This is a genomic window from Herbivorax alkaliphila (assembly GCF_030848475.1).
Classification (GTDB): domain Bacteria; phylum Bacillota; class Clostridia; order Acetivibrionales; family Acetivibrionaceae; genus Herbivorax.
The window spans coordinates 1-106,352 of the sequence record NZ_JAVDDS010000009.1 but is presented as its reverse complement, the minus strand read 5'-3'; the positions used below and the strand labels follow the sequence as shown (position 1 = coordinate 106,352).

At 31.4% G+C, this 106,352-nt stretch carries 100 protein-coding genes and 1 pseudogene; 21 read left to right on the top strand and 80 right to left on the bottom strand.

Translation table 11 applies throughout. The features are described 5' to 3' along the window. The 12 genes from RBH29_RS05195 to RBH29_RS05140 all read left to right on the top strand — a co-directional run. On the top strand, nucleotides 1–816 hold an 816-nt coding region (locus RBH29_RS05195), incomplete at its 5' end, for a hypothetical protein (protein ID WP_306695707.1). A gap of 33 nt (nucleotides 817–849) precedes the next feature. Beyond that, nucleotides 850–1,611, top strand: coding sequence for a vWA domain-containing protein (locus RBH29_RS05190; protein WP_306695706.1), 762 nt, complete (start codon nucleotides 850–852; stop codon nucleotides 1,609–1,611). Between the two features lie 80 nt (nucleotides 1,612–1,691). Beyond that, on the top strand, nucleotides 1,692–3,386 hold the full coding sequence (locus RBH29_RS05185) for an S-layer homology domain-containing protein (protein WP_306695705.1): 1,695 nt from the start codon (nucleotides 1,692–1,694) through the stop codon (nucleotides 3,384–3,386). A gap of 36 nt (nucleotides 3,387–3,422) precedes the next feature. Next, nucleotides 3,423–3,707: a hypothetical protein gene (locus tag RBH29_RS05180; protein ID WP_306695704.1), complete on the top strand. Its 285-nt coding sequence runs from the start codon at nucleotides 3,423–3,425 to the stop codon at nucleotides 3,705–3,707. A gap of 460 nt (nucleotides 3,708–4,167) precedes the next feature. Next, nucleotides 4,168–5,151 carry a Gfo/Idh/MocA family protein gene (locus RBH29_RS05175; RefSeq protein ID WP_306695703.1) on the top strand — a complete coding sequence of 328 codons (984 nt, stop codon included), beginning with the start codon at nucleotides 4,168–4,170 and terminating at the stop codon, nucleotides 5,149–5,151. 52 nt (nucleotides 5,152–5,203) lie between these two features. Continuing rightward, nucleotides 5,204–6,202: a hypothetical protein gene (locus tag RBH29_RS05170; RefSeq protein WP_306695702.1), complete on the top strand. Its 999-nt coding sequence runs from the start codon at nucleotides 5,204–5,206 to the stop codon at nucleotides 6,200–6,202. A 251-nt stretch (nucleotides 6,203–6,453) separates the two neighbouring features. Further along, on the top strand, nucleotides 6,454–6,834 hold the full coding sequence (locus RBH29_RS05165; RefSeq protein WP_306695700.1) for a BlaI/MecI/CopY family transcriptional regulator: 381 nt from the start codon (nucleotides 6,454–6,456) through the stop codon (nucleotides 6,832–6,834). Between the two features lie 10 nt (nucleotides 6,835–6,844). After that, on the top strand, nucleotides 6,845–9,253 hold the full coding sequence (locus tag RBH29_RS05160; protein WP_306695699.1) for a M56 family metallopeptidase: 2,409 nt from the start codon (nucleotides 6,845–6,847) through the stop codon (nucleotides 9,251–9,253). Then, nucleotides 9,250–9,612 (top strand): penicillin-binding transpeptidase domain-containing protein, encoded by a 363-nt coding sequence (locus RBH29_RS05155; protein WP_306695697.1) that lies wholly within the window; start codon nucleotides 9,250–9,252, stop codon nucleotides 9,610–9,612. Before RBH29_RS05160 ends, RBH29_RS05155 begins: the two co-directional genes overlap by 4 nt. A 139-nt stretch (nucleotides 9,613–9,751) precedes the next feature. Continuing rightward, a complete protein-coding gene (locus RBH29_RS05150) occupies nucleotides 9,752–10,372 on the top strand; it encodes a 3'-5' exonuclease (protein WP_306695695.1) in 621 nt (206 codons plus the stop codon). Between the two features lie 218 nt (nucleotides 10,373–10,590). After that, entirely contained in the window at nucleotides 10,591–11,661 is a 1,071-nt protein-coding gene (locus RBH29_RS05145) for a cobalamin B12-binding domain-containing protein (RefSeq protein WP_306695694.1), read from the top strand. Beyond that, nucleotides 11,658–12,872, top strand: coding sequence for a sensor histidine kinase (locus tag RBH29_RS05140; RefSeq protein WP_306695693.1), 1,215 nt, complete (start codon nucleotides 11,658–11,660; stop codon nucleotides 12,870–12,872). The genes RBH29_RS05145 and RBH29_RS05140 overlap by 4 nt, the downstream gene beginning before the upstream one ends. Nucleotides 12,873–13,053: 181 nt before the next feature. Here the strand turns inward: RBH29_RS05140 and RBH29_RS05135 are convergent, their stop codons facing one another. From RBH29_RS05135 to RBH29_RS05085, 11 genes are all read right to left on the bottom strand, one after another. Further along, nucleotides 13,054–15,486 carry a YARHG domain-containing protein gene (locus RBH29_RS05135; protein WP_306695692.1) on the bottom strand — a complete coding sequence of 811 codons (2,433 nt, stop codon included), beginning with the start codon at nucleotides 15,484–15,486 and terminating at the stop codon, nucleotides 13,054–13,056. Between the two features lie 274 nt (nucleotides 15,487–15,760). Continuing rightward, nucleotides 15,761–17,689, bottom strand: a complete 1,929-nt coding sequence (locus tag RBH29_RS05130) for an endo-1,4-beta-xylanase (RefSeq protein WP_306695691.1) — start codon at nucleotides 17,687–17,689, stop codon at nucleotides 15,761–15,763. A 432-nt stretch (nucleotides 17,690–18,121) separates the two neighbouring features. Beyond that, nucleotides 18,122–18,592 carry a 5-(carboxyamino)imidazole ribonucleotide mutase gene (gene purE / locus RBH29_RS05125; RefSeq protein ID WP_306695690.1) on the bottom strand — a complete coding sequence of 157 codons (471 nt, stop codon included), beginning with the start codon at nucleotides 18,590–18,592 and terminating at the stop codon, nucleotides 18,122–18,124. 24 nt (nucleotides 18,593–18,616) lie between these two features. Beyond that, nucleotides 18,617–19,789: a 5-(carboxyamino)imidazole ribonucleotide synthase gene (gene purK / locus RBH29_RS05120; RefSeq protein ID WP_306695688.1), complete on the bottom strand. Its 1,173-nt coding sequence runs from the start codon at nucleotides 19,787–19,789 to the stop codon at nucleotides 18,617–18,619. A gap of 78 nt (nucleotides 19,790–19,867) precedes the next feature. Further along, nucleotides 19,868–20,710: a thiamine pyrophosphate-dependent enzyme gene (locus RBH29_RS05115; RefSeq protein WP_306695687.1), complete on the bottom strand. Its 843-nt coding sequence runs from the start codon at nucleotides 20,708–20,710 to the stop codon at nucleotides 19,868–19,870. Nucleotides 20,711–20,722: 12 nt separating this feature from the next. Then, on the bottom strand, nucleotides 20,723–21,886 hold the full coding sequence (locus RBH29_RS05110; protein ID WP_306695686.1) for a transketolase C-terminal domain-containing protein: 1,164 nt from the start codon (nucleotides 21,884–21,886) through the stop codon (nucleotides 20,723–20,725). A 39-nt stretch (nucleotides 21,887–21,925) separates the two neighbouring features. Then, a complete protein-coding gene (locus RBH29_RS05105; protein ID WP_306695683.1) occupies nucleotides 21,926–22,117 on the bottom strand; it encodes a 4Fe-4S dicluster-binding protein in 192 nt (63 codons plus the stop codon). A gap of 15 nt (nucleotides 22,118–22,132) precedes the next feature. After that, on the bottom strand, nucleotides 22,133–22,798 hold the full coding sequence (locus RBH29_RS05100; RefSeq protein ID WP_306695681.1) for a 2-oxoacid:acceptor oxidoreductase family protein: 666 nt from the start codon (nucleotides 22,796–22,798) through the stop codon (nucleotides 22,133–22,135). Continuing rightward, nucleotides 22,791–23,387 carry a carbon monoxide dehydrogenase beta subunit family protein gene (locus tag RBH29_RS05095; RefSeq protein WP_306695680.1) on the bottom strand — a complete coding sequence of 199 codons (597 nt, stop codon included), beginning with the start codon at nucleotides 23,385–23,387 and terminating at the stop codon, nucleotides 22,791–22,793. The genes RBH29_RS05100 and RBH29_RS05095 overlap by 8 nt, the downstream gene beginning before the upstream one ends. Before the next feature lie 336 nt (nucleotides 23,388–23,723). Then, nucleotides 23,724–25,106 carry a DUF3360 family protein gene (locus tag RBH29_RS05090; protein WP_306695678.1) on the bottom strand — a complete coding sequence of 461 codons (1,383 nt, stop codon included), beginning with the start codon at nucleotides 25,104–25,106 and terminating at the stop codon, nucleotides 23,724–23,726. Nucleotides 25,107–25,340: 234 nt separating this feature from the next. Further along, on the bottom strand, nucleotides 25,341–27,224 hold the full coding sequence (locus RBH29_RS05085; protein WP_306695676.1) for a DUF4914 family protein: 1,884 nt from the start codon (nucleotides 27,222–27,224) through the stop codon (nucleotides 25,341–25,343). Nucleotides 27,225–27,981: 757 nt separating this feature from the next. On the opposite strand from RBH29_RS05085, the gene RBH29_RS05080 reads away from it, so the two are divergent. Further along, the gene (locus RBH29_RS05080; protein ID WP_306695675.1) at nucleotides 27,982–28,638 is read left to right on the top strand and encodes a PilZ domain-containing protein; all 657 of its coding nucleotides are present in this window, start codon (nucleotides 27,982–27,984) and stop codon (nucleotides 28,636–28,638) included. Between the two features lie 128 nt (nucleotides 28,639–28,766). Here the strand turns inward: RBH29_RS05080 and aroC are convergent, their stop codons facing one another. Then, a complete protein-coding gene (aroC, locus tag RBH29_RS05075; protein ID WP_306695673.1) occupies nucleotides 28,767–29,948 on the bottom strand; it encodes a chorismate synthase in 1,182 nt (393 codons plus the stop codon). Between the two features lies 1 nt (nucleotide 29,949). Then, the gene (locus RBH29_RS05070) at nucleotides 29,950–30,462 is read right to left on the bottom strand and encodes a shikimate kinase (RefSeq protein WP_306695672.1); all 513 of its coding nucleotides are present in this window, start codon (nucleotides 30,460–30,462) and stop codon (nucleotides 29,950–29,952) included. A 191-nt stretch (nucleotides 30,463–30,653) separates the two neighbouring features. Here RBH29_RS05070 and RBH29_RS05065 point away from each other — a divergent pair, with 191 nt between their 5' ends. Beyond that, nucleotides 30,654–31,616 carry a tyrosine recombinase XerC gene (locus RBH29_RS05065; RefSeq protein ID WP_306695670.1) on the top strand — a complete coding sequence of 321 codons (963 nt, stop codon included), beginning with the start codon at nucleotides 30,654–30,656 and terminating at the stop codon, nucleotides 31,614–31,616. A gap of 99 nt (nucleotides 31,617–31,715) precedes the next feature. Further along, nucleotides 31,716–32,696 carry an LCP family protein gene (locus RBH29_RS05060; protein ID WP_306695668.1) on the top strand — a complete coding sequence of 327 codons (981 nt, stop codon included), beginning with the start codon at nucleotides 31,716–31,718 and terminating at the stop codon, nucleotides 32,694–32,696. Between the two features lie 96 nt (nucleotides 32,697–32,792). On the opposite strand, the gene RBH29_RS05055 is transcribed toward RBH29_RS05060, so the two are convergent. The 3 genes from RBH29_RS05055 to RBH29_RS05045 form a co-directional block, all read right to left on the bottom strand. Further along, nucleotides 32,793–34,226: an aminopeptidase gene (locus tag RBH29_RS05055; protein ID WP_306695667.1), complete on the bottom strand. Its 1,434-nt coding sequence runs from the start codon at nucleotides 34,224–34,226 to the stop codon at nucleotides 32,793–32,795. A gap of 144 nt (nucleotides 34,227–34,370) precedes the next feature. Continuing rightward, nucleotides 34,371–35,870, bottom strand: coding sequence for an HD domain-containing phosphohydrolase (locus tag RBH29_RS05050; protein ID WP_306695666.1), 1,500 nt, complete (start codon nucleotides 35,868–35,870; stop codon nucleotides 34,371–34,373). Between the two features lie 267 nt (nucleotides 35,871–36,137). Further along, nucleotides 36,138–37,778, bottom strand: a complete 1,641-nt coding sequence (locus tag RBH29_RS05045) for a bifunctional diguanylate cyclase/phosphohydrolase (protein WP_306695665.1) — start codon at nucleotides 37,776–37,778, stop codon at nucleotides 36,138–36,140. A 181-nt stretch (nucleotides 37,779–37,959) separates the two neighbouring features. Here RBH29_RS05045 and RBH29_RS05040 point away from each other — a divergent pair, with 181 nt between their 5' ends. Beyond that, a complete protein-coding gene (locus RBH29_RS05040; RefSeq protein ID WP_306695663.1) occupies nucleotides 37,960–38,760 on the top strand; it encodes a histidinol-phosphatase HisJ family protein in 801 nt (266 codons plus the stop codon). On the opposite strand, the gene mnmA is transcribed toward RBH29_RS05040, so the two are convergent. From mnmA to RBH29_RS04965, 15 genes are all read right to left on the bottom strand, one after another. Further along, nucleotides 38,750–39,832, bottom strand: a complete 1,083-nt coding sequence (mnmA, locus tag RBH29_RS05035) for a tRNA 2-thiouridine(34) synthase MnmA (protein WP_306695660.1) — start codon at nucleotides 39,830–39,832, stop codon at nucleotides 38,750–38,752. The genes RBH29_RS05040 and mnmA overlap by 11 nt on opposite strands. A 159-nt stretch (nucleotides 39,833–39,991) precedes the next feature. Continuing rightward, nucleotides 39,992–40,429: a Fe-S cluster assembly scaffold protein NifU gene (nifU, locus tag RBH29_RS05030; protein WP_306695659.1), complete on the bottom strand. Its 438-nt coding sequence runs from the start codon at nucleotides 40,427–40,429 to the stop codon at nucleotides 39,992–39,994. Nucleotide 40,430: 1 nt separating this feature from the next. Continuing rightward, nucleotides 40,431–41,612: a cysteine desulfurase NifS gene (gene nifS, locus RBH29_RS05025; protein ID WP_306695658.1), complete on the bottom strand. Its 1,182-nt coding sequence runs from the start codon at nucleotides 41,610–41,612 to the stop codon at nucleotides 40,431–40,433. 266 nt (nucleotides 41,613–41,878) lie between these two features. Then, nucleotides 41,879–42,157 (bottom strand): YkuS family protein, encoded by a 279-nt coding sequence (locus RBH29_RS05020; protein WP_459076756.1) that lies wholly within the window; start codon nucleotides 42,155–42,157, stop codon nucleotides 41,879–41,881. A gap of 52 nt (nucleotides 42,158–42,209) precedes the next feature. After that, entirely contained in the window at nucleotides 42,210–42,986 is a 777-nt protein-coding gene (locus RBH29_RS05015; protein ID WP_459076755.1) for a CheR family methyltransferase, read from the bottom strand. Between the two features lie 29 nt (nucleotides 42,987–43,015). After that, on the bottom strand, nucleotides 43,016–43,438 hold the full coding sequence (ndk, locus tag RBH29_RS05010; RefSeq protein ID WP_306695655.1) for a nucleoside-diphosphate kinase: 423 nt from the start codon (nucleotides 43,436–43,438) through the stop codon (nucleotides 43,016–43,018). Nucleotides 43,439–43,704: 266 nt separating this feature from the next. Further along, nucleotides 43,705–45,768 (bottom strand): bifunctional 4-hydroxy-3-methylbut-2-enyl diphosphate reductase/30S ribosomal protein S1, encoded by a 2,064-nt coding sequence (locus RBH29_RS05005; protein ID WP_306695654.1) that lies wholly within the window; start codon nucleotides 45,766–45,768, stop codon nucleotides 43,705–43,707. 2 nt (nucleotides 45,769–45,770) lie between these two features. Further along, the gene (locus RBH29_RS05000; RefSeq protein ID WP_306695653.1) at nucleotides 45,771–46,355 is read right to left on the bottom strand and encodes a lysophospholipid acyltransferase family protein; all 585 of its coding nucleotides are present in this window, start codon (nucleotides 46,353–46,355) and stop codon (nucleotides 45,771–45,773) included. Then, on the bottom strand, nucleotides 46,348–47,025 hold the full coding sequence (gene cmk / locus RBH29_RS04995) for a (d)CMP kinase (RefSeq protein WP_306695652.1): 678 nt from the start codon (nucleotides 47,023–47,025) through the stop codon (nucleotides 46,348–46,350). The genes RBH29_RS05000 and cmk overlap by 8 nt, the downstream gene beginning before the upstream one ends. Nucleotides 47,026–47,071: 46 nt before the next feature. Next, nucleotides 47,072–47,425: a chorismate mutase gene (aroH, locus tag RBH29_RS04990; RefSeq protein ID WP_306695651.1), complete on the bottom strand. Its 354-nt coding sequence runs from the start codon at nucleotides 47,423–47,425 to the stop codon at nucleotides 47,072–47,074. Nucleotides 47,426–47,480: 55 nt separating this feature from the next. Next, a complete protein-coding gene (locus RBH29_RS04985) occupies nucleotides 47,481–47,915 on the bottom strand; it encodes a HutP family protein (protein ID WP_306695650.1) in 435 nt (144 codons plus the stop codon). Between the two features lie 79 nt (nucleotides 47,916–47,994). Further along, nucleotides 47,995–48,486, bottom strand: a complete 492-nt coding sequence (locus tag RBH29_RS04980; RefSeq protein WP_306695649.1) for a hypothetical protein — start codon at nucleotides 48,484–48,486, stop codon at nucleotides 47,995–47,997. A gap of 175 nt (nucleotides 48,487–48,661) precedes the next feature. Beyond that, nucleotides 48,662–49,891, bottom strand: coding sequence for a BaiN/RdsA family NAD(P)/FAD-dependent oxidoreductase (locus RBH29_RS04975; protein WP_306695648.1), 1,230 nt, complete (start codon nucleotides 49,889–49,891; stop codon nucleotides 48,662–48,664). Nucleotides 49,892–49,916: 25 nt separating this feature from the next. Then, nucleotides 49,917–50,795 carry a MurR/RpiR family transcriptional regulator gene (locus RBH29_RS04970; protein WP_306695646.1) on the bottom strand — a complete coding sequence of 293 codons (879 nt, stop codon included), beginning with the start codon at nucleotides 50,793–50,795 and terminating at the stop codon, nucleotides 49,917–49,919. A 276-nt stretch (nucleotides 50,796–51,071) separates the two neighbouring features. Further along, nucleotides 51,072–56,249 (bottom strand): dockerin type I domain-containing protein, encoded by a 5,178-nt coding sequence (locus RBH29_RS04965; protein ID WP_306695645.1) that lies wholly within the window; start codon nucleotides 56,247–56,249, stop codon nucleotides 51,072–51,074. Between the two features lie 342 nt (nucleotides 56,250–56,591). Between RBH29_RS04965 and RBH29_RS04960 the strand changes: the two genes are divergently transcribed. Further along, nucleotides 56,592–58,814, top strand: a complete 2,223-nt coding sequence (locus tag RBH29_RS04960; RefSeq protein WP_306695644.1) for a glycoside hydrolase family 9 protein — start codon at nucleotides 56,592–56,594, stop codon at nucleotides 58,812–58,814. Between the two features lie 211 nt (nucleotides 58,815–59,025). On the opposite strand, the gene RBH29_RS04955 is transcribed toward RBH29_RS04960, so the two are convergent. The 4 genes from RBH29_RS04955 to RBH29_RS04940 form a co-directional block, all read right to left on the bottom strand. Next, a complete protein-coding gene (locus RBH29_RS04955) occupies nucleotides 59,026–59,988 on the bottom strand; it encodes a Yip1 family protein (protein WP_306695642.1) in 963 nt (320 codons plus the stop codon). 219 nt (nucleotides 59,989–60,207) lie between these two features. Next, the gene (locus RBH29_RS04950) at nucleotides 60,208–61,599 is read right to left on the bottom strand and encodes an oxaloacetate decarboxylase subunit alpha (protein ID WP_306695641.1); all 1,392 of its coding nucleotides are present in this window, start codon (nucleotides 61,597–61,599) and stop codon (nucleotides 60,208–60,210) included. 53 nt (nucleotides 61,600–61,652) lie between these two features. Continuing rightward, entirely contained in the window at nucleotides 61,653–62,021 is a 369-nt protein-coding gene (locus RBH29_RS04945; protein WP_306695639.1) for a biotin/lipoyl-containing protein, read from the bottom strand. Between the two features lie 68 nt (nucleotides 62,022–62,089). Next, nucleotides 62,090–63,640, bottom strand: coding sequence for an acyl-CoA carboxylase subunit beta (locus RBH29_RS04940; protein WP_306695638.1), 1,551 nt, complete (start codon nucleotides 63,638–63,640; stop codon nucleotides 62,090–62,092). Between the two features lie 425 nt (nucleotides 63,641–64,065). Between RBH29_RS04940 and RBH29_RS04935 the strand changes: the two genes are divergently transcribed. After that, nucleotides 64,066–64,797: a PilZ domain-containing protein gene (locus RBH29_RS04935; RefSeq protein ID WP_306695637.1), complete on the top strand. Its 732-nt coding sequence runs from the start codon at nucleotides 64,066–64,068 to the stop codon at nucleotides 64,795–64,797. An 85-nt stretch (nucleotides 64,798–64,882) separates the two neighbouring features. Here the strand turns inward: RBH29_RS04935 and RBH29_RS04930 are convergent, their stop codons facing one another. The 4 genes from RBH29_RS04930 to RBH29_RS04915 all read right to left on the bottom strand — a co-directional run bounded on the left by RBH29_RS04930 (nucleotide 64,883) and on the right by RBH29_RS04915 (nucleotide 67,619). Further along, nucleotides 64,883–65,464, bottom strand: coding sequence for a tRNA (mnm(5)s(2)U34)-methyltransferase (locus RBH29_RS04930; RefSeq protein ID WP_306695636.1), 582 nt, complete (start codon nucleotides 65,462–65,464; stop codon nucleotides 64,883–64,885). Nucleotides 65,465–65,466: 2 nt separating this feature from the next. Then, complete coding sequence (speB, locus tag RBH29_RS04925; RefSeq protein ID WP_306695635.1) at nucleotides 65,467–66,336, bottom strand: agmatinase; 870 nt, start codon at nucleotides 66,334–66,336, stop codon at nucleotides 65,467–65,469. 51 nt (nucleotides 66,337–66,387) lie between these two features. Further along, a complete protein-coding gene (speE, locus tag RBH29_RS04920; RefSeq protein WP_306695634.1) occupies nucleotides 66,388–67,215 on the bottom strand; it encodes a polyamine aminopropyltransferase in 828 nt (275 codons plus the stop codon). 92 nt (nucleotides 67,216–67,307) lie between these two features. Continuing rightward, a complete protein-coding gene (locus RBH29_RS04915) occupies nucleotides 67,308–67,619 on the bottom strand; it encodes a hypothetical protein (protein WP_306695633.1) in 312 nt (103 codons plus the stop codon). A 349-nt stretch (nucleotides 67,620–67,968) separates the two neighbouring features. Here RBH29_RS04915 and RBH29_RS04910 point away from each other — a divergent pair, with 349 nt between their 5' ends. After that, on the top strand, nucleotides 67,969–68,541 hold the full coding sequence (locus RBH29_RS04910) for a Uma2 family endonuclease (RefSeq protein ID WP_306695632.1): 573 nt from the start codon (nucleotides 67,969–67,971) through the stop codon (nucleotides 68,539–68,541). A gap of 398 nt (nucleotides 68,542–68,939) precedes the next feature. On the opposite strand, the gene RBH29_RS04905 is transcribed toward RBH29_RS04910, so the two are convergent. The 17 genes and pseudogenes from RBH29_RS04905 to RBH29_RS04825 all read right to left on the bottom strand — a co-directional run bounded on the left by RBH29_RS04905 (nucleotide 68,940) and on the right by RBH29_RS04825 (nucleotide 88,520). Next, nucleotides 68,940–69,923 (bottom strand): transposase, encoded by a 984-nt coding sequence (locus tag RBH29_RS04905; protein ID WP_306695631.1) that lies wholly within the window; start codon nucleotides 69,921–69,923, stop codon nucleotides 68,940–68,942. Nucleotides 69,924–70,167: 244 nt separating this feature from the next. After that, the gene (locus RBH29_RS04900; protein ID WP_306695629.1) at nucleotides 70,168–70,746 is read right to left on the bottom strand and encodes a Uma2 family endonuclease; all 579 of its coding nucleotides are present in this window, start codon (nucleotides 70,744–70,746) and stop codon (nucleotides 70,168–70,170) included. Nucleotides 70,747–70,933: 187 nt separating this feature from the next. After that, nucleotides 70,934–71,170, bottom strand: a pseudogene (locus RBH29_RS04895) (Uma2 family endonuclease); the annotation flags it as partial. A gap of 87 nt (nucleotides 71,171–71,257) precedes the next feature. After that, a complete protein-coding gene (locus tag RBH29_RS04890) occupies nucleotides 71,258–72,067 on the bottom strand; it encodes a peptidoglycan-binding domain-containing protein (RefSeq protein ID WP_306695709.1) in 810 nt (269 codons plus the stop codon). 102 nt (nucleotides 72,068–72,169) lie between these two features. After that, nucleotides 72,170–72,445, bottom strand: coding sequence for a hypothetical protein (locus tag RBH29_RS04885; RefSeq protein WP_306695628.1), 276 nt, complete (start codon nucleotides 72,443–72,445; stop codon nucleotides 72,170–72,172). Between the two features lie 90 nt (nucleotides 72,446–72,535). Further along, nucleotides 72,536–72,880, bottom strand: a complete 345-nt coding sequence (locus RBH29_RS04880) for a hypothetical protein (RefSeq protein ID WP_306695627.1) — start codon at nucleotides 72,878–72,880, stop codon at nucleotides 72,536–72,538. A 374-nt stretch (nucleotides 72,881–73,254) separates the two neighbouring features. Next, nucleotides 73,255–74,013 (bottom strand): hypothetical protein, encoded by a 759-nt coding sequence (locus RBH29_RS04875; protein WP_306695626.1) that lies wholly within the window; start codon nucleotides 74,011–74,013, stop codon nucleotides 73,255–73,257. 150 nt (nucleotides 74,014–74,163) lie between these two features. Further along, nucleotides 74,164–76,323, bottom strand: coding sequence for a peptidoglycan-binding domain-containing protein (locus RBH29_RS04870; protein WP_306695625.1), 2,160 nt, complete (start codon nucleotides 76,321–76,323; stop codon nucleotides 74,164–74,166). A 106-nt stretch (nucleotides 76,324–76,429) separates the two neighbouring features. Beyond that, nucleotides 76,430–78,061: a transglutaminase domain-containing protein gene (locus RBH29_RS04865; RefSeq protein WP_306695624.1), complete on the bottom strand. Its 1,632-nt coding sequence runs from the start codon at nucleotides 78,059–78,061 to the stop codon at nucleotides 76,430–76,432. A gap of 92 nt (nucleotides 78,062–78,153) precedes the next feature. Beyond that, nucleotides 78,154–78,864, bottom strand: coding sequence for a hypothetical protein (locus RBH29_RS04860; protein ID WP_306695623.1), 711 nt, complete (start codon nucleotides 78,862–78,864; stop codon nucleotides 78,154–78,156). A 97-nt stretch (nucleotides 78,865–78,961) separates the two neighbouring features. Next, nucleotides 78,962–79,117 carry a peptidoglycan-binding domain-containing protein gene (locus RBH29_RS04855; RefSeq protein WP_306695622.1) on the bottom strand — a complete coding sequence of 52 codons (156 nt, stop codon included), beginning with the start codon at nucleotides 79,115–79,117 and terminating at the stop codon, nucleotides 78,962–78,964. Between the two features lie 126 nt (nucleotides 79,118–79,243). After that, nucleotides 79,244–80,002: a hypothetical protein gene (locus RBH29_RS04850; protein WP_306695621.1), complete on the bottom strand. Its 759-nt coding sequence runs from the start codon at nucleotides 80,000–80,002 to the stop codon at nucleotides 79,244–79,246. A gap of 152 nt (nucleotides 80,003–80,154) precedes the next feature. Next, entirely contained in the window at nucleotides 80,155–82,305 is a 2,151-nt protein-coding gene (locus RBH29_RS04845; protein WP_306695620.1) for a peptidoglycan-binding domain-containing protein, read from the bottom strand. Between the two features lie 106 nt (nucleotides 82,306–82,411). Continuing rightward, nucleotides 82,412–82,948 carry a hypothetical protein gene (locus RBH29_RS04840; RefSeq protein ID WP_306695619.1) on the bottom strand — a complete coding sequence of 179 codons (537 nt, stop codon included), beginning with the start codon at nucleotides 82,946–82,948 and terminating at the stop codon, nucleotides 82,412–82,414. 136 nt (nucleotides 82,949–83,084) lie between these two features. Beyond that, nucleotides 83,085–83,231: a hypothetical protein gene (locus RBH29_RS04835; RefSeq protein ID WP_306695618.1), complete on the bottom strand. Its 147-nt coding sequence runs from the start codon at nucleotides 83,229–83,231 to the stop codon at nucleotides 83,085–83,087. A 6-nt stretch (nucleotides 83,232–83,237) separates the two neighbouring features. Further along, nucleotides 83,238–83,993 carry a hypothetical protein gene (locus RBH29_RS04830; protein ID WP_306695616.1) on the bottom strand — a complete coding sequence of 252 codons (756 nt, stop codon included), beginning with the start codon at nucleotides 83,991–83,993 and terminating at the stop codon, nucleotides 83,238–83,240. Between the two features lie 147 nt (nucleotides 83,994–84,140). Beyond that, nucleotides 84,141–88,520, bottom strand: a complete 4,380-nt coding sequence (locus RBH29_RS04825) for a dockerin type I domain-containing protein (RefSeq protein WP_306695615.1) — start codon at nucleotides 88,518–88,520, stop codon at nucleotides 84,141–84,143. Nucleotides 88,521–88,896: 376 nt separating this feature from the next. Between RBH29_RS04825 and RBH29_RS04820 the strand changes: the two genes are divergently transcribed. Continuing rightward, nucleotides 88,897–89,073 carry a DUF1540 domain-containing protein gene (locus tag RBH29_RS04820; RefSeq protein ID WP_306695614.1) on the top strand — a complete coding sequence of 59 codons (177 nt, stop codon included), beginning with the start codon at nucleotides 88,897–88,899 and terminating at the stop codon, nucleotides 89,071–89,073. Between the two features lie 40 nt (nucleotides 89,074–89,113). Here the strand turns inward: RBH29_RS04820 and RBH29_RS04815 are convergent, their stop codons facing one another. The 8 genes from RBH29_RS04815 to RBH29_RS04780 form a co-directional block, all read right to left on the bottom strand. Beyond that, nucleotides 89,114–89,833: a pseudouridine synthase gene (locus RBH29_RS04815; protein WP_306695612.1), complete on the bottom strand. Its 720-nt coding sequence runs from the start codon at nucleotides 89,831–89,833 to the stop codon at nucleotides 89,114–89,116. Nucleotides 89,834–89,903: 70 nt separating this feature from the next. Next, entirely contained in the window at nucleotides 89,904–90,371 is a 468-nt protein-coding gene (ytfJ, locus tag RBH29_RS04810; RefSeq protein WP_306695610.1) for a GerW family sporulation protein, read from the bottom strand. Nucleotides 90,372–90,395: 24 nt separating this feature from the next. Continuing rightward, entirely contained in the window at nucleotides 90,396–91,064 is a 669-nt protein-coding gene (locus tag RBH29_RS04805; protein ID WP_306695609.1) for a DUF2953 domain-containing protein, read from the bottom strand. A gap of 82 nt (nucleotides 91,065–91,146) precedes the next feature. Next, nucleotides 91,147–91,677 carry an SMC-Scp complex subunit ScpB gene (scpB, locus tag RBH29_RS04800; protein ID WP_306695608.1) on the bottom strand — a complete coding sequence of 177 codons (531 nt, stop codon included), beginning with the start codon at nucleotides 91,675–91,677 and terminating at the stop codon, nucleotides 91,147–91,149. Between the two features lie 82 nt (nucleotides 91,678–91,759). Next, nucleotides 91,760–92,554 (bottom strand): segregation and condensation protein A, encoded by a 795-nt coding sequence (locus RBH29_RS04795; RefSeq protein ID WP_306695606.1) that lies wholly within the window; start codon nucleotides 92,552–92,554, stop codon nucleotides 91,760–91,762. A gap of 67 nt (nucleotides 92,555–92,621) precedes the next feature. Next, on the bottom strand, nucleotides 92,622–93,611 hold the full coding sequence (gene trpS, locus RBH29_RS04790; RefSeq protein WP_306695605.1) for a tryptophan--tRNA ligase: 990 nt from the start codon (nucleotides 93,609–93,611) through the stop codon (nucleotides 92,622–92,624). A 132-nt stretch (nucleotides 93,612–93,743) separates the two neighbouring features. Beyond that, nucleotides 93,744–94,415 carry a site-2 protease family protein gene (locus RBH29_RS04785; protein WP_306695603.1) on the bottom strand — a complete coding sequence of 224 codons (672 nt, stop codon included), beginning with the start codon at nucleotides 94,413–94,415 and terminating at the stop codon, nucleotides 93,744–93,746. Nucleotides 94,416–94,443: 28 nt separating this feature from the next. Next, nucleotides 94,444–97,083 carry a CBS domain-containing protein gene (locus RBH29_RS04780; RefSeq protein ID WP_306695601.1) on the bottom strand — a complete coding sequence of 880 codons (2,640 nt, stop codon included), beginning with the start codon at nucleotides 97,081–97,083 and terminating at the stop codon, nucleotides 94,444–94,446. A 193-nt stretch (nucleotides 97,084–97,276) separates the two neighbouring features. On the opposite strand from RBH29_RS04780, the gene RBH29_RS04775 reads away from it, so the two are divergent. Next, entirely contained in the window at nucleotides 97,277–98,887 is a 1,611-nt protein-coding gene (locus tag RBH29_RS04775; RefSeq protein ID WP_306695596.1) for a putative polysaccharide biosynthesis protein, read from the top strand. A 271-nt stretch (nucleotides 98,888–99,158) separates the two neighbouring features. Here RBH29_RS04775 and RBH29_RS04770 read toward each other — a convergent pair whose 3' ends face one another. From RBH29_RS04770 to RBH29_RS04695, 16 genes are all read right to left on the bottom strand, one after another. Beyond that, a complete protein-coding gene (locus RBH29_RS04770) occupies nucleotides 99,159–99,482 on the bottom strand; it encodes a hypothetical protein (protein ID WP_306695594.1) in 324 nt (107 codons plus the stop codon). Beyond that, on the bottom strand, nucleotides 99,442–100,089 hold the full coding sequence (locus RBH29_RS04765) for a tetratricopeptide repeat protein (protein ID WP_306695593.1): 648 nt from the start codon (nucleotides 100,087–100,089) through the stop codon (nucleotides 99,442–99,444). Before RBH29_RS04765 ends, RBH29_RS04770 begins: the two co-directional genes overlap by 41 nt. Nucleotides 100,090–100,366: 277 nt before the next feature. After that, nucleotides 100,367–100,747, bottom strand: coding sequence for a hypothetical protein (locus RBH29_RS04760; RefSeq protein ID WP_306695591.1), 381 nt, complete (start codon nucleotides 100,745–100,747; stop codon nucleotides 100,367–100,369). A 226-nt stretch (nucleotides 100,748–100,973) separates the two neighbouring features. Then, nucleotides 100,974–101,177, bottom strand: a complete 204-nt coding sequence (locus tag RBH29_RS04755) for a hypothetical protein (RefSeq protein ID WP_373463293.1) — start codon at nucleotides 101,175–101,177, stop codon at nucleotides 100,974–100,976. Next, nucleotides 101,161–101,484 (bottom strand): PIN domain-containing protein, encoded by a 324-nt coding sequence (locus tag RBH29_RS04750; protein ID WP_306695590.1) that lies wholly within the window; start codon nucleotides 101,482–101,484, stop codon nucleotides 101,161–101,163. The genes RBH29_RS04755 and RBH29_RS04750 overlap by 17 nt, the downstream gene beginning before the upstream one ends. Then, nucleotides 101,466–101,612, bottom strand: a complete 147-nt coding sequence (locus RBH29_RS04745) for a hypothetical protein (protein ID WP_306695589.1) — start codon at nucleotides 101,610–101,612, stop codon at nucleotides 101,466–101,468. The genes RBH29_RS04750 and RBH29_RS04745 overlap by 19 nt, the downstream gene beginning before the upstream one ends. Nucleotides 101,613–101,859: 247 nt before the next feature. Further along, nucleotides 101,860–102,036, bottom strand: a complete 177-nt coding sequence (locus RBH29_RS04740; protein WP_306695588.1) for a hypothetical protein — start codon at nucleotides 102,034–102,036, stop codon at nucleotides 101,860–101,862. A 144-nt stretch (nucleotides 102,037–102,180) separates the two neighbouring features. Continuing rightward, on the bottom strand, nucleotides 102,181–102,390 hold the full coding sequence (locus RBH29_RS04735; protein ID WP_306695587.1) for a hypothetical protein: 210 nt from the start codon (nucleotides 102,388–102,390) through the stop codon (nucleotides 102,181–102,183). A 199-nt stretch (nucleotides 102,391–102,589) separates the two neighbouring features. Then, the gene (locus RBH29_RS04730; protein WP_306695586.1) at nucleotides 102,590–102,763 is read right to left on the bottom strand and encodes a hypothetical protein; all 174 of its coding nucleotides are present in this window, start codon (nucleotides 102,761–102,763) and stop codon (nucleotides 102,590–102,592) included. A gap of 74 nt (nucleotides 102,764–102,837) precedes the next feature. Continuing rightward, nucleotides 102,838–102,990 carry a hypothetical protein gene (locus RBH29_RS04725; protein WP_306695585.1) on the bottom strand — a complete coding sequence of 51 codons (153 nt, stop codon included), beginning with the start codon at nucleotides 102,988–102,990 and terminating at the stop codon, nucleotides 102,838–102,840. Next, complete coding sequence (locus tag RBH29_RS04720; protein ID WP_306695584.1) at nucleotides 102,987–103,214, bottom strand: hypothetical protein; 228 nt, start codon at nucleotides 103,212–103,214, stop codon at nucleotides 102,987–102,989. The genes RBH29_RS04725 and RBH29_RS04720 overlap by 4 nt, the downstream gene beginning before the upstream one ends. A 296-nt stretch (nucleotides 103,215–103,510) precedes the next feature. After that, complete coding sequence (locus RBH29_RS04715; RefSeq protein ID WP_306695583.1) at nucleotides 103,511–103,978, bottom strand: DUF2691 family protein; 468 nt, start codon at nucleotides 103,976–103,978, stop codon at nucleotides 103,511–103,513. A gap of 155 nt (nucleotides 103,979–104,133) precedes the next feature. Further along, on the bottom strand, nucleotides 104,134–104,292 hold the full coding sequence (locus RBH29_RS04710) for a reverse transcriptase N-terminal domain-containing protein (RefSeq protein ID WP_306695582.1): 159 nt from the start codon (nucleotides 104,290–104,292) through the stop codon (nucleotides 104,134–104,136). Between the two features lie 826 nt (nucleotides 104,293–105,118). Next, nucleotides 105,119–105,319 (bottom strand): hypothetical protein, encoded by a 201-nt coding sequence (locus RBH29_RS04705; RefSeq protein WP_306695581.1) that lies wholly within the window; start codon nucleotides 105,317–105,319, stop codon nucleotides 105,119–105,121. Nucleotides 105,320–105,559: 240 nt separating this feature from the next. Further along, nucleotides 105,560–106,000, bottom strand: coding sequence for a type II toxin-antitoxin system VapC family toxin (locus tag RBH29_RS04700; protein ID WP_306695579.1), 441 nt, complete (start codon nucleotides 105,998–106,000; stop codon nucleotides 105,560–105,562). After that, nucleotides 105,994–106,233: an AbrB/MazE/SpoVT family DNA-binding domain-containing protein gene (locus RBH29_RS04695; protein ID WP_306695578.1), complete on the bottom strand. Its 240-nt coding sequence runs from the start codon at nucleotides 106,231–106,233 to the stop codon at nucleotides 105,994–105,996. The genes RBH29_RS04700 and RBH29_RS04695 overlap by 7 nt, the downstream gene beginning before the upstream one ends. Between the last annotated feature and the right edge of the window lie 119 nt (nucleotides 106,234–106,352).

Below are 106,352 nucleotides of genomic sequence, written 5' to 3'. Positions count from 1 at the left end.
GGATTAATAGCACTTTTTCTGTTTATTTTATTGGGAATTGGAATGTTTATGTTTGTCAAACATTATAGAAATAATTTAAATGAAAAAAGCAAGAAAAAAGTAAAAAAAATAATTATAATAACAGCTATTGTTTTTACTATCATTTTAACAGCACTTTCAATTAGATCGGTTTTAAGATATCAATATATTGAAAGCCAACCAGCTGATATGATTGTCTCTACTCAAAAATCTGGAATGATTATGATAGATAACTATGAATATCATAAGGTGAATACTACATATGGAACCAAAAAAAGCATAACTGAATCGGAATTTAATGAATTAATGAGTCTATATGGTCAAAGTGAAGATTATGAAAAGACCAAACAAAAGATTATAAGTACAAATGATAGATATAATGAAAGAAATATAACAAAAGTGTTTCCTTTTAAGGATCATATTTATTATATTTTTGTTGATGAGGATAGAGAAGTATATAGATTTAAATATAATATAAAAACAAATGAAACGGAAGAATTTTTTTACAACTATGTAGATAAAGGCATTAAATATTTAGAAGGGAATGTAATTATTAATGAGTACCCCGATTTATACAAAAGTATAGAAGAAATACTTAGTAATGAATCTCAGTACTCAAGTACTAGATATGTGGATAATAGAATAATCTTTGGAATTTTAGACAACAGTCCTAAAAAAACAGATTTTATATGCTTATATGAGTTTATACCAGAGACTAAAGAAACTAAATTGTTGGTTAAGTTTGAAAGAACAAATGTAAGAGATATTGCATTTATAAAGGCAGATGAAAATAATTAAAAATAAATTTTTGATAGGGAAGGTTTGATATTTATGAAAAGAAATTTTAAAGCACTGTTTTCAATTTTTGTTGTGATGATTATACTAACGTCATCACTACCTGTAATGACTGCTTCAGATTCACAAAATAAATCAAATGAAAAAGTTGATTTGGCATTTGTTATTGATACAACTGGTTCAATGAATTCACACATAAATAATGTAAAAAACAACATATCAGATTTTGCAACCTATTTAGAAGATCAAGGAATAGATTTGCGTATAAGCATTATAGAGTATCGTGATATTAAAGTGGATGGTGTTGATTCAACTAAGGTGCATAAATTAGATGGTTCAACATGGCACTATTCAACAAAAGACATGATTAATACACTTGATAAATTAAGTGTTGATGGTGGAGGAGATATTCCAGAAACAGTTATAGATGGTCTGGGTTATCTTGATACAAGGATAATGTCCTATGATGGCAGTGAGAGACTTGGTATGTCTAAGTATGTAAAGCTATACATGGAAAGTCCACAAAATGTAGAGGTTTTTATTGAAGATGAAGATGGAAATGTTGTTGCTTCAATAAAAAATGTTGAAGATACAATTAGTTTTGAAGATGAACAATATACGTTTTCCTATGTTGCAAATAAGGGGTTTGAAGATGAAGAATTTAGATTTCACTCTACAGCATCTGATTTTGAAGAAGGATTAAATGCTATTGTTTACATGCCTAAGAGTGGTTATAAAGTAGTGTTTGAATATCATGGGGATGAAGATTACAATTTGGAACAGAAATATCTACATTAGACGAGGATGGAGAAACAACAGCAACAGCTACATATTTTAAGTATGATACAGATGAAAATGGCCATGTTATCACTTTAGATATGACTGAAAGTGAAGCAACAGTTGATAATATTGGCTCATTAAGTGATGAAGAAGCTGATGAAACAGCTAAATATAATGTTGAGTGGGAAATTGATAAAAGAATAGATTTAACTAAAATTGGAGAAACAGAAATAATAAATATTATTGGTGAAGAGGCATCAAAAGTATCATGGCATACATCAAATAAAGAAATTGCAACTGTATCAGATAAAGGAGTAGTTACTGCAAAAAATTATGGTAGGGCAATTGTTTCTGCTACTGATGGAAATAGAACTTTAGTTTGTGTAGTAACAATATCTAAAGAAGCAGAATCTATTCATATTGATGATGTAATAATGCAGCCAAGAGAAAGGATAGTTATTAAACCAAAGTTTGATTCAGATAGTGTGATAGAAGAAAAGATTACTTATGAATATGATAAAGATTTAGGAATAATAGAAATAAATGAGCATGGTGTGATAATAGCTTTGTCTAAAGGGACTATTGAGGTTACAGGTAAAACTTCAAATGGAGTTGAAACTAAATTTAATGTCACTGTTGCAGACAGGGGAATAATATCTGTAGATTCAGTATTAATAACTGAAAGTGACGTTAAAATGCCTACAGGAGAAAATACAACAATTACAGCTGTTTTAAATCCTGATAATGCTGACAACCAAGACCTTTTATGGCATGTGGAGGATTCATCAATTGTATCAATAGAACCAGATGGATTAAAGTGTAATATTAAAGCACTTGAAGAAGGAGAAACAATTATAACTGTTGTAACTAATGATGGTGGATTTACAGATACAGTTAAAATTTCTGTAAGTGATTCATATAAAAGAATTACAGGAAGTGGAAGATTAATCTCTAATAATACTAATCTTGAAAATCTTTCTATTGAAGGAGCAACTATTTCACCTGAATTTAAACCAGATACATTGGTTTATGACACTTTAGTAGATAATAATACAACCAGTATAAAAGTTAAAGTTGCAACTGAAGATGATTCAGCCAGAGTAAGAATTCAAGGAGCAGATAATCTTGCAGTAGGTATCAACATTGTAAATATTATAGTGACCGCGGAAGCAGGAAATAAAAAAGAATATACAATACTTGTAGAAAGAGAAGAAGAAAAAGATATAGAGGATGAAATTATTGTGAAACCAGAAGATGAAATACCAGGAGCTTTTTCAGACATAAAAGGTCATTGGGCAGAAGAACAGATAGAAGCATTACATAATTTGGGTATAATCTCAGGTTTTTCTGATGGCACTGTAAAGCCTGATAGACAACTTACAAGAGCAGAGTTGACAGTGCTTTTAGTAAAAACTTTAGGGCTTCCTGTTGTAGAAGAAATATCAGAATTTGCAGATGAAGACGAGATTCCTGACTGGGCATATGGGTATGTGGTTACGGCTAAAATGAATGGAATAGTACATGGATATGAAGATAAAACATTTAAGCCTCATAGAAACTGTAATCGTCAGGAAATGGTGACAATGCTAATGAATGCTTTTGATTTAGGAGAGTCAAGTGAGCCATTGACATTTAAAGATAATGATGAAATCCATAACTATGCAAAAGGTTTTATTTCTAAATCAAATGAACTGGGACTGGTGCAAGGTTATCCTGACAATACTTTCAGACCACTTAATAATATTACTCTTGCAGAAGCAGCAGCTATAATTTTTAAACATATTGAACATTAGTTATTAAGTTTAGAAGTATAAGATGAGGTGTATGAAATGACATATAAATTAACCGATAAAGACATGGAAAGATTAGAGAGAATAATGGAAAAATTCAATTTGAAGAACAAATATTTAGACAAGGGAATAGAAAAAGGAATGGAAAAAGGGAAAATGGAATCTATTCTTGAATTATTAGAAGAAATATCAGATGTTCCACAAGAATTAGAGCAAACTATACGAAAGCAAAAAGATATGGAAAAGTTAAGAAAATGGCACAAGCTAGCAGCTAAGGTTTCTAGCATCGATGAATTTATCTCAAAGATTAATGATGAAAAGTAGATTTTGATAAAATTAATATTTATAAGATTTAAACTACCAAATAAAAGGTAGTTTTTTTATTTATATAAATAATGATTTAATTATTAAAGCTTTATAAATCCATTGTGATTTTTTACACTTAATTTTACCTGTCCTTTACAAAATATATATTATAAAATACAATAAAATATAGATTCTGCTAGCTATGCTATTCAAGCAAGAATTGAAATAATGGATAATCATAATTAAGAAGGTATGAAATAAATGATAAAAGAAATTAGATTTATTAACTGAAAAAGCTATTAGTGATTCAATACTTTAAAATAGATCCAGTAACTGTATTAATAGAGACAAATGCCAGAGGGAAATCAAATATCGTTGATGCTTTATAATTTTTAAGCAATGTAGCAAATGGCAAATATCTTGTGCACTAGAAGGTGAGGGTATAGGAGTAAAAAGAGATTAAGGGAGGTAGATTAAAGTGAGTAAAAAAATAAGGTGGGGAATTTTAGGTTGTGGTAACATTGCACATCTTTTTGTACAGGGACTTAAAACTTTAGAAAATGCAGAAATACATGCTGTAGCATCTAAAACTCCTAAAAAGGCAGAGGCGTTTTCCTCTAAATACAACATACCAAACTACTATTGCGACTACATTGAACTTGTAAAAAATCCTAAGGTTGATGTTGTATATATAGCAACAACACATAACTTTCACTTTGAAAATTCTATGTTATGTCTAAATCATGGAAAACATGTTTTGTGCGAAAAACCATTTACTATAAACTCAACTCAGGCTCAAAAACTTATAAAAACAGCTAGAGAAAAAGAGCTTTTTATTATGGAAGCAATGTGGACTAAATTTTTTCCATGCATAATAGAGTTAAATACATTACTTAATAAAGGAATAATAGGAGATATAAGATATCTTCGGGCTGATTTTGGAATTAGAAAGGAGCCAGACTTTGATGGAAGAATGCAAAATCCTAGTTTAGGTGGTGGAGCATTACTTGATTTAGGCATTTATCCTGTGTCATTTGCAAATATGATTTTTAAAACAACTCCTTTGGTTATAAAAAGCAGTTGTTATTTTGGAAAGACTGGTGTAGATGAACACTCATCATACTATTTTGAATATGATGATGGTCAAATGGCTCATCTTTTTTCATCTTTTATATCACAAACACCCCATGAAGCATTAATATCAGGCACAAAAGGATATATTAGAATCTTAGATTTCTTTCATCCATCAAAAATGAGTATAAAATTAAATGACTGTGAAGAAAAAATAATTGAAAAGCCATATAAATCAACTGGATATAATTATGAAGCAAATGAGGTTATGAATTGTATAATGGATGGTAAGTTAGAAAGTGATTTAATGCCACATAAAGAGACATTAAAGATTATGAAGCTTTTAGATGAAATCAGAAATCAATGGGGATTAAAATATCCTGAAGATTGAAGATTTAAATAAAAGCTAAAGTTAAATTTATAAAAAATTGGAGGAATAGGTTATGAGTAAATTTATTATTATAATAACGGTTATGTTTTTTTTAGCAGGCTGCACAGTAACAGAAAAAGAAAATGAAAAGCAAGACTTAAATAAAGGAAATGTAGATATTTCTGAAGAAATAAACGATGAAGAATTAGAGGATGAAGCAGTTGACGAAAATCAAGTAGAAAACGATGAAGAATTAAAGGATGAAGCAGTTGACGAAACTCAAGCAGAAAACAATAAAGAATTAGAGGATGAAGCAGGTGACGAAACTCAAGTAGAAAACAATGAAGAATTAGAGGATGAAACAGTTGATGAAACTCAAATAAAAAACGATGAAGACTTAGAGAGTGAGGAGATTAAAAAGTTAGAATTAATAGACTTAAGAGAAATTTATCATATAGAAAAGGATAAAGTTTTATACACTGTTAAGGACATTCAACAATCCATGAAAAAGTCGTGGGATGACATTACAGGAGGAGAACCTTTAATAATAGCAGGTAAGGAAATAAATCCAGAAAGGTTTGGGTTCCTTTCTGGAATAAAGATGTCACCATGTGAAACTAAGATTTTTTTTGGAATAACTCACTATATAATAGCAATGCATGATACCCTGACAGGAGTAATAGATATTAATACAGACGAAATAACCTTTATTGACAATGAGGTGAAACCTGGAACAATAACAAGAAAAGGAATATTCTGGTGTCCTGATGAAAAACATGTTTTATATACATTGGGGAGTTCAGCGGGCTCAATAGCTTTTTATATTGATAATATAGAATGTTTTACAAATAAGCTGAGAATTGGGGATACAACGATACTTAAAGAGGATTTAGAAGAAGAACAATATGGAATAGGTGAGCGTGAAAATTGGGGAAGATTTGAAAAGTTTGAGTGGATTGATAATCAAACTATTAAATTTTATATGTATTATAGAGATAAGGATCAATATGTTACAAAGATAATTGATATAAAGGAATCCACTTCTGATGAATTGTTTTATCTTGACAAGTGAACTCGTTTAGATAAAGAATCATAGCTATTTCTAAATTAACAGATGAATTTATCTTTAGAATTAATGATGAACAGTAGAGTTTGATAAAATTAATATTTAATAAAATTTAAACTACCAAACCAAAGGTAGTTTTTTTATAACTAAAAAATTTAAATAAAAAAGTATTGACAATTTCGCCTTACAGATGTAAGCTATAATTAAGATTACATCTGTAAGGCGAAATTTTAATTATAGTGGAAAGGAGAAATAATATGGCTAAACTACCACAAATAACAGATTCAGAGTGGATTATAATGAAAGTGCTATGGGAAAAATCCCCACTTGTGAATAAAGAAATAGTAAAAAATGTAAGCAAAAAAAGCACATGGAATAAAAAAACCATAGAAACGCTATTGCGACGTTTAGTTGAAAAAGGAGCTGTTGGATTTAATCAAGTTAATGGGAAAATCAGAGAGTACTTTCCTCTGATTGGCAAAGAAGAGTGTATAAAAGAAGAAAGTGAATCTTTTTTGAAAAAAGTTTATGATGGTTCAGTAAGTATGCTTATGGCAGGCTTTATAAAGAATAAAAACGTATCAAAGGAAGAATTACAAAAGCTTAAAGAATTAATTAATTTTGATGAAGAAGAATGAGAGGTAACTTATGCATAAATACAGTATATTTATAGAAAATGCTTTATTGAATGTTTTTTCTCAAATTTTGCTTGTTTCATTAATTTCTATAGCAGTTATAATTTTGATATTTTTAGTTAAAACATTATTTAAAAACAAGCTTTCAGTAAAATATCATTATTATATTTGGTTTATACTTATGGTAAGGCTTATAGTGCCGTTCACACCTAATATATCACAAGATAATATACCCATTTTCTCAGAAAAGTATGAGAGCATTACAATTCATGAAAATAAATACGAAGAAAACTCTCAAGATTTAACTAAACAAGAGTCTAATACCATAGAGTCTAATACCTCATATATTAATTCCTCAATAAGTGAAGAGACAACTCTAGAAAATGTATTTTCACACTCAGAAAGAAATGAAGATTTAGCACATATTAATTCTTTGGATAATAATATTGAATTTAAGTCAAATAACAGTAATACTGCTTTGGTGAGAGGTATTTTTGAAATTTGTAGTAAAATTTGGGTTTTGGGAATATTGCTTCTCATTATTTACATAATGGTAATCAATATAATATTAAAGAGTAAAATTAATAAAACTAGAGTATTAAAAAAGGATACAGAATTGCAGGTTATTTTAGATGAATGCAAAAAACTGCTGAATATAAATAGAAAAATTCCTGTTATTATTCAAGGACACATAAAGACTCCTGCAATTTATGGGGTTTTTGCCCCTAAGCTACTAATACATTTTGATGCAGTAAAAATACTTAGTACAGATGAAATGAGACATGTTATTTTACACGAATTGTGTCATTACAAAGGTAGAGATGTTTTGATGTCAATGTTTCAGCTAATATTGAATATAGTACATTGGTTTAACCCTTTTATTTGGTATGCATTTAAAAAAATCAATGAAGATAGAGAACCTGTATGTGATCAAATGGTATTATCATATTTAAAGTCAAAAGAACGAAAAAGTTATGCTAAAACACTTTTGAAAATACTAAGATATTTTTCAGAAAATTATTGGGTATACAACACAACAAATATGAGCATGGGAAGATTAAGCAGTATGGAGTGGAGATTAAAACTGATAAATACAATGAAAAAAGGCTCATTTAAAACAGGGAATTTTGTTTTAATATTAGTTATTTTACTCGGTGTAGCATCTGGTATTGTTATAAACAGAAATTTGGATTTTCATATTATTAGAGCCAATACATCTAATTTAACTAATGCAAGCCAATTAGAAAGAGGTGCCATACTAGATAGAAATGGTTATGTTTTAGCAATTGATGTTGAGGCATATAAAATAGCTTTAAATCCAATGGAAATAGAAGAATCAAATCAAAACCTGACTGAAATATCTAAAAATCTTAGTAATATATTAAACATATCCCAAGATTATATAATGACCCAGGTAAAAAAACTTTCAAGATATGTAGTTATTAAGAGAGAAGTTGATTTAAAAATAGGAGATGAAATAAAAGAATGGATTAAAGATGAAAACATTAAAGGTGTTATGGTTGAAGAAGCAAATCATAGATTTTACCCAAATGATAACCTTGCAGCTCATGTGATTGGTTTTGCCGGTCATGGACATCAGGGGCTTGAAGGTGTAGAATTGGTGTTTGATAAGTATTTATCAGAAGTATCGGATTATACGGTTGATAAAGAAAATAACACTAATTTGGAAAATAAATTTAATGTACTGCTTACTATAGACAGCCATATTCAACATATTGCATCTAGATTTTTAGATAAGGCCATAAAAGACAGTAGGGCTTTAAATGGAACGGCTGCCATTATAATGGATCCTAAAAATGGAGAGATACTTGCCATGGCATCAAAACCAGATTTTGATTTAAATGATCCTTGGGCTTGCCCACCTGGAAAAGATCCCTTAACATGGAATGGATATACCATGGAAGATGTTTGCGATCTTTATGAAACAGTTTGGAGGAACAAATGCACTGCAGATTATTTTATTCCAGGTTCAACTTTTAGTGCTATAACAACAGCTGGGGCTCTTGAAGAAGGTATATTAACACCTAAAACAGCTATTACTAATCAATCAATTATTGTACAAGATTACAAAATAGAATGTTCCAAATCTGATTTTCATAAAGTAGAATCTTTTCATGAGGCATTCAATAATTCATGTAATCCAGCATTTGCAAAGATAGCACTTGAGCTTGGGATTGACAGTTTTTATGAATACGTGAGAGCATTTGGCTTTTATGATAAAACCGGTATAGACCTACTAGAAGAAGCAAGTGTATTAATTCATCATGAGCCCTCTCAATTTGATTTAGCCAGAGCTTCATTTGGTCAAGGATTTGCTATTAGACCTATTCAACTTATTAATGCCTATAGTGCAATTGCAAACGATGGAAAGATGATGAGACCTCAAATTGTAAAAAAATGATAGATGATGAAACTGAAAGAGAAAAAATAATTCAGTCTGAAAAAGTAAGGACTGTGATATCTAAAGAAACAGCAAATACCTTAAAGGTTATGTTAAGAGAGTGGGTAGAGAATGCAGATAATGACGGACTTTTTAATGATTATAAAATGGCTGGTATTTCTGGTAGCAGTATGAAAAGAAATGAAGATATAGTTGCATCTTTTGCTGGTTTTGCACCTTATGATAATCCTGAAATTGTATGTTTAGTAATAATTGACGAACCAGCAATAGATATAAACTCAAGTGAGTATTTAGCATTACAAGTTGCACAAGACATAATAAGTGAAGTTTTAGATTATCTAAACAAACCTAAAAGTTAAGATTAGAATCATACAAAGGAGATGGGGGTTTTATTTTTTAAAAACTTATATTTTATGTTGTGTTTTTTCAAAGAAAAAGGTAGTATTTAAATAAGAACAGGAAAATTATATCGAATTTTTTGAAAGGGAAATGTATTCAATGAGGATTTTATGTATTGATTTTGAAACGGCTAATAGGTTTGTAGGGAGTATATGTGCTGTTGGAATAGCAATTATTGAAAATGGAGAAATACTTGATTCAAAAGAGTGGCTTATTAAACCACATCCGGATTATAATTATTTTCATCCTATAAATACAAGAATTCATGGAATAAGAAAAGAGGATGTTATAAATGCACCAGAGTTTAATGAAGTGTATAGTATTATACAGGCATATTTTAAAGATTCTATTTTAGCTGCACATAATGCTGCCTTTGATATGTCATGTCTTCGACATGTTCTAGATTTGTATGACTTGCCTTGTCCTGAAATTCAATATTTTTGCACGTATAAGGCAGCATCAAAGACATGGGACAGATTAGAAAATCATAAGCTTAATACCGTATGCGGTCATATAGGTTTTAATTTTAAACACCATAATGCCAAGGAAGATGCAATAGCATGTGGGAAAGTATTATTGGCTTCATTAGCTGAAAATAGAGTGGATAATCCAGCCTTACTTGCTGATACAATAGGTATGAGGGTAGGGAAGCTTTACCCAGGAGGATATGAAGCTTGTAGCATTGCGGCTAAAAAAACCAATATAGGTAAAAAAGTTTAATTTAATTAAGAGGAACTCCACCTTATAAAAGGTGGAGTTTTAGATTAAGATAAATTGTTTGCTTGAGTATCAGTATTTTTTAGTTTTTGAAATGAAAAAATGCGTACTAAGCAAAAAGTATGATTTAAAAAAAAATTGAAAATGATAAAATAATGTTATATAATAATACTAAAGCTTGCTTTTCTAATGTTATTACTTCTAAAAAAAGGAGAATACAAATGAATTCTAATACTCTGAAACTCTCTTCTGATATGCAAAACCTTAAAAACGATATATTATTAATTGCTGATGAAATAGTTGAAATGCAATGCAATTTGCAACCTTCAAATGAAAATGTTGGGAATCAATATTCTATAGAAGATACAAAATACAATATTGAATATCTCTTCTCAGCAGTATTGATGGGAAGTAAATTAATTATTTCAGAATATATCAAATGGCTTTATATATTATTAAAAAACACTAAAGTTCCAGATGAAACTATTGAAATCTTTTACCAGTCAACAAAAGAAGTTTTATATAAAAGAGTCATTTCAAAAAAAATTAGTTTAAATACATTTGATATAATAGCTGAATATATTGATGCAGGTATTAAATCTCTTAAATATGACATAAAAGAACCAGAGACGTTTATATATACTGATAATCCATATTTTGAGCAATTGAATAGTTATACAAAATATATTTTATCTGCTGATAAGAATTCAGCTGTAAATGTTATAAAAGATATGCTAAGTAAAAATGTAAGCATTAAAGACTTTTACAAATATATATTTCAGCCATTTCAACTAGAGCTTGGGAGACTGTGGCATTTAAATAAAATAACTGTGGCAAAAGAACATTATTCAACAGCGACAACTCAGTTTATTATGTCTTTGTTATATGAAAAAATTTTTAAAACAAAAAAAAATGGAAATGTTTTTGTTGGAACATGTATAAATGGAGAACTCCATGAACTAGGTATAAGAATGGTATGTGATTATATAGAAAGCAACCAATGGGATACTCATTATTTAGGAGCAAATATGCCAGATGAATCAATAGTTCAATTTGCTAAAGATAAGTTGCCAGATGTAATTGCTATATCCTGCACAATGCCTTTTAATATTATAAAAATTGAAGAACTCATTATAAAAATACGAAATGCAGGTTTAAATTCATATATTATGGTTGGTGGATATCCTTTTAATGTAGATTTTGAACTATGGAAAAAAGTTGGTGCAGATGGATACTCAAAAAATTTTGAAGAAGCTTACCAAAAAGTTCAATCGCTAGATCTAAAGAGGTGATTAAAATTAATTCAAATAATAGTAAAAGCTTTGTTGCTATGTGTGACTATAATCTTAAACTAATAGAATTAATAGATAAAAAAAATATGGATATTGATATAAAAAAAGATGAATCTATTTTAAAAATAGTTTACGAGGATAGTTTAGTTAGATTTTTTGACTTTGCTAATGAGCTTAGAAATGTTAAAAGTATTTTTGGTCAGGAAGTTTCAATTAAAGAATGTTCAGGCATAATTATAAACTTAAATCTTGCAGGCATTGCTCTAGAAGGTAAACTTATTATTGTTGCTTTTTCAAACTATTTTGAGCTTTATGAAGATTTAATAAAAATTAATAGTGAGCAAACAAATTTGATAAGAGATAAGATGAAAAAATTTAATCCATTTACGAATGATTATGACCTTTTAGGTAATCTAAATAATGAGCTGATTAATACAAAAAGGGAATTGCAAAAGAAAAACTTAGAAGTTACAGAACTTTTGGATAAAAAAAATGACTTAAACAAAAATCTAGAAGAATTAGTTAGAACAAAAAATATGATACTTTCTATAATATCCCACGACATTAGAAGTCCTTTAGCAAGTATTATTCAAATTTTACAGCTTATAAATGAAACCGAAGATGGGGGGGAGCTTTTAAAAGAAGGGATATTTAAAAATTTAACCAGTATATCTCAAAACACTTTATCTCTTTTAGACGATTTAGTAGAGTGGTCAAAATGTCAAAATGGAACTTTTAGAATTATATCACAAAATTTTTATTTAGATGATATAGTTGAGGAGACAGTAGAATTATTGAGAGGTATTGCAAAAGGCAAGAATATTAATTTATATGTTGATTATGAAGCTATACCATCAGTTTGTGCAGACAAAAGGCTTATATCAATAATTCTTAGAAACCTTATTACTAATGCAATAAAATTTACCCATGAAGGTGGAAAAGTAATTGTAAAATCATCAATTTATGAAGAAAAGGCAATTATATCTGTTATAGATAATGGAGTTGGTATTAGTGAAGAAGCAATTCAAAGCTTATTTAACTTAAAAAAAAGCACTACAAATCAAGGCACAAATGGAGAAAAAGGTTCGGGTTTTGGTTTATTGATGTGCAAGACATTTGCCAAAAAAAATAATGGGGATATTTATGTAAAAAGTCAGCTTAATAAAGGCACAGAATTTAGCTTTACAGTACCTCTTGGTAAATCAGTTTAATTTATTAGTTTCTATTAAAGTAAGTCTAAAATAAACAGCCAACAAAAAAACAATATAAGGATTGATTAAAATAAGCTTCATTAAAAGAACTTATAAACATATAAAAATGAATCCCCAATTAGACAAAATAAAAATTTTGTCTAATTGGGGAGAGGAAAAAACAAAAACCATCTAAAATCTTTTAATTAGAAGTTTTTGTTTTCTTTTTATAAAACCAATAAACAAATAATAAAATTATTAATAATCCGAATGCTATATAATTAAATAGATTTTGAAAATCCGAATTGCTTCTAGTACTGATAGATTTTGAATGTGTATCATAATATTCTGTTGAATCAGCTGTTATGCTAGTACTTGTTTTTATTATTTCGTTTGTATCTAAATCATATGAATAATAAACAAAATTGCTGTTATCAATCCATTTAGATTTAGTACTTTTAATATTTAAAGGAACTTTTAAATTATTTTTGCTATAAAATATGTATGAATTTAATTCATCTGGGGTTGAATAATTGTATGTGTCAAATAAAAGGTTATCACCTTCAGGTGAAAAATTAAAGTTTTTACCATTAGATATACCATCAAACTTATTTAAAGAGTTTGATTTATAATTATAACAGTAAATCACATCAAATCCACTATAGAAAATAAACATATGATTGTGTATTAACTCAGTTTTCCATATTGGATGCTCTGTAGAAACTAGTTTATTTTTAGTACCATCAGAAAGATCATATTCATATACTTTATGATTATTATGAAACAAAATTTTATCATTTGAGGTGCAAAATCCTATAAGATTTCCATTCTCAATTATTTTTCTTATTGATTGTTTTTGCTGTCCATTCATATAATGATATATAGTATTTTCTGATTGAAGCACAGCTGAAGTATCATCTTTAGACAAATAAAATCTTTCAAAATCAGAAATAGGAATAACTTTTGTAGAAAAAGTTTTGTTTTCTGAATTGAAATATTTAATAACATTTGTATCTTTTTTTAAATTTCTGTATTGAAGAGAATCATTGCATGACCATATAAATTGATAATCATTATAATCTCCATTGGCTATTAAGTAGCCAACACCATTAGAGACTGATATAAGATATATATCATCACTGACAAATCCAGGTATATTATTGTCACCATACATAATAACATATTTACCGTTGGGACTTATACTACTTAACTTCATTGAATCTAAATCTGCAAGCTTATAAATAGAATCATCTTTATCTAGAATTAATGTATCAGAACTATCATCTGTTATTTTTATAATACCATTTTTATAAATATACATATTTTTCGCATCAAAATTTTCTGTATCAGTAGATGGCAGGTTGTAAGAATTATAGGTAGTTTTAAACTCAGTAAATTTATCAGGAATTATAATTAATTCTTGAAATTTGTTACGATTCTTTTCAATTCGTTCTTGTTGGTTTATAATTTCAGAATAAGTTCTATTTAGTTTAGAATTTGTATAAGATATTTTTTGGTTGTCATTATATTTTAATGAATAGTCCTTAAGATTTTTGATAACTTCATCAAAAGTTTTATCTTCAAAATCGGTCATCGCATCTTCAAATTTTGATATTTGTTGTATATTCATTTTTTCCACTTCATTTAATTTTGTGTAATCAAAGAACACGTCTGGTTTGTACCAGCTCTGGGTGGAAAAAAAATCATCCCACTTTTGCTCTGTGAAGATATAGCCATTTCTTGCAAATATTTCGTTTCGAATTAATTCGCATACAGCCAGTCGTTCTTTAATTTCTTCTAATACCATTTCCTCATTAGAATGATTAAATAAATAATCATCATATTCTTCAAGCATTGTGCCAATGTAAAACAGTTTTTTATCCCACATATACCCATTACATTCTCTTTGATATGGGACATAAAAATCACTTTTTAATTCATAGAATTCTGGTACAGGTACGTGTTCTACATTGAGTTCAAAATTAGGGTCAATGTTTTCAAATTGCCACTCAATTCCCTTTCCATTATAGTAATAGTTTTTAGGCTGTGCATCTATTTCTAAAAATGAAACATCTTTCTGAAATTTTACATTTACATCTATTTTATTTACACGACCTTTCCATAAAGAGCCTGTTTTTAATGTATAATCAACTCCACCTTGGCTTTTTAAGTTATATCTTATAACAATTGACTGTCTTTCATTTTGCTCAAATGGCATATTCCAAGCATAATAAGAAGAATGATAATATTCTTTTATTCCTGACAAAATCTTTCCTTCTTTAAGATTAAGCTCAACTTCAAAAGGTATTAAATCAGGATAAGATAAAGCTTCAAAATCCTTTAGAGCTTCCTTGTTGCTTGATGTGTTTGGAAATCCAATTTCAAGATTTGTGGCCTTTCCTGTATTGTGAAAGCTAAAAATAGCTTCTATTTTATGAACATTATAATTATCATCTTTTGAGGTATCATAGTTAATATTTATAGATTTACTTTCAAGTCGTATATCGGTATTATTAATAGGATATAAAGTATTGCCCTTCATTATATCAGGAGATGAATTGGTATAACAAGTTTGAGTTGGAAACAAAATAAAAAACACCAAAATTAAAATAATAAACTTTTCAAATTTAAACACATAAATCTCCCCTAAAACCAGCAAAAAATACATTAATCACATAATGTACATTACAAAATAAAATTTAATAATTAATAAAACTACCTTCATTACCTACCGTAATTTTATCATCTATTTTTTAAAAATTCAAGGTTTATATGATATATAAATAAATGTAAAGAAGGATATTTCATATTTTCATTTACATAAAAAAAATATAAAGGGTGTATCCATAAATTACAAACTGTAAAGAAGGATAAAACCTTCTTTACAGTTTGTAAATGTTATATTACTTTTATTCTACAGGAAAAGAATCAATAATTTCTAAGATATATCTACTCAAAAGTGCATAGTCTGATGAGTCAATAACTCCGTCCCCATTTAAGTCAGCAGCTAATAGTGATGACTCTGGCAGTTCTTGAATCTCTAATGCATGTCTTTGAAGAAGAGTTGCGTCAGAAGAATCTATAGAACCATCACCATTTAAATCACCGTACATTATTGATGGTGGTTCCTGAACTGTTCCGTCGAGAGAAATATTATATATTGAAGCACCTGTACCAGGTTCTAACTCAATAGTTGTAACAACAGAATCACTTCCAGGAGCTGATATTGTTATATCATATGTACCATGGAAACCTCTAAAGTCATAATTTCCACTGCTATTAGTGGTTCCTGATTCATTTGTTCTCCATTCTTCTCTTAAAGATTGATATCTAAGGCCTGCTTCATTTACTGTCCAATCATGGTCAACTATTGCTGCATCAGGACCTCTCCAATGTGAATCTGCATGAAATCCCCACATTAAGATACCGTCTACATTTGGATTAGAGAATGCAAGGCGGTAAAAATTTTCAAGGTTGTCAGCACGTAATTCTACATCGTGTGTTGTTGAATCATACTCTGTTACCCATACTGGCAAACCAGTAGATGCTAAAGTATTAATTCTACTTTCAACCACAACAGGATCGATAACTCTTTCCTCAGGGAAATGACCTTGTGCTCCTATACCGTCTAGCTCAATTCCATTATCTAAAAACCAGTTAATTTGTTGTACAAACTCATCAGCTTCAGCTTCAGATAAAACATTGTAATCATTAACAAAAAGCTTAGCATTAGGATCTAATTCTCTTGTTCTTTCAAACATATAAAGCCAGATATCCTTACCAAGTCTGTCTTTAAAAAAGCTTCCATGTAACATTTCATTATTAACATCCCAGTCAACAAATTTACCTGCATAACGGGGTACTACACTTTCAAGTCTTCTGTCTATTGCTTCCATAAGCTCACTGTCTGATAGCTGGGTTACCCATTGTGGTACATATTCTTCAACTTCCCAGAAAACACAATGACCTCTTACCAATATGTCGTTTTCCTCACACCACTCGTACATATAATCTGCGTCAGCATAAGTCACATTGCCTTCACTTGGTTCATTATGGTACCATTTAGATTCATTTTCAAAAACAGCCCATTCATAATTTTCTAAAAAGAATTCCTTGTAACGCTCATCATGCATTGCATGTCTTGCAATAGCTGAACCAAATGGAAAATGGTTTCTGGTTTGTTCAACTTCTATATTAGCACCACTAACTGGACTGCCATTAGAATCAACAACTTGAATTACTGCATCTCTTTTTCTAATTTCTTCTATTCTCTGATCTGTGATATCTCTCCAGTTGTCGGCGTTCATTTCCATTTCTATCATTTCTACATTGTCTACATAAAAATCAAATTCTGGTTCAGGCCCTTCAATGTACATTTCTAATTCTGTAGCAGGACTTGTTATAGAATATGCACCAGAAAGACGAGTCCATTCATTGCCAGTCATATTCATAACTGCAACTGTATCAAATTCTGGATCAGCATTGTCTTCTACTCTTTTCATTGAAATCTTTACTTCGTGAGTTCCAGGAGCATCAACTTTTACCCATGCTGCATATTCATATGCTTTCCCCACTTCAATTAAATCGGTCATGTCTTGAGCAATACCGTTCCACTCATCTGTTCTGTCAGTAACAAAGGCACAATAGTCACCACTTTGTGGATCGTCACTAACAATGGCAATAGAATGTTCTTCTCCATAAGGATACCAACCTGTTTCATCACCTGTCTCAAACCTTGGATTGGTAATCATATTGTCTGATGCAAATACACTACCAAAAGGAACCATCATGTTTAACACTAATGTAAGCACGACCAAAAGTTTTACAGTTTTTTTCATATTATTATCCTCCTTAAAATATATTATTAGTCTCATAATTGAGAACTTAGTAACGCATTATAAATAATTTCGCATTCTCAAGGACAAAATCCCTATGAATTAACGGGTTTTGACCGACGAGAATCGGATATTATTTCTTAGCCATTACTTAATAACAAAAAATAAATTTTTATATTATATAAAGATTTAATAAGAAAATGTTTACATCTTCTTATTTTATTATATAATAAATATCAAAATAAAAAAAGAGATATCACAAAAATGGGTGTAAAAAAAGGAGTGAACTTGTTAGCTAAAGCTAAATAAAGTAGAACATGAGAAGCACAAGAAAGAATCACTTTTTAAGCTTCAGGTTAAGAAGTGGTTCTACCTGAAGCTTAAAGCTAATCTTTTTTCAATATGTTTTCTTACATAAATTATACGAATTTTGTTTTATGAGTTGATAATATCTTTAAATTTATAATACGAGTCAATAGAGTTTCGGATATTCTTGTCATCTAATGCAACAATTTTTGCAGCAAGCAATCCGGCATTTTTTGCAGCATTAACAGGAACTGTTGCGACAGGTACTCCTGCAGGCATTTGTACAATTGACAAAAGTGAATCAATGCCATCTAATTTCCTAGACTTAACAGGAACCCCGATAACAGGGAGGTGAGTTATTGCAGCTACCATACCTGGTAAATGAGCTGAACCACCTGCACCTGCGATGATGACATCAAGACCTCTTTCTTCTGCGGTTTTAGCATAATCATACATCTTATCAGGAGTTCGATGAGCAGATACAATACTAATTTCATAACCTATCTTTAGTTCATCTAAAATATCAGCAGCACTTTCCATAACAGGAAGATCTGAATCGCTTCCCATAATAATTCCAACTCTTTTTTTATTATTGTCCACTGGCACCTCATCCTTTCAAATTAATTAGATTAAAGGTTTTATTTTAATTTTATCCAATGCCTCTTGAGCTTTAATTACTGCTGTATCTCTTAATTCATTTAAAACCGTTATATGTCCTATCTTCTTTAGGTTTTTAGTTAAACGTTTTCCATAGACATGGATATAAACTCGTTCTTCCAAAAGAACATTTTGAAATCCATTAAAAGTATATTCTCCATTAACTTCATTATTACCTAAAATATTAACCATTGCACATGGTGAAATTAATTTTGTTAATCCTTGTGGAAGCCCTGTAATTATCCTTAGCAATTGCTCGTATTGTGATGTATAACATGCCTCAATAGTATAATGACCTGAATTGTGGGGTCTTGGAGCAATTTCATTTATATACACGTCCTCTTTTTTATCAAGGAACATTTCAATGCAAAATATACCATAGTCATCAAATACATCAAGAACCTGTCTAGCCACCGATTCAACTTTGTTTTTAATTGAATCATCTATTTGTGCAGGTGCTTTTGTTAGATTTAATATGCTGTCTTTGTGTATATTTTCTACAACAGGGAAAGTTGATGTACTGCCATCAAACCCACGTCCAACAATTATTGATAGTTCGCATTTAAAGTCTATAAATTGTTCCACCATAATTTCTTTGCCTTTAAATGCTTCATATGCTTTTTCTACATCATTAATATTTCTAATAACAATATTTCCTTTACCATCATAACCACCATAGCAGGTTTTAAGTAAAACAGGAAGTCCATATTCATTTATTATGGAGAAGATATCTTCCGTGTTTTCCACCTTAGAAAATGATGGTACAGGAAGTCCTGCTTTTTTTAAAAGTTGTTTTTGGCTCAATTTGTTCTGTATTTTTTTTAATGTATCTCCTGAGGGATATATTTTATACCCTTCAGATTCAAGTTTACACAATATATCAGCGTCAATATGTTCAAATTCGTAAGTTAAGACATCGGTAGAATCTGCAAGCTCTTTAATTGAACCATAGTCAGAAAATGAAGCAGTTATTTGATTATCTGAAACTTGCCCTGCAGGGCAAGAAGGAGTGGGATCTAAGACAGATACGTAATATCCCATTCTTTTAGCTTCATAACTTAACATTCTACCAAGTTGCCCACCACCAATAATTCCAATCTTATCTGGTGGCATTAGTGTCTTCTTTTTTATGTTAGCCACAATATTACCTTCCTTAATAAATTTTAACTGTATATATAAGTTTGTACGTTAAAAATAGTGAACTAATTACAAGTTTAGTTACTTTAAGCTTTTCAAATAATCAGCTGCTTTATCAGTCATAAATTCTTCAAAAGAATATGAATCCTTTGAAGCTTCTTTTGCAATTTTAATTGTCTGATCTGGTGGAAATTTCATGTTGGTAGGACAAGGCGTAAAAATTTGCAAATACGTAGGACCAACTTCTCTTGCAACAAGTATGGCGTTTTTCACAACTTGCCCAAGTTTTTTTGGGTTTGCAACTGTAACCTTTGCAACATAGTCACATCCAGATGTTTTTGCCAAATCAAATACAGGAATTTTATCAAAATTCTTACCCTTAGGAGCCATGTTTAAAACTGTGCCCTTTTTTGACATACCACTTTCCTGTCCGCCAGTATTTCCGTATACCTCGTTATCCAACATTATAGTGGTTATTTTTTCCTTGCGAAACCAAGAATGGAGAGTCAAATCCAAACCAATATCTGCAATACCACCATCTCCAACCATAACCATAACATCTTTGTGTTTATCAGGATATCGAATATTAAGCATTCTCTTTAAACCTGATGCAACTGCACTTTGGTTACCAAAAGCTGTATTGGAATAGTTTAGAGCACTTTGAGAGAGTCCAAAAAATGAACAACCTGGTGTTCCAATTACGATAGAATCTTCAGGAGATGGTAATGATGCAAGTGCAAGACGAATTCCTAAAGACACACCACAGCCAGCACAATGGGGATGTTGTTCAACTATTTCCTTGAAAGTTCCCAAATCATCAATACTTTTATTTTTTGAATGGGGTCCATTATTTACAAGTTCTTTATACTCTTCTGGTAATATATCTTCAAATTCCTTAACAGGAGTTATGTTTCTTAATGACATATTTCTCCCCTCCTATCCTTTTGAATTTTTTTTGCTAATTGCATTTTTTATTTCATCCATAATAACTTCTTTAGGCATTGTCATGCCGCCAAAGACTCTTGGTCCTTCAACAACCCTTCTGTTGTTATCAATACATGCTTTAATTTCTCGACAAAGCCATCCACCTGCATTAAATTCAGGTACTAATATAATATCTGCATTTTCTGTAGCTTCTATTATTTCTTTTGTTGGGAAAGGACGAATTGATTTAACCTTAATTAAGCCAACTTCTATTCCCTCTTCTTCTAAAGCTCTTATAGCTTCTCTTGACTGTGAAACAGCAGTACCTGATGCTGCAATTAAAATTTTAGCGTTAGGTTTTGAAACTTCAATCAATCCACCTAAATAGTGTTCAATATGTCTTTTAGCACGTTCGGCTGCTGCAAGTACTTCCTGATGCCAGCTTGCATTAGCCGCATAACTGATATAATTACTTTTATTTAGCAGTGGATCTCTTGTAACACGCATAGGTGGAGTTTCCATATCAAAAGCTGGAACAGGTGCAGCTTTTGAGTCATACTCTGGAAGCTTTGTATCTTCTGGAGGTAGCATTACCAAATCACGAGTATGTGTAACAAAAAAGCCATCTGCAAAAACTCCCACTGGCAGGTGAACTTCAGGTTGTTCTGCAATAGTATATCCTTTTAAAATCATATCAAAATAGTCCTGTGCGTTTTCAGCATGAAACATCAACATTCCTGAATCTAAAAGAAATGACATTTCAATATTTTCTGGCTGAATAGATGGAGGAAGTGATACTCCTCTGCACATAAAAGCACTTACTATCGGTTGACGTGAACCTGCCCAGACAGGGAACATTTCCATAGCTCTAAGTGTTCCAGGTCCACTTGTAGCAGTAAAAACACGTCCACCTCCTAAAGATGCTCCGTGAATTGCAGCCATAACAGCAAATTCATTTTCAGCACGATAATAGTCTTTCAAATATCCTTGTGCATACAAATCACCAATTAGATGCATGCTTTCACTTTGTGGTGTAATGGGATAAGCTATTGCCATATCAACATTTGCTCTCTTAACTGCTTCTGCAACAGCCTCACTCCCAGTTATAAAAGCCTTCTCCCTTGGAGATTCGAAAAAAATGTATTCTGGATTTTTAACACATTGTTCCTTTGTCATTATATATATCTCCTTGAATAAAATTTTATTATTTTTAATTTACATATTGCCCTTTTCCAAAGCTTTTTTTGGACAGACTGATACGCATAAAAAACAGCCTTTACAACGATTTGTATCAATACAAACCTTGTTGTTTTCAGTAAGTTTTATAACATTTGCTTCCGGGCAGGTAAGAATGCACAGTTTACATCCTATACATTTTTCTTCATCAACTTTTACTGTAAAATACATTTTTAATTTGCCCCCTTAAATAGAAACCTCTTTAATATGTTTGCCAGTTTCTCTGACAACTTCCATATTGTTTTCAATTAACTGAGTTACCTTTTTATACTTGCCCTTTAATGCATCATCTAAAACAGCAGTAGTTCCTGAGGCAACAAATTTGCCTCCTCCAAATCTGTCAATCAATGCAGCTTCTAAGGCTTTATTTGAAACAATACCTGTAACCTTAAGAAGGGCACCAAGCATTGACATATTAGTAGATAGTTCAGTCCCACCAATATCAATAGATATTTTGGTTGCAGGTACATATATTATTCTAGAATTCAAATTTTTAAGCATTTTTATTTCATCATCACTTAAATTAAGTTCTGTATCGGAATTTATTATTAATGTTCCTTCAGGCATAAGTCCTTCAAAAAATGGCATTGTATAACATTTTCCCATTGTAATTACATGAGGATGAAATATCATAATAATGTTTGGATCAAGAATTTCTCCTCTCTCATACACTTCGTCAGCTGAAATACGTACATAACTTTCAGCTGGAGCAAGCCTTTTCTCTGCACCAAAAAATGGATTAACCGTACTGTTTTTACCATCTCTTGTTGCTGCAACTCCTAGAATGTGAGCAGCTGTTACTACTCCCTGCCCTCCTAATCCAGACATTCTAATCTTAGTTGTTTTATTCACAGCACTTCCCTCCTTGCTGACACTTTATATTCTTGGCAATTTCAGTGAGCTTTTTAACTTTTTCAGTGTCTAAATCTCTTATAGAAATCATAGAGTCTTCGTGTCCAGCATCGGCACAAAGGGAAATAGTATAACAATCTGTACCACCTCTTATAAGCTTTAATGCAACATTTGCATAATGACAATGAACGCCGACAAATACACAGACGTCTATTTTATTATGCCAGATTGTTAAATTAGGATGATTAGGATTAATCTCTATTTCAGGATTAATCATAGGGTATTTAGGTCTGTAATCCGGCATAGGTATAACTCTTGCACCAACTGTCTTTGCAAAATCCATAACTGCTTTTGCTTTTTCCTCAACACCATCTTTCCAATTCCACAAAACAAGTGGTCCTGGGAAAAAGACAGGATTTTTTGCAGATAACAATTTTTCAGCTGTTCTTTTCATTCCCTCATTTTCGGTTAGGATGTTGCTTTCCACCAGAGATTCTCCTTTTTTAGGCAATTCCACTCCCATAACAGCAGCAGATGGAACAAAAAAACCCTCTGGCCCAGCTTTAACTTTATAATCAAATGTTTGCACTTTTGTGCCCCCTTTAGCATGAAATTTTACACAAATTAACACTATTTAAAAAAATCAAAACTATAATAACCAAGAAACTCCTTAAAAATAACTTACTATTCTCAAGGACAAAATCCCGATGATTTATCAGGTTTTAGACGATGAGAATGGAACAGTATTTCTTAGACATTACTAAGTTTAATCTATTACTACTAGTCATAATTTATTAATAGTTAATTATATTTTTTCACCATTACACGACTTAAATGTTAGCATAATTAAAGTATAAAAGCAATATTTTTTTAATGATAATACTGCAATTATTAAAATAAAGCTACATATTATGAAAACTTCACTCTAAATATTAGCAAGTATAAAGGAAAAAACAGTAATTAAAACTACAACCACAGTAGTAACTTTTACTCCAGGCTTTATATCTAATGTATCTTTACTTTTTTTCTTAAGTAATTTGAAGTTTTCAACAAAAATAGCAGCAACCCATCCTATAACAGGATTTATGGCTATGCCCAAAACAATACATATTATAGCTACTTGAGCAGTGGTTATGGTTTTTATTGTTGTAAATCCAACCTCTAAAAGAGGTACATAAACTCCAAAGATTAATACCAACCACACAAGAGGAGGAAAAACTGCAATATCAAGTAAAAAACCTGATATTCCAAAAAGTATTCCTATAACACCAAGCAAAAAAGCACTTCCTCCAATAGGCCTTTTTACAGAACCAAGAGGTATCATAAAACTTCTCCATATAGCGGATGTTTGACCTCCTCCAAGTATTACCCCCACGATATTTCTTATAGAAGCTATTATAAAAGAGGAATTAGCTTTAAAAATGATTCCATGAGCTTCTTTTGGGTAATTAGATTCCTGAAGAGTTCTGATTGCTAAAGCATCTGTTGGCCACATGACTATAGCTAAAAGCCCAAAAGGAAAAGCTTTAATAAAATTCTCTACAGTAAGCCCCCAGCCTATTCCCCATTTTTCAGTCCACCACAGATTTGGATTAATTGTAGGCAGTGATACAGGAGTTGTCAGGTCTGGAAATAATCCAAATATGGCTGATAAAAACAATGCACAGAATGCACAGGCTGGTATTATCATCCATTTTATATTTAATCTAGTAAGAAAAAGGTATGTTAGCAGTCCTATTACCATAAGAACAACAAATAACACAGAAGCATCATTTGATTGAGCCCACACATTAAGACTGTCTAATGAACTGTTTATACCTAAAAGGCCAAATAATAAAATTATTCCACCCTTTGCACCTACTCCATTAATTTCTGTAATTTTATCAAAATATCGAAAGCCTGAAATTATTAATCCCAAAAAACCTATAATTAATCCTAAAGGAAGAGGATGAACACCTGATGCAGCCATCATGGGTATAATTGGAATAAGAGGTGCGAGAGTACCAGGTGGAGAAGCTAATGGATTTAATACTGCACAAAAAATCAATGTAAGTATGCTTCCTATAATTACTTCTAACCTAATATTTTCTGTTACAAAAGATGGATCTGTTATACCGAAACTTGCAGCCCAAGCCAAAACAAATGCTGCAACCAAAGATACTTTTCCAATGCTTCCTGATAATGCAGGTACGAAATCCTCTATTCTTACAGTGTAATTTATAAAAGGAATGTTTATTTTCCAAACTTTTGGTTTATATGAAGTTAAATCACTATTTAAAGTTTCTATACGATTAAAATCTTTTTTCAATGTCTTTTTCACCTACTTCTAAAAGACTAAACTATCAAAACAAATGTATCTTACTCACTTTTACTTATGTAATGGCTAAGAAATAACATCCGATTCTCGTCGGTCAAAACCCGTTAATTCATAGGGTTTTGACCGACGAGAATACGAAATTATTTCTAAGGCATTACCTAGCAATAAAGGGAGATTAAATAATCTCCCTTTACGTTGCTGTCTATAAATGAAAATCTGATTAAATTATAGTTTTACTTTAATTAATTCAGCATATTCCTCAAGGGATCCATCAGACAGGCAACATTCAATAATCTTCTTACCTAATGGATCTAAATCTTCAGATAAGAATTGTTGTAATTCTTTTTTGAAGAAATCAGCTAGTATTTTTGATCCTTTGTCATATCCTTCATTTCCTACTTCAGGTTGAAGATTTGTCTGTAATAATCCCTTTGGTAACTTAACACCGTCTACCTTTAAGGAGTTTAATGCATATCCTAAAAGAGGACATCTTGAATCTGTCAATTGTTCTTGTCTAAATTTAGCACTTCCTCTTCTAGCCATGTATTCTCTTGCTATCCATTCAGGCATAAACTGAACTTTATATGCTCCAATATTTTGATTTGGTATTAAAACAAATCTTGTATTTGGTGTATTAAGTACCTGTTTTAATAAAAGGTTTGCTTGGTCAACCATTCGACCAGTTGCAAACGGCCAATATGAACCAACACCTTCACTTGTCATTCCATGAGTATCTATAATACTTGGGTTACCATGTCCTCTAGGAGCAACTAAACGCCATAACCATCCAAGACTTGGTGGCAACACATGCATCATTCCTATAACTCCGTATGTTGGTCTTTCCTTTGTGCAAGGTGGAGTCCTAACTCCAAAACTTCTTACATCAACTTCGATAGGTTCATCTACAATTTGAGGAACAAACCTTCTTGGCATTATTACCCTTGGATTTGGACAAGGCGTGTCCGGTGCATCCATAATATGTTCCCATAGAAGACATGTAGAGTCTGGAACACCTTTAATGTTTAAGAATATTAAAGGTTCCTTTGGATGTATACTAAGCTTTTCGTAATGAGGGTCAGTACCATATTCAGTTATATGGTTAATTCTTAAAAACCATCCCTGCTCTGCATCTTTAGCAACAAGCTTTCCGCTGTCATTTTGAAGTGATGGATGACATAATGCCATATCATCTGTAACAGGGTGAAGCTCACAGGATTCTTTTAGTTCCATATTTGTTGTTTCACCAGTTAAAACATTTTCACAAAGTTTTATACTTCCATCTGGCTGTTTGTGAATAGGCTCTAACATTTCACTTTTACCACCACCACTTGCACCTTCATGCATAATGGTTATTACATTATCATAAGGAGTTATAACTTTTACTGAAGAAGCATGAACAGTTACCCAGCCTTCTAGTTCTCCTATATGAATTAATACACCATAAATTCCTTTTTTAGCACTTGGACCTGGATATAAATTATATGAAAACAGCTCATGCATATCACTTTTTCTGTTGTGAACAACAACCTGTCTTCCATCAAAATGTGTATGCCTAAAAGTTGGAGCTAGATAAATTATTGCTTTAGGCTTAAAATTATCAGGTATTTCTTCTTTAGGAATGAATCCTTGTAAATCCGCAAGACCACCTGCAAAAAAGCCTGCATTAGCTGGTGCCACTAACAGTGATGGATACCCTAAATCGTCACTTCCTGACATAAAAGGCATAACTATTAGGTCTTTTCCTTTAAACCATTCGAAAGTTTCATTTCTAATAGGATCAAAATTTTCTCCATATAGTTCTCCATAACGGGGTTTGTCTGTTTCACCTTCGTCAGCCACAACCAAGCAATCAGGGTCACGACGTCTCATATAAACATCTTCATAATTTACAGCAGCTCCATTAGTACAACGTCCAACAGTTGCTTCAACTACTCTTCCTTTTCCTGGCACATCATAAGCAACTTCAAATAAATCGATATTTTCATCATCTCCAAGTGCCAGAGATAATAAATGTTGTCTGTTATCAGGTACTATTACTTTTCCTTCTCCTTGGAGAACTTCTTTAAGTTCTTCAGGAAGAACAAATTTTTCTAATATTTTCTTATCCATATAAAAACTCCTTCTCTAATTAAATTATTTTAAAACCAATAAAGATTAAAGATATATAACTTTTATTAACATCCCCCTTTATGTAATTGACATTTTATCAATTGACAGAATCCTTCTAAATAACATAAATTAAGCTAAAGTAGCACCAATTTTATATATTTTGTTTTTATACATGCAGTTTACTAATATGTATAAAAAAAATATAGGATTAATCCATATAGGCATTCTACTGCATTTTGTTAATATATTAACACATTGAAAATAAAATTACAACACTTTTTTGGAAGTTTGGAAGATGAATTAGTATGTTTAAATATAGCTAAACATCGAGACTTCAGTTGAAGACTCAACTCCACCTGAATATTTATAAGAGTAACTCCACATTATAAAAGGTGGAGTCTTAGAATAAGATAAAGTTTATTTAATAATTATTTAAAATAGACTTAATTTTTTTTCTAAAATATGCTATAATGAATGTAGTTGGTTTTCTAGACAGTTATTTTATAAGGTTTCGCCGTAAGACACCTTTTTTAAGGTGAGTGATATAAGGCGAGGTTTTAACTAAGAATTTGCTAGAGCATACCGACAATGATTGTGGAGAGTATGCATTAAGTAGCTCTATGAAGCAAGAATGCTTCTTCCTTTAGGAAGAGGAGAATATCAGTTTTAGACACTTCTTATATTTTGACTATTGATATTTTAACAAACTATGTAGTAATGTCCTTCAAAATATTAAATTAAGAGGGGTTGGTTTACGTTGAAGTTTAAAGTTGGAGAAGTCGTTACACTAAAGCATTATTCAGGGAAAAAAATAAATAAGGGGTTGATTAACAGTGTTCAAGATGACATCATCATAGTCAGACCTGAGCGTGATTTTTTAATATACAGTTATTTTGCTGATGACCCGGTTGTTTTAGGCTATGAAAATGAAGACATAGTTAACATCTGTGAGTCTACCATAACAGGTATAAATTATAACAACAACACTATAGCTATTAGCATAAAAAATATTCAATCACTTACAAACAAAAGGATAACTCAAAGGTTTCCAGTATCTTTGAGTGCTTACATAACAAGCAAAAACGATAAAGCCTTTGCTTATATTAGAAATTTAAGTCTGGATGGATTATCAATTTGTTCTAAACATGAAAAGAATAAAGGTGATGTAATAAATGTTCAGACAATTGTTGAAAACAAAGAACTTGATTTTGATGCAAAAATAATGTGGAAGAAATCAGGAAAATTAGGATTTGAATACGGTTTAGTTTTTGATTCAGTTGAAGAGGAATTTGTAGAAAAAATTGAAAGTTGCCTTCAATTTTTAAAACTAGACCAAGAAAGTGCTATGAATAGATTAAAATATGATTTCAATCTATATAATAGAAAAATGATGGCGAAATCAATAATGAATTAGAAAAGTGAGTGAACTCTAAAAATTAATACAAAAGATAGGTGCATGTTGCTTATAATGAAAAAACAAAGCCTTTGCCTTGTAATGGGCAAAGGCTTTTCTAGATTAAAATTTTATAAAAAGTAAAAGACTTATAAATCATCCCACCTGTCGTCAATATTATGAGAAAGTGCTCTATAGCCTTTAGCAATAAATAAAGCATCTAAAAGAGCTATTCTAACCATGGCTTCACATACAGGATATATTCTTGTACATATACAAGGATCATTTCTTGTATTAAATTTTTCTTTAATGTTTTTTAACTTATACATGTTAACAGTGTCTTGAGTTATATTAATGGTAGGAGTTGGTTTTACAGCAAGCCTGATTCTTAAGTCTTCCCCATTAGATATTCCTCCAAGAATACCACCAGCTCTATTTGTTTTAAATCTGATTCTCCCTATATCTTCATCATAATAAGGTGTGTCATTAGATTGTGATCCTTTCATTCTTGCATGTTCAAATCCATCACCAAACTCGATTCCCTTAACAGCAGCAATAGACATTAGGGCATGGGATAATGTTGCTTGTAGCTTGTCAAAAGCTGGCTCTCCAAGTCCTGCAGGCACTCCTCTAGCAATTATCTCTACTACTCCTCCACAAGAATCTCCCTGTTCTTTTATTTTTTCAAGTTCTTTTATCATTTCCCCACTTTTGCTTAAATCAGGGCAATTAATTTCATTTTTTCTATAATTTAATTTAGCTGTTTCATAGTCTACATCTTTTGCCTTAATTCCGTGAATTTGTGTAGTAAATGCAATTACATCTATACCTATATCATCTAAAACAGCTTTTGCAACAGCTCCTCCTGCCACACGTGCTGCAGTTTCACGGCCGGAAGCACGTCCAGCTCCTATGTTGTCTGCAAATTGACCATACTTTTTAAAAAATGTATATCCAGCCTGTCCAGGTCTTACTAATTCTTTGTAGCTTTTATGTTTATTTAAGTGCTTGTCTTCTATTACTCCATTTGGAATTATCATTCCAACAGGAGCTCCTGTTGTAATATCATCTTCCATTACACCGGAAAAAATATAAACCTTATCTTTTTCTTTTCTTGAAGTATCAAGTTTACTTGCCCCGGGTCTTCTCTTATCAAGCTCATTTTGAACAAATTCTGGTGTTAGCTTAATTCCAGGTGGAACACCGTCAACAATTGTCATTAAGCCGCCAAACAGTTCTTTTGGAATATCAAGATTCTTACGAAATCCTCCTGCATATGATTCTCCACAAGTAGTTATTTTAAATATCCTACCATATACATTTCCTACCATGCTACAACATCTTCCTTTCTACTTTATTCTTATAAATTTTACTAATTTCATTTACAATCGTATCCACACTTTTTAAGTTACAGTTAATTATTGCATCTGCATATTTTTCATAAAGAGGAGTTCTTTCCTTATATATATCAGAAAAACTCTGTTCTTTGTTTTTTGCAAATCTTCTTTTTGTAGTTATTCTATTTTCAATTTCATCTATATCCAATTTCAAATAAAAAATAATTCCGTATTTTTTTAAATGCTCAATACCCTTTTTATTATAGATAACACTCCCTCCTGTTGAAATTACATGGTTTTTTATAGTTAAATTTAATATCGTTTCTTCCTGGATTTTTAAAAAATTATCCAGACCATCTTCAATTACTATATCCTTGAGAGGTTTTTTTTCGTTATCTAAAATTATTTTGTCTGTATCAATAAAATCCATATTAAGTTTTTTAGAAAGCGGTTTTCCAATAGTTGTTTTTCCTGAACTTGGCATTCCGATTAAGATAATATTTTCCATATAAAATCTCCTCATCATTAAAACACATAGTATGTATCTATAAAGTATTATACACGTAAATTAATAAATCTCAAATTAATTTTTAAAAATAGTTTGTCATAGAAGAATTTTTTATGTTTATTAATTATATTAAATTTAGTATAATTATAACGAGATGTTCTTTTAAAAATATTTTTAACAGGAGAAACTAAATGAGTGAAATGCCTTATACTATAAAAGATTTTTTAAGTTATATGGAAACAATTAAGGGAAAGTCAAAAAATACTGCTCATGAATACTATTATGACTTAAGACTTTTTTTTCGATTTATGAAAATTCATAAAAATCTTGTACAAGAAAAATGTGATTTTGATAAAATTGATATATCGGATATCGATATTGATACAATAAAAAAAATTACTTTAAGTGACCTATATGCGTATATGTCTTTTTTAAGCAGAGAAAGGGATAACAATTCAAGTTCAAGAGCTAGAAAAGTTGCAAGCATAAAGTCATTTTTCAATTATATAACAAACAAAGCTAAACTTTTAGACTATAACCCTGCTAGCGAACTTGAATCGCCCAAAATATTAAAAAGACTTCCTAAATATTTAAATGTTGAAGAAAGTAAAAAGCTTTTAGAAGTTATTGATGGTGAATATAGTAAAAGGGATTATGCCATTATGACACTTTTTTTAAACTGTGGTCTTAGACTTTCAGAACTTGTAAGTATTAACATCAACAAAATAAAAAATGAAACATTAACCATTATTGGAAAGGGTGATAAAGAAAGGGTAATATATCTTAACAAAGCCTGTATTAATGCCATAAATTCATATTTGAAAGTAAGACCTTCTGATTATATAAAGGATAAAAATGCACTTTTTTTAAGTAAGCGAAAACAGAGAATAAGCACTAAGACAGTTCAACATATTGTAAAAAAATATTTAAAAGCTGCAGGTCTTGATACTGAAAGATATTCTGTACACAAATTACGCCACACTGCTGCTACACTTATGTATAAGTACGGAAATGTAGATATAAGGGCACTACAGGAAATATTAGGTCATGAAAGTATTTCGACTACAGAGATATACACCCATGTTGACAGCGATCAGCTTAAAAATGCACTTGATAGCAATCCATTGTCAGAAATAACTTTTGATGAGGATTAAAAAAACACTAGTAAATTATACTATTTTTCTTTGCATTTTTAAAAAAAATAAGTTATATTAATTTATATAGTAAAAAAAATATATTTATGGAGATGGGTTATGAATTTTAGAAGATTTTATTTTATAGTGTGTTCTGTTTTATCGGTTTTTATGTTTTGCATTGGTGTTTTAATGCTTGTTTACATTAATGTAACTGATGTTTATGGTTCTGAAAGTGATACTAACAATCAAGGAGATGGTGGAATAGTAGAAAGAATGCTTGATCCTTTTAGGACAACAGAGATGAACAGTATAAATGTTTTACTTTTAGGTGGAGAACAATCTGGAGGTCTTACTGATACGATGATGGTTGTAAATTTCAACCCTAAAACAGCACAGATTAATGTTTTATCAATACCTAGAGATGCACAAATAAGATTAAATAATAGAACAGCAAAAATAAATGAGATCTATCAAAATGGTGGTGGAGAATTTGCAACAGAAAGACTGAGTGAAATTCTTCAAACAGATATAGACTATTATATTCATGTAGGACTTCCGGCTTTTAGGGAAATTATAGATGTGCTTGGAGGCGTGGTTTATGATGTTCCTGTAGACATGTATTATAGAGATCCACTGCAAAATCTTACTATAAATATACAAGCAGGGGAACAGCAGCATTTTGATGGTGAAAAAGCAGAAAAGTTTATGAGATTTAGACAGTATAGAGGTGGAAGGTCAAATGAATATTATGATGGAAGTGATTTAAAAAGAATTGAAGCTCAGCAGAGCTTTATAGAAGAGCTTATAAGACAAAAGGCAAATATGTACTATATAACAAGAATAAATGAGTTACTAGATGTGATTTTTAATAGAGTTGAGACCAATCTTAGTATGAGTGAAGTTTTAAAAATGACCATTAATGCAGATGAAATTAGTGCCCAAAATGCTAACTTTTTCGTTTTGCCAGGTAGAACAGTTGAACAGGAACTATCATACTTTATAATAGACCGAAAGGAAACTATGGAAATCGTTGATGAACATTTTGTTATAGAAACAGTTGAAATTGAAGAACCAGTTGAAGAACCAGTTGAAGAGTAATAAGAATTGGCAAGGGGGATTCCCTTGCCAATTCTTAAAGAGAAGTCCCATATAATTCCATTATATGAGTTGTTTGTAATAAGTAAAGTGATTTATTTATATTTTTTCTAAAAACAACTTGTATGCCTTATATGCCATATAAATATCTGCTTTACTGGTTACTTCAAAAGGTGAATGCATTGAAAGTACAGCTACACCACAATCAATAACATCCATATTCATATTGGCTATAAACTGAGCAATTGTTCCTCCTCCTCCATGGTCTACTTTACCTAATTCAGCAGTTTGCCATATAATTTGATTATCGTTAAAGAGTTTTCGAATGCCTCCAATAAACTCAGCACTTGCATCACTTGCACCTGCTTTCCCGCGAGCACCGGTATATTTTTGAAGAACAACTCCCTTTCCAGCATAAGATGTGTTCATTTTATCATAAACAGCTTCATAAGTAGGATCAAATGCTGCATTTACATCAGCTGAAAGCATTTTGGAATTTGAAATACATCGTCTGGTCACAATGTCTGTATATTTATCAGAACTCAAATAACAAATATCTGCAATGAAATTTTCTAAGAATGCTGATTGGGCTCCTGTATTTCCCATACTGCCTATTTCTTCTTTATCCATCAAAACACATACTGAAGTTTTTTTATTATCTTTTAAATCCATAAGTGCCTTTAAAGAAATATAGGCACACACCCTGTCGTCCTGACCATATGCACCTAACATTCCTCTATCAAAACCCACATCCTTTGCCTTATTTGATGGAACAAACTGAATTTCTGCAGCTTGAAAGTCTTCTTCTACAATTCCATATTTTTCATTTATTAAATTTAAAATATTTAATTTTACTTTTTTAGAAATCTTCTCATCATTAAAAGGGATGGAACCACAAAGTATATTAAGATCTTCTCCTTTAATACCCTCCATCATTTTTTTCTGCATTTGATTTTTAGCCAAATGAGGTAACAAATCTGTAATGGTAAAAACAGCATCATTTTCATCTTCACCTATTTCAATTTCAACAACACTGCCATCTTTTTTTACTACAAATCCATGTATTGCCAGAGGTATTGTAACCCACTGATATTTTTTTATTCCGCCATAATAATGAGTTTGTAAAAAAGCCATGTTACTTGATTCATAAAGTGGATTAGGCTTAAGGTCAAGTCGGGGTGAATCAACGTGAGCTCCTAAAAGGTTAAATCCCATTTCAGGAGGTTCAGATCCTATAGTTGCTAAAATTATTGATTTATTTCTATTGATTTTATAGACTTTCATGCCCTCTTTTAATTTTTGATTTGAATTAATTATTTCATCAATTGATACAAAACCACTTTTGGAGATAAGTTTTTGGGTTTCATTAATGAATTCTCTTTCTGTTTTTGATTTATCCAGAAAACTTTTGTATTCATCACAAAATGAAAATGTGTTTTTTACATCTTCCTCACTGATTTTGTTCCATGCATTGTGATTAGTATAAGAAAGTTTTTCTGAAAGTTTTTGTCCATAACTCTTATTGCTTGACATAATTTGCTGCCTCCTCTTATATATAAAATATTCATCAAAAAAATCTACGATGCTATTGTTATTTTACCATACTTTTTAAGTATTATTTAATAAAAATATAAAAAAAATTGATGCTAATGTTAGCACCAGTTTTTTTAGGATGTTTTAATCTTCAAATGTTTTAGACAAGTCTTTTTCTATTGATTCATAATCATCTAAAATCTTAAAAAGCATATCTACAACATCAGGATCAAATTGAGTGCCTGAGTGAGTTTTAAATTGATTGAGGGTTTCTTCAAGATTTAATTTAGATCTATATTTTCTATCAGATGTCATTGCATCAAAAGCATCTGCTACAGTTAATATTCTTGCTAAAAATGGAATATCATCACCTTTTAGACCTTCTGGATATCCTTTTCCATCAACTCTTTCGTGATGATATTTTACAAGTGGTACAACATCTTGGAACATTGATATTGCAGATAATATATAAGCACCTTTTAAGGGGTGTTTCTTTATTTCTTCATACTCATTATATTCTAATTTATTTGTTTTAAACAAAATATCATCAGCAGTGCCAATTTTACCTATGTCATGGAATATTCCTGCTATTTTAAGAAGTTCAATTTCTTTTTGTGATAAGTTAAAACCAGTTCCCAATTTCATTGCAAGATAGGAAACTCTGTCAGAGTGGCCTCTAGTGTAGTAATCTTTTGCATCTACGGTAAGCCTTAATGCTTCAATTGTATCCATATATCTTTTTTTCAATTCCTTATATGTCTTGTCTAATTCCTCCTTTTTCATATTTATAAGTGAATGTAAAAAAGCATTGTTTATAGACGAGGCTGCCTGCCTTGAATATATTTCAATTAATGTTTTTCCTTCATTAAAGTTATTGCTTTCAATATAAATAACTCCCATAGATTTGTTGAATTCGTTATAGAGAGGAAAAATAATGCCGGATTCTAAAGTTAAAACTTTATTTACTTCCCTGCTGCGACCTATTTGTTCCATTAAGTATGGGCTTAATACTTCAACTAAAGACTTAGTAGGTATGTCATATGACCCCACACCTTTAAATATTATTTTTTCTTCATTGTCGTTGCTGTCATCAATTAAAATAAAGGCATTTTTGCTGTTTACTAAAGGCATAAGACCTTTTAAGATTTCTTCTAATATAGTACTAATTGGTTGTAGTTGATAAATTTTAGGTACTGTATTGAGTATTTTATTTAAACCATCTTTAAAATGTTTAATTGTCCGCATCTGTGAAATTGATTTAATTCCAGACTCAATTAAAAGCATTAATTGGTCAAAACGGTCGCTTTTTTCGCAGTAGCCTTGAATATCAAGAGCTTTTATTGTGTCAAGAGGAGGTGCTAAATCCTTATGACCTGTAAGCATTAATATATAAGTATCCTTATTAAATTCTCTTAGCTTTGAAACAACTTGGTCACCATTTATTGGAGTCATAATATAATCTAGTATCAGCATATCAAAGGTTTCGTCTTTCATTACTTCAATAGCCTCTAGAGGATTTGTAATGCCTTTACAATAGTAACCGTTTCGGTTAAGCATTACCTTTATTGAATTAATTATACCTTCTTCATCGTCTAATATAAGAATCTTATAATCCTTAGATATCTGGGAAAGCTTTTTTCTCATACAAAATCCTCCTTAAGCGGTATAATAAAATTGCATATTGTATTTTGCTCCCCAATTAAATAACTTAATGTTGATTAACATAAGAATAGAAAAAGATTAAATAATAGTCTATTTACATTTTACATGATTTTCAAAGCATATGCAATACCCTAATTCATTAAATTTGCAATCATATAAAGTATAATTTCACCATATTTTAAGTAGTTAATCTTATTCTAAGACTCCACCTGAAGTCGCCATGTTTAGCTTTAGCTAAACGAGTTCACTTTACATATTTAAAACACTCAAAAGGGCATCTACAATATCAGGATCAAATTGAGAGCCTGATTCTTTTTTTAATTCTTTCACAGCTTGCTCTAAATTCATTCCCTTTCTGTATGGACGATTCGATAACATTGCATCAAATGCATCCGCAACACATAAAATTCTAGCCTCAAAGGGAATTTTATTTCCTTTAATTCTAGATGGATAACCATTGCCATCATATCTTTCATGATGGTGTTTTATAGTATCTATTAACAATTCCATACTTGACAAGGGTTCTAAAATATCAACACTGTAAATTGGATGATTTCGCATAAGAAGAAGCTCTGAATTTGTTAACGGTGTAGATTTATTCAATATAGCTTCTGGTATTTCAACTTTTCCTATATCGTGTAATAAAGCAGCTATTTTTAATTCACGAAGCCTGCTTTTAGAAAGCCCTAGTTCCCTTCCTATCTTTTCAGTATAATCCATAACCCTCTCTGAATGTCTAAGAGTATATTTGTCTTTTGCAGAAACTGTGCCTAAAAGAACTCTCACTCCAGCAAATAGCTGGTCTTCATCTGAATTAAAAAAGGCTTTTATTTCTTCAAAAACATCTCTATATAATTGTACATTATTTCTACCCTTGTTTTTTGCTTGATAAAGAGCACTAGTTGCCTGCATAACCAAGTCATCCATGTTCCTTGCAAAATTAGGATATATTGAATATCCTATAGAAAGTGTTATATCTTCAGGTAGTTTTTCTTTTCTTACCATTTCTTTATAAGATTTTTTTATACGTTCAATTATCCATAAAACATCATTTGTGTTAGTATCAGAAATTAATATTGCAAATTCGTCTCCTCCATATCTACATACAATATCTTGTTTTTTTGTTTCCTTAAACAATACGTAGGCAGTTTTAGCCAAAAGCTCATCACCTTCATTGCGTCCGTAAGTGTTATTATATTTTCTAAAATTATCAATATCAATCATTATCATACCTAATGAACTATTTGTGCTATCTGCATGTTTTATTTTTTCCTCGACTAATGTATGAAAATACCTATGATTATAAACTCCTGTAAGATTGTCAATAAATGCTATTCTCTCTAGTTTATATATATGCTTATTGTTTTGAGAAGATATGTACGCAACTAAAATAGATACAATAACAAGAGATATTCTCATAAATGCAAGGTTTACAAGCAGTGGTGGAGCAAATTCAACTAAACCTAGCATATCTTCTGGAATTTTTTCAATATCACTTACAATTTCTGAAGATAACATAAAAGCAGATCTAAAAAAATATATAGCCGCAATGCCGTTTGTAGATGCAGATAGAGACATTCCTAAATAAGAGTATCGATATGAAAGAAAGATAGAAAGTCCTACTTCTAATATGGCAAGAAACCCTCTATACTCTACAGGTAAAAGTCTTAGAGCCTGAATGGATATAATAAATAAGTAAATTAAAACAGTTATTATAAATGATTTTGTTATCATAGCCTTCAGTTTGTAATTCCATGGCTGTAAATATAAATCGTCATAGTAATAGAGGTCTGCCGATGTATTATTAGCGTCTAAAAGTTTTTTCTTGGTTTTGGTATTTCCTAAAAGTAAATCTACTAAGTTTCTAAATGGTGTTTCTTTTCTTTCCACAATAACAATTCCCTTTCTTTTTCTAATGTATAAGACAATATAATGATTATTATAACAAAAAATAATAATTATACTTTTTTTATTACTTAACCTAACATGTAGTTACTTGACTTAAGTATAATTATACTTTATAAATAAGATATATTCAAATTTAATTTTAAAAAAATTGGGGAGGACAAAAATGTTTGATTGCCATATTCACAGTAGTTTTTCAGGAGATAGTGAAATGAATTGTCAGGTAGCTATTGAAACTGCAATAAATTTAGGACTTGATGGAATAGCTTTTACAGATCATTTAGACTATGACTATCCTGACTATGATGATGTATTTATGATTGATTTTGATAAATATTCATTGTTTGTTGACAAATTAAAACAAGATAACAAAAAAAATATTAAAATATTTAAAGGTATTGAAGTTGGAATTCAACCTCATGTTATACAAGATACCAAAGAGATTATTGAGAAATATGATTTTGACATTGTCATAGCTTCAACCCATATTGTAGACAAACTAGATCTTCATAATGGAGATTTTTGCAAAGACAAAACAAGAAAAGAAGCCTATTGTAGGTATCTTGAAGCTGTTTTAGAAAGTGTATCAGGGCTTAATAATTTTGATGTGTTGGGGCATTTAGATCTTATAAGGAGGTATGGATGTTATGATGTCAATACATTAAGATATAAAGATTTTTCAGATTGTATTGATGCTATTTTAAGCAAATTGATTTCTTCAGGAAAAGGTCTAGAGGTAAATACATCAGGATATAGATACAACTTAGGGTCACCAATGCCTGACTTTGACATTGTAAATCGCTACAGAGAATTAGGTGGTGAAATAATATGCACAAGTTCTGATGCACATACACCGGATTATATAGCATATAAATTTTCTTATATAAAAGAACTTATTGAAAAAGCAGGGTTTAAATATATTGCTTATTTTGAAAACAGAAAACCTGTTTTTGAGCCTATAAAGTGATTACTCCTCCACCTATAACTATATCATCACTATAAAAAACAACCGACTGTCCTGGAGTTATTGCTCGCTGAGGGAGTTTAAATACAACCTCAGCTTTTCCGTCTTCTAACGGATAAATGGTTGCATCTGCTTCTTTTGCAGAGTACCGAATTTTTGCTTTTACTTCCATAGGTTCTTCTAGCTTGTCAATCATTATAAAATTTAAATCACCTGCAATCAAAGATTTAGAGAATGTTTCATCATTTTTGCCCAGTATTACATTGTTATTTTCAATATCAAGTCCCACCACATACATAGGTTTTCCAAAAGCTATTCCCAATCCTTTTCTTTGACCTATAGTGTAGTGAATTATTCCTTTATGTTTTCCCAATAAATTTCCCTCTGTGTCAACAAAGTATCCAGACTTAACTTTTTTATCTGTATTTTCTTTTATAAATTTAGCATAATTATTATCTTCAACAAAACATATTTCTTGGCTGTCAGGTTTAGAAGCTACATCAAGATCTAAATCTTTTGCAATTTCGCGTACATGGTCTTTTGTATAATCACCTATAGGCATTAGTATTTTGGAAAGTTGGTGTTGATTTAAATTATATAGTGCATATGTCTGATCTTTTTTTTGAGTTACTGATTTTTTTAATAAGTACCTTTTTAAGTTTTTATCATATTCAATAATGGCATAATGTCCTGTAGCTACATAATCTATTCCCATAGATAATGCTTTTTGAAGCATAGCTTCAAATTTAACATATCTGTTACAGGCAATGCAAGGGTTAGGTGTTTTGCCTTTTAAATATTCATCTTTAAAGTAGTCAATTACCTTATTTTCAAATACATCCTGAAAGTTCATTACATAATAAGGAATGCCCAACTTGTATGCAACTCTTCTAGCATCATCAACAGCAGAAAGAGAACAACATCCTCCTTCCGCTTGCTTTGTATCAGCATTTATTTCAGGCCATATCTTCATGGTAACACCTATTACTTCATAACCTTTTTCTAAAAGCACAGCAGCAGCTACAGAACTGTCAACGCCACCGCTCATACCAATCATAACTTTTTCTTTAGACATTTCGTATCAATTCCACCTTCTATTCAATTCTAAAACCCTACCTTTTATAAGGTGAAGTTTTTTTAGGTGTATGATGCACACCCATTTTTCTTATAATTTCAGGTGGAGATTTTACTCCACCTGAAAATTCAAATTTTGGTTTTAAGTTGAGCTAAATTTCTAGTCTATATCATGGTTTATATCTTCGCACCTTTTACAGCAGGAAATACATCCACTTTCCTCTTCTTTAAGACCATTTTTTACTTTATAATTTTCTATTGCAGCCTGTATAGCTTCTTCTGCTAGATTTGAACAGTGCATTTTAGCAGGTGGTAACCCATCTAAAGCCTCTGCAACAGATTTGTTTGTTATATTTAAGGCTTCATCAACAGTCTTGCCTATTATAAGTTCTGTAGACATACTGCTTGTAGCAACAGCTGCACCACACCCAAAAGTTTTAAATTTAGCATCAACTATTTTATCGTCTTCAATTTTAAGATACATTTTCATAATATCTCCGCATTTGGCATTTCCAACTTCACCAATTCCATCTGCATTTTCGATTTCTCCAACATTTCTTGGATTTGAAAAATGATCCATAACTTTTTCACTATACATATTATTTCCCTCTTTTCACTTTTTCATATAATGGAGACATTTCTCTCAGTCTCTCAACAATTTCAGGTAATTCTTTCATAAGTAAATCAATGTCTTCGTGTGTGTTGTCTTTTCCAAAAGTAATTCTCAGCGATCCATGAGCTATTTCATGAGGAAGACCAATTGCAAGAAGAACATGTGAAGGATCTAAAGATCCTGATGTGCAGGCAGACCCACTTGAAGCTGCAATACCTTTCATATCAAGCATAAGTAAAAGGGACTCACCTTCAATAAATTCAAAAGAAAAATTAATATTGCCTGGAAGGCGGTTTTGTCTGTCTCCGTTTAATTTTGTAAAAGGTATCTTTTCCATTACTTCTTCAATTGTTCGATCTCTTAAGCCTATAAGTTTTTTGTTGTTTTCTTCTATATTTTTAGTTGCAAGCTGAATTGCTTTTCCAAGCCCTACTATTCCTGCAACATTTTCAGTACTTGCCCTTCGACCTCTTTCTTGGGCTCCTCCATGCATAAAGGAAGTAATTCTTACCCCTTTTTTAACATATAAAGCACCTACACCTTTAGGTCCATAAAACTTGTGAGATGACAAAGATAAAAGGTCAATATTTAAGTCGTTAACGTCTATAGGCACAGTTCCTACTGCTTGTACAGCATCAGTGTGGAAAAATACACCTTTATCTCTAGCGATTTTACCAATTTCTTTAATAGGCTGAATTGTGCCTATTTCATTGTTTGCAAACATAATTGTTATAAGTATTGTATCAGGTCTAATTGCTTTTAAAACTTCATTCGCAGAAACAAGACCATTTTCATCAACAGGCAAATATGTTACTTCAAACCCATCACTCTCTAAGTACTGACATGCGTGCATAACAGCATGGTGTTCTATGTTTGTAGTGATAATATGGTTACCTTTGTCCTTATTAGCATAAGCCACACCTTTTACAGCCCAATTATCTGCCTCAGTTCCTGAACCGGTAAAAAATATTTCTCTTGGATTTGAGCCAACAGCTTTAGACACTTTTTCACGAGCTTCTTCTAAAGCCTTCTTGCTTTCTCTTCCAAGGGAATATATGGATGAAGGATTACCAAAGTTTTCAGTAAAATATGGAAGCATCTCTTCTAAAACTTCAGTGCTTATAGGCGTTGTTGCTGCGTGATCAAAATATATTGTCTTTTTGTCCATAATTATTACCCCTTATATTAATACTAGTTTCCTATTATTTATTCCCTAAAATAAATTGTTAAAACATTTTACGAATTATAATATGACATAAAGAGATAATCTTTTATATCAATTAGTATTATTTTGTAAGTTTAATATTATTGAATATTTATATCAACTAGATTAGCACTCCAGATTGGGATTGTCAATATTTTTTGTTTATCTATTAGAAAGAATTGTTCTTAGGTTTTTAAATTTTAGCTTTAAATATGTATTAAAAGAAAAATTTAAAATAATGGAGTATAATATCTTTTTTTTAGCATGTCCTCAATTTCGTTAATAGTTTTACCCTTTGAATTAATCATAAGCACTCCATAAGAGCACCTTTCACCCATAGTGGCTTCAGGCATGTTGTTTCTTGAAACATGAGAAATATTAAAGAAATTTCTTTCATATATAATTGCATCAACAGGATAATTATAATTTTCAATGTAAACAACATTGAAACCTCTTTTTTCAAGTTTATTTTTTAGGTTTTCAAGTCCCCTTTCAATTGCAACAACCAAAAAAACCACCTCCAGTAATATTATTACCGAAAATGGCTGTTAGTATGCTTTGTTATAAATCTTTTTCTTTTTGATAAAAAAAAGTTTGAATAGGTTTTAAATTATAATTTGCATAAAGAAGTATTTGCTCTGTACTACCAACAAATAATATTCCTGAAGAGGTTAAAGACTTATTAAAATTTTTGTATATTTGAATTTTAGCCTCTTCTGTAAAATAAATCAAAACATTTCTACAAACAATTAAATCACAGTTAGGTGGATATTCATCAGCTAATAAATTATGATGCTTAAAATTAATGCATCGTTTTATTTCGTCATTTATTTGAAAATTTTTGCCATCGTGTGTAAAGTACTTTTTTAAATAAGATTTAGGAAGGTTTGCAACGCTTTTTTCAGTATAGGTGCCTTTTTTTGCTCTTTTAAGAATGTCCTTATCTATATCAGTTGCTATGACTTTTATATTTTTAAGAGGCACAAATTCATTTAATATCATTGCAAGAGTATATGGTTCATCACCACTAGAACAGGCAGCACTCCAAATATTTAGGTTTCTATTTTTTTTTAAAAGCATGGGGAAAATAATTTCTCTTAACTTATTCCATTGCTCAGGATTTCTATAAAATTCTGAAACATTTATAGTCATGTAGTTTATAAACTCATTATAAAGTTCTCTATCAACTTTGAGTGCATCAATATACGACTGATATCCGTCAAAGTTCTTTTTTTGTATTAAAGCATTAATTCTTCTTTTCATTTGTCTCTCTTTATAAAGACTAAGATCAATACCACTTATTTTATAAATTTCTTCTTTAAAGCCCTCATAATTCATAGTCATGTGCGGCATCTCCATTCTAATAATTAATCACTGAGCAAATCCCTAAGTTCAGGGAAAAACCTTTTTATTTCTAATTCAGCACTTTCAACAGAATCAGATGCATGCATTAAGTTTTCAAAACGATGAGAGCCAAAATCGCCTCTTATTGTGCCAGGCAAAGAGTCAAAAGAACTGGTTTTTCCAATCATATTACGAATTGCTGATATAACCTTGTTTCCTGAAACAATCATAGTTATAACAGAACCAGAGGTCATATATTTTATCATGTCTTCAAAAATAGGTGATCCTTCTACATGAGCATAATGTAATCTAGCAGTTTCTTTTTTAATTTTCATCATTTTCATGTGAGTTATGGTAAAATTTTTTCTTTCAAATCGTGAGATTATTTCTCCTATAAGTTTTCTTCGCACAGAATCGGGTTTTAAGATAACCAATGTTCTCTCCATATTTTCTCCTTTTTGTGATAATAGTATAAAGACTTAATTGGTATAAATATATTTTAACATATTATTTCAAAAAAATAAAGGTTAAATTAAATTCACAAGTTTGTGAATACGCATAATAAATAGTATGTGTTAAAATTTGCGAAATTAATCTTCAAAAACCAGGAAGAATTAATTCTTCCTGGTTTTTAGGTAAAATTCATAGGCTTTATCTTATTCTAAGACTCCACCTAAAGTCTCAATGTTTAGCTTTAGCTAAACGAGTTCACTCACTCTTTAGGCTCATCATCTGTTTCAGTTTTTACAACATCACCTAATGTAATGCCCATATCTTCTTTGTGCTCTGTTTCCTGAGCTTCATCAGCCTTTTTCTCACCTTTAGGCAATTTATCGTCAGTAGGGTCTATTGGATTTACTTCTTTAATGCTAAGACTTATTTTTTTGTTTTCAATGTCCATTTCAATTATCTTAGCATCAACTTCCATTCCAACCTTTAAAACATCTTCAACTTTTGCAACATGCTTGTTTGATATCTGTGAGATATGAACAAGCCCATCAACGCCTTTTATAATTTCAACAAATGCTCCAAAAGATGCCATTCTTAAAACCTTTACAGTAACAATAACACCTTCTTTATACATTTGACCTACTTTAAACCACGGATTATCTTCTTGTTTTCTGTATCCTAAAGATATTTTTTTCTTGTCTTTATCAAAGCTTAAAACAAATACTTCCACAGTGTCCCCTACTTTGAGAACTTCCGAAGGATGTTTTACTCTAGACCATGACAATTCAGAAACATGGACAAGTCCATCTACGCCTCCAATATCAACAAAAGCGCCAAAGCTAGTAAGACTTTTAACAACTCCACTATAAATTTTGCCCTCTTCGATATTTTCCCACACTTCTTTTGAGGCCTTTTTATTTTTTTCTTCAATAAGTACCCTTGCAGATCCAACTAATTTGCGTCTCTTTTGATTAAAGTCAATAATCCTTAATTCAAGAGTTCTTTTTAGATATTCTCTTAAATCTTTTACATATCTGTCACTTAGTTGAGATCCAGGCACAAAAATTCGCACTCCATTGCAGCTTGTAACCACTCCACCTTTGACAACTTCAACTACAACAGCTTTAACTGGAGTTTTATCCTCATAAGCCTTTTCTATTTCATCCCAAGACTTAATTGCGTCAACCTGCTTTTTAGAAAGCTTCACATTGCCCTCTCCATCATTAATCTTTTGAACAAACACTTCAATTTCATCGCCTACTTTTATGTCATCTTCCAATTTGAAGTCTGGCACATCAGTATACTCGTCAAGAGATATTATTCCATCAGACTTGTATCCTAAGTCTACAAAAACTTCATTAGCATTAAAACCAATTACTTTTCCAGTTATAATATCTCCTGGCTGTATTCTTACAAAAGAATCTTCAAAAGCATCGGCAAAATTAATGTCATCTTGTTTTTCTTCATTTTTCACTGTTTCCTGATTGTTTAATTCACTCATTTTTTTAATAACCTCCTCAATTACCCAGTCCGGTGTCGAAGCCCCGGCAGAAATTCCTATTTTTTTTATTTTTCCTACATCTATCGGCGGTAAATCACCGGATGTTTGTACTTTAAAAGTCATAGCACAGTGTTTTTTAGAAATATCAAAAAGCTTTTGGGTGTTTGAACTGTTTTTACCCCCAACTATTATCATTAAATCTACAATTTTAGATATTTCCTTCACTTCGCTCTGTCTTTTACTTGTGGCATTACATATTGTATCAAATTTTGAAATGTTTTTAAATTGTTCTTTTAAACATTCATTTATTTCATGCCATTTTTCTTTGGTTATAGTTGTTTGTGCTACAACACAGATTTTTTTATCACTTTTTTTTAGTAGTTTTGCATCGTCAACACTATTAACTATATAGGCACTGTTGTTACACCACCCATTAATTCCAATTACTTCGGGATGATTTCTATCACCCACAATGATTATCCTGTAGTCTTGGTTACTTTTTTCTTCTACAAGATTGTGTATTTTTTTCACATATGGACATGTAGCATCTTCCAAAATCAACCCCTTATCTTTAATCTTCTTATATATAATTGGTGTAACACCATGTGCTCTAATAACAATATGACCTTTTCCATTAATATCATTTATATCTTCAACAGTTTTTACACCCTTTTCACTAAGATAACTTACCACTTGGTCATTATGAATGATAGGTCCAAAGGTATATATTTGCTTTCCGTTTGTCTCAAGCATTTCATAAACCATATTTACAGCATTATTAACTCCAAAACAAAATCCTGCTGACTTAGCTACAACAATTTCCAATTCTATTCCTCCAAAAGAGAATTAATTTTTTTCATAATTTTTTCACTTTCCAATGATAACTCACTATTAGTATATTTCTTATTTTTATCTAAATCAAGTCTAAATGGTTTTCCAAAAATTATTTTAATTTTACTAAAAAGCTTGTAATTACCGTCAACTAAAACAGGCAAAACAGGTGACTGTGACTTTTGAGCTAAAAGAGCTGCTCCACCTTTAGCTTTTATCTCTTTATTGTTTTTTTTCTTTCTTGTACCTTCAGGAAAAATACCAACAATATGCCCTTCTGATAGAAGTTTTAAAGATGTTTTTATAGCTCCAATATCACCTTTTCCTCTTTTCACAGGAAAAGCTCCTAGGTTTTTTATAATAACTCCTAAAAGGGGATTTTTAAAAAGCTCTTCTTTTGCCATATAGTGAACTAATCGTTTTATTCTATAACCAATAAAGAACATGTCCAACTCACTAACATGATTGCTGCACAAAAGAACAGCTCCCTTTTGGGGAATATTTTCCTTGCCAATAATTTGTACTCTGTAAAAAATAGAAAAGATTATAAAAAGAATCATTTTTAATATTTTTTTACCCATAATTTTTCACATACCCCAAAATTGTATTTACTACTTGGTCTATTGACATATTTGTTGTGTCAATTTCTATAGCATCCGATGCTTTAGTAAGTGGTGCAAAATTTCTGTTGCTGTCATTTTTATCTCTATACTGAATATCTTTTAAAACCTCTTCTAAAGTCATATTTTTAACACCTTTAGCTATTTGCTCTTGGTATCTTCTCTTTGCTCTCTCTTTAATGTCTGCATTTAAGAAAACCTTAACATCAGCACTAGGTAGCACATAAGTACCGATATCTCTTCCATCCATTACTACACTGTTTTTTGATGCTATTTCTCTTTGCAGTTCAACCATTTTTATCCGTACATTAGAAATGGTTGCAACATTTGATGCCCCTATAGAGACTTGTGGTGTTCGTATAAGAGAATTGACATCTTTGCCATCTAAAAAAATTTTTTGCTCATTTTCAGAAAAGATAATTTTAATATCAATATTTTTAACAAGTTTTGATAATTTGTCCTCATCAACTGTATCAATGTTTTCATTGATTGCTTTTAATGCCACTGTTCTATACATAGCTCCAGTATCTAGGTATAAAATACTTAATTTTTTTGATATAGTCTTTGCGATTGTACTTTTTCCTGCACCAGCAGGGCCGTCAATTGCAATTGAAATTTTCCTGTTATTCATAATACTCCCTCAAAACCATGTATTTATTGTTATTTTTTAGCTATTACTACTCTAAATCAGGTCTTAAAACCTTTGAATCATTAAGATATATATGTCTAATGATTTTATCCGTATCTGTATTTACATGAAACATTACCCGTATACACTTTTTAAGGCTGTCTGGTACATCAATTTCATTCATGCACATAAGTGCCACATCATTCATGCCAATTTCACGTGCTGCTACCGCTGGAAAAGCTGCATCCAAATCTTTTGTAGCGGTAAAAATAATACTTATAATATCATCTTTAGAAAGATGATTTTCTTTAATTATTTCATCAAGAAGCTTTTGTGTTTCATTTATTATTTCATGCTTATCATTGTTTGATACAGTAGTAGCTCCTCTTATAGCCTTTACCATAACTTAATTCCCCCATTCTACCATTCTACCATTCTACCATTTCTACAAGTACATTTTAGACAACTCTGTGTCCTAATCCAATAGAAACTTCATTTAAATGAAGCAAACCAATACCAAAAAAGATTGCTACACTAATATGATCTTTACAGCGAGCAATACCTATTTTGCCTCCGACGTTTAAGCCCAATGCTTTGGGCATTATCTGAGACAGAGCCTCTCTTGTAGCTCCTGCTACTGCTCCCTCTTCTGCATGATTATCTACAATAATCTTTTCTCTTTTTGAAGCTACAACTGCTCTTTCTACTATTTTCATAACCGATGTTATGAATTCACCACCATAATCTACAGCAGCAGTTTGAATACCCAGTTTAAGATAATCAGACTGGTAGTGCTTTTCTTCCTGTCTTTGTGATGTAAGAGCAATTTTAATAGCTGCAGAAGCAATTTCCTTACTTCCGAAGTTTGTAAATTTCGAAATATTTTCGTCCATAATCTCTCCAAAATTATATATAAAGTTATCAAACACTATTATATTATACTGTAATAATGACATTAAGACAATAAAAAATTTAATCAATTCTTATTTTAGTTAATTGTTTTATTTCAGAATTTAAATTAATTTTAGTGCCTTTGTAGTTATCTGCAATATTATTGCTTGTAGAAATTATTTCCACTTTAGCATTATCAGCCATAGTAGAATCAATTTCTACTACATCTCCATCTTTTACGTAAAGCTTTACGATGTTTGCGGTAAATGTAGCTATTTCATCTCCATTTAATAATACCTTAACTTTTTCATTTGTCTTTTCACTTTTTAATGAAATGAAAAGTTCGCCCTTTTTATAAAGATACTCCTCTAGTTGAAGAGGATTTCCCTCTAAACCATTTTCATTTACAAGAACAGACCTTATATTTGGATTCATCATTGCAGATTGAATAAAAATCAAACTCAAGAATACACATACAAAAATAAAGAAAAAAACTTTTTCAAGAATATTTATTGTAATTTTATTTCGATATTTCATCTTTTTTTTGCCTAACCTAAATGCTATGATTTTCATATTTTTCACTCCGATATTATGAGGGAATAATTACTATAATCTATAAGAATAATATGCTCAAATTTTTAAAAAAATACACATAGTATATAATAAGTAATGGCTAGAAATAACATCCTATTCCCATACCCCAGAAACTGTTAAGTTATCGGAAATTTATCCTTGAGAATAGGGCATTTCAACAATTTATACCTGCTAAATATCCTGTTGAAAAGGCAATAGTTAGATTAAACCCTCCAGTATACGCATCTAAATCGATAATTTCTCCTGCAAAAAAAAGTCCCTCTATTAGTTTAGATTCCATTGTAGATGGATTAATTTCGTCTATGCATACGCCGCCTGAGGTTACAATTGCTTCTTTTAGTGGTCTTGATCCATTAATTGTTAAACTAAAGTTTTTTAAAAGTTCTACAAGAGATGTTCTCTCTTCCCGTGTAATTTGATTTACAGTCTTTGAAGGGTTTATATTTGAAAGACTTATAATTACAGGAATTAGTTTTTGTGGTAGAAGATCATCTAAGGCATTTTTAAATTGCTTTTTGGAAAACTTTAAAAAGTCCCTTTGAATTCTTTCATTTAATTTCTCTTTAGTCAGCCCTGGCTTTAAGTCTATTAACAGTGTAACATTTCTATAGTTATAATCTAGCATATGTCTACTTGAACTCAGTATTACAGGACCTGAAACTCCAAAATGTGTAAAAATCATTTCTCCAAAATCACTATATATTTTTTTGCCATTCTTATTTAGAAGTGATATTGAAATGTTTTTTAAAGACAGTCCTTGCAAATCTTTAACCCATGTTTCTTTAGTAATTAAAGGTACCAAGGAGGGTTTTAATTTGTTTATAGTGTGACCTAACTTTTCAGCCATTTTATAACCATCTCCCGTTGAGCCGGTTCCAGGATAAGAGGCACCTCCAGTTGTTAAAACAACCTTATCCCCCATAAGCTTTCTGCCGCTTTTCAATACCACACCTTTTACCTTTTTATTCTCTACTAATATTCTTTCAACAGGAGAATTTAACCACAAATTCACTTTTTTATCCTTTAAAAAAGCGTTTAATGTATCAACAACGTCTTTTGCTTTATCTGAAACAGGAAATACTCTTCCCCCTCTTTCTACTTTTGTTTTAAGACCATGTTTATTAAAGAAATCTATCAAATCAGAGTTTGAAAATGTATAGAAAGCTGAATACAAAAAACACCCATTTCCAGGAGTGTTTTCAATAAGTCCCTCTATATCAGTGTTATTTGTTATATTGCACCTGCCCTTGCCTGATATTAGTATTTTTTTACCTGTTTCATTATTTTTTTCAACAAGAATTACATCATTACCCTTTTCAGAAGCTTTTCCTGCGGCCATTATGCCTGCTGGTCCAGCACCTATTACTATAACTTTCTTTGCCATTTTTTAATCTCCATAAGTATATTTTTTATAAATTTTTATCATTTTTTTCATAGACCCCATATTCACACCATATTTTTTCTAAATTTTCAAAAACATCATAAACGTAATCTTTCCTGCGCATAGCAATTGCAAGAATTAGAGCATTTACAACACTAAAAGGTGCCACAAGTGAATCCACAAATGATGCCATATCGCTTCTAGCGGTGAGAGCAAGGTCTGAGTTTTCCGCCAATGGTGAATCATTGCTGTCTGTGATAGCTATAACTTTTGAACCTTGCTTTTTTGCATATTTCATTGCGTTTATGGTTCTTAATGAATATCTGGGAAAACTTATGCCTATCATTACATCACCTTTGGATGCATAAATTATTTGCTCAAACATTTCACTTACACTGGTAGTATGCACAAGTCTTACATTATTAAATATAAGGTTAAAATAAAATCCTAAAAAACTTGCCAGTGGTGCAGAACTTCTCACTCCAAGTATATATATTTTTTTTGCATTTAAAATACTTTCAACTATATTATCAAAAATCTTAGAATCAATTTCTTCTAATGTAATTTTTATCTTGTCCATATCTGATAAAAGAACACTTTTTAATATGTTACTGTCTTTTATTCTATCAGACGATACCTCCATTCTTTGAATAGAGGTTAGTTTACTCTTAATTAATTTTCTTAATTCTTTTTGAAGTTGAGGGTATCCATCATAACCAATTTCATTTGCAAACCTGACTACTGTTGATTCGCTTACACCTACTTCATCGCCAAGTTTTGCAGCAGTCATAAAGGCAGCTTTGTCATAGCGGTTGATAATAAAATTTGCTATTAATTTTTGTCCTTTACTAAACCCTTTCATACTATCTTCAATTACAGATATTAAGTCGTAATTTTTCGTTTCCATTTTTAATCCCCTTATTTATCTTTTGAATTTATACTGTTGTTCAAAAATTATTATTGTCAATATTATATTACATTTTAAATAGACAAAAATCAAGCACTTTTATCTTATTCTAAGACTCCACCTTTATAAGGTGGAGTTGTTCTTATAAATTTTCAGGTGGATTAGAGTCTCCACGTGAAAATTTGGTGTTTAGCTTTAGCTAAACGAGTTTACTTACATGCACTCGATATAGATTGAGTAAAAAAAGACAAAAAAAGGGGCGTTTAGCCCCCTTTTTTAATTATCTTCAACTGGAAAACTATCTATATATGCAAGCAAATATCTTCTTAATATAAATAAGTCTGTAGAGTCAATAGAACCGTCTCCATTTAAGTCCGCAGCTTCTTTTGGAGCAGGAAAGTCATCAATAACCTCAAGTAAATATCTTGTAAGTATTGTATAATCCGTTGAATCTATTATACCATCACCGTTTAAATCCCCGTATGAAATTGGTTCAGGCTCAGGTACAAATGGAGGAGGATCAATTGGATCAGAAACCAACTCATCTGTTTTAACAGTTATTGTTTCTGTTTTTCCTGAATTTATAATGTCTCGTGAAGATCTGCCTTGAATTACAGGTCCTTGTGCTGTATACTCACCAGGGCTGACAACCCTTGCAAGATACTCAATATATGGTAGGTTACGCCAATAGGAGCTGTTGTGAATATAATAAGTAACTTTTTGTCCTTCTGTATTCCACATTGATCTATAAGGTTTTAATCCTGAAGGAAGATAATCTGTTATTTCATAAGAGCCATCAAAGGCAGTATCACTAATATCCCACTCAAGGCGTACTCTTATAATATCTCCTTGTTGCAATGTGTTTGAATCTAAAGGTGTACCATTTTCAAAATGGTATGAACGACTAATGGAAATATCATCACTTGTATCTTTTATATCAAAAACATTTTCTTTGAAAATAGACACCAAAGAAACATCACCTTTTACATCAGTTACTTCAAAGTTTTCAAATTGATGTGGAAGTAGTCTTAATGAAAAGCTTCTGCCATTATTTAAATCTACTTTATGTTCTTCATCTTCATAGCTGTATGTAAATTCTGTATCCTCATCACAAAGATTATTTATGTTTTCAGAAATAAAAAGGAGTTTTTCAGTAAATATTAATATGTCACGTGTAAAGTTAGTTGTACAGTACTTATATAAACCTTCTTTTTCCGGCTTATCAAGTAATGCTGAGAGGTATGCACAAAGAGAAGTAGCTTCTAGCATACTATCTTTAGTAGAATTAGTGTTCACTCTATAATATGGCGTGTATTTTTCTATGTATTGAGATATTCTTTCATCATATATCTTTTCTGCCTTTGAGTAATCACCAAGCTCATAGTATGAAAGAGCCAGATAAATAGCATCCATTATGCTTAAATTGTCAATATTTTTAGCTTCATTAAGTTCTAATAAAACAGGTTCTCCTAGTGCAGAGAGTCCGTATAACGCCTTTATTCTACTATCATTATCATCAAGTTTTCTGTTGAAATAAGTTCTTAATCGGCTGGTGTCAGCTATATCCTTTGCAAAAGTTACCATCTTTGCAGTTAAGTCAATGTCGCTTTCAGAATAAGGAAGCAGGGATAGGCCACCATCAGGTTTTTGGTAATCTGAAATGTCTGGCTGCTCTAAAGGTTGGATATGTGTACTGTCACTAAAATGCTCGTCTAAAAGTTCTGATGCTAAATATCTTGATGTAATTTGATCTATTCTGTTTCCGTAAGAATTATATAAGCTTAATAAATTCCAAAAATACATACCTTTGCTCTTGTCTTGGAATACAAGATTTGTATATCCCTCTTCTCCTATCGTTATGTCCATTCCAGGTGAAGCTTCAAAGAATTCAGATTTTTCAATTTGATAGTATGAATCAACTACATTTATAGAATGTAAAACAGCATCGGAAAAACCACTTTCAGTATATGCTCTAATTATTAAATCGTAATATCCTTCTTCAAAAGTCCACAGTGGTATATTTACTCTTTCAAAAGCATTTCCACTAACGGTAACTTTTGTATCAGGATCATCTTTATCATATACTTCAAAATACACATCTTCATCTTCTGTAAGGCCTGTGCCATAAGCATTTACAGCCATTACAGGAGTATCACCTGCCATGTAAGATGAATTAAAGCTGTAGTTTATAAAAAATGGCAGTGTTACTATCATGTTTGTGGTTTCACTTCCTCCGTAGAGATCTTTTGATATTGCAGATAGAGTTATTCTCCATGAAGTAACATTGTCAGGTAGTTTAAAACTTACATTCCCTTTTCCGCTGTCATCAGTTTCTATGCTTACAAAGTTTGCAGTATCTCTAAAATCAGATCTTATATCAGATTCACCGCCGCTGTCAAGCTCACTTTCTAGTGCATCATCAAAACCTGGAGGCATAATACCGCCTCGACCCCAAAAGTCTTCAGCTGTTGTATGAGATTTTTTATCAAAATATATTCCCGAACCAACATTTGCAAATAGGTCATTTAGAACATTTATGTTTTGATCCTTTAAACTGAAAAAAGCTTCGTCAACAATACTTGCATTTACAGTTGATTTGACAGGATTTCCATCGGTGTCTGTCACATTTACATTTAAGTTTACAGTTTCTCCTGGTTTATAAGAATCTTTATCTGTTTCTCCTTCAATAATGAGATTTTTTTCTTCTATCTCATAGTTGATTCTTTTGCTCTTTGCAACATATGACCTACCTGTAAAATAAACTGCTGTTACATGAACATTTGGCATATACTCTTTAATAAATTCAAAAGTATGTGTTGAAGAATTGGATGTCTCATAATCTACCATTCCATTTTGTGATAGAATATAAACATAATCCCCCTCAGGAAGATTTTCGTTTCCAAAAGTATACTGAAGCTCTACATCTTCACCAATCCTATAATTATCTTTATCACTGTCTAAACTGTATCTATCATGGTTGTTATATCCAGAATAGTCAATGCGTTTTCCTATATAGATAGAATAAGACATGTCTCTTCCTGAATTATCCACACAATTTATTTCAGCAGTATAATATGAATCTTTAATTTCTGGAGCGTCAAAGATATATTGAGCTTGTCCGTCTTGATCTGTAGTCATTGAGAAATCTTCTATTGGAGAAGTTTCAAGATTGTACCTGTATGTATCATAAGTAACTTTATTAATTCTATCATAATGTGTTCCAGTCTTTTCTCTAACCCAGGTATTTTTGTATATAGTACCTGTTATTTGTTTGTTTTCTACAGTATCACCTAAATAGTCTCTAGAATGCTCTGCTGTTCCATCATTTAAGCGATCAAGTACAATTTCATGAACTGTAGCATTAATGTATCCCTTTTCATCTTTAATTTCTCCACTTCTTTTTACATCAATATCATTGACAAAAACCATAACTGAATTTGAGGCGTTAATTTCACCTGTTTCAGGAAGAAGTGCCCTAGCGGTTATTGGAATTGTATATATTCCCTGAATATCTCTTGTTACCTCTGGGACATATTTTATATTTAATTTACCAGAGGTATCTGTAACATCATTTTCATTTATATTTGCACCTGTCAATGATCTAGTTGAAATTGTATAACTTGTATCTAGATTTGATACACCTGTACCTTCAAAAAATTCTGCACTAAGGTTAAAATTAACCTCATCTCCAATAAATGCTGCAACTTTATCTTTATCAATCTCCATCTTATAAGATGGTTTTACATAGTCTTGTACTTCAATGTTGCTGGTTGTAATAACTGAATTACCTTTCTTTAGTCTAATTGTATAATAGCCTCTAGGCAAATTGGGAAGCTCAATTTCTTCTTCATAAAAGTTGTTGTTTACACTTATACTTTCATTTAAGATAGGTAAATTATTATTTCCTGTCCAGTGGTAATAGCCTTGGGATATTTCTAGAGTAAGATAATCTATATTTTCATCTTCATATCTATTTTTTATAAAGCCCCATACGTTTATGGTATCATCAGGCTTGTACATTCCTCTGTCTGTAAAGAAATATCTCCAATAATCATTACTGCTTCCATCACTGAAAGAGCTTGTATCTAAAAGAGATTTTTTGCCATCTGAAGTTGTTACAGTCATAAACTGCTTATTATAAGTATAATTTGATCCATAATAATATCTAGGATAAAAATAGTTATCATTATTGGGTTCTCCTCTTTTGATATCATCAATTAATTCTGAATCAAAAGTGGCAATCCCCTTATTATCTGTAATAAAAGTGTCATCAGAGTATGTAAAATTAATTTCTGCATCTGTTAAAGGTTGGCTTGACTGCATATCATTGAGCCATACCAAGGTATCTGATGAAGTCTTTGTTATATAAATGCTTGTATCTGTTACCTGTATAAATTTCTGTGTTCTTGTACCTTCACAATAACTATCTAGAATATAATAGCCTGTTGGAAGTTTTGGGGGGATTTTAATAGTTGCAGTTCCTGATAAAGATTCATCTTCATTAAGTACCTGATCAAATTCAAAAACTTTATCTAATTCATCAACGGGTACAAAATTATTGCTGTAGTTTATTTGTGCCCATTCTGGAAACTTGTTTCTGATTAAGATTGCTTCGTGAAAGGATTCAAAATCATTATAAGCGTAGATGCTTGTATTAAGATTTAGTGGTGCAGATCCATCTGGAAGATTTCTAAAACTATATTGTAAAGAGATTTCAATTTCATCTTCAGAAGAAAAATCAGTAATCTGACCAATATAATTTACTGATAGTGTTGGTTCTTCCGGTTGAGATGGTTCTTGCTCGGATCTTGTTTCAAATGAAAAGATATAATCTTCATCTATCACTCTATCTGTACCGTTAATTTTTATACCTTCTTTTATTTTAACTGTGTAAAGTGTTTCATATTCAAGTTCATCCGGTACAAATACAGCCGTTTTATCATATGTTTCAAATTTTCCTGAGACATCTGGCGTGATTTCAAAGTGATTTTTAATATTGCTAAAATTGTCGTGGCTAAAATTAATTTCTATTCCTGAATTGACAGGCACGCCAATGGATTCATTTCCAGGAAGCGAACCAGTGATGCAAAATTCAGTTTGAGTTTGAAAAACCCAGGTGGTCTCAACATCTGTACTCATTCTAAAAGTATAAATGCTATTTTCCATAAGCGGTCTTGAAAGGTTTATACTGAAAAAATTTTTATCCAGCTCTTCAATAATAGGATCTGGCTCACCATCAATTGAAAAAGCTTCTTTCACCTGCTCTAATGAAAAATCTTCTTCTGTTTCAAGTAAAAATTCAGTGTCAACAGAGATACCAGTAGAGTCAGAATTTGAAGCTACCAAGCGAAAGCCATTACGTGGATATGCACTTGCACCTAATCCAAATCCTGGAATGCAAATTACCAGTAAAATAGATGAAATAACTAATAAGGAAATTATTCTTTTAGGCATTTTTTCTCCCCCTTTTTTCTTTTAATTTAATTATACAATATATTAGGACGATATAAAAAGAAAAAAGTTCCTATTTTAATAAAAATTTTTGAAAATTTTATTAAAAATTAAAGGCAATATATTCTGTACAGATTCACCATATCATTATATAATAAAATTAAGAAAAGAAAGTAAAGAGGGGCTAACCTCTAAGCTTTTAAAATATATTTTAATATTAAGAAATGCAAGAAGTAATGCCCTATTCTCAAAGACAAAACTCCAATGATTTAACGGGTTTTAGGCTATGAGAACCGGATGTTATTTCTTAGTCATTATTAAATTTAAAAAAGGAGAGTAAATTCTATGGCAAAAAAAAGGGGTGTAATTTTACACAAAAAACTGACATTGTTAATTGCATTTGTACTATTGACATCATTGATACTGCCTTCTTTTGTGATGCAGTCAGAAATTTTTGCAAATTCTTCGCCGCGAGCTGGGGACTCACATTATAATTATGGTGAGGCATTGCAAAAATCACTTTTGTTTTACAAGGCAAATCGACTTGGTGACATTCCAGACGATTATATCTTGCCTTACAGAAGCAAATCTGCTATGACAGATGGTGAAGACGTAGGTCTTGACCTGACAGGAGGCTGGGCTGATGCTGGTGATGGAATTAAGTTTACACATACCATTTCCTACACTGCAAGTCAATTGGGATGGGCTGTATATGAGTTTCGTGAAGCATTTGAAAATTCTGGATTGTTAGAAGATATTCTTGATGAAATTAAATGGGGTACAGATTATTTGATAAAATGTAATCCAGAACCTGATGTGCTTTATTACTTAAGTGGACATGGTGAATCTGACCATTCTGTATGGATTCCACATGAACTTTTAGAATACAGAACTGATAGAAGTTCATTTAGATTAGATCCTGAAACACCAGGGTCTGATGTTGCAGGTATGGCTGCTGCTGCATTGACTATAGCTTCTTTGATATTTGAAGAGACAGATCCTGAATATGCAGAAAAATGTCTTATGCATGCAGAGAGAATATTTGATTTTGGCTATACATATCAGGGAAGAAATCCTTTAGATATATTGTATCCTTCCGGTGGATACGTAGATGACCTTGCCTGGGGTGCTACTTGGCTTCATATAAAAACAGGAGAAGATCATTACCTTGATAAAGCTATTTCAGTTATGCCTGTTGATACAATAGGTGGATACCATACTCACTGCTGGGATGATGTAAGTTATGGTACAGCAATGAAAATAGCACAGATTACCGGAGATGAAGAGTATGTATATATGGTTGAAAGAAATCTGGATTTTTTCCTTCCAGGAGGAGGTATAACATATAGTCCAGGTGGTTTGGCATGGTTAGATCAATGGGGGTCTTTGCGTTATGCTACTACAGCTGCATTTTTAGCTTTTGTATGGTCTGAAGATGAAACTGTTGGAACATTATCTAAAAAAGATGACTATAGGGAATTTGCAGAAAGACAAATTAACTATGCTTTAGGTGATAATCCACGTGGTGGAAGTTATATGGTGGGATTTGGAGAAGATTCTCCTAAACACCCTCACCACAGAACTGCACATAGCTCATGGGTTAGTATGACTGAGGTTCCAGAATTTAATCGCCATATACTATATGGTGCATTAGTAGGAGGACCGGATGCAGATGATCACTGGGTAGATGACATTGACGATTACATTATGAATGAGGTTGCAATAGATTATAATGCAGGTTTTGTAGGTGCCCTAGCAAAAATGTATGACCTGTATGGAGGCGATTTATTGGAAGACTGGCCTCAACCAGAGGATTTTATAGCACCTGAAGATGATTTGGAAGAATACTTTGTGAGAGCATGGAGAATGTTTGAGGGAGATGGAACGGTAAATGTGCTTTTTCAGGTTAACAATCGTTCAGCTAGGCCGCCAACAATGAAAGATACACTATCAGCACGATACTTTATGGACTTAACAGAAGTGTTTGAAGCCGGCTATGATATAGATGCTGTAGAACTTGAACTTGGTTCACATGAAGGTGCAACACTTCACGGATTGGAGCATCATGCTGATAACATATACTACTTTACAGTTGATTTTACAGGTACAAAAATTATGCCTGCTGAGTGGACGCTTTGTCAAAAGGAAGCTAATGTATCAATTTCATATAGAGATGGTGTTGGCACTCATGAAAATGACTGGTCATATCCTGGAATACATGATGATCCTGATTATTGTAATATCTCTTTTGACGGTATGACTCCGTTAATTCCAATATATGATGAGGGTGTACTTCTGTGGGGAGAAGAGCCTCCAGGTGGGGAAACAACTCCTGACCCAGAACCAACTCCAGAGCCAGACATTTTATATGGTGATTTAAACGGTGATGGTGTGGTGGATTCTTCTGACTACATACTGCTTAGCAGAATTGTCTTAGAAATTCCAGTTCCAGAAGATGTTGACTTAGAAGTTGCTGACTTAAATGGTGATGGCATAATAGATTCAACAGATACAGTTATTCTAAGTAGATATATACTTGAGATAATTGATGAGTTGCCACATAATTAATTTTTTATAACCAAGAAATGCATTAGAAGTTACTACAACTGAATTATAATATAAGCTCCACCTGCTATAGGTGGAGCTTTATAATAACGACAGATTTATCTTAATCTAAGACTCCATCTTCTATAAGGTGGAGTTCCTCTTATAAATTTTTAGGTGGAGTTGAGTCTCCATCTGAGGTCTGAATGTTTAGCTTTAACTAAACGAGTTCACTTTACATTGAAATCGGATTAATAATATTTGCAAGAATAATCATTAATATTGAAAACAATACAAAACCTGATGTTACCCAATAAATAACTTTATCCTCATTCATAGATGTCATTTCATTTAGACCTATATATGTAAGTACAATGGAAAAAACAATAGCTCCAGATAGTATAATAGTTAAAGCAGAAGATATAAGCAACCCAATTATAAGAACGGCAGTTGCTATAATTAATGGAATAGATGATACACCTGTAATTGTTACAAGAGACTTAAAATCTAAGTCAATTTTAAAAAGTTTTGATGTAATTAAAAATGAAACAGGCAAAAGTAAAAATGATGCAAAATAAAAAGCTAATGACCTAAAATATATACTAAAATAAGGTATATCTTGTGGGCGTCCAAGCATACGTCCTCCAAGACCTAAAATAGAGTTAGTAAATTGGTTGAAAATGATAACAATTATAAAAGCAAATAATATTGATTGTAGCCCACCAAAGAATAATCCTTTTTTAAAATCAGGATTATTGGCTGTATGCTTCATTGTGCTCGAAGGATTTTTGATAAGTACAGTTGAAAATCCAAATATTTTTTTTAGATAATTTGAAGTATTATCCATTACTTCTTTTGCCTTTTCAGACGAAAAGCCTTCTTTTTTTTTAGATTGATTCTGCTTGTCATTTTGTTTGGTATCATTTTCGTTAGATTGATTCTGCTTGTCATTTTGTTTGGTATCATTTTCGTTAGATTGATTCTGCTTGTCACTTTGTTTGGCATCATTTTCGTTAGATTGATTTTGTTTGTCATTTTGTTTAGCATCATTTTCTTTAGATTGAGAGTCGTTACTATTATCTGTATTTTCCGTATCTTGGCTTTGTTGATCTAGTTTTTTAGACTCGTTTGTTTCTTTGCAGGTACAACTTTCTTCATCATTTAAAGGTTTCCCACATTCACTACAATACTTTGACATGTCTTGACCTCCTTAAAAATAAAAACAATATCATTCATTTATTTGTCAATATAAGAATATCAGCTAGAAAACATTTTTGTCAATTAAAATTTATATATAATCTAAAAATATGAAAAAGGTATTTTGCATTAAGTTATATAACCTGTTAATGCAAAAAGAGATAATTAAAACATAAAGAGCACCTCAAAGCATAGCTCCGAGGTGTTCTTTGCAATTTTTTTAAATAGGATGTACCTTATTTTCATAGTCAACCATATCAGGATCAATATTATATTTTTGAGCTTTTCTATATTCAAAATATTTTTTTGCAACAGGAGGAAATAGTGCATATGACAAAATATCTTCATCCTGTTCTAAATACTCTTTCATTTCACTTTTTATCTTTTTAAGCTCAGGTTTTATATGATCTGCAGGTCGAGAAGTAATAGGTTTTTCACCCTTTAAAATCTTTTTTCTAAACTCAGCATCTATAGGTGCCGGTGTCTTACCATATTCACCTTTTACAAGTGCCTTTGATTCTTTTGGAACCATTTTGTATCTTTCACCCATTACTACATTTAATACAGCCTGTGTACCTACTATCTGACTGGTAGGTGTCACAAGAGGAGGATAACCAAAGTCTTTTCGTACCTTTGGTATTTCTTTTAAAACCTCATCATATTTGTCAAGAGCATTAGACTGCTTAAGTTGGGATACAAGGTTTGAAAGCATTCCACCAGGAACCTGATATATTAAAGTGTTCACATCTACACCCATTACTTTTGCGTCTAAAAGTCCATTTTCCAAGTATTTCTCTCTTAAAGGCTTAAAGTATTCTGCAATTTCATTTAGTTTATTTAAATCAAATCCTGTATCATGCTTTGAATCTTTTAATGTTGCCACAAGTGATTCAGTTGGTGGTTGGGATGTACCAAGTGCAAAAGGTGATATTGCACAATCTACTACATCACACCCTGCTTCTATTGCCTTTAAATATGTCATTGATGCAACTCCACTTGTGGAGTGAGTATGAATCTGTATAGGAACCTTTATACTTTCCTTTAAGGCTTTCACAAGCTCATAGGCTGCATAGGGAACCATCAAACCTGCCATATCTTTTATGCATATAGAATCTGCACCCATATTCACAAGTGCTTTTGCGTCTTTTACAAAAAGTTTCAAACTGTGAACAGGGCTTGTTGTATAACATACTGTACCCTGAGCATGCCCACCTTCTTTTTTGCAGGCTTTAATGGCAGTTTCAATATTTCTCACATCATTTAATGCATCAAAAATTCTTACTATATCAATTCCATTTGCAACTGCCTTTTGAACAAAATACTGTACAACATCATCTGCATAATGCTTATATCCTAAAAGGTTTTGACCTCTTAAAAGCATTTGAAGCTTTGTTTTTTTTACGTGTTTTCTAATTGTCCTTATTCTTTCCCAAGGATCTTCATTTAAAAACCTTAAGCAGGAATCAAATGTTGCTCCTCCCCAAGCTTCTAATGAATGATATCCTATATCATCAAGTTTTTCTAATATGGGAGACATTTCATCAACTTTCATACGCGTGGCAATTAGTGATTGATGAGCATCCCTTAAAATAGTTTCAGTTATTTTAGCCATTTTTTTTACCTCCTTATTTATTCTTACCCCTTATTTACAAAACAAAAACATAATTAATTTAGGGTAAGCAACACATCTCCTGAATTGACGGAGGCACCATCAGATACATCTACAGAGGCAACTGTACCATCTTGTGGAGATTGAATTTCATTTTCCATTTTCATAGCTTCTAGCACCATAAGCACCTGTCCTTTTTTAATAGAATCTCCAGGATTAACTTTAACAGAAAGAATAGTGCCTGGCATTGGAGCATTAACCTTAACTGAACCTGCACCACCAGCACTCTTCTTTGGAGCATCTACCTTTGGAGCTGGAGCCGAGTCATTTAATGTTACTGCTGGTTCAGAAGAAGCACCGTCTTTTACTTCTTCAACTTCAACTTCATACTGGTTACCATTAACCTTTATTAAAAACTTTTTCATGTTTATCCTCCTTAAAAAACTCGTGTAAATATATTTTAACCTTTAAAATTGATTATACTTTAAAACAACTATAAAGGTACATTTCCATGTTTTTTCGATGGTCTGTTTTCCCTTTTGCCTGCAAGCATTTCAAGTGCACTTATTAAACGGATTCTTGTTGAAGCAGGTTCAATGACATCATCTACATAACCTCTTGCAGCTGCAATATATGGATTTGAAAATTTATCCTTATATTCATCAATTAATTTGCTTCTAGTGCTAACTGGATCATCTGCTTTTCCTATTTCTTTTCTGAAAATTATATTTGCAGCTCCATCAGGACCCATTACAGCTATTTCAGCAGTAGGCCATGCAAAAACCATATCTGCACCTAGGTGTTTGCTGTTCATTGCAATATAAGCACCACCATAAGCTTTTCTAACAATTACGTTTATCTTTGGTACAGTAGCTTCTGCAAAAGCATACAGCAATTTTGCACCATGTCTAATGATACCACTGTGTTCCTGACCAACACCTGGTAAATACCCAGGAACATCTGTAAAACTAACTATTGGTATGTTAAATGAATCACAAAAACGTACAAACCTTGCACCTTTATCTGATGAATCGACATCTAAAACTCCTGCCGAAATCTTTGGTTGATTTGCTACTATACCAACTGTTTTACCATTCATTCTACCAAAGCCGACAATAATATTTTTTGCAAAGTGCTTTTGTACTTCAAAAAAATCTTTTTCATCAACTACAGAAGTAATTATTTCCAGTGCATCATAGGGTTTATTAGAGCCATCAGGAATTATGTCAGTAAGATTATCAGGAACTCTGTTTATGTCATCACTGGTTTGTTGGTGGGGCACGTCTGATAAATTGTTTTCTGGAAGATAACTTACTAATTTTTTAATTTCTTCTATACACTCATCTTCATTTTTACTCATAAAGTGTGCAACACCACTTTGGGAATTGTGAGCATCTGCACCACCTAATTCGTTAAAAGTTACATCTTCACCTGTAACTGCTTTAATTACCTGAGGACCTGTTATAAACATTTGACTTGTATCTTCAACCATAAACACAAAGTCGGTAATAGCTGGAGAATAAACTGCCCCTCCTGCACAAGGTCCCATTATTACAGAAATTTGAGGAATTACTCCTGAGGCGTGAGTGTTTCTTGAAAATATTTCTCCAAACCCCTTTAAGGCATCGATGCCTTCTTCAATTCTTGCACCACCTGAATCATTAATACTTATAAAGGGTGCACCTGTTTTAATTGCCATGTCCATAACTTTGGTGATTTTTTGAGCGTGCATCTCTCCTAATGACCCACCAATTATAGTGAAGTCCTGAGAAGAAACAAAGACAAGTCTTCCATTTATCGAGCCGTATCCTGTCACTACACCATCGCCAGATACTTTCTTTTTTTGCATATCAAAATCAATGCTTCTTGTTTCAACAAATGCATTTACTTCAACAAAACTATTTTCATCAAACAAAGCATTTATTCTTTCTCTAGCGGTTTGCTTGCCAGCTTCGTGTTGCTTTTTTACTTTGGCTTCTCCTCCCCCTTGATTAACCTTGGCTTTTTTTTCATAAAAAAGCGCCGTTCTGCCTTCATTATCCATCTTATGTTCCACCTCATGTTCTTTTTTATTTATAATTTAAAATTAACATTATATACATTTAATTATGCTACCATTCCAGTGGAATAACTTGTCATTTTAATTGTTATTATCACTGTTATATAATAAGGAATGCCTTAGAAATAACGCCCTATTCTCAAGAACAAAATCTCGATAATTTAACGAGTTTTGTACGTTAAAAATGGGATATTATTTCTTAGCCATTACTATAATAAAAATATCCTATCATGAATTATAATACTATATGGGATTACATGCAAGATGATTTAAGGTAAATTTTAAAATAAAAATTTTTTTTTATTATAAAAGATAAAAATCTTTCCGATACATATAGTGAAATGCTTATTTATACTACCTTTTTAATTTAGCCAAAATATTAGTGAATAAATTTATAAAGGGTGATTTATTTGAAAAAAATCAGACCCGAGCAAAGCAGAGGCATAACCTTTTGTAAAGTTTCAATTGATAATGACAGTACTTGGATTCATGGAATAATAACTTATGTAAACTTGGAGAAAAATATCGCCGAGATATTTCTTTCTGCCCGTTATTTTAAAAACTACTTAAAAGAGGGCAAAAAAGTACTCATAAAGTCATTTTCTGACGATAATGAGACTTTATTTTCTGCTAGCATTACAAAAAAAGTGATTTCTATCCGAAAGCAAGCTGTAACCGTTCAGATAGATAAAATGATGAATTACTATAATCAACGTCGATTTGAAAGGTTTAATTTAAATTATCCATGTAAAATAAATTGTGGAAAAGATGAACATATAGCTATTTTGTCAGATATTAGTTTTGGAGGTGGCATGCTTTTTACAGATGCCTTAATTGATGACAATTCTATTGTTAGTATTGATATATTTGTATCCACAGGCGTAGCCATTAATTTTATTGGAAAAACAGTTCGTAAAGAAAGTGTTGGTAGCAGTGAGTTAACATATGGTATAGAAATATTAGAAATTGACAAAGAAAGTAATGCTCTATTAAGTGAACTAATTAATTTTCTTGAAGAAGAAAAAAATCACATTGCACACGAATGGAGAATCTTCAACATGTTAAAATATTCTATCTACACCATATCTATAATTTTCATATTTTTTGTTGTCTTTTTCTTTTTTACAGGAGAAGCCTTTTAAAAGGTCAGTAATGGCTAATAACATCCCATTCTCATTGTCCAAAATCTCCTTAAGTCATCGGGATATTGTCCTTGAGGATAGGGCGTTATATTTCTAATGTATTTCTTAGTTTTTCAATGCAAACAAGTATAGGTGGACAGTTTGATTGATTTATAAAGTCTGTTTTCATGACTATAAACTTTTTTTGATTGATGCATTCTAAAAAAGTCAAAATTTTTTCTTTTTCATCAAAACCACTGTCCTTTCCATAATAAATAACCAAAGTAATTATTCCGCCAGTGACCAAAAGATCCATAGCTTTTTTTAAAGCACAAATGGTTGTATCTGCTTTAGTGGATATATTATGGTTACCACCAGGCAGATAGCCTAAATTAAACATTACTGCCTTTATATTTTTGTCTACATGAAAATCCATGTTTTCATGACCATCTTTAATAAGTGAAACTCTATTTTCTATTTTCAAATCATGTAGTTTTTTATTTGTTTTTGTAAGTGCCCTGTCCTGTATATCAAAAGCAAAAACTTTTCCTGCTTTCCCTACAAGCTGTGCTAAAAATATGGTATCGTTGCCATTACCACATGTAGCATCAACTACAGTGTCCCCTTCTTTTACAAAAGTTTTGATATACTGGTGTGACTGTCCTAAAGAATTTTTAATTGTTTGCATAATTATCTCTCCATAAGTATTATATCTCTTATTATTTTAGCAGCTAAAAGAGCTGTTCTGTCTGACAAATCATAATGAGGAGAAACCTCCACAATATCAAACCCCACAATGTCTAAGTCTTTTAGTATATTCACAGACTTTATAAGTTCATTTGAACTTATGCCTCCAGGTTCTGGTGTACCTGTTCCATTTGCATAGGCTGGGTCTAAAACATCTATATCAAGAGTTACATATATAGGTTTATTTTTAATTTTATTAATTACAGTTTTTAATGGTTCATATACTTCTAAAGTAAACATATTGGTGTTTTCATTTGCAAATTGAAATTCTTCTTTTGTACCTGACCTTATTCCAAATTGGTATATATTTTTAGAAGGCATGAAATCAATTACACGCCTCATGGCAGATGCGTGAGACTCTTGACATCCTAAATAGTCAACTCTCAAATCAGCATGAGCATCAAAATGAAGTAATACTAATTCATCCCCATACTTTTCATAAACTTTTTTTATAACAGGTACACTTATAAGGTGTTCTCCACCAATAAAAAGTGGAAATTTACCGTCATTTACAATCTCTTTTGCTGCATCTTCTATTATTTTAAGGCTTTTTTCTACATCTCCAAAGGGAAGGTCTAAGTTTCCAGAGTCATAAAAGGACACATTTTCTAAAGATTTATCCATGTATATACTGTATTCTTCAATGCCAATTGATATTTCTCTTATTTTTTGAGGGCCAAATCGTGTACCTGGCCTAAAGCTGCATGTAGAATCCATTGGAACACCAACTAAAACTATTGAAGATTCTATGTAGTTTTTGGAACTTCCCATAAACCCTAAAGGAATAGTGCTTTTTCCATCTTTTAAACTCATAATACTGCTCCTTAAACAAACATATATTTTTAAGAATAAGAATTTCTTTATCTATTTTATAATATCTGCCACAAATTTTGGCAGAGCAAAAACTGATTTGTGTATTTGGGGACAGTAATATTTTGTGTCCAATTCAGGGATGCTGTCTAAATCAGTTTCTAGAGGATTATATTTTTTAGATCCCATTGTAAAACTCCAATAACCACTTGGGTAAGTAGGTATTGCACATGTATAAAGTTTGATTATTGGAAATATTGAATTTACATCGTTATAGACATTTTTAATAAGTTGTTTATGAAAAAAAGGTGACTCTGTTTGAGCAACAAATATTCCATCCTCTTTTAAAGACTCATATATAGCTTTGTAAAAGTCAAGTGAAAAAAGATCAATAGCAGGTCCAACAGGATCAGTTGAGTCAACCATTATTACATCAAACTCATTTTTGTGTTCATTTACATATTTTATTCCATCAGCAACAATCACCTCTACCCTTTTATCAGAAAGTGCACAGCTTATTTCAGGCAGGTGTTGTTTTGCAATTTCTATAACGCGTCCATCTATCTCACAAAGCACAGCTTTTTCAATTGAAGGGTGCTTAATAATTTCACGGATTGCTCCACCGTCTCCCCCTCCAATTACAAGAACTTTTTTAGGGTTTTTATGTGTAGATAATGGAATATGTGATATCATTTCATGATAAACAAATTCATCTTCTATTGTAGTTTGAACAGTTCCATCTAAAACAAGCATTTTACCAAATTGATTGGTTTCAATAAGTGCAACATCCTGATACTTTGTTTTTTCAGTGTGATGTGTTTTTTTAATTTTGCATGTTATTCCTACATCTTTTGTTTGATATTCTGTATACCAAAGCTCCATCTAAATCACTCCTTGTGATGAATTAACCCAACTATAATAGTGTGTTTTAAAACACACTGTATTAATCAGCCACTAATATTTTAATCTTAAAATTATATTTTGTCAATAAATGTTTTTAAGAGATTCGTGTATTTCATAATACATTGTACCATTTCACCTGTTTTTTGGAGAAACAATCCAATACTCTTTTTGAGAATTTGAGTTTTTTCATTGCAAGCACAGTAAGTGGAACAGAAGCAATTATATCTAATAAGAATACATATGAAATACTTTTTAAAGATATAATATGATTTTATAATACCTAAATCTTCTAATTTTTCTAAACCCGCAGATGTATTATTACATCCTACAATAATAAATAATACTGAACACGAAAACAGCAACCACAAAGTTATTCTAATCATGCTTTCCTCCTTTTAATTTAATTTTTTACATCATATGTACTTTCTTAAAATAATTATATCAGCTGATAAAAAAACTACAATAGAATCTTCTATTCATTACATAATTAATTATATATATATATTGTCAATACTTTTATACACCCATAATAGATATTAGTATTGTTTACACAACTTAACGTATGATATAATTTCATTAAACAATGCGTAATGTATATTATAAAATTTAAATTTGTACTTTCAAATTTGGAAAAAATCAAAATATGATTGATGATGCTATGAGAATTTTTAGCTTTTGTTTCCCCTCTGAATTGGGAACATAAAAATTTATGAATAGAAGGAGTGTTTTTCAATGCCATTACCAAAACCAGAAAAAAAATACTCATATTCTGATTACTTGACTTGGGATGAGAACGAAAGATGGGAGATACTTGACGGTGTACCATATATGCAAGCTGCACCATCAAGAATACACCAGGAAATATCAATGGAATTATCTACGCAGTTTCATACCTATCTAAAGGGTAAAACATGCCGTGTGTTTGCTGCACCATTTTGTGTGAGATTGGATGTTGAAAAGAATGATAATGATGTAACGAACGTGGTAGAGCCTGATATAACTATTGTCTGCAACAGCTCTAAACTTGATGAAAGAGGTTGTAACGGCTCACCTACCATGATTATTGAGATACTATCTCCGACATCAGGTAAAAACGACAAGCTTATAAAATTTAATAAGTACGAAAAAGCTGGTGTAAAAGAATATTGGATTGTGGAACCTGACCAAAAACTTATAAGTGTATTTATTTTACAGGAAAATAACAGTTATGGTAGACCTGAAATATATTCAGAGGAAGACAAAATTAGAGTATCAATCTTTCCAGACCTTGAAATTGATTTAAAACCAGTCTTTGATATGGTATAATTCTTACTATTCAAGGGGGTACAGGCTTAGAGTATAGTAAAACGTAGATTCTTGCTTAGGTATACATATTTTTATGGGAAGCTTTATTTTTTCATGCACTATTCTACCATAACGTGTTGGTGTATTTCAGTGTTTATAAAGACTTCGTTCCATTAAGTAGCCTTTGGTTAATAATTTTACCATTTACGCAAACATTTTTTAAGGGATTTTTTGAGATTCTTCAATTCGTAATATGAAAATCACTCCCTTTTTCATGTTATACTTTAGCCAGAATCGGATTTAGGCACTGTTTCACTTTGAATACAACTGAATAAACTCTAGGAAGCCAAAAATGCCAAAGTACTGTCCTGAATATATGATTACGGACTTAGAGTCTTCCTCTACATACTTCTTTATTGCTACTGGTAAGCTTTTCCTGTGCATTTCTCACCTTCTTCCATGCCTTTGTAAAGCTGAAAAAATAAATAGCCTATCAGTACCATCACAATGTGAAATGCAATAAAGTTCTGCTTTGTACTTTTGAAGTCCTCTATTTTCCAAAAATCCTTTATCTGACGATAATCCTCTTCTATTTCAGGTCTTAGTTCGTATGTCATAATAATCTGCCTTGCCGTTTTTGTTGTATCAGTAGTTACGAATACATGGTATTCATCTTTTTCAGTGTCATAAACTACGCAGCCTATGATTGCTACATCATTTTCAGGTTCAGCACTCCTCCAGTAACTACCCAGTGATCCTACAAAGGCAATTTTTTGGTTCTTTCGCTTCTTGTTTGGATGAGCCTTCCAGTTATTTTCTGCGTTTGCTATTGATACTGCCTGCTCAAATGCTTCCATGTTGCTCTTAAGAGGGATATAGGAGTCAATCTCCCGTTCCCGTTTTAACTGATTCATAAACTCTCTGGAAATAAAACCACGGTCATTAATCAATATATCTCCAGGTTTAAGCATTTTGCTTTCTAATACCATTTTCTTGCTTAGTTCTAGGTCGTGTTGTTGGATATTCCCAAATCTTATTTCTTCAAGAATGCCAGTATCTCCAGTAATTCCACGCAATGAAGACAGCTTATACCCTCTTTTGTATTCGCCATCATCTTTTATTACTTCTGAACCTTCATAGTTACTATTGCTTAATTCTACTTCAAGTTTTGTACAGTCAAGAACATGTATATCAGGCACAATACCTTTCTTAACAAACACTTCATCCTGAATGTAAGCATTGTAAGCAGTTATTAGTTCATCAACAGTATACTTTTTTACAAAGCTACGAATAGTTCCCTCGCTCATAAGGCCTTCATTCAAGCCTCTCTCATTATCCCATATATTCCAACCGATTTCTGATAATGTCTCTGCATTTGTGATGGCAAATGGAACGTCGGTCAAGCTGGTTTTTATTTTCATCTTTGCTGTAATCGCCAATGCCAGTATAAGATGAAATGGTATGTTTTTATTCTTTACATAAATTAAATGCCCCCTCACTTTTCTCATCGTATTAACTTAACGAGTTCTACAAATTACTCCATAATGTTTTTTCCATATTTTTAATTAGGTTATGTATTATTATTTCACATTTCAAAAATCTTCAGGTGGAGTTGAGTCTCCACCTGAAGCCTCGATGTTACCATGCTTATTTAATAGGAGCAAAAACTTGTGATAAGTCAATTGTGAGGTCAGGAAAAACAGAAATCTGTACTTTATTTATGTCAGTGTAGGCTTCTGGTCTTCCATAGCGGCCATCTTTCTGAAGGGTAAATATGTTCACGTATTTACCTTCTGGATCAACAATCCAATATTCTTTCACACCAGCTTTTTCATATTTATTAAATTTTATAACCCGATCTACTCTTGATGTAGAAGCAGAAGAAATTTCAATAATGAGGGTAGGGGTTCCGAAGTAACCTGTTCCTTTTAATTTGTTTTTATCGCAAATGACTACTATATCAGGCTGAAACACGTTGGTGGTTTCTTCATCTAACTCTTCTCCATTAGGTAATCTTAAATCAAAAGGGGAAGCAAACGCCTGACATCCTTTTCCCTGTAAATAGTTTGCAAACTGCCTATATAATTCACCAGAAATTGCTTGATGCTGCCAAGATGGAGCAGCTTGCATACAAGGTACACCATCAAAAAGTTCCCAATGTTCATTCTCGGGCCAAGTCAAGTAATCTGCATATGAATATTTTTGTTCTGGGTTCGGTAATGGCATAGATAATCACTCCTCTTTCAATTATACCAATTCTAATAAGCCAATAATATTTTAATTTTAAAAACATATTTTATCAATAAATGTTTTTAAGAGATTTGTGTATTTCATAACACATTGTACCATTTCACCAGTTTTTTCATCAAAAGAATAAATTATCAGGTTATTTATATCTACTTAATTGAGAATTTTATTCAAAAAAACTATCAATATTCAAAGCAAAATCTGTAAATAATGCTGATTTCAAAACACTCCCTACTCTATAATTCATCGGCTCACCGTACATCCCATCTTGCAACCAAAAAACCTGTATTTCCCTATTTTTTGGAGAAACAATCCAATACTCCTTTACCCCAAAACGCATGTATAGATTCATTTTCACTGTATAGTCCTTTGAAGCAGTAGAAGGTGAGAGTACTTCAACTACAAGGTATGGTACTCCAACCTAAAACAAAAGAAATAGAGTAAATTCCTTAATATAAGTATTATAACATAAATGATTATTAGCTAGTAGTTATAATAAAATTAAATCACGGTTTATGCATGAAAATTTTCTCTCCAAATAATTTTTCATAAAGTATTTATCACGTATTTTGTGGTTAAATGGATTAAAAGCTGAATGATTCATACGACACCTAAAATACTGAATGTAATAAAACTGTTCTTTACTTTCAACGATTGGTTTATGATAAGTAGCTACAATTCCAGAAATCTTATATTCTGTTTGAAATAATATGTTTTTTCTGTAAGAAACAAGTGTGAGCCTTGACTCACTATTTACTCTATTCACAGCCTCTATTGCCTTTGGTGAAGCTTTCATTTTAGTTGCCTCTCCAAGTGTTGTATCATCGTCTCCATTTGGCACACTTCTTCCCTTTAACTGTATATCATATATACCATGAGCGTCAATATCATGATCTAAATGGATGGATGTATTAAATAGGGCAATGTGATGACAGTCTCTCCTAAATCCTGTTATTTCTAATTTTTCTCCTAGTTTTAATCTAGTTTCAACAGTAGGTGAAGTCAACTCAACCTTTGGAGTTTGACAATAATAAAAAAGATTGTTTAAAGTATATCTATAAGTCCATGTTTCTCTGTTAGGTTGTTCTTTTCCATAATCCCAAAGCATATCATCTGTATCCCATGACACAAGTTCCATCCATGTATTTTTACCTACTATCCCATCAACTTCTAAATTCCTGTTATCTCTTTGGTAATTTTCAACAGCCTCTTTAGTTAGCGGGCCAAATGTACCAAAATCTACACCATCAGGCATTTTTAAATAACCATGTGTTATCAATAGCTTTTGGAGTAGTGCAATACAATTTTGAACAGTAAATCCAGTAAAACACTGAAAGCCCTGTATTAGGAGATTTTGTGTTGTTGTATCATCTTATTATTCTACTCTTTGTAGTCTGTTCTTCTAGCTGCTAATTTGGTAGACATGACTCAGTGGGGAAAAATCATCGTGGCGTTTTAAATGTGATACATAAAAAACAGCACCGTCACCTCTAGCATTTCTAATTCCAGAAATTCTATATTTGTTTGAAAATAAGAGGTTGTTTCTATAAGTAATGTCTATTTCTATAATGTCTTCAGATTTAAGTATTTTATTTATAGCATCTATAGCTTTTGATGATGCTCTCATTCTAATTTTCCCATCTTTATTTGTTAGTATTATACAACCTTTATTATGCATATCAACTGATATAGAATGGTAATAAGGTTGAAGTGGGGGTTGTGGTGAATCTATTGATGTGTCTGGATTAATTTTTACACTTCCATACTCTTACCTCTCACAAGTTGCTATAATAGCTGAACTAATTACGATAACTAAACTTAAAATTACTAATAACATTTGATTTTGGGATAATTTAAGTGCTAAGTGCTTTAGCTTAACTGAAGTTATTAATAGCTTAAATAAGCATACTAAATAAGCTATAAGTAATATTATTATAATCACAAGCACTACTCTCCAGGATACTGAAAAATCACCAATCTGAATGCCATACATTTTCATTTCGGTAGTTCTTGACCCATGAAGGTAATGTGAAAAAAAGCAAAAAGCCGAAAGTCTTAACATAATTGCAAATAAAACAGCAAATATTAAATTTATAAATGCTAAATTTTTCATACTTTCCTCCATCTTTAGTTTTATAAATTAAACATCAGGTAAAACCCTGCTATACCTGATGTTTGATTTAATATTTAGTTATTTTTATGGTATATGCCTATTTTTAAATTGTACACCATCCTTTAATAGTCTCTTTAGTTAGTGAGCCAAATGTACCAAAGTCTACACCATCAGGCATTTTAACCATGTGTTACTAATAATTTCTGAAGTATTGTAACATCATCTGGGTCATTATCTGCTCTCTGCATTAGCAACCATGAAGGTTTACCTATATCCTCTTGTGGTACATTTGCATTACCACCTTCAAATAAGAAGTTAACCAGTGGCTCAACACTACTGTCATTATATGCTATTACGCTTTCATCTATAGAGAATTATTTATTCTGTTCTTTTTCTTTTCTCTCCAAATAATTTTTCATAAAGTACTTATCATATATTTTTCCATGAGACGGATTTAAAAGACCAAAATCCATACTACGTCTAAAATACTGAATGTAAAAAACCTGTTCTTTGCTTTCAACTATTGGTTTATGATGAGTAGCTACAATTCCAGAAATCTTATATTCTGTTTGAAGTAATATATTTTTTCTGTAAGAAACAAGTGTGACCCTTGACTCACTATTTACTCTATTTATAGCCTCTATCGCTTTTGGTGAAGCTTTCATTTTAGTTGTCTCTCCATTAAATCTTTTTAAAATTACATACCCTTTATTATGCTCGTCAACAGTTATAGACATATACTCATCATTAGGTATACCATAACGTCCTATCACATGGCGGACAACAACGTCTTTTTCTCTTTCAAAAACTGTTATAGTAACGGAGGCAAGTACTAAAAATAGACCTAAAAATATTAATATAATCTGATTTTTTGACAGCTTTAAAGATAGCCTCTTAAATTTAACTATTTTAGATAACATTACAAATAGAGTTATTAAATAAATAATTATTAATGCTATAATAATTAGTAACACTACTTGCCATGATATTTCAATACTAGAAAACTCAAAGCCATATATTTTAGGCCATCCATAACTACCATCAGTAAAAGCGGCAATACAAGCCCCAGATATCTTTAAAATAATTACAATTAAAATAGCACTTAATAAATTAATAACCAACAACTTTTTCATAGTTTTTTGCTCCTTCGTTAATTGCTTATTTTTAATAAAGTAATTATATTCTACTTAATAGTGCTCACTCACTAACTAACTAATGTTTGAGTCTTTATAAGCTAGTATCAGATAGAGATTTTTCTCTACCTGATACTGAAACTTTATATTTTATGGTATGTGCCTGTTTTTGTGTACATACCTGTTTAGTCCATAGTATTCATCCTTAACAAATTCATCCCTATAGCCTTGAATCTGATTTTCGACAAAAGCATCCAAAACCATCTTTCTATTTAGATCAGTAATTACACAAGTATCTGCTCTATCATACCCCCACATAATGTCGTTATGTTCTACTCCATTGATAGAGACAGAATCAGGTAATATATTATCATTTTTTTTAATCTTTTCAGTAAAGTGTATATATGCATCTTCTAAACCAAGAGCATGGCCAAATTCATGTGCAGCTGTATTTCTAAACATATTAGCAGTAGGTTCATCTTCTACACCTAAATATATACTTGATGAAGAATTTACATTCCAATTATCAATACCTATGTGTTCATATCTTACACTGTCTATAAGTAAAGCGTTTGAATGTATGAATGTGTATATCATATCATAGTCATACATATAGATTCTACCATACAAGAACTCACCTCCGCGGCCACCTTCCATTACCATGTCCGTTACTTCATCGTCAGAAAGTTCGTTTAGGTTTATCTTGATTTGATAGTCGAAGCCATCATACTCTACATTTCCTTCCCATAGTTTAAATCCTTCAATAGCCAAATCTTTATAATTCAAAGATGTTTGTCCATGCCACTCTGATCTATCATCAAAACCAACATCTACATGAAAATATATTGTTGTACCTACTTGAGTAACTCTTATTAGTGCATCATCATCTTGCTTTGCAAAATTAATAGGAACAATAGCTTCAACTATTTCTGTTGATGCAAGTGTTGTATCATCGTCTCCATTTGGCACACTTCTTCCCTTTAACTGTATATCATATATACCATGAGCGTCAATATCATGATCTAAATGGATGGATGTATAAAGTTCTGTATTATCAAATTCAGTTTTTACCCACTCCCCATTAATAAATAGGGCAATGTGATGACAGTCTCTCCCAGATCCTATTATTTCTAATTTTTCTCCTGGTTTTAATCTAGTTTCAACAGTAGGTGAAGTCAACTCAACATCTGGACTTTGCCCATGATAAAAAAGATTGTTTAAAGTATATCTATATGTCCATGTTTCTCTGTTAGGTTGTCCTTTTTCATAATCCCAAAGCATATCATCTGTATCCCATGACACAAGTTCCATCCATGTATTTTTACCTACTATACCATCAATTTCTAAATTCCTGTTATCTCTTTGATAACCTTCAACAGCTTTTTTGGTAGATGAATCAAATGTACCAAAATCTTTACCATAAGAAAATTCTAAATAACCATGTGTTACTAATAGCTTTTGAAGTATTGTAACATCATCGGGGTCATTATCTGCTCCCTGCATTAGTAACCATGAAGGTTTACCTATATCCTCTTGTGGCACATCTGCATTGCCACCTTCAAATAAGAAGTTAACCAGTGGCTCAACATCACTGTCATTATATGCTATTACGCTTTCATCTGTTGCTTGTCCAACTACAAGACCTGTTGTATTTCCCAATTCTGTAATGATTGAATTAGCATCTGAAAAATAACCGCTGTGTCTGGTATAAAAGAGAGCATACTCGTTATAATCTGCCCCCTGCACCGTATACTCATCAAGCATTTCACTTCCACTTACCAAGCCACTTTGTATTTGCCCCAGTAAACCATCAGGATCAAGTGTTTTATTTACAGGTTCTATGTTATTAAAATTATGTGCTATCCTGGTTCTCAGACCTTCTCTTGCATAGCGGTTGTTTGTTCTTGAATGTGAAACTTGATCTATTTTTATATTTTCACCATCTCTACTTTCAAGAAAAACAACTCTTATATTTGTTTTTCCCATTAAACCTAATAACGTACTGGTAATATTTGTTTCGAATGTATCCAAAGCATCTTGATCAGAATGCTCACTGTCTATAACAAATGCTACGTTCACAGCTCTATTTTGAGATTGCACATTTGAAACAACAATTTTTCTAGATTGCTCATGTGTTACGCCCCAGTTTTGAGCAGTTAGCATTCCGTTAGAAGCTAGGGTTTGTGCACTTACTGTGTTGCTAGAATCAGTGTTTGGAAGTGTTGCAGTGACTATACCACTACTTTCATCTATTCTTGTAGCTTGAGGTACCATTTCACCTGTTTCTTCATTAAGCAAGTAAATTATCATGTCGTTTATATCTACTTCATCTAATTGCTCTTGACACAGGAATAAACAAATAATAAATTCCCATTTTTGAATCGGTTATTTTCCAATATTACTTCGTTGTCGTCAGTCAAAATACGTCAGTATTCTTCCTTCCTCCGCCTTGTACTATTGAAAAATTTCTCGTTTCAAAATCGGGTTTTATTATTGGCTTATTCCTTAACTCAAAACTAACTTCCATCCAGTCTAGCTCAGTATCAGTTCTTACTTCTATTGGTTCTCCATAAAAGTGCATTTTACCTTCAAGTTCATCAGATATATTTGTTACCATTGTATTGTTTACATTATCACTACTGCTGATTGCAACATGTGGCACGACATTTTCATCAGTAAATCCAATGAAATTCTGTCTTGAAAGATTTTGTGTTGTTGCATCATCTGATTCTTCTGGGATTACACGAACTATGCAAAATAGGCTGGATCTAAATAGTGGATCAAACATAGCTTGTGCTGAAACAATTGCTACACCCTCTTCCTGTGCAGTAATTACACCATCAGTTACTTCCACTACATCAGAGTCACTTGTTGACCAGTGGAAAGAATCTTTATATATTTCAAGTGGTATTATAGGGTCTACCAAACCTAATTCTTCTCCTTCTTTTAATAAAACCTCATTATATAATAGGTTCATTGATGGATATGTTTTAAAGTCATTATTTATTTGAACGTAGTTTTTAGTTTTTTCAAGAGCTCTTAATATATGCTCATATTTGCCATCATTTTCATCATTGGCCGCTTCTAGCTCATCTATATAATTTGTTGTGCATGATATTCCATCTATACCAGCATAATTCCTACCCTCAAGTCCATCAGGACCTTGAATAAGTTGAGCATCAGTTAAATTATAGTATCCATAAAAGCCATAGCCTTTTTTGTCTTCATTATTCCATGTAGTGTCCATGTGATACCAATTGTCTTCTATATTTACTACATTCCATGCATGGTCTCCAGCTATATCTATTGTGTTTTCTATTTCGTTAAGAATTTCATTTGTAACTATAATGTTTTCTATTCCTGCTGCGGTAAGCATTTTATACGTTAGCATTGCATAACCGTTACATTTTGTTTCTCCATGATAAAGAGCACTGTAAGGATCGTTATAATCATTAGTATGTGAATAATTTACAAAGTTTAAAATATAGTCATGTATGAGCTTTTGCTTTTCGTGGTCACTCATATCATCATTTACAAGCTTTGATACTATAAAATCAACTGTTTCATCAACATAATTTTCCTGTTCCTTTGTTGTGCAATAATCAACCTCTATATTAATTCCTGAAATTCCATATGATTTTTTAATCCTAGGAGTTCTACCTTTTATTGCCGCATTTAAATAAGTATCTTCACTCCGTATTGAACTCAATATTTCCTTTACTTCATCAATGGAAATAATATCTTTATATACAATTTTAATATCTTCCACTCTATTGTTAAGATTTTTTTTAATCATTGATTCTAAGTCATTTTTAGAGTATGCTACAGCACTGTAATCATCAAAATAGCTAAATTCAAATGATATTTTAATAATTCCGTTATTTATTTCTTCTTTAGGTGATACACTTTGAATCAAAAATGGAATTCCATTTAAAGGTGAAGTCAATTGGACACTTGATCTATCATTAAAATAGTAACAATTTTGCAAAGTATATCTATATGTCCATGTAGTTCTGTTTGGCTGTCCTTTTTCAAGACCTTGAAACAAGAGACATCCATGTATTTTTGCCTACTATTCCGTCAACTGCTAATCTGTTATCTTTTATCATCTTATTATTCTACTCTTTATAGTCTCTTCTTCTAGCTGCTAAGCCGGTAGACATGACTCAATGGGGAAAAATCATCGTGGCGTTTTAAATGTGATACATAAAAAACAGCACCGTCACCTCTAGCATTTCTAATTCCAGAAATTCTATATTTGTTTGAAAATAAGAGGTTGTTTCTATAAGTAATGTCTATTTCTATAATGTCTTCAGATTTAAGTATTTTATTTATAGCATCTATAGCTTTTGATGATGCTCTCATTCTAATTTTCCCATCTTTATTTGTTAGTATTATATAACCTTTATTATGCATATCAACTGATATAGAATGGTAATAAGGTTGAAGTGGGGGTTGTGGTGAATCTATTGATGTGTCTGGATTAATTTTTACACTTCCATACTCTTCTCTCTCACAAGCTGCTATAATAACTGAACCAATTACTACAACTAAACTTATACTTATTAATATCACTTGATTTTTTGATAATTTAAGTGATAAGTGCTTTAGTTTAACTGAAGTTATTAACAGCTTAAATAAGAATACTAAGTAAGCTATAAATAAAAGTATTATAATTACTAGAACTACTCTCCAGGATACTGAAAAATCACCAATCTGAATGCCATACATTTTCATTTCGGTAGTTCTTGACCCATGAAGGTAATACGAGACAAAGCAAAAAGCAGAAAGTCTTAATATAATTGCAAATAATACAGCAAATATTAAATTAACAAATGCTAATTTTTTCATACTTCCCTCCATCTTTAGTTTTATAAATTAAACATCAGGTAAAACCCTGCTCTACCTGATGTTTAATTTAATATTTAGTTATTTTTATGGTATATGCCTATTTTAAAATTGTACACCATCCTTTAATAGTCTCTTTAGTTAGTGAGCCAAATGTACCAAAGTCTACACCATCAGGCATTTCTAAATAACCATGTGTTACTAATAATTTTTGAAGTATTGTAACATCATCTGGGTCATTATCTGCTCCCTGCATTAGTAACCATGAAGGTTGACCTATATCCTCTTGTGGTACATTTGCATTACCACCTTCAAATAAGAAGTTAACCAGTGGCTCAACATTACTGTCATTATATGCTATTACGCTTTCATCTATAGAGAATTATTTATTCTGCTCTTTTTCTTTTCTCTCCAAATATCTTTTTTTACGATATTCCAGATCATATTTATCAAATATTTTTCCGTGCGATAGATTTAAACGATCAAAATCCATACGACGTCTAAAATATTGCATATAATAAACCCTTTCTTTAATATCCATATTGGTAATAACTAAAATTCCAGATATCTTATATTTTGTTTGAAGTAGTATGTTTTTTCTGTAAGAAACATACATAGGGCGTTCCTCACTATTTACTCTATTTATAGCCTCTATTGCCTTTGATGAAGCTTTCATTTTAGTAGTCTCTTCATTAAGTTTTTCTAAAATCACATACCCTTTATTAAACTCATCAACAGATATAGACTTATAATCATCAGGTGAAGGTGGTTGTCCTATAACAAAACCAACTTGCACAACTTTCTCTCTTTCAAAAATCGTTATAGTAACTGATGCAAGTACTAAAAAAAGACCTAAAAATATTAATATAAGCTGATTTTTTGATAGTTTCAAAGACAATTTCTTAAATTTAATTATTGTAAATAACATCATAAATATAGTTATTAAATATAGAATTATTAAAGCTATCATAATAATTAATAATACTTGCCATGATATTTCAATATTAGAAAATTCAATACCATATATTTTAGGCCATCCGTAATTACCATCGAAAAAAGCGACAAGACAAGGTCCAGATATCTTTAAAATAATTATAAAAAAAATAGCAGATAATAGATTAATAACCAACAACTTCTTCATAGTTTTTCGGTCCCTTCATTAATTGCTTATTTTTAAATCAAGTAATTATATTTTACTTAATAGTACTCACTAACTAATATTTGAGTCTTTATAATCTAGTATCAGGTAGAGATTTTTCTCTACCTGATACTTAAAGTTTCATGTTTTACTCTCTATGGTATATGCCTGTTTTTATGTACATCAAAAGTTCGTCTTGATCCTTCATCCTCAACAAATTCATCTATATAACCTTGATGTCGATTTTCAACAAAAGCATCTAAAACCATCTTTCTATTTAAATCAGTCACAACAGAAACTCCTATTCTATCATTACCCCACATAATGTCATTATATTCCACTCCATTGATATGAACATCCTCAGGTATTTTATTATCATTTGCTCTTATTTTATTTAAAAAGTGTATATATGCATCTTGTAAACCAAGTGCATGACCAAATTCATGTGCAGCTGTATTTCTAAACATATTAGCAGTAGGTTCATCTTCTACACCTAAATATATACTTGATGGAGAATTCACATTCCAATCATCAATACTTATGTTTTCATACCTTGCACTTTGGAGACATTCAAATCTTCTACTTATTAATGTGTATACCATATCATAGTCATACATATAGATACCACCTTGCAAGTGCTCACCTCCACGGCCGCCTTTCATTACCATGTCCGTTACTTCATCGTCAGAAAGTTCATTTAGGTTTATCTTAATTTCATAGTCAAAGCCATCATACTCTACATTTCCTTCCCATAGTTTAAATCCTTCAATAGCCAAATCTTTATAATTTAAACCAGCCCACTCTGATCTATCATCAAAACCAACATCTACATGAAAATATATTGTTGTACCTACTTGAGTAACTCTTATTGGTGCATCATCATCTTGCTTTGCAAAATTTATAGGAACAATAGCTTCAACTATTTCTGTTGATGCAAGTGTTGTATCATCGTCTCCATTTGGCACACTTCTTCCCTTTAACTGTATATCATATATACCATGGGCGTCAATATCATAATCCATAAGGATATATGTATCAAGGGGAGTATTATCGTATGCAGTTTTAACCCACTCTCCATTAATAAATAGGGCAATGTGATGACAGTCTCTCCCAGATCCTATTATTTCTAACTTTTCTCCTGGTTTTAATCTAGTTTCAACAGTAGGTGAAGTCAACTCAACATCTGGACTTTGCCAATGATAAAAAAGATTGTTTAAAGTATATCTATATGTCCATGTTTCTCTGTTCGGTTGTCCTTTTCCATAATCCCAAAGCATATCATCTGTATCCCATGACACAAGTTCCATCCATGTATTTTTACCTACTATCCCATCAATTTCTAAATTCCTGTTATCTCTTTGATAACCTTCAACAGCCGCTTTAGTTAGTGGGCCAAATGTACCAAAGTCTACACCATCAGGCATTTCTAAATAACCATGTGTTACTAATAATTTTTGAAGTATTGTAACATCATCTGGGTCATTATCTGCTCCCTGTATTAGTAACCATGAAGGTTGACCTATATCCTCTTGTGGTACATTTGCATTACCACCTTCAAATAAGAAGTTAACCAGTGGCTCAACATTACTGTCATTATATGCTATTACGCTTTCATTTGTTGCTTGCCCAACTACAAGACCTGTTGTATTCCCCATTTGTGCTAAAATTGATTCAGTTTCTGAAAAATAACCGCTGTGTCTGGTATAAAAGAGAGCATACTCGTTATAATCTGCCCCCTGCACCGTATACTCATCAAGCATTTCACTTCCACTTACCAAGCCACTTTGTATTTGCCCCAGTAAACCATCAGGATCAAGTGTTTTATTTACAGGTTCTATGTTATTAAAATTATGTGCTATCCTGGTTCTCAGACCTTCTCTTGCATAGCGGTTGCTTGTTCTTGAATGTGAAACTTGATCTATTTTTATATTTTCACCATCTCTACTTTCAAGAAAAACAACTCTTATATTTGTTTTTTCCATTAAACCTAATAATGTACTGGTAATATTTGTTTCGAATTTATCCAAAGCATCTTGATCAGAATGCTCACTGTCTATAACAAATGCTACATTCACAGCTCTATTTTGAGATTGCACATTTGAAACAACAATTTTTCTAGATTGCTCATGTGTTACGCCCCAGTTTTGAGCAGTTAGCATTCCGTTAGAAGCTAGGGTTTGTGCACTTACTGTGTTGCTAGAATCAGTGTTTGGAAGTGTTGCAGTGACTATACCACTACTTTCATCTATTCTTGTAGCTTGAGGCACCATTTCTCCTGTTTCTTCATTAAGCCAGTAAATTATCATGTCGTTTATATCTACTTCATCTAATTGCTCTTGACACAGGAATAAACAAATAATAAATTCCCATTTTTGAATCGGTTATTTTCCAATATTACTTCGTTGTCGTCAGTCAAAATACGTCAGTATTCTTCCTTCCTCCGCCTTGTACTATTGAAAAATTTCTCGTTTCAAAATCGGGTTTTATTATTGGCTTATTCCTTAACTCAAAACTAACTTCCATCCAGTCTAGCTCAGTATCAGTTCTTACTTCTATTGGTTCTCCATAAAAGTGCATTTTACCTTCAAATTCATCAGATATATTTGTTACCATTGTATTGTTTGCATTATCACTACTGCTGATTGCAACATGTGGCACGACATTTTCATCGGTAAATCCAATGAAATTCTGTCTTGAAAGATTTTGTGTTGTTGCATCATCTGATTCTTCTGGGATTACACGAATTATGCAAAATAGGCTGGATCTAAATAGTGGATCAAACATAGCTTGTGCTGAAATAATAGCTACTCCCTCTTCTTGTGCAGTAATTACGCCGTCTGTTACTTCCACTACATCAGGGTCACTTGTTGACCAGTAAAATGAATCTTTATACCTTTCAATAGGGATGATAGGGTCTATTAAACCTATTTCTTCACCCTCTTTTAACAAAACCTCACTATATAGCAGGTTTGTGGAAGGGTTACTATTTTTCTCAAAAAGCTGTCTTATAGCGTAAGCGTAATAAGACACATTTTGAGAAAATATAGTTCATCTGTTTATCGTAGCGAAATTTACTACTTTGGTTTTAGCTATCGCTACGATATGTTTTGAAGTCATTTATTTGAACGTAGTTTTTAGTTTTTTCAAGAGCTTTTAATATATGCTCATATTTGCCATCATTTTCATCATTGTCTACTTCTAATTCGTTTATGTAATTTTTTTGCATTATCATGAAGAATTATTTGTTCTGTTCTTGTTCTTTTCTCTCCCTAAAATAATCTTTAAACCTATATTTCTCATATATTTTGCCGTGAGATGGATTATAAAGGTGAAAATCCATACGGCGTCTAAAATACTGCATGTAATAAACCTGTTCTTTACTCTCAACCATTAAATTAAATGTAGCTACAATACCAGAAATTTTATATTCTGTTTGAAGTAATATGTTTTTTCTGTAAGAAACAAATATGACAGCCACATCATTATTTGCTCTATTTATAGCCTCTATTGCTTTTGTTGAAGCCTTCATTCTAGTTGTCTCTTCATTATATTTTTTTAAAATTACATATCCTTTATTAAACTCATCAACAGTTATAGACTTATAATCATCAGGTAAGGGGGAACTTCCTAGTACACCACCAACAATAACGTTTTCTTCTCTTTCAAAAACTGCTATGGTAACGGAGGCAGTTACTAAGAATAGACCTAAAAATATTAGTATAAGCTGGTTTTTTGACAGTTTCAAATCTAACTTTTTAAATCTAACTATTGTAAATAACATCACAAATAGAGTTATTAAATATAGAATCATTAAAGCTATAATAGTAATTAATACTACTTGCCATGATATTTCAATATTAGAAAACTCAATACCATATATTTTGGGCCATCCATAACTACCATCGTTAAAAGCGGCAATACAAGCCCCGGATATCTTTAAAATAATTATAAAAAAAATAGCAGTTAATAGATTAATAACCAACAACTTTTTCATTACTTTTCGTCCCTTCTTTAATTGCCTTATTTTTAAAATAAGTAATATTATAATTAATAGCCCATTGGCAACTAAGTCAACACTTGTGTTTTTATAAGCTAGTATCAGGTAGAGAATTTTCTCTACCTGATACTGAATCTTTATACTTTATGGTATGTGCCTGTTTTTGTGTACATATCTGTTTAGTCCATAGTATTCATCCTTAACAAACTCATCCCTATAGCCTTGAAGCTGATTTTCGACAAAAGCATCTAAAACCATCTTTCTATTTAGATTAGTAATTACACAAGTATCTGCTCTATCATACCCCCACATAATGTCGTTATATTCTACTCCATTGATAGAGACAGAATCAGGTAATATATCATCATTTTTTTTAATCTTTTCAGTAAAATGTATATATGCATCTTCTAAACCAAGAGCATGACCAAATTCATGTGCAGCTGTATTTCTAAACATATTAGCAGTAGGTTTATCTCCTACACCTAAATAAATACTTGATGGAGAATTTACATTCCAATTATCAATACCTATGTGTTCATATCTTATACTTTGCCTAAGCATAAATTCTGTACTTATTAATGTGTATACCATATCATAGTCATACATATAGATATTACCATCCAAAAACTCACCTCCACGGCCGCCTTTCATTACCATGTCCGTTACTTCATCGTCAGAAAGTTCATTTAGGTTTATCTTAATTTCATAGTCAAAGCCATCATACTCTAAATTTCCTTCCCATAGTTTAAATCCTTCAATAGCCAAATCTTTATAATTCAAAGATGTTTGTCCAGCCCACTCTGATCTATCATCAAAACCAACATCTACATGAAAATGTATTGTTGTACCTACTTGAGTAACTCTTATTGGTGCATCATCATCTTGCTTTGCAAAATTAATAGGAACAATAGCTTCAACTATTTCTGTTGATGCAAGTGTTGTATCATCGTCTCCATTTGGCACACTTCTTCCCTTTAACTGTATATCATATATACCATGAGCGTCAATATCATGATCTAAATGGATGGATGTATAAAGTTCTGTATTATCAAATTCAGTTTTAACCCACTCCCCATTAATAAATAGGGCAATGTGATGACAGTCTCTCCCAGATCCTATTATTTCTAACTTTTCTCCTGGTTTTAATCTAGTTTCAACAGTAGGTGAAGTCAACTCAACATCTGGACTTTGCCAATGATAAAAAAGATTGTTTAAAGTATATCTATAAGTCCATGTTTCTCTGTTAGGTTGTCCTTTTTCATAATCCCAAAGCATATCATCTGTATCCCATGACACAAGTTCCATCCATGTATTTTTACCTACTATTCCATCAATTTCTAAATTCCTGTTATCTCTTTGGTAATTTTCAACAGCCTCTTTAGTTAGCGAACCAAATGTACCAAAATCTGCACCATCAGGCATTTCTAAATAACCGTGTGTTACTAATAGTTTTTGGAGTATTGTAACATCATCGGGGTCATTATCTGCTCCCTGCATTAGTAACCATGAAGGTTGACCTATATCCTCTTGTGGCACATCTGCATTGCCACCTTCAAATAAGAAGTTAACCAGTGGCTCAACATCACTGTCATTATATGCTATTACGCTTTCATCTGTTGCTTGTCCAACTACAAGACCTGTTGTATTCCCCATTTGTGCTAAAATTGATTCAGTTTCTGAAAAATAACCGCTGTGTCTGGTATAAAAGAGAGCATACTCGTTATAATCTGCCCCCTGCACCGTATACTCATCAAGCATTTCACTTCCACTTACCAAGCCACTTTGTATTTGCCCCAGTAAACCATCAGGATTAAGTGTTTTATTTACAGGTTCTATGTTATTAAAATTATGTGCTATCCGGGTTCTCAGACCATCTCTTGCATTGTAGTTGTTTGTTCTTGAATGTGAAACTTGATCTATTTTTATATTTTCACCATCTCTACTTTCAAGAAAAACAACTCTTATATTTGTTTTTCCCATTAAACCTAATAACGTACTGGTAATATTTGTTTCGAATGTATCCAAAGCATCTTGATCAGAATGCTCACTGTCTATAACAAATGCTACGTTCACAGCTCTATTTTGAGATTGCACATTTGAAACAACAATTTTTCTAGATTGCTCATGTGTTACGCCCCAGTTTTGAGCAGTTAGCATTCCGTTAGAAGCTAGGGTTTGTGCACTTACTGTGTTGCTAGAATCAGTGTTTGGAAGTGTTGCAGTGACTATACCACTACTTTCATCTATTCTTGTAGCTTGAGGTACCATTTCACCTGTTTCTTCATTAAACAAGTAAATTATCATGTCGTTTATATCTACTTCATCTAATTGCTCTTGACTTAACTCAAAACTAACTTCCATCCAGTCTAGCTCAGTATCAGTTCTTACTTCTATTGGTTCTCCATAAAAGTGCATTTTACCTTCAAATTCATCAGATATATTTGTTACCATTGTATTGTTTACATTATCACTACTGCTGATTGCAACATGTGGCACGACATTTTCATCGGTAAATCCAATGAAATTCTGTCTTGAAAGATTTTGTGTTGTTGCATAATCTGATTCTTCTGGGATTACACGAACTATGCAAAATAGGCTGGATCTAAATAGTGGATCAAACATAGCTTGTGCTGAAACAATTGCTACACCCTCTTCCTGTGCAGTAATTACGCCATCAGTTACTTCCACTACATCAGAGTCACTTGTTGACCAGTGGAAAGAATCTTTATATATTTCAAGTGGTATTATAGGGTCTACCAAACCTATTTCTTCTCCTTCTTTTAATAAAACCTCATTATACAGTAGGTTCATGGAAGGATATGTTTTAAAGTCATTATTTATTTGAACGTAGTTTTTAGTTTTTTCAAGAGCTTTTAATATATGCTCATATTTGCCATCATTTTCATCATTAACCGCTTCTAGCTCATCTATATAATTTGTTGTGCATGATATTCCATCTATACCAGCATAATTCCTGCCCTCAAGTCCATCAGGACCTTGAATAAGTTGAGCATCAGTTAAATTATAGTATCCATAAAAGCCATAGCCTTTTTTGTCTTCATTATTCCATGTAGTGTCCATGTGATACCAATTGTCTTCTATATTTACTACATTCCACGCATGGTCTCCAGCTATATCTATTGTGTTTTCTATTTCGTTAAGAATTTCATTTGTAACTATAATGTTTTCTATTCCTGCTGCTGTAAGCATTTTATACGTAAGCATTGCATAACCGTTACATTTTGTTTCTCCATGATAGAGTGCACTGTAAGGATCGTTATAATCATTAGTATGTGAATAATTTACAAAGTTTAAAATATAGTCATGTATGAGCTTTTGCTTTTCGTGGTCACTCATATCATCATTTACAAGCTTTGATACTATAAAATCAACTGTTTCATCAACATAATTTTCCTGTTCCTTTGTTGTGCAATAATCAACCTCTATATTAATTCCTGAAATTCCATATGATTTTTTAATCCTAGGAGTTCTACCTCTTATTGCCGCATTTAAATAAGTATCTTCACTCCGTATTGAACTCAATATTTCCTTTACTTCATCAATGGAAATAATATCTTTATATACAATTTTAATATCTTCCACTCTATTGTTAAGATTTTTTCTAATTATTGATTCTAACTCACTTTTAGAATATGATACAGCACTGTAATCATCAAAATAACTGAATTCAAATGATATTTTTAAAAATCCGTTTTTTATTTCTACTTTAGGTTGTGATTCATTTTCAAACAAAAATGGATGGGTGCTTTCTTTAACTGCATCTGAAAGTGCCGTATTGACTACATAGTTTAAGTCACTTGTATCACCTTCATATATTACACTATAATCTGTTCCTAACACTCTAAAGTTATGAATAAAAGCATCTTTAAGATCTTCTATATTACTTGCAGTTGTAGTAACTGTACAAACATTGCTCTCTTCTGAAAACTCTCCGTCTTCTGATACAGCCATAACAGTAATTTCATATGTCTGACCTGGAATCAAATCCTCAACTGTATGTGGGCTAGATTCGGCAGTATCCATAAAGAAATCTTCTGTATAAATTATATATTCTATATCATCTCTGTCTGTTGTATGAGACCATGAAAGAGTTGCTGATCTAGATGTTTGAGATACCACTGTTAAGTTTTCAGGCGTATCTAATGTTGGAGTTTCTGGGATTGGATCAGGGTCAGGGTCAGAATCCATTTTTTCTACAGGAAATTCATCTATAATTTCTAAAAGATAACGACCTAAAAGAACATAATCTGTGCTATCAACAATGCCATCACCGTTTAAATCTGCAGCCTTAAGGTTAATATTATCTCCACTAATAAAATCAAGTGTATACCTACTTAGTAAAACTTGATCAGTACTATCAATTACTCCATCACCATTGATATCTCCATATAATATGCTGTCATTAGAACCATAAACTTTTGAAATGTCGTCTAAAGCTAGAATCGGTGTAAAAACCATACACAACACAATAATAATGCTTAAAACTTTCTTAAAATCATTCATTACAAAGTACCCCCCAAATTTTTATTATTTTTTTATTATAATTATAATCTTTGAACCCCTAACGTTTATATGCTTTTTAACTTCAAAAGTCTCGCTGAATACTAAGGAACTACTAAAGTCACCCTTTAGTGTAAAATCAACTAAAATCTTAAATGTCAAAAAATAAAAATTAAGTTGAAAAAGATTATAAATATAAACATTAATAATCTAAAAAAACATTATATATTTATATTAAACAATTTTACCATTTACATAAGGATTTTTCAAGGGAATTTTTGAAAAAATTTGCATAATTAATTTCAATAACATACCTATTATATTATTATAAAAAACTCAAATAATAATTGTGAATCCTTAAATATTGGAGGAAAAAGATATGGATAAATGTCAAAAAGTACAGTGTTCAGTTGGAAGTTGTATGTTCAATGAATTTAGCGAAAATTTATGTAATCTAGATTGCATACAGGTAAGTGCCTCTGCAAAATCAGACAGTGGTGCTCCATATGATGAAACACTTTGTTCAAGCTATAAACCACATGAACAAAAGAAATAGAGTGAATGAAAATTTATTTGGAGGTTCTTGTGACATAATGTCACGAGAACCTTCCTCCTAACAATTCATAAATTTCATCTTTAGTAAGTTTTCTATATTTACCTTCTGGCAAGGCTCCCAAATTAAGATTTCCAAAAGAAATTCTCTTAAGTTTTAAAACAGGATGTCCAATATTGTCACACATTTTTCTAACTTGCCTGTTTTTTCCTTCATATATGGTTATTTCAACAGTAGACTTATTGTTTAAACTCTTAATTATTTTAAATTTTGCTGGTGAAGTAATATAGTCTTCTATTTCCAAACCGTTTTCAAATTTTTCAATTTCTTTTCTGTCTGGAATTCCTTTTATTACTGCTATATATACTTTTTTGATTTTAAACTTTGGATGGGTGAGTCTGTAGGTAAGACTACCATCATTGGTCAAAATTAAAAGACCTGATGTATCATAATCAAGTCTGCCTACCGGAAAAACTCTTTGAGTAACGTCTACCAAATCAATAACTGTTGATCTTTGAAACTGATCTTTTACAGTAGATATATAGCCTACTGGTTTATTTAATAGAAGATAAATCTTTTTTTCTTCCCTTTTTACCTCATTGTCATCAAAGCATATTATATCACTATTATCTACCTTAGTTCCCAATTCAGTAATTACAGTACCATTTACCGAAATTCTCCCTTGACTGATAAGATCTTCTGCTTTTCTTCTTGAAGAAACTCCACAGTCTGCTAGATATTTTTGAAGTCGCACTTTTTCCATAAACACAAATCAACCCTTTTTTTATTACTAGAACTATATTATACTATTTAAAGTTGTTAATACTCAAGAGTTAATCTTCATCTTCATCTAATTCTTTAATGCTTTTACGAACCTTTATTTTTTTCTTTATTGACTCATTTGCTTTTTCAATAAGGTCAGGCACCATGTCCAGTATTTTTTCTAGAGAAGAATTTATTGTAACAGGGAGAAGTTTTATTTGCCCCTGTCCTACAACCATAAAAGCAACTGGATTTATACTTACGCCTGCTCCACTTCCACCTGCAAATGGAAATTTAGAAGAATTTCCGCCGTTTCCCTCTTCATCGTCTTCATTAGCTTCATTTCCACCTGTTTCACAGCAAGAATTATACTCCCCTCCTCCTGCTGCAAAGCCAAATGATACTTTTGATATGGGAATTATAACAGTTCCATCAGGAGATTGAACTGCGTCTCCTACAATGGTGTTAACATCTACCATATCCTTTATGCTTTCCATTGCTGTTGTCATCAAACCTTCAATGGGATGTTGTTGTTCCATATTAATCACCGCCTGTATTTTTTATTATCCGCCGACACATTTTTGAGCCTTAAATGTAATAACTCTGTTTTTTATAAAATGTATCAGTACTGTAAAACCTATAACAATAATATAGACAATTCTAACATTAAATATACAGTATAAATCTAAATTTATACTTTTTCCCTTATAATCAGGTTGTATAATTATTTGTTTTTTTTCTATTTTAATAAACTGATATAAAAAAGAAATAATTATTCCAGAAAAAGTCCATGAAAGACCTGTTAGTATAGAGGTTTGCAAAGCATCTCCTGTTCCAAGCTTCATATTAAAATTCAAATTTTTTAATATTATTTTGCATCTTAAAAAATTTTGTATTTTTTTTATAAGAGAACAGTGTCTAGAATAAAAAAGTTTTACATTTTTTATTCTATCAATAATACTTGAATATGTTGTATATTCCTTGCCTTCTTTAATTTTCTTTTCTTTTTTTCCTTTTTCTTTTATGAATCTATATAAAATACCGGTACCTTTTGTATCAACACTCGGGACTTCATACTTGTATTTTATCAATCCTTTGTATAAGAAAAAAGACAATACAAAAACATCATCTTTATACTTTTTCTTATATTCAATTACAATATTTATTTTAGACAATAATATAATTATTGCCAATACAATTAAAATAGCAATAAAAAAAATAACTCGGTTCATTATATCACCTCAATTAGTTATTTTTCCCTAAAACAAAAAAAGTACACTAAAATAGTGTACTTTTTTGACAAATAGATATTAATTAATCTGTTTTAATTTCATTAAATTCAAATATAGGAAGATCTGAGTCTGATTTAAACCCAAAACATCTGAAAAACTCATCAGTAGTTTCATAAAGAGTAGGTTTGCCCGGTGCATCAAGTTTTCCTGATTCTTTAATTAATTTTTTATCTAAAAGCTTTACAACTAAACTGTCTGAATTAACTCCTCTTATTTTTTCTATCCTTGCTTTTGTAACAGGCCTGTTATAGGCAATGATTGCGAGGGTTTCAAGTGCTGCCTGGGACAAACCGCTTTTTTGCCGAGGCTCAAAAAGTATTTTTATATAATCATATAATTCAGGTTTTGAGCACATTTGGTAACCTTTGTTTACTTCTCTTATAGTTATTCCACGAGCAGGATTGTCATTATAGCTGACAATCATATTGTTTAAAACAAGCTTTGCTGTTTTTTTATCTGTACCAATGACTTCACAAATTTTTTCTATAGAAACTCTTTCTCCTGAAGCAAAGAGAAGTCCCTCAACAATTTTTTCGTATCTTCTTAAGTCCATAAAGGCAAATCCTCCAAAATGTATCGCTTTTATCCTTATAAATAATTTTTTGTATGTTATCAAAGCAGTTACTATTTTGACTTTAATTTTCTGCTGCTATTTTTTCTTCATCAATATCTTCTAGATTGCTGTCTTCCCTTTTACAAACAATTATTTCAGAGAAATTTTTATTTTGTTTAACAGTTAATTTTTTTATTTTTGCAAGCTCTAATACAGCTAAAAATCCAGTTACAATTTCAAGCCTTGACTTTGTTTTTCTTGAAAAGACATCGGAAAACTTAAAAAAAGTTTTATTAAAAAGCGTTCTTACAACTTCTTGTATTTTGCTTTTTAAAGATACTTTTTCATGCTGTAGTATCTGAGTCATATTTTTTGTGTTTTTATTTGTCTTTTTTTCATTTCGCTCCATTAAATCAACATAAATTCTGGTAAGTTCATCATATGAAAGATTTATAGGCTGATCTTCTGTTTTTATGTCTATTTCTTCAGGAAGTTTATAAAATACTTTCCGATGCTCTTCTTCACGCAAACTTAAGATTTTAGAAAACTTTTTGTACCTTTTATATTCTACAAGTTTTAATACAAGTTCTTCTCTAGGGTCAATTTGATCCTCTTCAGTTTCCTTTTTTGTATTTGGAAGAAGTAGTTTTGATTTAATGTGAAGCAATGTTGTTGCCATTAATAAAAACTCACTGGCAATTTCCAAATCCAATTCCTGCATTTTGAAAAGGTAGTCCATATATTGGTCGGTTATTTCATCTATTGGAATATCATAAATATCTATTTTATTTTTTTCTATAAGGTGAAATAACAAGTCTAATGGTCCTTCGAAGTTTTGTATCTTTATTCTATAGGCTTTTGATAAAACACTCTCCACAAAATACACCACCAATTTATATTATTTGGCGAAACACCACCTAAAAAATCCCCCTTGAAAATTTAAACTACATATAATTTATTTTCATAGCTTTTCTTACATCTTTCATTGTTCTTTCGGCAACCTTTTTAGCATTTTCAGTTCCATTATGAATTATTTCTTTTATCATGCCAGGGTTTTTTAAAATATTCTGTCTTCTCTCATAAATAGGCTCTAAGTACTCAGTCATTTTATTTGCCAGGTTCTTTTTACACTGAACACAACCTATTTTACCGCCTCTGCATTGTTCTTCTATTTGAGGAAGTTCACTTTCATTAAAAATCTTATGAAATGAAAATACCGTACACACTTCAGGGTGTCCTGCATCATCTTTCTTTATCCTTGCAGGGTCGGTAACCATTGTTTTTACTTTTCGCCTTATATCATCAGGGCTATCGGATAGAGCTATTGTGTTGTCATAGCTTTTACTCATTTTTCTTCCATCTGTTCCTGGCAGCACTTTGGCTTTTGTCAAAATAGCATCAGGCTCTGGGAACACCTCACTGTACATATGGTTAAAACGTCTTGCAATTTCTCGTGTAAGCTCTAAATGTGGTAGTTGATCTTCTCCTACAGGAACATAATCTGCCTTGTACATTAAAATATCTGCTGCCTGAAGACATGGGTACCCTAAAAATCCATAAGTGGTTATATTCTTGTCCTTTAGTTGATTTAGCTGATCTTTGTACGTCGGACAGCGATACAACCATGAAAGTGGCGTTGTCATGGAAAACAGCATATGAAGTTCTGCATGTTCACGTATTGATGATTGAAGAAATATAGTACACTTTTCTGGATCAAGTCCTGCACTTATCCAATCCACAACAAGGTCACTTATATTGCTTTTAGTTTGTGCTGTATCTTCATATCCAGTAGTAAGAGCGTGCCAATCTGCCACAAAAAAATAACAGTTATATTCATCTTGAAGCTTTACCCAGTTTTCTAAAGCTCCAAAGTAATTTCCTAGATGCAATGCTCCAGTTGGTCTCATGCCGCTTAAAATTGTACCTTTTTTCACAAGTAATTCACTCTCCCATATAAAAATTAAAATTTTTAAAAAAACTTTATAATAATAAATTATAACTTTTTTTTAATATAAAGTCCAATAAAATGCCCTTGTTATAAAGACACTTTTAAAAAACTAATGTTTTTATGTGATTAATCTTACAATAGGTTCTAGAATAAAATATATAAAAGATATCATGTAATCTCGAGCAGGATATAATATATTATCCCAGAGTATGCCTGTAGCGAGTAAAAGTATCAGAACTATAAAAGTAATATTTTGATATTGCATAAATTTAAAATAATACTGTTCAGGTAAAAAAACAGTAAAAACCTTAGAACCATCTAATGGTGGTATAGGCAAAAGATTGAAAACTGCTAAAAGTACATTTAACATTATTCCAACAGAAGAAAAATTAGAAGCAATCACCATAGGTTCTGTTGATTCAAAGTTAGGTTCTACACCAAACCCGTAGCCAATAAACAAATATATAAAAGCAAAGATAAAAGCCAAAATTATATTGGATAATGGTCCGGCAAAGCTAACCATCATAGTTCCAAATTTGCGGTTTTCAAATCGTGAAGGATTAAATGGGACAGGTTTTGCCCATCCGATACCTGCAAAAAACAGTAAAACTGTTCCGAATAAATCCAAGTGTTTCATGGGATTTAAAGTAACCCTTCCTAAATCCTTTCCTGTATTGTCACCTAAACGGTATGCCATGTAAGCATGTGAAGACTCATGAAAAGAAATAGAAAAAGCAAATATCATAAAATAATATAGTATTCCCGCCAACCCTAAATTAGTAAAAAACATCCAAACATTCCCCTTTTCAAACTTATTTTTAATTATATAATGGATTGTTCAAGTTATTTAGAAGGATTTCAGCTAGTTTTATCTCACCTTCTAAAGTGTGTACATTGCCATTTATTTTTTGTTTTAAAATTTCATCTAAAATTTTTTTATACTGGGGGCCTGGCACGACTCCCATCTCTTTTAGATCATTTCCTGTAATATTTAGTCTTATATCTTTTAATTCATTAATGTACTCTAGCACCTTATTGTAAAAGTTTTTATTACAAAATAACAAAGTTAAAACATACAAACTTTCAAGGGAGAGTTCTTTAAAAAGAGTAAATGCTTTGTAATTACTTAAATCGAGTACATCAAATGATTTTAATGTATTTTTTGTTTTAGTAAATCTATTTATTTCATTACGTCTTTCCCTTTTAAGTCTCATCTTTTCTATGGAAACCTTAACTTTATCAGCATCCATATTAGAGTGAAGCAATAAAAGATACAAAAGAATTGTATCAGTATTTTTATCGCTGTTCAAGTTGTTTTTAAACTGACTTAAGTTGTCGCAACATTTTTTTAAAAGATTTTTCAATTCACTATTATATTGTATTTCAGGATATACTTTGTTTAGAATCTTCAATTGTGCCATGCGTTCTATGATTTTCCAAGGCCTTTTTTCTTTCAATATGGCAAAAAACTCATAATTAATACGCTCAATGCTTACATTAGAAAAGCAGTCAGAGGAAATTGCATTTATTGCAAATTCTTCCGTCGCCTTTTCCATTTTAAAGCCATATCTTTTTTCAAATCTCACTGCCCGTATTATCCTAGTTGGATCTTCAATAAAGCTTAAATTGTAAAGGATTCTTATAACCTTATTTTTAAGGTCTTTTCTTCCACCATAAAAATCAACTAGCTGTCCAAAGTGATTACTGTTTAGTTTAATTGCCATACAATTAATTGTAAAATCTCTTCTGAAAAGATCATCTTTTATTGTTCCCTTTTCAACAGTGGGAAGTGCTGCAGGATACTCGTAGTATTCTTTTCTTGCTGTTACAATATCTATAAAAAATTGATTATCCAACTTTACCATTGCTGTTTGAAATTTTTTATGTTTAGTAACTTTTCCTCCATAGTAGTTAGAAAGCTTTTTAGCAAAATCAAAAGCATCTCCTTCTACAACCATATCTATGTCAAATGTGTTTTTACCCATAATCAAATCTCTTACAAATCCACCTACAACATATAGATTATAACCAGATTTGTCAGCTATTTTTCCTGAATTATAGAGTATATCTTTAATTCTTACAGGTATAAAATCAATTTTGTTTTTAAGATTTACAATGTCTTCTGTATCCTGAGTGTCAAAACACTTTTTATAAGTTTTTTTTGGCAAACTCTCACCAAAAAGAATTCTTATTATATCAGAGCGTGTAACTATTCCAACAATATCAGTACCTCTTAGCACAGGTAATCTTCCAATATTATTTGTTATTAAAAGGCACTGTATGTCTTTTATTGTAGCATCTTCATCAATTGTAATGACATCTTTAGACATATATCCTTTAACTGGTGAGTTTCCGAAACCATGCAAGAGAGCTTTCTCAACATCTCTTCTTGAAATAATTCCTGTAAGTGTTTTTTCTTTTATGACAGGAAGACCGGAATGTCCGTATCTTAGTATTATTCTGTTTGCCTCTTCTATTGTTGTAGTATCAGGAACAGTCTTTACAGGGCAACTCATTATTTCTTTTGCCTTTGTTACTGGATTAATGTTTTTTTCTAGAACGTTTTTTAAACTATCATATAGCTTATTTAAATTGTCATCCTTTGTTTTAGCAGAACCTGCTCCTTTATGACCTGCTCCTTTAAAAAAGCTCATTATTTTTCCAACATTTATTTTATCAACAAGGCTTCTACCCATAATATACGTTGTTTTACCCATTTTAAATATTGAAAAATATGCATCATAGTTATTTTCTTCTAAAAGTTTACCGGTAAGATATGAAGATTCATTTACATACTCTGAAGTTTCTACCACAGCTACGGCAACTTTGTATCCATTGATATTTAATAAATCTGTGTTTTTATCAATAATCTTTATAAACTCCTGCTGCAAAGGAGTCAGTGTCCAGTTAAGATACGATTCAATAACCTGAAGATTTACGTTTTTAGATAAAAGATATGCTATGGCATATGCATCTCTAGATGTTGTACTTTGGTAAGTCAGTCTGTTTGTATCTGCATAAATTCCAAGAGCAAATATTGTTGATTCAAGAGAGGATATTTCAATATTTGATTTTTGAATTTCTTCAACTAAAAGTGTAGTATTTGCTCCAACCTTTTCTATTATATTTATTCTACCGTTAATTGCATCGTTACTAGGGGGATGGTGGTCATACACTATAAAGTCAATATCAGGTTTAGATAATAGATTTATGAAATTTTTGCCCAATCTAGATTTAGAATGGGTATCCACAACTATCACTCTAGTAGCCTCTTCAATGTTTATATCCTTTATTGAATTAAAATTAAATGTATCTCTATAGAGGTTTGTAAATTCCCTAACTTCCCTGCCAACTACTCCATGAAGAACCATTTGAGCATTTTTATAAATTTTCTTTGCAGCTATCATTGATGCTATGCAATCAAAATCAGTATTTATATGGCCAACAATTATTTCCAAAATATATCACTCCATTTTAGCCAGTAAATGCTTATGTCAAAATTCAACCTTAAAAAACAACTGTCTTCCATTATATCAGAATATATTGAGTATCGTCCATTGGTTTTGAAATTTTTTTGATAACTGATACTTTTATAAATTCACTTTTAGTTGTATAATGGTATCATTCTTAGTGATTTTAAAGGGGACAGTAATGAAGAAACAATCTATAGCAAAGGGTTTTGCTGTTTTAACAATAGCAAGTATGTTTGTAAAAATTCTTTCTGTATTATATATTCCATTTTTAAGAGGAATATTAGGAGATGAGGGTTATGGAATATATGGAGCAGCATATCAGGTATATACTTTTATATATGTAATAGCAAACTCAGGTATTCCGGTGGCAATATCAAAAACCATATCAGAACTTACCTATGCAGGAAACTATAAGGATGCACTAAGAGCTTTTAAAATAGCTCGCTCCTACCTTATAGGTATTGGAGCAGTATTAGCAATTTGTATGTTTGTATTTGCCGGGCCTATATCAAGAATTTTACACTTTGAAAAATCTTACCTTGCTATTCTCGCCCTTTCCCCTACCATCCTTATAACTTCTATATCATCAGCTTACAGGGGATATTTTCAAGGGCGGAGTAACATGACCAATACTGCTGTTTCACAAATAATAGAGCAAATTGCAAATGTTATATTCACACTTTTATTTGCTATGCTTTTAATGAGATATAGTCTTGAAGCTGCCTGTGCAGGTGGAACTATTGGAACTTCAATGGGTGCTCTAGCTTCAATGATTTTTTTAGGTTTTGTTTTTTATAAAAAGAAAAAGTTTATAATACCAAAGGATGAAGTCAAAAAAGATGTAAAAGGATACACCTATAAACAGCTGGCAAAGAGGATTATAAATTACAGTATACCTATAACAATAGCTGTAGGTGCAACATATGCAGGAAATCTTGTTGATATGGCAAACACCAAAATAAGGCTTATGACTGGAGGTTATATTGAGGCGGAAGCAACTATATTATACGGATTTTTAACTAAATATCAGCAGTTAATGAATGTGCCCATTTCAATTGTGGCTGCTCTTGCTGCTGCCGTATTACCTTCCCTGTCAGGTTCTATTGCATTAAATGACAAACAACAGTTTCAAAATAAATTACGATATTCTCTGAGACTTTGTTTATTTGTGGTTGTTCCTTCGGCTGTTGGTTTTTCAATACTGAGTGAACAAATTTATTCTTTTTTAAAATTTGGTGACGGTTTTGAGCTTATGAAGTATGGAGCTGTTGTGCTGGTATTTATGTCTTTAGTGCAAATACAGACAACCATTCTTCAGGGAGCTGGACGCCTTTATATAGCAACAAGAAATGTTGTGATTGGAATTATAGCAAAGATATTAATCAATTACTTTTTAATTTCAATACCTGATATTAATATATATGGAGCAATTATAGGAAGTGTTGTAGGTTTTGGTATTGCTCTTTTATTAAATACAATTTCAATAAAAAAACATCTAAATGTTAATATTTATCTATTAAAAAATGCATTAAAACCCCTTGTTTCTTCAATAATAATGGGGGGAATGGTTTTTATATTCTATAAAATATCATATTTTCTTTTTAATCTTTTTATAGGAGATTATTTTTCAAATGTAATTGCTGTAATTATATCAATAATTGTAGGTGTTGTTGCATATGTATTTTCAATGATAATATTTAAGGGAATTACTAAAAAAGATTTAATTGAAATGCCGGACAGATTAAAGAAATTTATTCCTTCAAAGGTATATAATAGAATCTCAGATTGAAGTGGTAATGGTTTAAAAACAACACCAATAATCAAATTAAAATGGCAAATACAGTAGATATGCATATTGAAAAATGTCTTGCATGTGAGCATAAAAAAATATTTGGTTCTTATATTTTTGTTGTCCTCTTTGTGATTCTGAGTTTATAAACAGACCCATGGTTAAAAACTCATTAACCATGGGTCTGTTTTAGTCTTAGATAGAGCATTTTTGCGCCGAAAACTTCGGAACGTTAGCTAAGTGTTATCTAATCGTTTGAATGGTTTTTATCTTAATTTATTTTACTTAATTCTTGATGGTAAAAGTCAAAATATTTTTTTAAGTCAGGTCTATTTAGAGCTTTTAATTGATTTAATAATTTGATTCCTTCATTTTTCTTATTTGTTTCTAAATAAGATTGTAGAATATTAATACCAGTAATAGGATTATGCTCATAAACCTTATATCTTGGAACAATTAGCTCATGTATATATTTAATAAATCCATTATTACCTAGCTCCCCTGAAATTTCCATTAACGCTTCAGAAGGCAAATCATCATTCTTTAATAATTCATTATATATTTGTACTGCTTTTTCTTCTTTTTTTATCTTCAAAATACTCTTTAGCTAAGTATAATTGAGGTCTCCAACTTCCTTGTATTTCAGAAGCTTGTTTCAATGCAGATATATATTGCTCTTTTCCTCCTTTATCTCTTTGTATCGCAGCCCACCAAATTAAACCATTATCTTGATTAGGATCCATTTGTATAGCTTCCCATAATATTTCTATACATTTTTCCTGATTATTATTTTCAGCATAAACTTTAGCTAAATTTGTTAATATAACACCTGTCGGGCCATATTTTTTACAATACTCTTCAAGTATTTTTTTTGATCTATTAATAAACCCATTTTTCAACAATGCTATAGCTCTGACTGTATAACTTCTTTCTTTATTAGAATCAATTTCAAATAATCTTTCTGAAGGGTTTAAAACATCTTTAATAAAGCCATCTCTTAATGACATAATTATAACAGTATATAATTCATGTGGATTATTCCAATTTGTTTTGAATTGTTCAGGTAACACCTTTTCCTTATAATCTTTTTTAGGCATAAACATTTCATTACCGTTTTTATCATAAAATACAATTTTCTCCTCTTCGTTATATGATTCTTCTTTTGATCTCCGTGAACTAAATAATTTTGAAAAAATACCCATAAGTATTCACCTCTCTTTTCAAAGTCGGATAAGTCGGGTAGGTCAGAGATTTTACGATCTCCTTCCCCCCCTAAGAACCATGCATGAAAGTTTCCCCTTACATGGCTCATGCACTTGTAAACTTTCTCAACCTCATATAGGGGAAATTTGGGCTTGCAACGTTACGCACAAATAACATATTAAGATGGCTTAGGTTCTGCAATTCCTCCGGTAGAACAACATCCACGTAACCCCAAAAATGAGGATGTTAACTAAATCTAAACAAACAATCTATTTTTTAACTAATTGATAAAATTCTAATAATATCTGAAACCATTGTAATTATAAAATAAATAATTGCCACACCAATTATAACACCATTTATTATTATCGTAATCTTCGAAAGAGTTTTTAATCTATTTTGCTTTTTCAAATCCATCCAGGATAAAATGAATGCAAGTATTGGAGCAACAAAAATCCAAAATGCTAAGAACCTGATAACTATTCTAGATTGCTCAAATGATAATTCTAGCAACCCTAATACAGGTATTTCTAATTTACTTGGCAATAATAATATAGTTAGTGGTAATAAAACTGAAAGAAATATTATGAACGATACAATGCTCAGTTCAGAATACTTTAACCTATTATAATTATTGCATACTTGATTTTTAGCCATATAGCACTCCTCAGCATTTTATGTTTTTAAAAATTCCATTAGCTTTAAAAATGCACTTATTTTGACTTAATAGAGAAGGTTTATAAGTCTATATTTTGATAATTTTGTCCAACGTTTCGTACTCAAGACGTTACATCCGCCTAGATAGCTCTTATCTTGGCGGCTGTAATGTGCCGTTAGGCTTTACTTGAGTATATTGTTATATGTGATTTTGAAAAATGTTTCCTTATTTTCTACGACGATATATTTCTTCTACTATTTCTTTTACATTAGTGCTTTCTTGTATTTCTGCTCTTTCTTTTGTATAATCACTTTCTCCAGAATCAAACTGTCGTATAAAGTAAGTCATCCCTAAAGGACCTAGTTCTCTACTTAATACCTCTATTCCCTTTTTTCTTATTGTATTAGGCTCTTTAATTACCATCTTCAAACTGTATCACCTCTACAAACCACTGAACTGGGTTTAACACACGTATATTAGAAGAAAGCTTACGTACTGATTTCATAAGTTTATCATCTGTAGTCAAAAAAACATCAACATTAGAAATTTCAGCACAAGCTAAATGCAAACTATCATATGCTTTTATTCCTTTATTCTCAAACTCAAGAGCTTTTTTCACTATGTCATCATTTATAGCAATATATTCATTTTTTAATGAAGCTAACTCAATAACTTTTTGTCTTTTATACTCATCTTTAATTTTTAATATTTCTATATCTATAACTTTACTTCCCACAATACTCCAGTACTTATAATACAACGATTTAGAATAGAAAGTATTGCATTTGATTCTATTTCAATTCTATCATCTAAGTTATCATCATATGGTCGATTATAGCAACAAACATCAAGGTAAATTTTCATCTAATTATCACAAACCTTTATTTTCTTTATAATACTATTATACCAAATATAAATAAAAACCAAAACCTTTTCTGAATTTATATTGAATCATAATAGCTAAACTATTTACATACATTTTTCACTTGCAACTAACTTCTCGAGTATTTACGATGTTCACTCTGCCCCTCAACGCCCTTCTCCAAAGAGAGTGAATTTTGGAAATACGCTGTTATATGCAGTAAAAAACGGAAATACCCAAGCACCATTATTACAACCAATCATCAAAGAATACCCCTGCAATCATTAATGCAATATATAATTGTGCAAAAGATGCAACTGATATATATATAATTCCAACACAAAAATTAAATAGACGTTTCCATGGCTTAATAAATAACAACCCAATTGCTATAGGTAAAACGCCTAATCCAAATCCATAAATCACATCACTAAAAAATTCAGATGCTTCATTAACAAACCAGGCTTGGTAAATTTTAAATATTGATGTATGAACTGCTGTTCCAACAACAAGTATAGTAATAGTTGTTAAAACGGTCTTAATTAACGATATATTCCTAAATAAGTTAGTTTATTTTACAATGGTAGCAAAAACAATTGAATAAACTGCAATAACTATATATTGGAGAACATCTAAAAAGTCATTAATCATATAGTCTGCTACAAATAAAAACCTAAAACTAATATCTAATAATAGTAGTCCGACCGTTATTGAAGTAAATATTGCTAAAAAAATAAAAATATAGTAATCTTGATATTTCTTCATGAAATCCTGATTCATAATCAATAACCTCTTCTAAAAATAAAGTAATATATACTAAATGCAGTGCCTCTTCATAAATGCTAGTATTTATTGCATATAAGTCGGGTAGTTCTGATGTTTCAGCCGCTTAGGGCGACTGCCCTTTTGGGTGGAATTGCCAGAACTATATTGTTGAACGATGTTCACCTAAAAAATGAAGCCCCCAAAGCTTTCCTTATCAATCTTCAATTTTACTAAGAATTAATTCACCTTTACTAAAAAGAATGGAAGTATCAAATTGCCTAATAATATTAAGACCTAAAACTCCCAATGAAAAACTAGCTTCTGGAAAAGTATGTGCATATACTTGTATATCTTCTAATATGTAATTCCCAATTTTAAATTTTTTCAAAATAATAGGCTCAACGTATTCCACACTACTAGCAGTAATTATCCTTGTCTTTTCAACGCCCTCAAAATCATACCCTAATAAAAAAGAATATCTTTTGATATGACTGTATTTGAAGCCCCTGTATCATAAGTGATAAGTATATTCTCAAATTTAGACATTCTGATGTTCAACAAATATACATTAAGCATCATTAAGTTAGAGGTATAATCAAACTTTATCTTATTCATAGAAGCACATTAACTCCTTCAGGTATTTTCCCAGCATATCTTATTGAAATCATTGAAGGAGTATCCTTGTACTTATACATACCTCTAAAAACCTCATCTCTACTTTTGCTATGAAGCATAACTTCACCTTCAACAAGATTACCATCTTCATCAGTATTACAATTTATCAAAAATACCCATTGACCATTAAACTTTCTATTTATTTCTTGGATGCTCTGAAACATAAAATCACCTCGTTTTTTGTGGCTATACTTATACTATAAATATTAAATTAAAATTTATCAACAAATCAAATTTGAAAGTTTGAAATTTGAAATCTACAAAGACTTCTATATATTCAGATGAATTTCGTTCAACGTCGAGCATACAAGAAGTCTTTTTTACTTAGATAGCTCCTATCTTAGTAAAAAAGATTTGCTGTGCGACCCATGATAAATACTACCCTTGTATGCATTGTTATACGTAGTATCACGGGCTCCTTGTTCAGAGGACACCAAGGACGGCGTTCCCTAAAATTACACTACCATACTGATAACTTATATCGTGGGTCATTTTCATCAATGTATTCTATTTCCTTAAATCCGTAGCTTTGAGCGAAAACATATATTTTCTCAATCAAACATATATCTTTACAATATATATCATAGTAAGAAGAGTCAACAACAAGAAAAACAATTTCTGCCTTACTTTTAAGAAACTCATTATAAGTATTAATTTCACATGGGACATCATCTGGTAAAAAAGCAATGAACTCACCAAAAATCGCCAAATGCTTTACACACTCAAATTTGCATTTTAGATTGTATCCATCTATTACTAAAGGTTGTTCTATATCCCAAACATCATTATTGATTTTAATATTACTTTCATGTATCTCAATATTGTTTAAATGCCAGTTAAACTTCTCGATTTCAATTGCACCTAAAACATCTTGAAGTTGAATTAGCTTATGTAATGGAGCTTGAAATCTAATACCCCTCTTTTGCATTCTTATTCCCCCCCATAGAATTTTCCCTAGCACTAAACCCGACAAGGATGTCGGGAAAACCGTGATAGTCGGGTAAGTCAGAGGGATTACTCCCTCGTTCTCCCCTTAGAACTGTACATGACACTTTCACGTCATACAGCTCAAGTTATTTATAACTAATCACTGTCCATGATTAGCAAGCTTTTTGCTGCTTTGGCAATCCTTGATTGAAGTTTATTAACTTTTGCTTCTATACTGTTCCAGTCAATACTGTTCCATTCTAAATCATAGTCTATAGACGCCCGATTTACTCTTTTTGGCTTTTCTATATTCATAAAGTTTCAATCCTTTCTTCAACATAAATAACCTTTTAGAAGTCTACACTCTTTCGAGTTAGGGCAAATTCTGAACCCCTATCTACTTAATTACAAAGTAGCATTCGCTTTTTCTAAATTCCCACAACCACTAATATTGTATTTTCCTTGCGAAAAACCTACCCATATGGGAATCGATGGTCTTACCCAGTTCTACATCTTAGCCAATTCATATTACCTTAGATTCTATCTTTACACCGAAGCCATTGTCCATTTGTTAGGTAATATGAAAAGTCACCTAACCTCAACTTGCACCTTTTTGGTTACAGGGTTTTCAGCCTTATTTCCCTGCTCACGTTTAACGAGGCTTACAATAATTCAATTAATTTAATCATAGTAATATATTTACCCTAGCAATCATCTACTTTAGGCTAGTAGAATTTTCACATTGTCTATAAAGCTTAGAACCCCACCATTACTAGTGGCGCACCTGTAGATAGGGTTACTCCAAATGGATAGAGCAGTACAAAAGCTTTTCAGCTTAGACAGCCCAAGATTCAACTTATCGCTTTTATTTCAAGCGCTGGTCGCACTACGTATAACGTCCCGCATATGAGACGTCCTCGAACGGTCTCCAGTGGCTTTTCCCGCGAAACGCGCGACCGCGCCCGTGAGAGGATGTGGTGGAGCCCTTCTTCTTGACGAGCTTACAGATCATTTCTACCTGTTCTTACCCTCGCAACCTTCACTCATATGCATTGTTCTACGGAGTGGGGGACTCGCGAAGCAAGAGCAGCACGGACGCTGCGATCTTAACTCCTACCAATTTCCCTATACATAGTAATGCTTATTTTGCGGAGTTGATAGCGTTGATAACTTCTTCTTTGAGTTCACTGACAATTTGTTCAATTGGCAAGTTCAACGGAACCATATTCCTATCTTCAAACATCCATTTTGATGCTTCATTTAAGTTATTTGCATATTCAATTAATACCAAATCTTTCATTATGCCAGATCTTGTTAGAATGCATTTTCTTGTCCACCTCACAAAATACAAATAATTAAAGTGCAGACAAAAACAACTGTGAAGTTATATCAGTCTTCAAAGACCTTCTTGAACAATCGGCGCACGGATGCGCCGTCCTTGCCCCCCATTTCGAACGTTTGTATCTGCGTCGGCTTTTTGCCTAAGATAGCTCCTATCTTAGGCAAAAAGCTGTGGGCAGGATGACCCGCAAGAATGCCCTTTATGCAGATATATGGTTATCTGATACAAAATATCCTTACATTATTCAATATCATCTAAAGAGATAAAGCATATACTTTCTTCGTTACAAATATTTCCTAGTCTGATATCATTAGTAATCAAGTATTTTGAATTTGAATATATTGTAGTAGCAACAATTATTGAATCTGGTGTTTTAATTTTATACTTCGCCCTTAAACTTGATGCAATATCTATAACACCCAGATTAATATCAACAATGCTAAGATTGGGGTAATTTGTTAATAGCAATTTGTATCTATTTTCAAGAAATACATTGTTTTCTTTCTTTGGTTTTACTAAAAGTTCAAGAAGTGAAAGCATAGACATACATGCTTTATATTTTCCATTTTGTATATTGGTAAAAACATCTTGAAGTTTATCAGCATATACATCATGATCTTCAAAATAATAAATAAAACAATTTGTATCTATTGTGATAATGGAATTATCTGACACTACCATGATGACCTTTCCTCCTGAACATAACTTATAGAATCTGTTTGCTTCCAAATTTCTTTGCCCAACCCTTTAAGTTCTTTAGCAAAATTCTCTGGCTTTCCAGACAAAATTATTTGTTTAGTTCTATCGTCATAATACCAAATAATATCGTCTCCAGGTTTCAATCCTGCCTTTTCAATAATTTCTTTTGGAATCTTCATCAAGGAATTATCTTGTATTTTTGAAACTAAACTCATAAATAACACTCCAATCTTATTTTTCTCTTGTATTATCATTATAACATATAATACTGTATAATATAGTGAGAAACTAATAAATTGTTAAAATTATCAAAAAAGGGATGTTTTGTTTCAGA

What these genes read in the sequence shown, in the direction of transcription:
- RBH29_RS05180 (WP_306695704.1), top strand. Translation starts at nt 3,423, where the DNA reads ATGACATATAAATTAACCGATAAAGACATGGAAAGATTAGAGAGAATA.
- RBH29_RS04875 (WP_306695626.1), bottom strand. Translation starts at nt 74,013, where the DNA reads ATGAAAAAGTTGTTGGTTATTAATTTATTAAGTGCTATTTTAATTGTA.
- RBH29_RS05170 (WP_306695702.1), top strand. Translation starts at nt 5,204, where the DNA reads ATGAGTAAATTTATTATTATAATAACGGTTATGTTTTTTTTAGCAGGC.
- RBH29_RS04850 (WP_306695621.1), bottom strand. Translation starts at nt 80,002, where the DNA reads ATGAAGAAGTTGTTGGTTATTAATCTATTATCTGCTATTTTTTTTATA.
- aroC (WP_306695673.1), bottom strand. Translation starts at nt 29,948, where the DNA reads ATGGTAGGAAATGTATATGGTAGGATATTTAAAATAACTACTTGTGGA.
- RBH29_RS04845 (WP_306695620.1), bottom strand. Translation starts at nt 82,305, where the DNA reads ATGATAATTTACTGGCTTAATGAAGAAACAGGAGAAATGGTGCCTCAA.
- RBH29_RS04815 (WP_306695612.1), bottom strand. Translation starts at nt 89,833, where the DNA reads ATGGAAAAAGTGCGACTTCAAAAATATCTAGCAGACTGTGGAGTTTCT.
- RBH29_RS05165 (WP_306695700.1), top strand. Translation starts at nt 6,454, where the DNA reads ATGGCTAAACTACCACAAATAACAGATTCAGAGTGGATTATAATGAAA.
- RBH29_RS04715 (WP_306695583.1), bottom strand. Translation starts at nt 103,978, where the DNA reads ATGCAAAAGAGGGGTATTAGATTTCAAGCTCCATTACATAAGCTAATT.
- RBH29_RS05185 (WP_306695705.1), top strand. Translation starts at nt 1,692, where the DNA reads ATGACTGAAAGTGAAGCAACAGTTGATAATATTGGCTCATTAAGTGAT.
- RBH29_RS04700 (WP_306695579.1), bottom strand. Translation starts at nt 106,000, where the DNA reads ATGGTAGTGTCAGATAATTCCATTATCACAATAGATACAAATTGTTTT.
- RBH29_RS04915 (WP_306695633.1), bottom strand. Translation starts at nt 67,619, where the DNA reads ATGATTAGAATAACTTTGTGGTTGCTGTTTTCGTGTTCAGTATTATTT.
- RBH29_RS04760 (WP_306695591.1), bottom strand. Translation starts at nt 100,747, where the DNA reads ATGGCTAAAAATCAAGTATGCAATAATTATAATAGGTTAAAGTATTCT.
- RBH29_RS05060 (WP_306695668.1), top strand. Translation starts at nt 31,716, where the DNA reads ATGAATTTTAGAAGATTTTATTTTATAGTGTGTTCTGTTTTATCGGTT.
- RBH29_RS04860 (WP_306695623.1), bottom strand. Translation starts at nt 78,864, where the DNA reads ATGAAAAAATTAGCATTTGTTAATTTAATATTTGCTGTATTATTTGCA.
- RBH29_RS05115 (WP_306695687.1), bottom strand. Translation starts at nt 20,710, where the DNA reads ATGTCATTAAGAAACATAACTCCTGTTAAGGAATTTGAAGATATATTA.
- RBH29_RS04980 (WP_306695649.1), bottom strand. Translation starts at nt 48,486, where the DNA reads ATGAAAATCATAGCATTTAGGTTAGGCAAAAAAAAGATGAAATATCGA.
- ndk (WP_306695655.1), bottom strand. Translation starts at nt 43,438, where the DNA reads ATGGAGAGAACATTGGTTATCTTAAAACCCGATTCTGTGCGAAGAAAA.
- RBH29_RS04835 (WP_306695618.1), bottom strand. Translation starts at nt 83,231, where the DNA reads ATGATAATGCAAAAAAATTACATAAACGAATTAGAAGTAGACAATGAT.
- speB (WP_306695635.1), bottom strand. Translation starts at nt 66,336, where the DNA reads ATGAGTTTAAAAGATGGAAAAAGCACTATTCCTTTAGGGTTTATGGGA.
- RBH29_RS04765 (WP_306695593.1), bottom strand. Translation starts at nt 100,089, where the DNA reads ATGGGTATTTTTTCAAAATTATTTAGTTCACGGAGATCAAAAGAAGAA.
- RBH29_RS05130 (WP_306695691.1), bottom strand. Translation starts at nt 17,689, where the DNA reads ATGAAAAAAACTGTAAAACTTTTGGTCGTGCTTACATTAGTGTTAAAC.
- RBH29_RS05160 (WP_306695699.1), top strand. Translation starts at nt 6,845, where the DNA reads ATGCATAAATACAGTATATTTATAGAAAATGCTTTATTGAATGTTTTT.
- RBH29_RS04960 (WP_306695644.1), top strand. Translation starts at nt 56,592, where the DNA reads ATGGCAAAAAAAAGGGGTGTAATTTTACACAAAAAACTGACATTGTTA.
- RBH29_RS05070 (WP_306695672.1), bottom strand. Translation starts at nt 30,462, where the DNA reads ATGGAAAATATTATCTTAATCGGAATGCCAAGTTCAGGAAAAACAACT.
- RBH29_RS05000 (WP_306695653.1), bottom strand. Translation starts at nt 46,355, where the DNA reads ATGGGTAAAAAAATATTAAAAATGATTCTTTTTATAATCTTTTCTATT.
- RBH29_RS04930 (WP_306695636.1), bottom strand. Translation starts at nt 65,464, where the DNA reads ATGCAAACAATTAAAAATTCTTTAGGACAGTCACACCAGTATATCAAA.
- RBH29_RS04870 (WP_306695625.1), bottom strand. Translation starts at nt 76,323, where the DNA reads ATGATAATTTACTTGCTTAATGAAGAAACAGGTGAAATGGTACCTCAA.
- RBH29_RS04955 (WP_306695642.1), bottom strand. Translation starts at nt 59,988, where the DNA reads ATGTCAAAGTATTGTAGTGAATGTGGGAAACCTTTAAATGATGAAGAA.
- RBH29_RS05190 (WP_306695706.1), top strand. Translation starts at nt 850, where the DNA reads ATGAAAAGAAATTTTAAAGCACTGTTTTCAATTTTTGTTGTGATGATT.
- mnmA (WP_306695660.1), bottom strand. Translation starts at nt 39,832, where the DNA reads ATGTCTAAAGAAAAAGTTATGATTGGTATGAGCGGTGGCGTTGACAGT.
- RBH29_RS04785 (WP_306695603.1), bottom strand. Translation starts at nt 94,415, where the DNA reads ATGTTTTTTACTAATTTAGGGTTGGCGGGAATACTATATTATTTTATG.
- RBH29_RS05040 (WP_306695663.1), top strand. Translation starts at nt 37,960, where the DNA reads ATGTTTGATTGCCATATTCACAGTAGTTTTTCAGGAGATAGTGAAATG.
- RBH29_RS04830 (WP_306695616.1), bottom strand. Translation starts at nt 83,993, where the DNA reads ATGAAAAAGTTGTTGGTTATTAATCTATTAACTGCTATTTTTTTTATA.
- RBH29_RS04695 (WP_306695578.1), bottom strand. Translation starts at nt 106,233, where the DNA reads ATGAGTTTAGTTTCAAAAATACAAGATAATTCCTTGATGAAGATTCCA.
- RBH29_RS04900 (WP_306695629.1), bottom strand. Translation starts at nt 70,746, where the DNA reads ATGCCATTACCGAACCCAGAACAAAAATATTCATATGCAGATTACTTG.
- RBH29_RS04945 (WP_306695639.1), bottom strand. Translation starts at nt 62,021, where the DNA reads ATGAAAAAGTTTTTAATAAAGGTTAATGGTAACCAGTATGAAGTTGAA.
- RBH29_RS05015 (WP_459076755.1), bottom strand. Translation starts at nt 42,986, where the DNA reads ATGAATTATGAGGGCTTTAAAGAAGAAATTTATAAAATAAGTGGTATT.
- speE (WP_306695634.1), bottom strand. Translation starts at nt 67,215, where the DNA reads ATGGAGCTTTGGTATACAGAATATCAAACAAAAGATGTAGGAATAACA.
- RBH29_RS04910 (WP_306695632.1), top strand. Translation starts at nt 67,969, where the DNA reads ATGCCATTACCAAAACCAGAAAAAAAATACTCATATTCTGATTACTTG.
- RBH29_RS04885 (WP_306695628.1), bottom strand. Translation starts at nt 72,445, where the DNA reads ATGCATAATAAAGGTTGTATAATACTAACAAATAAAGATGGGAAAATT.
- RBH29_RS04975 (WP_306695648.1), bottom strand. Translation starts at nt 49,891, where the DNA reads ATGGCAAAGAAAGTTATAGTAATAGGTGCTGGACCAGCAGGCATAATG.
- RBH29_RS04720 (WP_306695584.1), bottom strand. Translation starts at nt 103,214, where the DNA reads ATGTTTCAGAGCATCCAAGAAATAAATAGAAAGTTTAATGGTCAATGG.
- aroH (WP_306695651.1), bottom strand. Translation starts at nt 47,425, where the DNA reads ATGGTAAAGGCTATAAGAGGAGCTACTACTGTATCAAACAATGATAAG.
- RBH29_RS04710 (WP_306695582.1), bottom strand. Translation starts at nt 104,292, where the DNA reads ATGAATATAGAAAAGCCAAAAAGAGTAAATCGGGCGTCTATAGACTAT.
- RBH29_RS05145 (WP_306695694.1), top strand. Translation starts at nt 10,591, where the DNA reads ATGAATTCTAATACTCTGAAACTCTCTTCTGATATGCAAAACCTTAAA.
- RBH29_RS04775 (WP_306695596.1), top strand. Translation starts at nt 97,277, where the DNA reads ATGAAGAAACAATCTATAGCAAAGGGTTTTGCTGTTTTAACAATAGCA.
- nifU (WP_306695659.1), bottom strand. Translation starts at nt 40,429, where the DNA reads ATGTATAGTGAAAAAGTTATGGATCATTTTTCAAATCCAAGAAATGTT.
- RBH29_RS04745 (WP_306695589.1), bottom strand. Translation starts at nt 101,612, where the DNA reads ATGAAAATTTACCTTGATGTTTGTTGCTATAATCGACCATATGATGAT.
- RBH29_RS04725 (WP_306695585.1), bottom strand. Translation starts at nt 102,990, where the DNA reads ATGAATAAGATAAAGTTTGATTATACCTCTAACTTAATGATGCTTAAT.
- RBH29_RS04735 (WP_306695587.1), bottom strand. Translation starts at nt 102,390, where the DNA reads ATGAATCAGGATTTCATGAAGAAATATCAAGATTACTATATTTTTATT.
- RBH29_RS04940 (WP_306695638.1), bottom strand. Translation starts at nt 63,640, where the DNA reads ATGGATAATGAAGGCAGAACGGCGCTTTTTTATGAAAAAAAAGCCAAG.
- RBH29_RS05150 (WP_306695695.1), top strand. Translation starts at nt 9,752, where the DNA reads ATGAGGATTTTATGTATTGATTTTGAAACGGCTAATAGGTTTGTAGGG.
- RBH29_RS04965 (WP_306695645.1), bottom strand. Translation starts at nt 56,249, where the DNA reads ATGCCTAAAAGAATAATTTCCTTATTAGTTATTTCATCTATTTTACTG.
- RBH29_RS04880 (WP_306695627.1), bottom strand. Translation starts at nt 72,880, where the DNA reads ATGAAAAATTTAGCATTTATAAATTTAATATTTGCTGTTTTATTTGCA.
- RBH29_RS04855 (WP_306695622.1), bottom strand. Translation starts at nt 79,117, where the DNA reads ATGCAGGGAGCAGATAATGACCCAGATGATGTTACAATACTTCAAAAA.
- RBH29_RS05085 (WP_306695676.1), bottom strand. Translation starts at nt 27,224, where the DNA reads ATGGATAAGAAAATATTAGAAAAATTTGTTCTTCCTGAAGAACTTAAA.
- RBH29_RS05050 (WP_306695666.1), bottom strand. Translation starts at nt 35,870, where the DNA reads ATGAGAAAAAAGCTTTCCCAGATATCTAAGGATTATAAGATTCTTATA.
- RBH29_RS05105 (WP_306695683.1), bottom strand. Translation starts at nt 22,117, where the DNA reads ATGTATTTTACAGTAAAAGTTGATGAAGAAAAATGTATAGGATGTAAA.
- RBH29_RS04820 (WP_306695614.1), top strand. Translation starts at nt 88,897, where the DNA reads ATGGATAAATGTCAAAAAGTACAGTGTTCAGTTGGAAGTTGTATGTTC.
- RBH29_RS04950 (WP_306695641.1), bottom strand. Translation starts at nt 61,599, where the DNA reads ATGGCTAAAATAACTGAAACTATTTTAAGGGATGCTCATCAATCACTA.
- ytfJ (WP_306695610.1), bottom strand. Translation starts at nt 90,371, where the DNA reads ATGGAACAACAACATCCCATTGAAGGTTTGATGACAACAGCAATGGAA.
- RBH29_RS05155 (WP_306695697.1), top strand. Translation starts at nt 9,250, where the DNA reads ATGATAGATGATGAAACTGAAAGAGAAAAAATAATTCAGTCTGAAAAA.
- RBH29_RS04805 (WP_306695609.1), bottom strand. Translation starts at nt 91,064, where the DNA reads ATGAACCGAGTTATTTTTTTTATTGCTATTTTAATTGTATTGGCAATA.
- scpB (WP_306695608.1), bottom strand. Translation starts at nt 91,677, where the DNA reads ATGGACTTAAGAAGATACGAAAAAATTGTTGAGGGACTTCTCTTTGCT.
- RBH29_RS04825 (WP_306695615.1), bottom strand. Translation starts at nt 88,520, where the DNA reads ATGAATGATTTTAAGAAAGTTTTAAGCATTATTATTGTGTTGTGTATG.
- RBH29_RS05055 (WP_306695667.1), bottom strand. Translation starts at nt 34,226, where the DNA reads ATGTCAAGCAATAAGAGTTATGGACAAAAACTTTCAGAAAAACTTTCT.
- RBH29_RS04970 (WP_306695646.1), bottom strand. Translation starts at nt 50,795, where the DNA reads ATGGAAACGAAAAATTACGACTTAATATCTGTAATTGAAGATAGTATG.
- RBH29_RS04985 (WP_306695650.1), bottom strand. Translation starts at nt 47,915, where the DNA reads ATGGACGAAAATATTTCGAAATTTACAAACTTCGGAAGTAAGGAAATT.
- RBH29_RS05110 (WP_306695686.1), bottom strand. Translation starts at nt 21,886, where the DNA reads ATGACAAAGGAACAATGTGTTAAAAATCCAGAATACATTTTTTTCGAA.
- cmk (WP_306695652.1), bottom strand. Translation starts at nt 47,025, where the DNA reads ATGAATAACAGGAAAATTTCAATTGCAATTGACGGCCCTGCTGGTGCA.
- nifS (WP_306695658.1), bottom strand. Translation starts at nt 41,612, where the DNA reads ATGGACAAAAAGACAATATATTTTGATCACGCAGCAACAACGCCTATA.
- RBH29_RS05065 (WP_306695670.1), top strand. Translation starts at nt 30,654, where the DNA reads ATGAGTGAAATGCCTTATACTATAAAAGATTTTTTAAGTTATATGGAA.